Here is an 87,294-nt window from a genome sequence, read left to right as displayed (position 1 = left end):
CCGAGACATCCCCGACCCAACTCGCCGCCGCCTAACATCAACCACAACGGATCAGCGCTGACCGTCTCCTACACCACCAGCGCGGACGCGACCCGCGGCGGGTCCCGGCGGGGGGTTCCCACCCCGCGCCCCCCATGCTCGCTTCGCTCCCACTCAAGCCTGTTCCTGGCTGCCCCACCGCTGCGCGGCGGGTCCCGGCGGGGGGTTCCCACCCCGCACCCCCATGCGACGCTGCGCGCCGCACTAGAGCTCTATCCGGCGTTCGCGACGGACTCGCGGGCTCTCCGGCGCTCTTCCATCTCGCGCCGGAGGACGTAGCCGCGGATCGCGCGACCCATCAGTTCGGTCGTCTCGTACGTGATGATGACGTCGAACGCGTCGTTCTCCGGGTCCCGGCGGACGAACAGCACCGTGCCGCGGATCGCGATCGTCTCCTCGTCGAGCGCGATCCGCAGGTCGACCCGGTCGTCGCGGTCGAAACGGTCCTCGTGCAGCCGGCACCGCACGCCGCCCTCGGACAGGTCGATGACCCGGCCGCGGAACGCGGTGCCGTCCTTGGTGACCTCGACGCCTTCGCCGCCACCGCCGCGCACGTAGTTGCGCCGGGTCTGCAGCCGCACCGACCCGACCGCCTCCAGCGACCAGCGCGGCGGCTGCTCCCGGCTCAGCTCCACGAGCCGCACGTCCACCGCCTGCCGCCGGTCGCCCGCCACCCAGGCAAGCTCGACGGAGCTGCCGAGCTTCGGCATGTCGGCGGTGTTGACACCGAACGGCGCGGCGACGATCAGCCGCTTGCCGGTCATGTCCTCGACGCGGGACTGATAGGCCTCGCCGTCCATCAGCACCACGTCGACCAGAGCGTTGATCGCGGGCAGGGTCACGCCTACACGTTCGGCCGATCGTCCGCCGACTTGAGGCTCGGATGTTACGAGTCGAGTGCTTCGCGCCACTCGTACGGCTTGGCGAAGTGTCCGGGAGCGCACACCAGCTCCGACGTCTTGCGCTTCTCCCGGGCCGGGCTCCCCGCGACCACGGTGTCCGGCGCCACGTCCCGGGTCACCACCGAGCCGGCGCCGACCAGCGAACGGGCCCCGATCCGTACACCGGGCAGGATCGTCGCGTTGCCACCGATCGAGGCGTCGTCCTCGACCGTGGCGCCGCCGACGCACTCGTCGTAGCGGGGGCACGGCGGGTGCGGGTCGTCGGTGAACACCACCCCGGGCCCCAGGAACACCCGGCGCCCCAGCGTCACGTTCTCCAGGAAGCAGTGTGAGTGCACCCTGCTCCCGTCACCGATCCGGTTGCCCGGCTCCAGCACCGCGTAGGTGCCCACCGAACATCCGTCCCCGATGACGTTGTTCTCCCGGATCATCGCCCCGTGCCCGGACTGGAACCGCGCCCCGATCCGCGCACCCGCGTAGATCACGGTCCCGGACCGGATCCTGCTGCCTGGCCCGATGATCGTCGGCAACTCGCCGGGCGCCGCGCCGCGCGGCGGCACCCCGATCCGCGCACCGGGCTCCACCACGGTGCCCTCACCCAGTTCAACGCCGGGGAAGATCTCTTCGGTCACCGCACGAACCTATTGCACCGCCGCCCCGTTCCACCGCCGGGTTCCCGCGTTGTCGCACACTCGACACCACGGACCCGTAGCGTTTCCGGGGGTGCGCAGCTTCGACTCCGGCCCCGCCGGGACGCTCATGATGCTGATCGGCGTGCTCCTCGCCGCCAGTTCGACCTGGACCGCGATCGCCCACGCCCACTGGCCCGAGGCCCTGCCCAGCATCCTCATCGGCCTGTCCCTCGCCGCCGTCGGCTACTCCCTGTTCGCCAGGTCCCGCCGAGCCCGCGCCGAGCCCCAGTCCTCCGACCAGGAGGACTGACACCCGGATCACCGCCGTGCTCGGGGCGCGGATCCGGTTGCCGCCGGGGCAGGGTCAGGCGAGGCGGGTCGGCAGGAGGGTCAGGGCGACCGTCGTGGCCGGGTGGGGGGCGATCATGCCCTGCTTCGCGCGCGCCGCGCACAGTTCGGCCAGCCTCGTGTAGGCGGCCTGGCCGATGAGGGCGACGAGCTCCGCCTCGTACTCCTGGTAGAGCCGCTTCGTGCCGACGTGGGCCTCTGGGGAGGATGTGCACCACCAGTGCAGGTCGTGGCCGCCTTCGCCCCAGCCGCGGCGGTCGAACTCGCCCAGGGTGGAGACGAGGACCTTGGTGCCGTCGGGGCGTTTGCGCCAGTCCTGGTCGCGGCGGACGGGCAGCTGCCAGCACACGTCGGGCTTGTACTCCAGTGGGTGGACGCCGTCGCGCAGGGCCTGGCCGTGCAGGGCGCAGCCGCCTCCGCCGGGGAAGTCGGTGTCGTTCTGGAAGACGCAGCCGGCGCCGGGGCGGGTCGCGGTGCGCAGGGCCTTGGACTCCCCGTCGATGGTGTCCCACTCGGTGTACTGCTTGAAGCCGCGACGGTAGTGCTGCCAGTGCTCGGGCGTGAGGCGCTTGGCGGCGGCGCGGACCCGCTTCTCGTCGTCGGCGTCGGTGAAGAACGCGCCGTGGGAGCAGCAGCCCTCTTCGGCTTTGCCCTCGATGATGCCGTGGCAGCCCTGCCCGTACACACACGTCCAGTTGGACAGCAGCCAGGTGAGGTCGGCGCGGACGAGGTGGTCGGCGTCGGCGGGGTCGGAGAACTCGAGGAACTCCCGTGGGAAGTCGAGGTCGACCTCGAGGTCGCGCGGCGTGTCAGAGTCGCCGATGCGGTCGACCGCGACGTGAATCTCCATCTGACGAAGGGTACGCGTCCGGTCCCGGCATTACCGTGAAGGGATGCGGCTCGGTGTGCTCGACGTCGGTTCGAACACGGTCCACCTGTTGGTAGTCGACGCGCACCACGGGGCGCATCCGTGGCCGGCGCACTCCCAGAAGGCCGAGCTGCGGCTCGCCGAGAAGATCGGCAAGGACGGCGACCTGAGCCGGGCCGGCGCGGACAGCCTGGTCGCCGCGTGCGCCGAGGCCCGGGACGCGGCGGCGGGGCTGGAGACCGAGGACCTGCTCGCGTTCGCCACGTCGGCGGTGCGCGACGCGAAGAACTCGGCCCGGGTGCTGCGGCGGGTCCGCGAGGAGACCGGCGTCGACCTGCAGGTCCTGTCCGGCGAGGCCGAGGCGATCATGACGTTCCTGGCGGTGCGCCGCTGGTTCGGCTGGTCCGCCGGCCGGCTGCTGGTGATGGACATCGGCGGAGGCTCGCTCGAACTGGCGACCGGCATCGACGAGGAGCCCGATGTGGCGATGTCGGTGCCGCTCGGCGCGGGCCGGCTCACCCGGGAACGCCTGGACGGCGACCCGCCGTCCAGAGCTTCCGTCGACGCGCTGTGCGAATACGCGGAGGCCGAGGTCGCGAAGCCGGCGAAACGGCTCATCGACAGCGGCTGGGACCGTCCGGTGGCCACCTCGAAGACGTTCCGGACCCTGGCCCGGCTGGCCGGGGCCGCGCCGTCCAGCGCGGGACCCCGGGCACCGCGCAGACTGACGAGGACCGGGCTGCATCAGGTCCTGTCGTTCATCCGGAGAATGCCGTCGGCGGCCCTGGCCGAGATCGACGGGGTCAGCCCGGGCCGGGCGCATCAGATCCTCGCCGGGGCGGTGGTTGCCGAGGTCACGATGCGCAGCCTGGGCATCGACGAGGTCGAGATCTGCCCCTGGGCGCTGCGCGAAGGGGTGATTCTTCGCCGGTTGGAAGTGTTGGAGTCGAGTTGATCGACAGGAGACGCTACCCGGCTGGGGCTAGCCTGGTGGAGTGAGTCCACGAACGCCGGTCCTGTTGTCCACCTCGTCCGTCTTCCCTGAGCCGACCGCGGCGGGGTTCGAGATGGCCGCCGCCGTCGGCTACGACGGCGTCGAGGTGATGGTCTGGTCCGATGCGGTCAGCCAGGACGCGGGCGCCCTGGCCGGCCTGTCGAAGCACTACGGGGTGCCGGTCCGGTCGGTGCACGCGCCCTGCCTGATGGTGACGCAGCGGGTCTGGAGCCCCGACCCGTGGGAGCGGCTGCGCCGTGCCGCGGTGCTCGCCGACACGCTCGGCGCGCCTGTCGTCGTGGTGCACCCGCCGTTTGCCTGGCAGCGGGACTACGCCAGGACGTTCGAGACCGGTCTTGCCAGGTTGGGCAAGGCGTTCCCCGGGATCCGGTTCGCGGTGGAGAACATGTTCCCGCTGCGGGGGGTGGGGCGGGAGTTCGTGCCGTATGCGCCGGGCTGGGATCCGACGATCACCGGCTTCGACGCTTACACGCTGGACCTGTCGCACTGCGCGGCCTCGCGGACCGACGCGCTGGGTCTCGCCGACACGATGGGTGCGGGGCTGGCCCACGTGCACCTCGGCGACGGCACCGGCAAGGGCCGCGACGAGCACCTGGTCCCCGGCCGTGGCACGCAGCCGTGCGCGGAGCTGCTGGAGTCGCTGGGGCGGCGCGGGTTCACCGGGTCGGTCGCGGTCGAGGTCGGCACCCGCAAGGCGAGCAGCCGGGCCGAGCGGGAGGCCGACCTGACGGAGTCGCTGCGCTTCGCCCGCCAGCACCTCGCGACCCCGTCGAAGGTGTAAGAAAGCGTCGAAGGTGTAAGAAAGCCCGGCACGCCGTGGTGCGCGCCGGGCCGTGAAGTCGACGGTCAGACCTTGCGGACGGACTCGGCCTGAGGCCCCTTCGGGCCCTGCTTGATCTCGAACTCGACGCGCTGGCCCTCGTCGAGGCTGCGGTAGCCGTCCTCGGCGATGGCGGAGAAGTGGACGAAGACGTCGTTGCCGCCGTCGACGCTGATGAAGCCGAAGCCCTTCTCAGCGTTGAACCACTTCACGGTTCCCTGTGCCATGGTGCTGTTTCTCCTTCGTAGGGCGTTGTGATCCGGTGCGATACCCGGTGTCGAGGGCCGTGAACAGGTGCCACGGCACGACATCGCCCGAACCGAACGCCCGACCTGTCCGAAATTTCGGGCATGCCGGTCGCGCGGTGAAGCGACCACATCACGCAAGATATGCCGAAGTCGACCGTGTCCGTGGCCGTTTCCGGCACTTACGCGGTCACGACAGCCCGATCGGCCTCGCCCACCCCCACCTGCGACGGTGCCAGAGTGGCGCCCGTTTCGGCGGCACGCTTGCGGGCCCGGTGTGCCGCGACGTGCGACCGGGTCGCGCACCGCTCCGAGCAGAACCGGCGGCAGCAGTTGGACGACGTGTCCAGATAGACGTTGCCGCAGCGTTCGTCCGCGCAGACGCCGAACCTGGAGCTGCCGTGCTCGCACAGCCACACCGCCAGGCCCCACGCCGCGCCCGCCAGGAGCTCCGAGCTGACCGACGACCCGCGACCGGTGACGTGCATGTGCCAGTCATGGGTGTCGTGCCCGGAGATGCGCGGCTGCATCGGATATGCCTCCAGCAGCGCGTTGAGCTCGGCGACGGCCGCGACGTCCCGGCCGGACGAGCCGTGCTCGAACACCTCCCGCAGCCGCTTCCGGGCACGCCGGAACGCGATCAGATCGCGCTCCGTCGCCTCGGCGGTCTGCCAACTGTCCTCGCCGAACAGCGCGGCGAGATCCTGCATACTTTCGAGCGGCGCGTTGACGATGTCGACAGCGGTCCGCGCATACGCGTCGAAGTCCACCCGACCAAGGTAGTCAAGAAATGCCACAGTGGCGACCAGGCGTCACCGGTGGCGAGTGGTTCTGTCTACGCTCGGCACATGCTCAGATCGGTCATCCTCGCCGCCGCCCGCTCACATCGGGTCGAGCGGATCGTTGAAACCGCCCCGGTCAGCCGGAGCATCGTGCGCCGTTTCATCGCCGGCGATCACGCGGAGGACGCGTTACAACGCACCCGCGAACTCGTCGCCGACGGACTGGCGGTCACCATCGACCACCTGGGGGAGGACACCACCAACCCCCAGCAGGCCGAGGCGACCCGAGACGAATACCTGCACCTGCTCGACGCCCTGCACGCCGCCGAGCTGACCCCCGCCGCCGAGGTCAGCCTGAAGCTCTCGGCGCTGGGCCAGGTCTTCGACGAGAAGCTCGCCTACGAGCACGCCCGCGCGATCTGCGCCAAGGCGAGCGAGGCCGGGACCACCGTCACCCTCGACGCCGAGGACCACACCACCACCGATTCGACCCTCGAAGTCCTCGGCCGCCTGCGCGCCGACTTCCCGACCACCGGCGCCGTGGTGCAGTCCTACCTGCGCCGCACCGAGGCCGACTGCCGCGAGCTGGCGGTCAGCGGATCCCGGGTCCGCCTGTGCAAGGGCGCCTACAAGGAGCCGGAGTCGGTCGCGTACCAGTCCCGCCTCGACGTCGACAAGTCCTACGTGCGCTGCCTCAACGTGCTCATGGCCGGCACCGGCTACCCGATGCTCGCCACGCACGACCCGCGGCTGGTCGCGATCGGCGAGGACCGGGCCAAGTGGTTCGACCGCAACCCCGACGAGTTCGAGATCCAGATGTTGTACGGGGTACGCCCCGACGAGCAGCTCCGGCTCGCCCGACTCGGGTACACCGTGCGGGTCTACCTTCCGTACGGGACGCAGTGGTATGCGTACATGATGCGGCGGCTCGCCGAGCGCCCCGCCAACCTCGGCTTCCTCGCCCGCGCGGTCACCTCGCGGGGTTAGCCGGACATAGCGGTAGGTTACGGGCCTTACCCTGCATCTCGTCCGTACGGGCGACGCGCCACCTTGACCGGGTCGCGTACGTTCCGGCAGTGATGCAGGGGGATGAGTCTGACGCGACCCGCCAATCGGGACCGGACACCGCGCCGGACCCTGTGGCGCCGGCCCGCGCGCCGCTGCCCCGCCAGCGCCCGGCCGCCGAGTCGATGGTCGAGCCTGTGGCGGCGCCCGCTGCACCACCGGTGATCCCGGTGCCGGTGCCGCAGGCGCCGCCACAGGTCCCCGACCCGATCGCCGTGCACGAGCCGCTGCCGGCCGTTGCCCCGCTGCCGTCGCAGGCCCCGCTGCCGACGCCGGTGCCGCTGTCCGTGGACCGGCCCGCGCCACCGAAGCCGCTGCCGTCGCCGCGCCCGCCGGCATCGCCGCAGCCGGTCGCGCCACCGCAGCCGGTCGCGTCGCAGCAGCCGCTGACGTCGCCGCAGCCGGTCGCGCCGTGGCCGCCGGTCGGGCCGTTCCCGCCGCGGCTGGGCAACACCGGCCAGCACCCGGTCATCCAGCCCCGGGCGTCCGCCGAGAGCCTGCCGCCGTCGCCGCGCCAGCCGATGCCGGGCGAGCCGGCCGACCCGACCGGCTTCGTGCCGCCGGACTCCCCGCGCCCCCAGCCCCTGCGCCCGCACGCCCCGACGGGCCAGTTCCCGCCCGTGCCGCAGCGGACCGGACAGGCGCCGACCGGCCAGTTCCCGCCCATGCCGCATCAGAGCGGGCCGGCCCCGGCCGGCCAGTTCCCGGCCGGGCCGACCCCGACCGGGCAGTTCCCGGTCGTGCCGCAGCCGGGCGGGCCCGCCCAAACCGGGCAGTTCCCGACCGGCCAGTTCCCGGCCGGGCCGCACCTCGGCGTGCCGTCGCAGTCCGGCCCGCAGATGTACGCACCGCAGGCCGGCTACCAGCCGCAGGCCGGCCAGCAGCCGCCGTACCCCGGCCAGCCCTATCCGCCACAGCCTTATCCCGGGCAGTTCGGCTACCCGCCCTTTCCGCCGCCACCACCGCGCCGCTCCCGGATCACCGGCCTGCGCGTGGCCCTGCTGGTCGCGCTCGCGCTGGTGCTGATCACGCCACCGGCGGCGATCGCGTTCGAGTCCGTGCGGCGGGAGCGGACCGCCAGCGGCTCCGCCCAGGGCGTCGACCCGGCCGGCAAGAACTCCGGCCAGGCCAACAGCAAACCCGGCGCGAGCGGCAGCCCGAAGACCTCCGCCCCGCCGTCCGTCGACGGCAAGGTCAAGCAGGCCCTCACCGACCAGGGCGCGGCGCTGCTCAACGGCGACGCCGCCGGGTTCGTCGCCAACGTCGACCCATCCGCCGGCACCCTGCGCGAGGATCTCACCAGGCGCTTCAACTCGCTGCGCCAGCTGCAGGTCAAGGTGTGGGAGCCGACCGTCCTGGACGCCGTCAAGGTCGGCGGCGACAACACCGCCGACGTGATCGTCTACGTCAAGTACTGCTACGTCGTGACCACCTGCGACCCGATGAACCTCGAGACGAAGACGAAGTGGAACGTCACCGCCGACGGGGTCAAACTGCTGGAGTTCGGGGTCGCCGAGGACCTCGGCCCGCGCCCCTGGGAGCGCAGCGAGCTGCGCGTCGCGGTCGGCAAGCGGGTCGTCATGGCGACCACCCCGAAATACGCCTCGCGCCTGAACACGATGCTCAGCGCGGCGGAGAAGGCCGCGGAACTGTCCGACCGCTACTCGAAGTGGAGCCCGGCGCCGTCACGGTACGTCGTCTACCTGGCCGGGCCCGAGGAGTGGTCCACCTGGTACGGCATCAAGCAGGAGAGCTGGGTCGCCGGCTTCGCGCTGCCCCTGACCGCGGACGCCACCGAGATCGTGCTCAACGCGAACCGGGTCGACGTCAAGGAGACCCTGGACGTGCTGCGGCACGAGTTCACGCACGTGGTGACCCTCGCCAAGGTGGCCCGCGCCTACGACCAGACGTGGTGGCTGGTCGAGGGCATCGCCGAGTACGTACGGGTGCAGGGCCTCAACGGCCGCTTCGACGACGTCGCCTCGGTCCGCAAGTACGTGCAGAGCGGCCGCTGGAAGAACGAGATCGCGATGGACGACCCGCCGGAGGGCACCAGCTCCGCCGACGTCAGCGGCCGGTACGGCGTGGCGTTCATGGCGGTCAACCGCATGGCGGAGCGCTTCGGCGAGGAGAAGATGCTCGAGTTCTTCAACCGGGCCGCCAGGGAAGGCGACGCGCTGGAGGACGCCGCGACGAAGGTCTATGGCGTGTCATGGGACGACGTCGCCACCGACTGCGTGAAGTACGTGCGCAACCACGTCTGATCGGCGTCCGTGATCGGCGTGGCAGACTTGCGGACGTGAATCGCGTCCCCCCGCGTGTTCAGCTTTTCGTGGCCGTCCTCACCGTCTTCTCGCTCACCGGCGCGTCCTGCACCGACGAGCAGGACGACATCGGGGTCGGCACCGCAGGCCGCGGCGACGTCGTCGAGGTCGTCGATGCCCCGGCCACCGTCACCGCGCGGGCCGCGGCGACCCTGACCGCGGCCGCGGACGGCACCCTCGCCTCCCTCGCGGTGCGCCCCGGCGACACGGTCCAGGCCGGGCAGCTCCTCGCCGTCGTGGACTCCCCGTCCGCGCAGCAGCGGCTGCGCGGCGCCGAGGACGCCCTGGACGCGCTGAAGGGCGCCGGCGGCGGGGGCGGCGGGGTCAAGAACCTGTCGGCGACGCAGAAGAAGACCGACGACGCCGCCGCGAAGGCGTTCGGCGAGGCGCGCAAGGCCGCCCAGGTGATCGCGGACGCCGGGGTCCGGGCCGGGCTCCTCGCGCAGATCGACTTCGCGGAGAAGTCCTACCAGGAGGCGGCCGCGTCCGCCCGGGCGGTGATCACCGCGGTCCAGCGCGGCCTGGCCAGCGTCACGAAGGCCATGGCGGCGCTGACCGCGGCGCAGCGCAGCCAGGCACAGGCCGCCTACGACCTGGCGAAGTCGACCGTCGACGCGCTGACGCTGCGGGCGCCCGTCGCCGGTGTCGTCCAGCTCGGCGGCACGTCAGCGGCGTCGGCGCCGTCGATCACGGACCTGCTCGGCGCCGCGACCGGCGGCCAGGCACCCGCCGCCGCAGGAGGCACCGGCGCCGGCGCCGGGCCGGGCGTCGACCCGGCCGTCCCCGTCGGCGGGCAGGTGACCGCCGGCACCGCGATCCTCACCGTCGTCGACGTGTCGCAGCTGGGGCTGATGGCCGAGATCGACGAGACCGACGTGCTGCTCGTCGAGCCGGGGGTCGTCGCCAGGGTCGAGCTCGACGCGGCACCCGGCGCCACCTACGAGGCGACCGTCACGTCCGCGGACGTGCTGCCGACCACGTCGGCGCGCGGCGGCGTCTCGTACCGGTCGCGGCTCACCCTGAGCAAGGGCACCTTCGCCGACGGCCGCCCCGCCCCGGCGCCCCGCCCCGGCATGAACGCGGTCGCGCACCTGCAGGTCCGCCAGATCCGCGGCGCGGTGACGGTGCCCGCGGCGGCGGTGTTCAACGTCGGCGGCAAGGACGTCGTGTGGCTGGTCCGCGACGGCAAGGCGATCCAGGCCCCGATCAGCGTCGGCGTGTCCGGCCAGGACCGGGTCGAGGTCCTCAGCGGCGTCGCCGACGGCGACCGGGTCGTGGTCCGCGGCACCGACAAGGTCAAGCAGGGCATGGACCTGCCCAGATGACGGCGGCCCTCGTCGCGCAGGACGTGACCCGGGAGTACGCGCTGGACGGGGTCACCGTCCCGGCGCTGCGCGGGGTCAGCTTCACCGTCGACGCCGGCGACTACGTGGCGATCATCGGCCCGTCCGGGTCCGGCAAGTCGACGCTGATGCACCTGCTCGGCGGGCTGGACCGGCCGACGGCGGGCAGCCTGCGCATCGGCGGCCGGGACGTGGCCGGCCTCGACCCGCAGGCCTTGGCGAAGCTGCGCAACGAGACGATCGGGTTCGTCTTCCAGTCCTTCCACCTCCTCGCCCGCACCACCGCCGTGGACAACGTCGCGCTGCCGCTGGTCTACCGGGGGATGCGGGCCGGGGAACGGCGCCGGCGCGCGGTCGCGATGCTGGAGCGGGTCGGGCTCGGCCACCGCCTCGACCACCGGCCCAACCAGCTGTCCGGCGGCGAGCAGCAGCGGGTCGCGATCGCCCGGGCCCTGGTCACGGACCCGCAGGTGCTGCTCGCCGACGAGCCGACCGGCAACCTCGACTCGAAGAACGGGCAGGCGGTCCTGGCCCTGCTGGAGACCCTCAACCAGGAGCAGGGCGTCGCGCTCGTCGTCGTCACCCATGACACCGAGGTCGCCGACCGCGCCCACCGCAAGATCGTCATGCGCGACGGCCTCGTCGTGGGGGACTCGTGAGATTTGCGGAGGCGTGGCGGGTCGCCATCGACGCCCTGCGCGCGAACCGGCTGCGCTCGACCCTGACCATGCTGGGCGTGATCATCGGCGTGGCCGCTGTGGTCGTCCTCGTCGCCATCGGTACCGGTACCAAACAGCAGATCGAACGGCAGGTCGAGGGGCTCGGCTCGAACCTGCTCATCGTCCTGCCCGGCCAGGTGAGCCTCGGCTCGGCACCGTCCGTGTCGCGGATGGACCTCTCCGACGTCGACGCCGTGGCGAAGATCGTGGGGGACCGCAACCGGGTCGCCGTCAGCGTCGCGTCGGGCGAGACCGTCGCCGCCGGCAACGTCGACACGTTCGCCACGATCAACGGCGTCATCGAGACCACCCCGCAGGTGTTCGTGCGCAGCCTGGCCCGCGGCACGTACCTGAGCCGCAGCGACGTCGACACCCAGCGCCGCGTCGCGGTCCTCGGCTGGAGCGTCGCGAAGACCCTCTTCGGCGATCGCGACGCCGTCGGCCAGCAGGTCACCATCGCCGGCGTCCGCTTCCGGGTGATCGGCGTGTTCTCCCAGCTCGGGCAGAGCCTCGGGGTCGACCGCGACAACGAGGTCCACATCCCGATCACCAGCGCGCACCGGCTCCTGGGTACCAACCGCGTCGACGGGATCGCGATCAAGGCCCCGAACCGCGAGGAGATCGACGACCTCAGCGCCCGCATCATCGCCGAACTCGGCCGCCGCCACCCGGGCACCGAGTTCAGCGCCGTCACCCAGGAACAGATCCTCGGCGTCCTCGGCGATATCCTCGGCGTGCTCACCGGGGTCCTCGCCGCGATCGCCGGCATCTCCCTGCTCGTCGGCGGGGTCGGCGTCTCCAACATCATGCTCGTCTCCGTGCGGGAGCGGACGAAGGAGATCGGGCTGCGCAAGGCGGTCGGCGCCAGGCCCCGCGACATCGGCGTGCAGTTCCTGCTCGAGGCGGTGCTGCTCACCACCCTCGGCGGGTTCATCGGGATGGGTCTCGGCATCGGCGCCGCCCTGCTCGTCGCCGCGCTGTCGCCGGTGCCGGCCGCGATCACGTGGTGGTCCCTGGCCCTCGCCTTCGGCGTGTCCGCCGCCGTCGGCATCATCTTCGGCGTCGTGCCCGCCCAGCGGGCCGGGCGCCTGGACCCCGTCGTCGCGCTGCGCACCGAGTAGCCCCCAGGCGGTCCCACGTGGCTCCCGGCCTGGGTGGGCATCACTTGACCTTGAAAGCAAAGAATCCGACGAAGCCAAGGCGCAAGTCACAGCAGTACCGTTACCGTACTGATAACACGCTGATTCATCAGCTTGGCGAGCACGCTGGTCGGAGGTCGCGATGTCTAGCACGCCACACACCACCGAAGGCCGGTTGGGCGAGGTCAGGTTTCTCACGGTCGCCGAGGTGGCAACCTTGATGCGAGTGTCCAAGATGACCGTCTACCGCCTGGTTCACGCCGGAGATCTCACCGCCGTCCGGGTCGGCCGGTCGTTCCGGGTGCCGGAGCACGCGGTCGACGCATACCTGCGCGAAGCGTTCCGCGAGACGGCGTAACCACACGTCTCGCGCCACACCGGTGAGCCCGCTTTTCCGATCACGTGGGGATGCGGCTACGCTGGAGCCGCTAACCATGTCTTCGGCGTGCCAGCGATGGCACGCGTTCCGCTGTATCGAGGAGATACCCGTATGGGCTCGGTGGTCAAGAAGCGCCGCAAGCGTATGGCCAAGAAGAAGCACCGCAAGCTGCTGCGCAAGACCCGCGTCCAGCGTCGTCGTCTCGGCAAGTAGCAGCGCGCCGGCGGTCCGCCCGGCTCGCGCGCACTCGCTTCTAGGGGTTTCGTGTCTAGAGAAGTCGCGTGGGCGGGCCGGAGCGCAGCCGAGGCTGCCCACCATGAGTGCAGGACCGGCTCAGGGCGGCACCGGAGCGCAGCGGAGGTGACGCCGTGAGCACGCCACAAGTTGTCCTGGTGACAGGGGTGGGCCGCTATCTGGGCGCGCACCTGGCCGCCCGGCTCGCCGCCGATCCCCGGATCGAGCGGGTCGTCGGCATCGACAGCACCGCACCGTCAGGTGAACTCGCCGCGGTCCTCAAGGACGTCGACGTGCACCAGATCGACCTGCGCACCCCTGGGGTGTTGCGGGTGCTGGTCGACGCCCGGGTCGAGGCGGTGGCGCACCTCGCCGTGACCACCGCGGCCGACCAGCACGGCGGTCGCGCCGCGATGAAAGAGCTCAACGTCATCGGCACCATGCAGCTGCTCGCCGCCTGCCAGCAGGCGGCCCGGCTGAGCAAGCTGGTGATCCGCTCCTCCACCGCGGCCTACGGCGCGTCCTTCCGCGACCCGGCGATCTTCACCGAGGACACCGAGCCGCGGGAGATCCCACGCGGCGGCTTCGCCAAGGACGTCCTGGACATCGAGGGCTACGTCCGCGGCTTCCGCCGCCGGCGCCCCGACGTCGGTGCCACCGTGCTGCGCTTCGCGCCGTTCATCGGCTCGACCGTCGACACCAGCCTGACCAGGTACTTCGCCGCGCCCGTCGTCCCGACCGTCTTCGGCCGGGATCCCCGCCTGCAGTTCCTGCACGTCGACGACGCGTTCGAAGTCCTGCACCGCTCCGTGGTCGAGTCGCACCCCGGCACGTTCAACGTCGCCGGCGGCGGCACCCTCACGCTGTCGCAGGCCGTCCGGCGGGCCGGCCGGATCACCATGCCGGTCATCGAGCCCGGCCTCGGCATCGTCGCCGGCCTCGGCCGCGGCACCGTGTCCCTGGACCAGCTCGACCTGTTCGTGCACGGCCGGGTCGTCGACACGACCAGACTCATCCGGGAGTTCGGCTTCACCCCCCGGACCACCGCGGAAGCCTTCGACGAGTTCGTCCGCAGCCGCCGGTCCCGCGAGGCGCTGCCGGCCGACCGCATCCGAGCCATCGAGCAAACCCTGCTCGAAGGCTTCCGACGGACCCGTGCGGCGCGCGCCGCGTTGGAGGCTGGCAAATGACTGACCCTGGTCTCCCTGACCAGTGGGACGACCGGGTCGCCGGCGCGCTCGCCTTCCTCCGCGAACGTCTCACCGGCGACTACGAGGTCGACGGCTTCGGCTTCGACCGCCACCTGACCGACGGCGTGTTCCTGCCGCTGCTGCGCCCCCTGTACAACCAGTGGTTCCGCACCGAGGTCTTCGGCGTCGAGCACCTGCCGAAAGAAGGCCCGGCCCTCGTCGTCGCGAACCACTCCGGCACCGTCGCCCTCGACGCCCTCATGCTGTCCGTCGCGGTCCACGACGAGACCGCCGCCCGCCGCCACCTGCGCCTGCTCGGCGCCGACCTGGTCTTCCGCCTCCCCGTGCTGTCCGAGATGGCCCGCAAGTCCGGCGCCACCCTCGCCTGCAACCCCGACGCGGAACGCCTCCTCGGCGAGGGCGAGCTCGTCGGCGTCTTCCCCGAGGGCTTCAAGGGCATCGGCAAGCCGTTCGCCGAGCGGTACAAGCTGCAACGCTTCGGCCGGGGCGGCTTCGTCTCCGCCGCGGTGCGCACCGGCACGCCGATCGTCCCGGTCTCCATCGTCGGCGCGGAGGAGATCTACCCGCTGATCGGCAACCTGCGGCCGCTGGCCCGCCTGCTGGGCGCCCCGTACTTCCCGGTCACGCCGACGTTCCCGTGGCTCGGCCCGCTGGGCATGGTCCCGCTGCCGAGCAAGTGGCTCATCGAGTTCGGCGAGCCGATCCCGACGGTGGACTTCATCGACTCCGCGGACGACCCGATGGTCGTGTTCAACCTCGCCGACCAGGTCCGCGAGACGATCCAGCAGACGCTGTACAAGCTCCTCGACCGCCGCCCCGACGCCTTCTCCAGCTGAACGCCTCTGTCCGGCTCGTGGGGGTCGGCGCTCTTCCCCGAGCCTCGGCCGGGCGTCGGAGGCGGCGTAGAATACGGAACGTGGTTGCACGGTAGCAACATTGGAGATCAATTTCTCAGGTGTGTGTACCGTGATGGTGAAACGCGCGGCCGGCACGACCGACGTGTAGGGCTATGCGATGCCGCAGGGCTACGCGACGCCGCGAAGCGAGGCGGGTAAGGCGAGCGGGTAAGGCGAGCGCGGAATGCCGCCGGGCCAGGCGAGCGGGGGACGACGCCGGGCCACGCGACCGGGGCCACGCAAGCGGGGGGCGTCAGCGGGCCACGCAAGCGCAGAACGCCACCGGGTCACGCGACTGGGGCAACGCGACCGGGGGACGCCAGCGGGGCACGCCGCGACGCCAGCGGGGCACGCCGCCGGGCTATGTGACCAGGCCACGCGAGCGCGGAATGCCGCCGGGTCACGCGAGCGGGACGACGCCGGGCAGGCGAGCGGGCAGGCGAGCGCGGAACGCCGCAGGGCCAGGCAGGCCAGGCGAGCGGGGACGCCGCCGGGCCACGCGACCGAACCACGCAAGCGCGGAATGCAGCCGGGCCACGCGACCGGGGGACGCCGCCGGGCTACGCGAGCGGGGGACGCCGCCGGGCTACGCGAGCGGGGGACGTCGCCGGCGGCGGATGGCAGCGGCGGTGGCGACGCCGCCCACGAGCACCCCAGTCGCGAGAGCGGCCGGCACCGCGATCTTGGCAGCCTTGCGGCCGGTGCGGAAGTCGCGGATCTCCCAGCCCCGTTTGCGGGCCTCGCGGCGCAGCGCCGGGTCGGGGTTGACGGCGACGGCGTAGCCGACGGTGGACAGCATCGGGGTGTCGTTGACCGAGTCGCTGTAGGCGGCGCACCGCTGCAGGTCCAGCCGCTCCACCTCGGCGAGGGCGGTGATGGCTGCGGCCTTCTCGGGGCCGTGCATGAGGCCACCGACGAGACGGCCGGTGTAGACGCCGTCGCAGATCTCGGCGACGGTGCCGATGGCGCCGGTCAGGTTGAGCCGCTGGGCGATGATGCGGCCGAGCTCGACCGGGGCCGCGGTGACGAGCCAGACCCGCTGGCCGGCGTCGAGGTGGAGCTGGGCGAGGGCGCGGGTGCCGGACCAGATCCGGTCGGCCATCAGCTCGTCGAAGATCTCCTCGCAGAGCCGCTCCATGTCCTCGACCCGCCAGCCGGCGATGAACGCGAGCGCCGTGGACTTGGCGCCTGCGACGGTGCCGGCGTGTTCGGAGGCGAGGAGCCGGAAACGGGCCTGCTGGTAGGCGAAACGGACCAGGTCGCCGCTGGTGAAGTATTTGCGTTTCGCGAGGCCGCGGGCGAAGTAGTAGATCGAAGCGCCCTGCATCATCGTGTTGTCGACGTCGAAGAAGGCGGCGGCGGCCGGGTCGGCGGGGACTTCGAGGGCGGCTTCGACCTCGGCGACGGCCCAACCTGTCGTGGACGTCACGATACGGCCGGACTGCCGGCGGCGCCGTAAGGCGAGCGCGGCGGTCGAAGGACGGATCGGCATGCGCGGTAACCCCCTCTGCGTTCGACCAACCGTACCGGCATGAACAACGAGAAAGGCCCGGTGTCAGACACCGGGCCCTTCGCATGACGTCGTACTCAGTCGAACAGCCAGCCGAGCAGACCTTGGTCCTTCGTGGGGGAAGGTGCGGGGCCGCTGGTGGCGGGCTCCGCCGGTGCGGACTCGGTCGCAGAACCGGTGCTGGTGCCGGCCGAGCCGCTGGGGACCGCGCGCTGGCCGGCGGGGGCGCCGGTCTGGCCCGGATTGTTCTGCTGCTGGGTGTTGCCCGGCTGCTGGGTGTTGGAGCCCGAGGTCTTCTGCCCGGCCGGCTTGCACGCGGTGCTGTTGGGCACCGGTCCGAGCTGGTCGGCGGCGGAGACCGCGGCGGAACCACATTTGATCAGCGGGCGGATCGCCTTGGAACGCCGGTCGATCTCGTCGAGCAGGGTCACGGACTTGGCGGCCCGTGCCCTGGCGTCGCCGTTGACCCCGTTACGGAGCTTCTCGGCGCCGGCACGCTGGGTGCCGGTGAACGCGTCGATGGCATCCAGGGCGGCGGAGTCTTTCCGGCCGACGGCGGTCGCGGTCAGCAGGCGCACGCCTTCGAGCGTCTCGCTGTCCATGTCGTCGAGGACCGCGGTCAGACCCGTCGGGTCCTTCACCGCCTGTGCCTCGTCGAGCCGGGTCCGTGCGAACTCCAGGTACAGCTGGCCGCGGCTGATGTCCGAGCCGGCGAGTGCCAGCTGGGCCTTCTCCGTGGACCGTTTCACCGTGTAGAGGGCGTCGCCTGGGATGGCGTCGCCGCTCGCCGCGGACATGCCCGACAGTGCGAGGGTGCCGGCGGCGAGGCCGACGACGATCGCGCCGCGGGTGCGGGTCCTGCGGCTGACCGCGGGCCGGCTGCCCGCGGGGCGGCGCAGCGAGCGCAATCCCCTGCGGGTCACCTCGGGTTCCGGGTCCTTGGCGGTGATTCCGATGCCTTCTCGTTCTGCTGTGGCCAGGAGCATGGCCCGCAGTCCGTCCTTGAACTCCTGCTGCGTCTCCACCTTGACCGGGAGGTCGGTCAGCCGTTGGCTGACTGAGACCAGTCCGGTCAGGGAGTCGTCGAGCGTGGACCTCATGCGGTGCCTGCGGGCTCCTGCTGCCTCGTCCATGAGCTGAGCGAAACGCTCAGCCCGACGACGGTGGAAGACGGAGCCGATCACCTGAGGCACCCCCCTTCGCTGATCGCGTTGCTCAGGCGCGGCAGGGTAGCGGGATGGTGTGCCACCGCGTCCGCCGTGCGCCAAGCCGACGGTCGCACCCGGACCAACGGTGCAGAGCGGAGGCTGGTTACGGCGCTGGAGGAGGCACTGTAACTGAAGGTGACAGCGGTCACGGCTGGAATCCGTCGGGGAGCAGCCGCGCGAGGGCCCTGACCGCGCGGTACTGCAACGCCTTGATCGCGCCCTCGTTCTTGCTCATGGCGTGGGCGGTCTCGGCGACGGAGAAGCCGTGCAGGAAGCGCAGCACGATGCACTCCTGCTGCTCCGGGTTGAGCTGCTTGACCGCCTTGAGCAGGTCGACGTTCGTGATGTGGTCGATGACCGCGGCCTCGGGGCTGCCCTCCGGCCCCCGATCGGGCCGGTCGGCGTCCAGCACGTCACCGGTGGTGACCTCGAGCCGGTACCGGCCGGACTTGAAGTGGTCGGCGACCAGGTTCCGGGCGATCGTCACGAGCCAGGCGCCGAGGTCGCGGCCCTGCCAGGTGAAGCTGCCGATGCGCTTCAACGCCCGCAGGAACGTGTCCGCGGTCAGGTCCTCGGCGAGCTGCCGGTTGCCGACGCGGAAGTACACGAACCGGAAGACGGTGTCGAAGTAGCGGTCGTACAGCAGCCCGAAGGCCGCGCCGTCGCCGGCCTGGGCGCGTTCGATGAGCGCCCACACCTCCGACGCGGGGTCGCCGCGGTCCGGCCGGGCCGGTTTCGCCGGCTCCTGCGGGGCGGGTGGCCCGGTGTCGACCAGCGGCTCCGTCAGGGTGCCCGCCACGGTGGCCTTCGAGATCGGGACGGTGTCGTCCTCGATGAGGCCGGCGCCGGGCGAGGGCTTGCCGTTGGCGCCCGCGTTCGGTCTGACGTTTGTGCCGGCGCCTTGGCCGGAGCCTTGACGGGCGGGTGCCTCGTTGGTGTGTGGACGTCCCCGTGTGCGTGGGACGCTGCCGCCTTCACCGCGAATGACGGTGCTGAACATGTCGCGCATCGAGTCTCGCAACATGTACAGCCCATCGGCGAGTGCGTGCTCGGCGTCGAACACGTGCTGGATCGCGGTCATGCGTCGCAATCCAGACCACACGGCCTATTCGGCGCGATCACGGGCACTTCGGCCTCCTCGGGGTGAGGGGTGTCAACTCGCAACAAATGGGGTGAGCTGACTTGGGTGATGATAGGTCCGGCGTCACCCGCATGTGGGCAGTCTTTGGCGTGAGGGCACAATTCTTCCCACAGATCGGGGACGCCCCGGCGCACATGCTGTCCGTCACTTGCTCACGACACGCCGTGCAACACGCCGAATACTTGGGCAAACGGGACGTACACACGCCGGACTTACTTGGCCGCGACACACCGAACCCACACGATCGAGTGGACCTTTACTCAGTCGGCGTGTCGGACGCGTAAGCACCCTGGCACAACACCGGGTGCCCCCAGGGTGATTGGTGACGGGTGATCTCTCGGTTGACGGCAACCCACCCGCGGCGTGGCAGACTGATCGATCGTGCAGGACGTCACCAACTTCGCCGAGCTGGTCCGGCGCGCCGCCTCCGCCCGTGGCACCCGACCGGCCCTGCGATCACATGCCACCGTGATCACCTGGTCCGAGCTCGACCAGCAGGTCGATGCGGTCGCCGCCAACCTCGCGGCGCTCGGCCTGCCCGCCGACGAGCACGGCGCCGCCCGGGTCGCGGTCGCGCTGCCGAACGTGCCGGAGTTCGCCGCCGTGTTCTTCGGGGTGCTGCGCGCCGGCCTCGTCGCGGTCCCCATCAACCCGGCCTACACCGCCCGTGAGCTCGCTCACGTCTTCGCCGACTCCGGCGCCGCGGTCCTCGTCGGCACCCAGTCCGTCGTCAGCGCCGTCGGCGCCGGCGGGCCGTCCCGCCAGTACACCCTCGGCGGCAACCTGCAAGAGCTCTTCCAGGACAAGGCCGGCCCGGCCCTCGCCGGCGGCGCCGGCCTGGCCGTGCTGCTCTACACGTCGGGCACCGCCGGCGCCCCGAAGGGCGCGATGCTGTCGCACCGGGCCCTGCTCGCCAACCACGGGCAGCTCGCCGAGCTCGACCCGCCGCCGGTCGCCCCCGACGACGTGCTGCTGCTCGCCGTGCCGCTCTTCCACGCCTACGGGCTCAACAGCGGCCTCGGCGCGGTGGCCTACCACGGCGCCTGCGGCGTGCTCGTCGAGCGGTTCGACCCGGCGGACTCCCTCGAGGTCATCGAACGGCACGGCGTCACCGGCGTGGTCGGCGTCCCGCCGATGTTCATCGCCTGGTCGCTGATGGGTGAGCGGCTCACCGAAGCATGGGCCGGGGTGCGCCTCGCCGTCTGCGGTGCGTCACCGCTGGATGCCGCGGCCGAGCGCCGGTTCGTCGAGGCGACCGGTCAGCCGGTGCATCAGGGGTACGGGCTGACGGAGGCCGCCCCGGTCGTGACCAGCACGCTGGCCAGTGCGACGGTGAAGTCCGGCTCCATCGGCCGGGCGATTCCCGGGGTCGAGCTGAAGCTCATCGACGCCGGTGGCGAGGAGGTCCTGCTCGACGAGGACGACGAGGTCCGCACCGACCCTGGCGAGATCGTCGTGCGCGGCCGGAACCTCTTCGACGGCTACTGGCCCAGCGGCGAGGGCGCGCCCGACGCCGACGGCTGGTGGGCGACCGGCGACGTCGCCTACGCCGACGAGGACGGTGACCTGTTCATCGTCGACCGGCTCGGCGAGCTGATCCTGGTCTCCGGGTTCAACGTGTATCCGCACGAGATCGAGCTCGTCCTTGCCGCGCACCCCGCCGTCGTGGAGGCCGCCGCGCTCGGGGTACCCCACCCGTACACCGGCCAGACCGTCAAGGTCGTCGTCGTGCGGCGGCCCGGGTCACAGGTCACCGCCGAGGAGCTGATCGCGCACTGCGAACGCAACCTGGCCCGGTTCAAGTGCCCGACCGCGGTCGAGTTCGTCGACGAGCTGCCACACTCCGCGACCGGCAAGATCCGCAAGGCGGCACTGCGATGAGACTCACCCTGTACACCCGGCCCGGCTGCCACCTGTGCGACGTGGCGAAGGAGGCGATCGAGCGGGTTGCGGCCGCCACCGGCGAGGGCTGGACCGAGATCGACATCACCGGCGACGACGCTTTGGAGGAGGAGTACGGCTTCCGCATCCCCGTCGTCCTGCTCGACGGCAAGGAGCACGGCTACTGGCGGGTCGAGGAGGACAGGCTCCTGCGCGACATGCGGCTATCCTCAGCCCCGTGAATCACCTCGCCAAGCACCTCGTCTGGGACTGGAACGGGACCCTCCTCGACGACCTCAAGCTCGTCGTCGACGCCACCAACGTCTGCCTGGCCATCGTCGGCGGTCCGGTGATCACCGCCGAGGACCACCGCCGCGACTTCCGCCGGCCGATCCTCGACTACTACGCCCACGTGCTGGCGCGCCCGGTCGACGAGGTCGAGTTCCAGCTGCTCGACGACGCGTTCCACGACGCGTACCGGCTGGGCATGGCCGACGTGAAACTCACCCCCGACGCCCTCGAGGCGATGGGCCGCTGGACCGGCACCCAGTCGCTGCTGTCGATGTTCTTCCACGACGAGCTGCTCATCGAGGTCGAACGGCACGGCCTCGGCGTCCACCTGGTCCGCGTCGACGGCCTGCCCGGCACCGTCGGCGGGCACCGCAAGGCCGCCTACCTCGACCGGCACCTGCAGGCGCTGGGGCTCGACCCGGCCGACGTCGTCCTCGTCGGCGACTCCGTCGACGACGGCGAGGCCGCGACGACCCTCGGCGCGAGCTGCGTCCTGTATGCCGGCGGCTTCACCGACGTCGCGCTGCTCGAGGCGACCGGCCTGCCGGTGGCGTACTCGCTGCTCGAAGCCGTCGAGATGGCGGCCTAGGCCATGCGCGTGGTCGTCGCGGACGACGCGGTGCTGCTGCGGGAAGGTCTGGTGCGGCTGCTCACCGAGAGCGGTCACGAGGTCGTCGCGGCCGTCGGTGACGGCCCGAGCCTGGTCGAGGCGGTCGTCGAGCACCGGCCCGACGTCGCGATCGTCGACGTGCGGATGCCGCCGTCACACACCGACGAGGGCCTGCGCGCCGCCGTCGAGGCGCGCCGCAGGGTGCCCGGCACCCCGATCCTGGTCCTGTCGCAGTACGTCGAGGTGTCCTACGCCGACGACCTGCTCGCCGACCGTGCCGGGGCCGTCGGCTACCTGCTCAAGGACCGCGTGTCGGACGTCGCCGACTTCCTCGACGGGATGCAGCGCGTCGCGACCGGCGCGACCGTCCTGGACCCGGAGGTCGTCGGGCAGCTGCTGGTCCGCCGCCGCCGCGACGACCCGCTGCGCAGCCTCACCCCGCGGGAGCGGGAGGTGCTGGGCCTGATGGCCGAGGGCCGGTCGAACACGGCGATCGCCCGCAAGCTGGTGGTCACCGACGGCGCGGTGGAGAAGCACGTCAAGAACATCTTCACGAAGCTCGACCTGCCCCCGGACGACGAACAGCACCGCCGGGTCCTGGCGGTGCTGACGTACCTGCAGAGCTAGGGCATTAGGGACGGCTCAGGTGGGCAGGATCGCGGTGAGGCGGGTGCCGCCGCCGGCGGGGCTGGTGACGGTCATCTCACCGCCGGCGGCCTTGACCCGGTCCGCAAGGCCGGTCAGGCCGTGGCCCTTGGCGAAGCTGGCCCCGCCGACCCCGTCGTCCTCGACGGTGACCAGCAGCCCGTAGGCGGAGCGCTGCAGCTGCACGCGGCACTCCTCGGCCTCGGCGTGCTTCGCCACGTTCGTCAGCGCCTCCGCGACGACGAAGTAGGTCGTGGTCTCCAGGCTCTCCGCGAGCCGGTCGTCGATCTCCGGCAGCTCCAGGTCCACGGGCACCGGCGACCGGCCGGCGAGCGCGGTCAGCGCGGCCCGCAGCCCGCGGTCGACCAGGATCGGCGGCGCGATGCCCCGCGACAGCGCCCGCAGCTCGTCGAGGGTCTCCCGGGTCTGGGCAAGGGCCTCGGCGACCGTCGCCCGCGCCGCCTGGGGGTCGGACTCGAACTGCAGGTCGGCCCGGCCGAGGTCCATCGCGAGACGCACCAGGCGCTGCTGCGGGCCGTCGTGGATGTCGCGTTCGAGCCGGCGCAGCGCGGTCGCCTCGGCGGACACGGCGGCCTCCCGCTGGGCCCGGGCGGCGTCCCGGCCGGCCTCGGCCTCCGCGACCTGCTCCCGCAACTCGTTGACCCCGTTGAGCAGCGCCCGGGCGAACTGCGCCTCCAGCTGCGCCGCGCCCCGCACGACCGGCAGGAGGGTCAGCGCGAAGATGATGCCGATGCCCGTGTACAGCAGGACCCGCACGTTGTCGCCGCTGCCGAGGCCGATGAGCTCGTTGAGGTCCTTGTTGTCCGGCGGGCGGGGGATCGACCAGTCCCATAGAATGGTGGTGACCCCGCCGAGGGCGCCGGCCCACCAGGTGACGACGAACGCGAAGGCGATCGTGCTCGGGATGAAACGCAGGATCCCGTGCAGCAGGTCCAGCCACGACTGCCCGTCGCTGAGCGGCACCAGCATCTTGCGCCAGAAGCCGTCGTCCGGGTCAGGTTTCTTGTAGTACGGATGTGGTAGCCGGGTCCGCAGGACCGGTCCGATCCGGGCGCGTTCGACGGTGGCGAAACCGCGGGCCTGGAAGAGCGTGCCGACCAGGATAGGGAAGCCGAGCACGATCACGAGCAGGCCCAGCCCGACGCTGAAACCGATGAGGAACAGCGCCAGGGTGACGATGCCGAGAGGGAAGCCGAGCAGCACGTACTGCGTGTCGACGCCGAGCTGACGGAAGATGCCACGGTGACGAGGGGTGATGGTCGTTGTCATGTCATCGACGCTATGCATGACGCCTCTTTCATCCCATCCCGCCGCCTGGCCACTCAGTGGTAGGGCCAACCCTACCGGCACGTGTAGGCTGGCTACGGATGGGAAAACAAGTCCAGCGTGTCGGCGGCGTTATGCCCGATTCTGTAGTGATACTCAATCGAGCGCCCGCCCGCTGCCGGCCTGGTCCGGGGAAAGGGGCACGCAGGTGCCGCGGGGGCATTCCACGCGTACGTGGGCCGCACGGGCGGGCGCTGACCTCTGCATGGTTGGCGTCGGCGCTTCAAGATCGCGATTTGTGCACGGCTTCACAAGCGCCTACTCTGTTGCAACGACGAACCCCGCTAGCACAGGCGGTCACAGCCATCGCGAGCGGCCTCGCATACCGTCGTCGTCACGGAGACTCATGAGCCAGCAGCGCACCGGCCCCACCGACGGGCCGGACTTTCCGGACCTTCCGGAGGCGACCGTCGCCAGGCTTCCGGAATACCTGCGCGCCCTGCACCACCTCGCTGAGGACGGGCACGACACGGTCTCCTCGGAGGGCCTCGCAGCGGCCGCCGGCGTCAACTCCGCCAAGCTCCGCAAGGACCTCTCCCACCTCGGCCGCACCGGCACCAGGGGCGTCGGCTACGACGTGACCTTGCTCATCGACCAGATCGAGCAGGTCCTCGGCCTCACCCACCGCAGGGCCGTCGCCCTCGTCGGCGTGGGTAATCTCGGTCACGCCCTGGCCGGATACGCCGGCTTCGGCACCCGCGGCTTCCGCATCGCCGCGCTCTTCGACGCCGACCACGGCCGCGTCGGCGAACACATCAACGGACTGGTCGTGCGCCACATCGACGACCTGCCCGAAGTCGTCGAGCAGGAGTCCATCTCCATCGCCGTGATCGCCACCCCCGCGCACGCCGCACAGCACGTCGCGGACCGCCTCGTCGAGGCCGGCGTCACCAGTGTCCTGAACTTTGCACCATGTGTCTTGAACGTCCCCGACGGCGTCGACGTGCGTAAGGTCGATCTGGCCATCGAACTGCAAATCCTGTCCTTCCACGAGCACCGCAAGTCAGCGCTCACCGCGCTGCCGGCCGCGGTGCAGAAACCCGGGCGGGTCGGCATGGCCAACCGGCTCGGCGGGGAGGCGGTGGCCACGTGAGCGGTTCCAACCTGCTGATCGTCGGAGTGTCGCACCGGACCGCCGGTGTGCCCCTGCTCGAACGCGTCACCGTCCCCGGCGACCAGCTGCCCGCGGTCCTCGCCGACCTCGTCGCCCAGCCCTACATCGACGAGGCCGTCATCCTGTCGACCTGCAACCGGGTCGAGATCTACGCCGCCGTCACCGCCTTCCACGGCGCGCTCGCCGACATCGGCGGCGTGCTCGCCGCCCGCTCCGGCACCAGCGTCGGCGAGCTCGCCAGCCAGCTCTACGTCCACTACGAGGTCGACGCCGTCCGGCACGCCTTCCGCGTCGCCGCCGGCCTCGACTCCATGGTCGTCGGCGAGGCCCAGATCCTCGGCCAGCTGCGCGACGCCTACGGCACCGCCGCCGAGCAAGGCAGCGCCGGGCGGGTCCTGCACGAGCTGCTCCAGCAGGCGCTGCGGGTCGGCAAGCGGGTCCACGCCGAAACCGAGATCGACCGCGCCGGGCAGAGCGTCGTCAGCGCCGCCCTCGCCTACGGGCAGGGCGCCACCGGGCCCGTCGAGGGCCGGCCCGCGCTCGTCATCGGCGCCGGCGCCATGGGTGCGCTGTCGCTCGCTACGCTGCGCCGGTCCGGCGCGCACCCGCTGTATGTCACCAACCGCAGCGCCGAGCGCGCCGAGCGCCTCGCCGAGCTGCACGGCGCCACCGCAGTGCCGTACGCGACGCTCCCGACCGTCCTCGAACAGGTCGACGTCGTCGTCAGCGCCACCGCGTCACCCGGGCCCGTCCTCGACGCCGCCCTCGTCGGCAGCGCGCTCACCGGCGATCGCGGCTCGCTGCTGGTGCTGGACCTCGCCATCCCGCGCGACGTCGCACCCGGCGTCGGCGACCTGCCCGGCGTCACCCTCGTCGACATCGAACTGCTGTCGGAGTCCCTGTCGACCACCGCCGACGCCGAGCAGCGCGCCGCGGAGGACATCGTCGCCGGCGAGGTCGAGGCGTTCCTCACCTGGCTGCGCGGCGCCGACGTCGCACCCACCGTCGCCGCCCTGCGCGCCCGCGCCGACGAGGTCGTCGAAGCCGAGCTCGGCCGCCTCGCCCAGCGCTGCCCCGAACTCACCGACGGGCACCGCGCCGAGGTGGCCCACAGCATCCACCGCATCGTCCAGCGCCTGCTGCACCAGCCGACCGTCCGGGTCCGGCAACTGGCCGCCGAACCCGGTGGCGAGGCATACGCTCAGGCGCTCCGCGAGCTGTTCGACCTGCAGATCCCCACCTCCGACATCGACCCGGCCGCCGCAGGCGAGGTACACCCGTGACGTTGAGACTTGGCACCCGAGGCAGCGCCCTCGCCATGGCGCAGTCCGGCACCGTCGCCCAGGCCGTCCGCGACCTCACCGGCCGCGACGTCGACCTCGTCGAGATCGTGACGCCCGGCGACCGCTCCAGCGCGCCGATCCAGACGCTCGGCGTCGGTGTCTTCGTGTCCGCGCTGCGCGACGCGCTCCTCGCCAAGGAGATCGACTTCGCGGTCCACTCGTACAAGGACCTGCCCACGGCGCCCGCGGACGGCCTCGTCATCGCGGCCATCCCGCTCCGCCAGGACCCGCGCGACGCCCTCGTCGCCCGCGGCGGCCTCAACCTCAACGAACTGCCCGTCGGCGCACGCATCGGCACCGGCGCGCTGCGCCGCATCGCCCAGCTCAACGCCCTCGGCCGCCGGTTCGAACCGCTGCCGCTGCGCGGCAACGTCGACACCCGCCTGCGCAAGCTCGCCGAAGGCGAGTTCGACGCGATTGTCCTCGCCCACGCCGGCATGGCCCGCCTCGGCCGCGGCGGCGAAGCCACGGAGGTCCTCGACCCGCTGCTGATGCTGCCCGCCCCCGCGCAGGGCGCACTCGCGGTCGAGTGCCGAGAAGACGATGCCGAGCTGCGCGAGCTTCTCGCCGCGCTCGACGACGAATACACCCGCGCGGCGGTCACCGCCGAGCGGGCGCTGTTGGCCGAGCTCGAGGCGGGCTGTTCCGCCCCGATCGCGGCACTGGCCGAGGTCGCAGAAGGCGACGACGGCCCGGAGATCTATCTGCGCGGTGCGGTCTTCAGCCCGGACGGCGGGTTCGCCCTCCGGCTGTCACGCACCGGAACGCTCGCCGACGCCGCGGAGGTGGGCCGTGCCTTGGCCCGCGACCTACGCGAAGAAGGCGCCGACAACGCACTGGGAGTGCAGCATGACCCGCACCCGTAAGGGCAGCACCGGCCGGATCGCCTTCGTCGGGGCCGGCCCCGGCGATCCAGGCCTGCTGACGCGTCGCGCCTATGAGGCGCTGGTGTCCGCCGACCACATCGTCTATGACCGCAACGTCCCCGAGCCGCTGCTCAGCGTGATCCGCGCCGACGCCGACCCCGAGGCGCAGTTCTCCCCGGCCGAGGGAGCGCCCGGCGACGTCGCCAAGGTGCTGCTGTCCGCGGCCCGATCCGGCCTGCGCGCCATCCACCTCGTCGGCGGCGACCCGCTCGCCCACGACACCGTCCTCAAGGAAGTGCAGGCCGTCGCCCGCACCGCCGTCCCGTTCGAGGTCGTGCCCGGCATCGGCCAGGCCGCGGGCGTCGCCACGTACGCCGGCGTACCCCTTCCCGGGGTCCGCGTCACGGCGGACGTCGACGACGTCCAGTCCGTCGACTTCGAGTCGATCGCCGCCGCGATCAGCCGGGGCTCTTCCGCCCTCGCCGTCGACGCCGGCGACCTCGCCGCCGTCCGCGACGGGCTCCTCGCCGCGGGCGTCGACGCCACCACCCCCGTCTCCGTCACCGGCGACGGCACCGGCGAGACCCAGTACAGCTCCGCCACCACCGTCGACAGCATGGTCGCCGCCGCCCTCGGCTTCGCCGGGCGCGTCGTGCTCTGCCTCGGCGCCGGCGTCAGCCAGCGCGAGAAGCTCGGCTGGTGGGAGAACCGGCCCCTGTACGGGTGGAAGGTCCTCGTCCCCCGCACCAAGGAGCAGGCCGGCGCGATGAGCGAGCGGCTGCGCGCCTACGGGGCCATCCCGTGCGAGGTGCCGACGATCGCGGTCGAGCCGCCCCGTACCCCCGCGCAGATGGAACGCGCGATCAAGGGGCTCGTCGACGGCCGCTACGCCTGGACCGTCTTCACCTCGGTCAACGCCGTGCGCGCCGTCTGGGAGAAGTTCGCCGAGCACGGCCTCGACGCCCGCCACTTCGGCGGCGTCAAGGTCGCCTGCATCGGCGAGGCGACCGCGGAGGCCGTCCGCGGCTTCGGCATCGTCCCCGAGCTGGTGCCCGCCGGCGAACAGTCCTCCGAGGGCCTGCTCGCCGAGTTCTCCCCGCACGACGAGATCCTCGACCCCGTCGGCCGGGTGCTGCTGCCCCGCGCGGACATCGCCACCGAGACGCTCGCCGCCGGCCTCACCGAACTGGGCTGGGAGGTCGACGACGTCACCGCGTACCGGACCGTCCGCGCCGCCCCGCCGCCGGCCGACATCCGCGACGCTATCAAGTCCGGTGGCTTCGACGCGGTCCTGTTCACCTCGTCCTCCACCGTGCGCAACCTCGTCGGCATCGCCGGCAAGCCGCACGCCCGCACCGTCGTCGCCGTCATCGGCCCCAAGACCGCCGACACCGCGGTCGAGTTCGGCCTCCGCGTCGACGTCCAACCACCGCACGCGTCCGTCTCGGACCTGGTCGAAGCGCTCGCCGGCTACGCCGTCGAACTCCGCGAGAAGCTCGCCGCGATGCCCGCGAAGCAGCGCCGCGGCTCCAAGGTCCAGGGCCCGACCGCGCTGCGGTTCCGCTAGATCTGGTTCACGTCTCCGTAGGGGGTTCTGCCATGGCTGGTTTCCCGACCGTCCGCCCTCGCCGGCTGCGTCGCACCCCAGCGATGCGACGGCTCGTCGCCGAAACACACGTCGAGCCGTCGAACCTCATCCTGCCCATGTTCGTCAAAGAGGGACTCGCCGAGCCGCGGCCGATCTCGTCGCTGCCCGGCGTCGTCCAGCACTCCCGCGAATCCCTGCGTAAGGCCGCCGCCGAGGCGGCCCACGCGGGGGTCGGCGGGATCATGCTCTTCGGCGTCCCCGCCACGCGTGACGAGACCGGCTCCGCCGGCGCCGACCCCGACGGCATCCTCAACGTCGCCATCCGCGACGTCGTCGCCGAGGTCGGCGACGCCACCGTCATCATGAGCGACCTCTGCCTCGACGAGTTCACCTCGCACGGGCACTGCGGCGTCCTCGCCCCGGACGGCACCGTCGACAACGACGCGACCCTCGCCGCGTACGCCGAGCTGGCCGTCGCCCAGGCCACCGCCGGCGCGCACGTCCTCGGCCCCTCCGGCATGATGGACGGCCAGGTCGGCGTCGTGCGCCGGGCCTTGGACGAGGCCGGCTTCACCGACGTGGCGCTGCTGGCCTACGCGGTCAAGTACGCCAGCGCCTTCTACGGCCCGTTCCGCGAAGCGGTCGAGTCCGCGCTCGTCGGGGACCGCAAGAGCTACCAGCAGGACCCGGGCAACATCCGCGAGGCGCTGCGCGAGGTCGCCCTCGACGTCGCCGAAGGCGCCGACATGGTCATGGTGAAGCCGGCGCTGCCGTACCTGGACGTGCTCACCAAGGTCGCCGAGTCGGTCGACGTGCCGGTCGCCGCCTACCAGGTCTCCGGCGAGTACGCGATGGTCGAGGCGGCGGTGGCGAACGGCTGGCTGGACCGGGACCGGGTCGTGCTCGAGACGCTGACCTCGATCCGGCGCGCCGGCGCCCAGCTGATCCTGACCTACTGGGCCGTGGACGCCGCCCGCCTGCTGCGCCAGTAATCGACCAAGGGGTCGATGACGCTGGGCGACGATCCGGTAACGCGATCTTGGCGTGATTTGGATGGGTGCTGTAAGGTGCGTGGAAGCAGCGCGCCGTCACCGGCTCGGACACGTGGCTTCCGATGGCGTCCGCGGACTGGTAGCCATCGACTGCGGTAGACACGGACGAATGTCGCGCGAGCACCCGACGTTTCGCGCGGGTGGCGTGGCGGGTCAGGCGGCGACGCGGTCGCGGCCGCCGCGTTTGGCGACGTACAGGTTGCGGTCGGCCATGTCGTAGAGTTCCCGGCCGTCCATGCCGTCGTGGAGCGCCGCGACGCCGATGCTCAGCGTCACGCGCAGGCCGAACGCGACCTGGTTCCAGTCGCGGCCGGTGACGACGTCGCGGATGCGTTCGCCGATGCGGGCGGCGGCCGGCAGGTCGGTCCGCAGGAACAGGGCGAACTCGTCGCCGCCGAGGCGCACGGCCACGTCCTCGGGGCGGCAGTGGGCGCGCAGGACCGCGGCGATCTCGCGCAGGACCCGGTCGCCGACGATGTGCGAGAAGTGGTCGTTGATGCCCTTGAACCGGTCGATGTCGACGAGGAGCAGCACGGCCGAGCCGGCTGCGTCGCCGATCTGGTCGAGCTGCCGGTCGAACTGGCGGCGGTTGCCGAGGCCGGTCAGGGCGTCCTGCGCGGCGTCGCGGTCGGCGCTGGCCCTGGCGGCCTCGAGGTCGACGCGGCGCCGGGCCTGGTGCAGCATCGAGCGGCGCTCCAGGCGCAGCCGCCACAGGTGCCGGGCGTGCGCGCGCACCGCGGTGAGCAGCGCGCCCGTGGAGTCGCCGGGCTGTTCGGCGGCGGCGAGCAGCGCCAGTTCGTACTGGAAGATCAGCCGCTGCGGGCTCAGCGGGGCGAGCTCGTCGGCGGCGAGGAACTCGCGCCGGGCCTCACGGAGCCGGCCGGAGCAGCGCAGGGCGATGCCGTAGGCCAGGTGGGCGAGGCGGGCCTCGTGCTCGTGGCCGTTGTCGCGCAGCGGCACGACCAGCGAGCCGGCGAGGACGAGGGCCTCCTCGACGGCGCCGATCTTCACGAGGCCGAGGGCGTACAGGACGGTGGCCAGCGGCGCGTCGTGGAAGTGGTTCTGCACCCAGTAGCGGACGAGGTTGACGCTCCTGGCGAAGCGCACGTTCGCCTCTTCGGTCAGGCCGACGTGCTCGAGTCGCAGGCCCCATTCGAGGAGGAGTTCGGCGCGCTGGAGCTCGGCGGCGGCGCGCTGGTCGGTGCCCGGGGTGAAGGACTCGACCGCGAACGCGGACACCTCGTCGGCGAGCTCGTACAGCTCGGCGGCGCGCGCGGCCTCGCTGACCGACGACATCGCCGAGATGTACCGGACGTTGCCGCGCGGAATGGTCTCCAGCAGCCGCAGCGCCGCCGCGAGGCGGTGCAGGCCCTCGTCGAGGAGCCCCAGCTTGATCAGGATCTCGGCGGTGTCGGCGAGGGTCTTCGCCTCGCCGGTGCGGGCGCCGCTGGTGCGGTGCATCTGCAGGAGGCGCTCGCCCTCCTCGAGGGCTTCGTGCAGCCGGCCGAGGCTGATCAGCGCGTACAGGCGGCCCTGGCGGATCATGCCGACGGATCGGGTGTCGCCGAGCAGTTCGACGACGTGTTCGAGCCGGTCGGCGAGGTCGAGCGCCTCGGAGTTGCGGCCGTGCACGGTCAGTTCGTGCACCTGCAGGGTCAGCGCCTGGAACGGCCCGAACGGCCACACCGGGATCGGCAGCCGGGGGTCCGGCGCGTGCCGTGGTTGCGCGTCAGGCATGTGTCTCCCCCGTCCGGTCGTTGTTTGTCGTCCCGCAAGTGATGTCGGCAGCGGGTGGGCGCGGATGAGCGTTGCGACGCGCCTCACTCACCGCACGACGTACATTTCGGGCATTTTGGGCGTGTTTGTAAACGTGCAGGTGGGGTCGTCGGCCACACTGGGTTACGGGACCCGTGGGGGGACTTCCGTAGGACTTTCGGGTGTTCGTTCTGTCAGGAACACGACAGTTGCCCGATTCGTAGTGATAGACCCTCGTTGCCCCCACCGTGAGATGGCTTGTCACTGGAGGCGCCGGGTACATCGGCGCGCACGTCGTCACCGCCCTCGGCGGGTCCGGCATCGAATCGGTCGTCATCGACGACCTGTCGACCGGCCACGCCGAGCGCCTGCCGGCCGGCGTGCCGCTGGTCCGCGCCGACGTGCGCGACGGCGTCGTGCTGGGCGAGCTGTTCCGCCGGCACCGCTTCGACGGCGTCATCCACCTGGCCGCCCGCAAGGACGTCGCCGAGTCGACGGCCCATCCGCTGCGCTACTACGAGGAGAACCTCGACGGGCTGCGGTCCGTCCTGGACGCCGTCGCCACCAGCGGCACTCCTTCGGTGCTGTTCTCCTCGAGCGCCGCGGTGTACGGCACCCCGCCGCGCTCCCCGGTCGGTGAGCTGGACATCACGACGCCGGAGAACGCGTACGGCCGGACCAAGCTGATCGGCGAGTGGATGCTGCGCGACGCGGCCGCCAGCGCCGGGTTCCGCTGGTGCGCGCTGCGCTACTTCAACGTCGCCGGCGCCGGCGCGCCGCACCTGCGCGACCACGGCGGCACCAACCTCGTGCCACGGCTGCTGCAGGCGGCCGCCGCGGGCCGGCCCGCGACGGTCTACGGCACCGACTACCCGACGGCGGACGGCACCGCGGTCCGTGACTACGTCCACGTCGCCGACATCGCCGACGCGCACGTCCGCGCGGCGCTGGCGCTGCACCACGGCGAGATCCACGACGAGGTGCTCAACATCGGCCGCGGCGAGGGCGCCTCGGTGCTGCAGATGATCGACGCCGTCGCCGCCGCGCTCGGACACCCGCTGCCCTACTCGGCGGCACCCCGCCGGGCCGGCGACCCGGCCGAGGTGGTCGCCTCGCCGGCCCGCATCCGGCACCTGCTCGGCTGGCAGGCCCGCTACGACCTCGACGACATCGTCCGCAGCGCCGCCGCAGACCACGGCACGACCGGCGCCGCCACGGCAACCGCACTGCACACCGGACAGAAATCCAGGAACAAGCTCAAAAACACCCAACGCTAAGCCCCCCGCCCGAAGGAGCAGCACGTTGAAGTTCCAGATCCGCCGGCGAGTCCTCGCCGGCGCCTGCGCGCTCGTCGCCCTCACCGGCCTCCTCGTCGCCTCACCCGCCCTCGCCGCCGAACCCAGGCAGCGCGTCGACCTGCGGGTCCTCGTGCTCGACGACGGCAGCACCGGCATCGACATGCTCCGCGCCCAGCTCGACCGTGAAGGCGTCCCCTACGACACGCTCGCCCTCGGCGACAGCGGCCGACCGGCGATCACCGCCGCGTTCCTCGCCGACTCGGTCAGCGGCGTCCGCCGGGCCAAGTTCCAGGGCGTGATCGTGCCGAACGAGAGCGCGGTGACCGGCACCGAGGCGACCGCCCTCGCCGCCTTCGAACGCGAGTTCAAGATCCGCCAGATCGACGCGTACACCTGGGCCAACCCGAACGTGGGTCAGGACCTCGCCTGGAGCGGCGTCCTCGACGGCGCCACGATGAACGTCACCGCCGCAGGCAAGGCCGCGGGCTTCGGCTACCTCGCCGGGACCGTCCGCATCGACGACCGCGACCCGAACGTCATCGAGTCCTACGGGTACTTCGGCACGCCGGCGAGCACGCTGCCGGCCGGAGCCACGTTCACCCCGCTCGTCACCGGGACGGCGCAGAACGCCCCGACGGGCTCGCTGATGGGCGTCTACGCCCACGACGGCCGCGAGGAGCTCGTCGTCACGCTCGCCGCCAACCGATACCAGACGCACGCGCTGGAGCTCGGCCACGGCCTGGTCACCTGGCTCACCAAGGGCATCCACCTCGGCATCACGCGCAACTTCTTCAGCGTCCACGTCGACGACGTGTTCCTGCCCGACGACCGGTGGGACACCGCGCACAACTGCACCGTCGGCGACGACTGCGGGGCGGGGACGCCGGACAACACGCCGATCCGGATGACGCCCGCCGACGTGCAGGCGCTCGTCGCCTGGCAGCAGGCCAAGGGGCTCAAGCTCGACGTCGTCTTCAACGGCGGCGGCAGCGTCGAGGCCGGCGCCGGCGACCCGCTGACCACCGCGATGGTGGCCAGCAAGACCCAGTTCCGCTGGATCAACCACACCTACGAGCACCCGTACCTCGGCTGCGTCCAGGACTTCACGGTGTCGCCGTGGAAGTGCGCGATTGACGGCTACGGCGCCACGAAATGGGTGTCGCAGGCCGACATCACCGCCCAGATCAAGACCAACGTCGACTGGGCCAAGGGCAAGGGCATCACGATCGACGCCGGTGAGCTCGTCACCGGTGAGCACTCCGGGCTCAGGACGCTGCCGCAGATGCCGGCCGACAACCCGAACCTGGCGCCGGCGCTGAACACCAACGGCGTCAAGTACATCGCGTCCGACGCGTCCCGCGAGCAGACCACGCGCACCGTCGGCAACGCGGTCACGGTGCCCCGGTACCCGATGAACATCTACTACAACGTGGCCACGAAGGCCGAAGAGGTCGACGAGTACAACTGGATCTACACCAGCCGGGCCGACGGCGGCAGCGGGATCTGCGAGAACAACGCGGCGTCCACCTGCATCGCCCCGCTCGGCGCGAACGGGTTCGACACCTACATCGTGCCGATCGAGGCCCGCATCGCCTACGACCACGTTGTGTCCACCAACCCGGCGCCGCACTACGCGCACCAGTCGAACCTGGCCGAGGACCGCATCCTCTACCCGGTCCTCGACGCGGTCCTCGCCCGGTACGCGGCCACCTACACCAGCGCCACCCCGGTCGTGAACCCGAAGTTCGCCGAGACCGCGCTGCAGAACAAGCGCCAGGCGGCGTGGGCGGCGGCGCTGCGGAGCCGGTCCGTGGAGGCGTACACCCTCGACGGCAAGGTCACCATCGTCAACCGGGGCAGCGGCACCCTCGACGTGCCGGTCACCATGCCCAACGGCACCAAGCTCATCACCATGTCGGTGCTGGGCATCGAGGTCATGGGCGGCAACTTCGGCGACGCCTACGGCGGTGAGCGCTCCGCCTGGCGGAGCCTGGGCCGCAACGCCACTCAGCTGCTCCGGCTGAGCAGCTGAGGTCCGCGCCGTGCGTGTCGCGCTCGTCAACGAAGGCACCTACCCGTACGTCACCGGCGGCGTCAGCACCTGGTGCGACCAGCTGGTGCGTGGACTGTCCGAGGTGGACTGGGAGCTCGTGGCCATCGTCGGCACCGAACCGGACCGGCCGGCGGTGCGACTGCCCGGCAACGTCCGGTCGCTGACCGCGGTCCCGGTCTGGGGCACCGCCCGGCCGGCCCGCGGCAAGCCCGAACGGGCCGCCGCCAGGCTGTGCCGGGGGATGCTCGGCGACACCGCGGCCGACCTGGTCGTCTTCACCGAGGGGCTGCGTGAGCTCGCCGAGCTCGCGCGGCCCCGCCCGGGCCGGTTCCCGCACGGGCGCACCGGCCGCCATCCCCTGGCCGGGGTCCGCCTCGCCGACATCCTGCTGGACGCGTGGGCGCGGGCCAGGGCCGACGGCATCCACCTGCCGCGCCTGACGCTGCGGGACGCCGACGTCGCAGGGGTACTGCTGGAGCACGCCCTACGCCCGTTGGCCGCCGAGCTCCCCGCGGGCGTGGATCTCGTCCACGCCAACGCCAACGGCCTGTCGTCCATGGTCGCCCTGGCCGCGAAGTGGCGCAGCGGCGTCCCGTTCCTGATGACGGAGCACGGCGTGTACCTGCGGGAGCGGTACCTCGCCGCCGGCGACCAGTCGCCCGGGGTGAAAACGGCGCTGCTGCGCTTCCACCGGGCCCTGGCGCGGCTGTCGTACTGGGAGTCGGACCTCATCACCCCGGTCAGCGGGTTCAACTCGCGGTGGGCGGTGCGGCACGGCGCCGACCCGGCGAAGCTCGCCGTCATCGGCAACGGCGTCGACCCGGCCCGGTTCCCGGCGCTCACCGAGGAACCCGCCGACCCGGTCATCTCGTGGGTCGGGCGGGTCGACCCGCTCAAGGACCTGGAGACGCTCATCCGCGCCCTCGGCGTGGTCCGGGCGAAGGTGCCCGGTGCGCGGCTGCACCTCGCCGGGCCGGTCCCCGCGGGCAACGAGGCGTACGCGGCCACCTGCCGGGCCACCGCCGCCGACCTCGGCCTCGCCGACGCGGTCACCTGGGCCGGGCCGTGCTCTTCGAGCCGGGACGCGTTCGCGGTCGGGCAGGTCGCGGCGCTGTCCAGCATCTCCGAGGGCATGCCCTACACGGTGCTGGAGGCGATGATGTGCGGCCGGCCGACGGTCAGCACCGACGTCGGCGGCGTCGCCGAGGCCGTCGGCGACGCCGGCCTGGTCGTGCCGCCGCGCGACCCGCAGGCGTTCGGCGAGGCGTGCATCGCACTGCTCACCTCGCCGGACCTGCGGGCCGCTACCGGCGACAGCGGACGGCAGCGGGCGTTGCGTGCGCACACCCTGGACCGCTGCCTGACTGCCTATAGAAGCCGGTACATGGATCTGACGGACAGGCGGGTCGCGGCCCGCATGCCGGTGCGCGCGTCGGTCCTGGTATCCGCATGAGCGGTCCGCAGCGGAAATGCCGCTCATCATGAGTGCTGATTCCCTGGTGGTGGTGCCGATGCAGCGGCGGGCGCGGCTGTCCGCGTTGGAGCGGGGCGAGTCGCTGCGGTTCGTCGGGCGGGTCTCGACCGACCCGGTCGCCGCGCTCGCCGACCGGATGCGGGAGGACTGCGCCGGCGCCGTCGACGTCGACGAGGTCGCCGCGATCCTCGAGGCCAACGGCATCAACGACCGCGTCGCCGACCGGGAGTACGGCGTGCCGTCGGTGTTCGCGCTGGCCGGGCGCGTCGTCGCCCGTACCCTCGACACCGCCGAAACGGCCACGCACGCAGCGTTCGTCGATGAGGGGCCGGCCGTCCGCGCCGTCGTCACCGACACCCTGGTGCGCGCCACGATCTACCTGACCCCCTTGGCGATCGGGCTCGGCGCGGCGTCCGAAGTGGACGGTGTGTCGCGGCTCGCGACGACCGGGACGCTCCTGCTCGGCTGGGGCGGCGGCCAGGCCCTGTCCTACCTCGGCTACCGGGCGCTGTCGGAGCGGGGCGTCACCGCCGCCTCCCGGCTTCTCGGCGGCGGGTTCCTCGGCCTCGCCACCGTCTGGGCGCTGGTGCTCGCCGGGGCCGGGCCGCGCGCGTACACGATCGCCGCGGTGCAGCTGGCGCTGTTCGCGGTCGCCGCCGTCGCCCTCGTCACCGGCCGGGAACGGGTCGTGCTCGTCGCGGCCGCCCCGTCCTGGGTCGCGACCGTGGCCGTCGCCGCGGGGGTCGGCGGCTGGGCGGTCGCGGCGCTGCTGTGCGGGGTCGCGGCGCTGCTGGTCGTCGCCTTCCGCCCGGTCGTCGGCGCCGACGTCAGCGGCCGGATGCCGTGGCGGCGGTGGCGGTCGTGGAGCGGCGACATCGGCTACGCCCTGCTCTACGGCCTCGTCGGCACCGGCCAGGCGGCGCTGCTGGGTGCGGTCGCCCTCGACGGGATCGCGCCGCACCGCGTCCCGGTCGAGGCGGTGCCGCTGCTGGTCGGGGTGCCGCTGATCGAGCTGACCCTGGTGTGGCACCAGCGGCGCATCGCGTACGCCCGGGCCGTGCTCGCCGACCGGGTCGCGTTCGACCGGCGGCTCGCCCGGATTAGCAAGGGCACCGTCGCCGTGCTGTGCGTCCCGGTCGGGCTCGGCGCCACGATCGCCGGCGCCGTCTGGGTCGGCGTCAGCGGCCCCGGCGGGCAGGCCCTGGCCGCCGCGGTCCTGCTCACCGGCGTGTACGCGCTGTGCCTGGTCCTCGCCGCGCACGGCCGGGCCGGCACCGCCGCGCTCGTCGTCTGGTGGCCGACGCTGCTCGTCGCGGGCGTCGGGCACTGGGCGCCCGCCCTCGTGCACGTGGCGCCCACGTTCACCGAAACCCTCGCCGTCGCGACCCTGCTCGGAGCCGGCCTGCCCGGCCTGGCCGTCGCGGCGCTCGTCCTGCGTGATCCGGAGAGTTACCGATGATGCTCCTGCCGCTGTACGTCCACCCGCTCGTCGACCCCGACGCGTGGGAGTCGCTGTGCCGCACCACCGAACGGCCGACGACGATCGTCAACGTCCACAACGGACCTGGTGGCGCCGGCCGCGACGAGGTGTACGCGGTCGCCACCGCCCGCCTGCACCGCTCCGGCGTCCGGATGCTCGGCTACGTCGACCTCGACTACGGCAACCGCGCCAACGGCGAGGTGTGGTGCGACATCGTCGGCTGGGCGCAGTACCCGGTCGGCGGTATCTTCTTCGACCAGGTGCCGGCGGACGCCGCCGGCCTGGCCTACGTGACCCAGGTGGTGCGGGCGGTGCGCGGATCGGTGGTGCTCAACCCGGGGACCCGGTGCCTGCCCGGCTACGCGGACCTCGCCGACGTCGTGTGCACGTTCGAGGGCTCCTGGGAGTCCTATGTGGACGCCCCACCGGCGTACGGGCTGCCCGACGGCCGTGACTGGCCGAACGCGGCACACCTCGTCTACGGCGTGCCGACCGAACGGGTCGGCACCGCGACCGCATTGCTGCTGTCCCGGGCGCCGCACGGCCTGGTCACCGACCTGCCCGCGCCCCTGCCGTACGAGGGCATCCCGACGGTCGTGCGTGCGCGGGCGGCGGCGCGGTGACCGACCGCCGGCTCCGGGCCGCCCTGTGCGGGCTGATCCTGCTGACCGTCCTGTACGCGGCGGCCTGTACGACGTCCGGCGACGACACCGGCGAGGACCGCCGCCCCCCGCGCACAGCCGCGGTGCCGCCGTCGGGGTTCGGCGGTCTCGGCTCCGCCCCGCCGTCGACGGCGGTGTCCGGGTCCGGCAGCGCGTCCGGCGCGGCCCCGTCCGGCTGGTGGCGCCCGGCGGTCGGGGTCACCTGGCAGTGGCAGCTGACCGGCACCCTCGACACGTCCGTCGCCGTGGACGTGTACGACGTCGACGCGGTCACCACCTCCGCCGCCGACGTCGCTCGCCTGAAGACCGCGGGCCGGCGCGTCATCTGCTACGTCAACGTCGGCGCGCACGAGGACTTCCGCGCCGACGCCGGCAACTTCCCGGAGTCGGTGCGCGGCAAGGGCCTGGAGGGCTGGCCGGGGGAGAAGTGGCTGGACATCCGCCGCTGGGACACCCTCTCACCGCTGCTGGAAGCCAGGTTCAAGGTGTGCAAGGACAAGGGCTTCGACGCCGTCGAACCCGACAACGTCGACGGCTACGCCAACAACAGCGGCTTCCCGCTGACCGCCGCGGACCAGCTGACGTTCAACCGCCGCGTCGCCGACCTCGCACACCGCCTCGGCCTCGGCGTCGGCCTGAAGAACGACGTGGAGCAGGCGCAGGCCCTCGAGCCGGCGTTCGACTTCGCGGTCAACGAGGAGTGCGCCCACTACGACGAGTGCGACACCCTGAAGGTCTTCATCGCCGCCGGCAAGCCCGTCTTCCACGTCGAATATGACGTCGACACCGCGAAGTTCTGCCCGAAGACGACCGCGCTGCGCTTCTCCTCGATGAAGAAGAAGGAAGACCTCGACGCCTGGCGCGCTGCCTGCTGATCTATGCCGTGCTCCCCGCCAGCGGCGTGCCGGCCGCGACCACACCTCGAAGGCTCAGGACATGCTCGACCAGTGAGATCAGCACGTGCCGGCTCGATGCGCCGCTGCGGGCGTCCAGGGACACCACCGGCACGTCCCCGGTGACGGCGAGTGCCTCGCGGACGTCCTTGGCGTCGTGGTACTGGACACCGTCGAAGCAGTTGATCGCCACGAGGTAGGGCAGCCGCCGGTGCTCGAAGAAGTCGATCGCGGCGAAGCAGTCGGCGAGCCGTCTGGTGTCGACGAGGACGACGGCGCCGACGCAGCCACGGATCAGCTCGTCCCACATGTACCAGAAGCGGGTCTGACCCGGCGTGCCGAACAGGTGCAGGATGAGGTCGCGATCGATGGAGACCCGGCCGTAGTCCAGGCAACTGGTCGTGGTGGTCTTGCCCGGCACGTTGCGGGTGTCGTCCACGCCGACGCCGGCGGACGTCATGATCTCTTCGGTGGTGAAGGGTGTGACCTCCGAGGCGGAGCCGACCATGGTGGTCTTGCCGGCGCCGAAACCACCGGCGATCAGCAGTTTGGCCTCCGTGACGCGATGGGCCCGCGGCGTGGTGACCGTCGCGGTGATCGGTGTGGTGACCGGTGGGGCGTGCCGCGCCCGCGAGACGCGGGTGAGCAGCAGCACGTGGTCGATGTCCTCGTCGCGGGCGCGACGAGCCAGGGCCTGGACGTCGGCCGTGCCCAGCGTGGATCCGGCGATGAAACTCATGAGGTCTGCAGTCTCGCGCTCCACTGTTCACCTGCTCCCATCGTTGTCGAGCCGGGTGGTTCTGGCCCGGTGCCGGTACAGCAGCCCTTCCACGCCTCGGACGCTCAAGCCCATCAGGTCGGCGATCTCAGACTGCGTGTAGCCGCGCTCGGTCAGGATGATCGCCTCGCGCGTGCGCGGATCGAGATCCTGCAGGCCACGCTGGATGCGGTCCCAGACGGCGACGATGTCCGCGGGGTCCTCCGGTGGGCGTTGCCGGGCTGCTCCGGCGGCGGCGACGCGCTCCCACAGACCCCATCTGATCATCTCCTTCTGCCATGCCCGGTAGACGTCGGCGAAACGCAGGACGCAGGCGCCGATGAAGTAGGTCTTGAGCGAGGCGCCGCCGGTGGGCTTCCAGTCGCCCTCGACCAGGCCCTTGCGGTGGAAGAGCAGGAGACCTTCGGCGACCGTGTCCTGCGCGAGCGTCCGGCGGTCCTGGTGGCTCCAGTTGCTCGGCGGTGCGCCGCACGGCCGGTTGAGGTCGGCGCAGTCACGGAAGATCGCGCCGGTCTCCAGCTTGGCGATGCAGACGGCGATGCCGTATGCCGCGAGTTCGCGTGCGAACAGGTCGTAGTCCGGGCCTTCGAACCCGACGGCCGCCAGCCGGGCCCGGAGTTGCTCGTCGCCGGAACGCCGCTGGACGTCCTCGATGGCCTGGAGCACCTCCGTTTCGTCGACGCTGACGGAGTCGTCGGGGTGCCGGGGTGCGCCGGTTGTGGCGCGACGCTGTAACAGCGGCGGTCCCGGTGGTATCCCGCCGTCGTCCGGGTGTCTGTGCATCGGTGAACCTCCCGGTGGATGGATGGTCGACACACCCTCCTACGTCCGGAGTGGCGGGCAACCCACGCCGCCGGTCGATGATTCTTCCCGCATCGGGTGCCGCGGGTTCGCGGCGCGTCCCCGCATACCAGCCCCAGGTACCCCGATCGTTCCTCGATGCCCCTGGAGGCAGTCGTGACACGTCCCTGCTGGCTGGTCGTCTCCTATGTCGTGCTCGCCGCACTTGGGCTGGTGGCGCTCGTCGCGCTCACCGCGCTCAGCATCGCGGGAGCGGCGGTGGCGACGGCGACCGTCGCGACCGCCGCGGTCGGCGCTTCGACCACGATGGCGGTCCGGGCCGCGACGGCCGCCGGGCAGGCCGGCGGGCAGGCCGGTGGGCCGGTCGGGCGGGGGACGGATGCCGCTGCCGTCGGTAGCGGACGGTGACTTTTGGTTAGTGGAACAAAAGTTCCCGCCAAGACGAAGGAAAGTATGGACAGGTTGGTTCGAAGCTCCTAGTGTGTCCTCCACGACACTGGAGTGTTTCGTCAATGTTATTCGCCGACGGCGGGGCGCATCGATGGGCATTGCCAGGGTTTCGGAGGCATACGGCATCCGGCGCGGCGGCGCGCGCCCTGCCTGGCACGTTCAGTCAGGAAGGGACACAGTGAACCAACAACCCTCAAGGCATCGATGGCGGCCGATGGGTGCCGCCCTGCTTCTTGTCACGGCGAGCGTCGGCGCCCTCGTCGTCCAGGCCGCTCCGGCCTCGGCGGCGATCAACGCGGCCGACTTCCAGCAGGTCACCCTCGCGAAGGGCGAGCCGGAGGTCGGCGAGCCGCTGACCATCTCCGTGCTGCCCGACCGCTCGGTGCTGCACACCGCCCGCAACGGCACGCTGCGGCGCACCGACGCCAGCGGCACCACCACCGTGATCGGCAACATCCCCGTCTACACCCACGACGAGGAGGGTCTGCAGGGCGTCGCGGCCGACCCGAACTTCGCCACCAACAAGTTCATCTACCTGTACTACGCGCCGCCGCTGAGCACCCCCGCGGGCGACGCGCCGGCCACCGGCACCGCCACCGACTGGGCCACCTGGACCGGGGTCAACCGCCTCTCCCGGTTCACCCTCAACGCGAACTACACGGTCAACATGGCCAGCCAGGTCAACATCCTGGACGTGCCCGCCAACCGGGGCATCTGCTGCCACGTCGGCGGTGACATCGACTTCGACGCGGCCGGCAACCTGTACCTGTCGACCGGTGACGACTCCAACCCGTTCGACTCCGCCGGCTACTCGCCCCTCGACGAGCGGACGAACCGCAACCCGGCGTATGACGCGCAGCGGTCCGCGGGCAACACCAACGACCTGCGGGGCAAGATCCTGCGGATCAAGGTCAACGCCAACGGCACCTACTCGATCCCCTCGGGGAACCTGTTCGCGCCGGGCACGGCGAACACGCGGGCCGAGATCTACGCCATGGGCTTCCGCAACCCGTACCGGATGACGGTGGACAAGGCGACCGGCATCGTCTACGTCGGTGACTACGGTCCCGACGCCGGCACCACCAGTGCCACCCGCGGGCCGTCCGGGCAGGTCGAGTTCAACCGGATCACGTCGCCGGGCAACTACGGCTGGCCGTACTGCACCGGCACCAACACCAGCACCGAGATCTACAACGAGTGGGACTTCGCCGCGAACACCGGCGGCGCCAAGTACAACTGCGCCGGCGGGCCGACGAACAACTCGTTCCGCAACACCGGTCTCGGCACGCTGCCCGCGGCCCGTCCCGCCTGGATCCGCTACGGCGGCGATGCCGGCACCCCGGCCGAGTTCGGCGGCGGCTCCGAGTCGCCGATGGGTGGGCCGGTGTACCGCTACGACGCGGCGAACCCGTCGGCGACGAAGTTCCCGGCGGCGTTCAACGGCATGTTCTTCGCCGGCGAGTTCGGCCGTGGCTGGATCAAGCCGATCGTCGTCAACAGCGACGGCTCCCGGGGCGCGATCGACAACTTCCCGTGGAACGGCAAGCAGGTCATGGACATGCAGTTCGGCCCCGACGGCGCGCTGTACGTCCTGGACTACGGCACCGGGTACTTCAACGGCGACGCCAACTCGGCGCTGTACCGCTACGACTACGTGGGTGGCGGCAACCGCGCGCCGACCGCCGTGGCGAGCGCGAACAAGACCTCGGGCGTGGCACCCCTCGCGGTGACGTTCTCCTCCGCCGGGTCCAGCGATCCCGAGGGCGGGCCGCTGACCTACTCGTGGGACTTCGACGGCAACGGCACCCAGGACTCGACCGCGGCGAACCCGTCGTACACGTACACCGCCAACGGGACCTACAACGCGACCCTGACGGTGCGGGACAACCAGAATGCCCCCGCCACGTCGAGCGTGCTGATCAGCGTCGGCAACACCGCGCCGACGGTGACGATCAACGCGCCGGCGTCGGGGCAGCTGGTGTCCTTCGGCGACAGCGTGCCGTGGAGCGTCACGGTCAGCGATCCCGAGGACGGGGCGATCACCTGTTCCAGGATCACCATGACCTACGTGCTCGGCCACGACCAGCACGCGCACCAGATCACGTCGCAGACCGGGTGCTCGGGCACGATCAACATCCCGGTCGACGGTGAGCACGACGACGCGGCGAACATCTTCCCGATCTTCGACGCGCAGTACACCGACAACGGCGGCCTGACGGTCCACGCGCAGAACATCCTGCAACCCCGGCACCGGCAGGCCGAGCACTTCAAGACCAGCTCGGGCAACATCAACACCTTCACCAAGACGACCGCCGAGGGTGGCAAGACCGTCGGCGACATCAACAACGGTGACTGGATCGAGTTCGACCCGTACAAGGTGAACAACGCGACCTCGGTCCTCGTCCGGGCGTCGTCCGGGGGCACCGGCGGCACCGTGCAGTTCCGCACCGGCTCGCCGACCGGCACGATCATCGGCTCCGCGACGATCCCGGTGACGGGCTCGTGGGAGACGTTCACGACGGTGACCGCGCCGATCACCAGCCCGCCCGCCGGCACCACGTCGCTGTACGTGACGTTCGCCGGCACCGGCACGGCCGCGCTGTTCGACCTGGACAGCTTCACGTTCACGACCAGCACCGGCGGGGTGGGCCCCGTGAAGGGCCTGGCCGGCAAGTGCCTGGACGTGCGTGGCGCCGCCACCGCCGACGGCACGCAGATCCAGCTGTACACCTGCAACGGCACCCTCGCACAGACCTGGACCCGCTCCGGTCAGACGCTGCAGGCGCTCGGCAAGTGCCTGGACGTGTCCGGTGGTGGCAGCGCCGACGGCACGAAGATCCAGCTGTGGACGTGCAACGGCTCGGGCGCGCAGAACTGGGCGCCGAACGCCGACGGGACGCTGCGCAACCCGCAGTCCGGCAAGTGCCTCGACGTGTCCGGCAACAACTCCGCGGACAGCACCGTCGTACACCTGTGGACCTGCGCGGCCGGCCCGCCGGCGAACCAGAAGTGGACCCTGCCCTAACGAGGTGATCGGGCGCCCGTGCCGCCACACGGGCGCCTCCCTCCCTGCTAAGGAGATTCCGTGCGCAGAATCCTCGCCGGAGCGGGCGCCGCCATCGCCCTCGCCGCATGCACCCTGTCCGCCGCCACCCCGGCCGTCGCCGCCGACGCGCCCTATGACGTGCTCGTGTTCTCCAAGACCGCCGGGTTCCGGCACGACGCCATCCCGGCCGGCATCACCGCGATCCAGCAGCTGGGCGCGGCCAACAACTTCACCGTCACCGCCACGGAGGACGCCGCCGCGTTCACGACCGGCAACCTCGCCCAGTACGAGGCGGTCGTCTTCCTCAACACCACCGGCGACGTGCTCAACGACACGCAGCAGACCGCGTTCGAGTCCTACGTGCGCGGCGGCGGCGGTTACGTCGGTGTCCACGCGGCCGCCGACACCGAGTACAGCTGGCCGTTCTACGGCACGCTCGTCGGCGCGTGGTTCTCCTCGCACCCGGCGATCCAGCAGGTCAACTCGAAGACCGAGAACCGGGCCCACCCGGCCACGGCGCACCTGCCGCAGACCTGGACCCGCACGGATGAGCTGTACAACTACCAGAGCAACCCGCGCACCAGCGCCCGGGTCCTGGCCACCCTCGACGAGTCGTCGTACTCCGGCGGCACGATGGGCGCCGACCACCCGATCACCTGGTGCAAGACGATCGACAGCGGGCGCTCGTTCTACACCGGCTTCGGGCACACCCAGGAGTCCTACGCCGACGGCAACTTCCGCAACGAGCTGCTCGGCGGTATCCGGTACGCGTCGAAGCGGGCCAAGGCCGACTGCCGTCCCGAGAGCGGCTACACCGCGATCTACAACGGCGCCACGACCGGCTGGTCGCAGTCCGGCCCCGGCAGCTTCACCAACTCCGACGCGACGCTGACCTCCGTCGGCGGCATGGGCCTGTTCTGGTACAGCGCGAAGCAGTACACCTCGTACTCGCTGAAGGCGGACTGGCGGCTCACCGGCGACAGCAACTCCGGCATCTTCGTCGGCTTCCCGAACCCCGGCAGCGACCCGTGGGTCGCCGTCAACCAGGGGTACGAGATCCAGATCGACGCGACCGACGCCGCCGACCGCACCACCGGCGCCATCTACACGTTCAAGTCCGCGGACATCGCGGCCCGCGACGCGGCGCTCAACCCGGCCGGTGAGTGGAACACCTACGAGCTGCTCGTGGAGGGTCAGCGGATCCGGGTGTACCTCAACGGCACCCAGGTCAACGACTTCACCAACACCGACCCGAACCGCAACCTCGACGGCTACATCGGCATCCAGAACCACGGCACCGGCGACACGGCCTCGTTCCGCAACGTGCGGATCAAGGACCTCGGCGGGAACCCGTCGACCGACGTGACCGTGCAGGCCGAGTCGTTCAGCTCCGTCAACGGCGCGCAGGCGTTCACCAAGGCCGGCGCCAACAACGGCCAGACCCTCGGCTACATCGACCCGGGTGACTGGGCCGGGTACAACGGCGTCAACGTCGGCGGTGCCACGTCCTTCCGGGCGCGGGTCGTCTCCGGTGGCGCCGGCGGCCAGATCCAGATCCGCAACGGCTCGCAGACCGGCACCGTGCTGGGCACCGTCAACGTGCCGAACACCGGCAGCTGGGACACCTACGCCAACGTGACGACCACGCTGACGGGCGTCCCGTCCGGCACCGCGAACATCTTCCTCACGTTCACGGGTACCGGCACCGGCCTCTTCGACGTCGACGACATCACGTTCGTGAAGACCTCGACCCCGCCGACGGGTGTCGGCCCGATCAAGGGCCTCGCCGGCAAGTGCCTCGACGTGCGGGGCAGCGGCACCGCCGACGGTACCCAGATCCAGATCTACACCTGCAACAACTCCGGTGCGCAGACCTGGACCCGCAACGGCCAGACGCTGCGGGCCCTCGGTAAGTGCCTGGACATCTCCGGCGGCGGCAGCGCCGACGGCACGAAGATCCAGCTGTGGACGTGCAACGGCTCCGGTGCGCAGAACTGGGCGCCGAACGCCGACGGGACGCTGCGCAACCCGCAGTCGGGCAAGTGCCTGGACGTGTCCGGCAACAACTCCGCGGACAGCACGGTCGTGCACCTGTGGACGTGCATCGCCGGCCCGCCGGCGAACCAGAAGTGGATCCTTCCGTAACGAACCGCTCGTCAAGGGGCCCTGGGACTTCCCGGGGCCCCTTCCGTTTGGGGTCGGCCGTTAGAAGCCCGCGCCGAAGCCGTCGACCACGCTGAAGAAGCAGGTCGCGGCCGGCGGTGACACCGGCGGGGCGAAACCCGCCTCGCCCGGCAGCGACGGCGTGCCGGCCACCGCCTCGGGCACGTTCACCGTCCAACAAGCTCGCCGACGCCAACTGGTCCTTCCAGCGGGTCAGCGGTGAGGACTACAGCGTGCGGCTGCGGCTGGCCACCCCGGGCACCGTCGACAAGCTGTGCGCGGCCGTCGGCGTCTCCACCCAGGGCATCTACTCGTGCCGCTACGGCCAGACCATCCTGCTCAACCTGCGCCGCTGGCTCAAGGGCATCGACGGGGCACCCGGCGTGGACTTCCACGCCAACACCGTCAACCACGAGATGGGCCACTTCCTGGGCTTCGACCACATGAAGTGCCCCGGCGCCGGCCAACCGGCGCCGATCATGCAGACGCAGACGATCGCGCTGAACGGGTGCACGATCAACTCGTTCCCGTTCACCGCCGACGGGACCTTCGTCCAAGGTCCCTGGGCACCCAGCTGAGCCGTTTACTCAGGCGTTCTTCAGCCGTCTCAGCAGGTCGATCACGTCGGCGTCGTACTCGCGCCACTCCCGGTCGGGTTTGAAGCCGAGCTCCGCGTTGACCTTCAGCAACGGCTCGTTCTCCGTCGCGTTCCACGTCTGCACGTCCAGCAGGTGCGGCTCCGCGGCCCGCAGCTCGAAGAGCATCCTGGCCTTGATCGCCCGGCTGATGCCGTAGCCGCGGTGCGCGGGCACCTCGATCGTGTCGTACTGATCCGCGCGGGTCGGGCGCTGCGCGGGCACCACGACCTCGGTCAGGCCGGCGATCGTGTCGGACGCCTCGTGCACCGCGAGCACGATGTACGGCTTCAGGCCGCGCGCGTGCAGCGTCGCCAGGCTGGCCCGGAGCCGCTCCGCGTCGTAGGAGCTGGGCCGCAGCGCCAGATCCTCCACGACGCTCGCCCTGGCCGCCTCCTTCGCCGCCGCGTAGGCCGCGTAGTGCTGCTCCGGCGGGCCGTCCGGGTGGTATTCGACCCGGTAGCCCGCGCCGATGCCGGCGGCCATCTCACCCAGCCGCAGCCAGTCGACGCCACCGAGGTCGAGCAGGTTGCGCTGCTCGATGAACGCGCACTCGAAGCCGAACGACTCGAAGAACTTGCTGCTCGGCGTGCCGCCGATCACCTCGACCCCGACCGACTCGAAGCCCTCCTCGGCGGCGCGGCGGGCGACCGCGGCGAGCAGGGCCGTGCCGACGTGACCGCGGCGCGCCGCCGGGCGCACCGACAGCTCCAGCACGCCGATCTCCTCCAGCGCGAGCAGGCTCGCGTGGCCGAGGAGGGCACCGGACTCGTCCACGGCCAGCCACGAGGTGCGCCGCTCACCGGGCATCGTCACCGCGAGGTATTCCCGGAACTTGGTGTCGCGCCACGGCGGATCCTCTGGCACGTCATACGCCACGATTTCGTTCAGCGCCCGCAGCACTGTCTCGATCTCGGCCGCGGACGCGGTCCCTGGGTCCCACTCGCGCACCATCACGGAGTCAAGCTTGCCTACCTTTGTGGCTCAGCGGAAGTACCGCGGCGCAGAGCGTGGCCTTCATCTACCCCGTCCGGTCCCGCCGGCCGTAGTCATTCGTGGCGTTGAACACCGCCGTGCGGTATTCGTCGGGCACGTTGTAGGCCCGGATCGCGGCGTTCCAACCCTCCACCGTGGACAGGTCGCGACCCCCTGAGCACAGCAGGGCGGCGGCGGAAAGGGACGCGTCGTCGATGTCGTTGATGTCCGTCACCCCATCGGCGTCGGCGTCGACGCCGATGTCCTTCCAGGTGCTCGGCAGGAACTGCATCGGCCCGACCGCCCGGTCCCAGGTCTTGTCGGTGTCGATCGTGCCGCCGTCGGTGTCCTTGATGGCCTTCCGGCCGCTCTGCCCGTCCAGCGGCGGTCCGACGATCGGCGGCACCGCCTTGCCGTCCTCCTGCAGCAGCGAGCCGTTGGTCCGGCCGTGGTCCGACTCGATCTTCGCGATGCCGGCGAGGGTGGTCCAGGTCAGTTTGCACCCTGGCGTGGTGCGCGCGGTGATCAGCTCCGCATAGCCATACGCCTGCATGGCCACCGGCGGGATCTGCAGTTTCACCGCGCGCGGGCCGGCCCAGGCCGCGAGGACGTCCGACGGGCGCTCGCGGGTGCCGGCAGGCGGGGTGAACGTCGTGGCCGGCGGCGCCGGCACGGGTGCCTCACCGGTCTCGACCGCGCCCGGTGTCGTCGACGGCGGCGGTGCGACGGAGGTGCCGGCCCGCGGCTTGGACACCGCCGGGACCAGGAACCTGCCGGAGGCGAACGCGGCGCCGAGCACCAGCGCGAGCGCGACCCCGGTGATGACGGCCCGGCCGGCCGGGCGGCGCAGCCACGCCCGCAGGCCCTCGAACCGGGCCGCGCGGTGCTGCGGGACATTGACGCCGACCCCGGCCGCCGCCGGGACGGGCTCGCCGGACTCCTTCGCCGCGTGCTTGGGCACGTGGCGCTGCGCGGGGACGGTCGCCGACGGTGCCGTCCAGCCTCCGTCCGGCGCGGCGGGCGGTGCGGCCGGCGCCCCCGGTGCTTCCGGCACGGCGAGTGCTTCCGATGCGGCGGGCGCTTCCGGCGCTTCCGGCACTTCTGGCGTGGCCGGTGCGGGTGTGCTGGTCGTGTCGTTGCTTTCGGCGGTTTTGTGCTGCTTCGCCGCTCTTCTGCCCTGCTTCGGCGGCTCGGCCGGTGCGGGGTCCCCGTCGGGTGCCGGGGGGCGGATCGCGGTCACCGAGCGTGTGTCCATTGTGGTGGGTCGCCGCTCGTCGGACTCTGGACCGCGTTTCTGTGCCACCGGTCGAGTATCCCGCAATTCCCGCACGCGTGTCACCGTCGCCTAACCTGTGGGGATGCCTCGTTATGAGTACCGGTGCCGGGCCTGCGGCGACACGTTCGAAGTCCAGCGGCCGATGAGTGAAGCCAACGCGAACGCCGCCTGTCCGTCCGGCCACGACGACACGGTGAAGCTGCTGTCGACCGTCGCGGTGAGTGGTGGCAACGCCGGAGGCGCCCAACCGCGTCCTTCTGGTGGCGGATGCTGCGGCGGCTCGTGCGGTTGTTGATGCATTGTTACAAGTCGGTTTCGCAATAGTCGCCGTATGGCTTTGATGTTGTGGCCTCGCGTGCCACAACTCTGTAGGTCACGTTGTCGTTACGTCACGCGAAACCCACTCGAGCTTCATCCCCGTATGCTTGCTGACCTGCATGGACCAGCGTCTCATCGACCTTGAGGGTTGCTGGTGGGGACCGTTTCTACGATGTGCGCGACCCCGGGGTGGGGAAACATGGGTCACGCCTGAAAAGGGAGGCGGAGGTTTCACGTGTCGGCGCGGACGCATCTGCCCAGCGGGCTGGTGACATTCCTGTTCACCGACATCGAGGGCTCGACTCGTCTGGCCCAGATGCTCGGCACGGGGTATCGGCCGGTGCTCCAGGAGCACCGGCAGGTGATCCGCCGCGCACTGTCCAAAGCGGACGGTGTCGAGCTGTTCACCGAGGGTGATTCTCTCTTCGTCGCGTTCGCTGACGCCGCCGCGGCGCTCGCCGCCTGCATCGAGGCGCAGCGCGAACTCGCCGCACACGACTGGCCGGCCGCCGCCGACGGCTCCGACGCCCGGCCGAAGGTCCGGATGGGGCTGCACACGGGATTCGCCGAGCCGTACGGCGGGGAGTACACCTCGCCCGAGGTGCACCGCGCGGCCCGGGTCGCCGCCGCCGCGCACGGCGGGCAGGTGCTCTGCTCAGCGGCGACCGCCGCCCGCGTCGGCGAGCTCACCGACGACGCCTACCTGCTCGACCTGGGCCTGCACCGGCTCCGCGGCTTCGACGGCTGCGAACGGATCTTCCAGCTGGTGGCGCCCGGCCTCGACCGCCAGTTCCCGCGGCCGCGCACCATCGACGCGCCCGCGCACAACCTGCCGGTGCAGACGACCCGGTTCATCGGCCGCGCCACCGAACGCGCCGCCGTGCGTGACCTCATCGGCACGCACCGCATCGTCACCGTCGTCGGCGCCGGCGGCGCGGGGAAGACCCGCCTGGCCGTCGAGGCCGCCGGCGAACTGGTCGAGCAGTTCCGCGACGGGGTCTGGTTCGCCGACCTCAGCGCCGTGGCCACCAGTGACCTCGTCGACGTCGCCGTGGCCGCCGCCGTCGGGCTGCGGCCCGAGCCGGGCCGGCCCGTCATCCAGACCCTCGCCGACCACGCCCGCGACCGGCGGATGCTGATCCTGCTCGACACCTCCGACGCGCAGCTGCCCGCCGCCCGCCGGCTCGTGTCGCGGCTGCTGTCCGCCGGCCCGGCGATCACCATCCTCGCGACCAGCCGCGAGCCGCTCGGCCTGGCCGGCGAGGTCGTCTGGCGGATCCCGCCGCTGTCGGTCGAGGCGGCCAGCGGCGGAGGGTTCAGCGACGCCGTCGCGCTGCTCGTCGACCGGGCCTCCGCTGCCCGCGGCGGCCGGCCGGCCGAACCCGGCGACATCGCCCAGCTCACCCGGGTCGCGGAGGCCCTCGAAGGGCTGCCCCTCGCGCTGGAGCTGGCCGCCGCGCGGCTGCGGCTGCTGTCCGCCGCACAGCTCGCGAACCGCATCGACGACGTCCTGGGCACCCTCGACGCAGGGCACGGCGGCCCCGCCGGCTCCGACCCCGCCTCCGCCGAGCCCGGGGACCGGCACAGGACGATGCAGGCGGCGGTCGACTGGTCGTACCGGACGCTCGACGAACGAGCAGCCCGGCTGTTGCGCTGGCTGTCGGTGTTCGCCAGCCCCGTGGACCTGCCCGCCATCGAGTGGCTGCACGACGGCGACCCCCTGGACCCCCTGGCCACCCTGGTCGACAAGTCCCTGCTGCAGGCCGAGGCCGGCGCCACGAACGCGACCTACCGGATGCTCGACCCGATCCGGGCCTACGCCGCCCGGCTGCTCGTCGAGGCCGGCGAGGAGGAGTCGGCCCGGGAGCGGCACGTCGCCTGGTGCCTGCAGGCCGCGCACGACGCCTACCTCGACACCGACGGGCGGCCCGTCACGCTGTCGCTGTACACGCTCGACCCGCTCGCCGACGAGCTGCGGGCCGCCCTGCACTGGACCGTGACCCGTGGCAGCGCCCGGCAGGGCCTCGCCGTCGCCGGCGCGCTGGACCAGTGGTGGCGGGAGCGCGGTCTCGTCCGTGAGGGCCGCATGTGGCTGTTCCGCCTGTACGAGCGGATCAGCGCGACCGGTGAGCCCGTCCCGGACGCGGAGCTCGCCGCCGCGTATCACCTGCACTCCCTGCACGCGGGTGCCGACGGCGAGACGGTCGAGGAGCTGCGCTTCTCACAGCGGGCCGAGGCGGCCGCCCGCCGCGCCGGCGACCCTGGCCTCATCGCCCGGGTCCTCGCCGGCCGGGGCGCGCCGCTGCTGGACCTGGCCCGCTTCGACGAGGCCGAGCGCACCTGCCGGGACGTCATCGCCCTCGCCGACGAGCAGGGGGTGGCGGGCGAGACGCTCTTCGCCGTCTACGCGCTCGCGCAGCTGCTGTGGCGCCGCGGCGCGCTCGACGAGGCCGCCGACCTGCTGGCGTCCGCCCGCACACTGGAGAACTCCCGGCCGATGGAGCGCGGTCGGCGCACCGTCGACATGCTCCTCGGCCTGGTCGCACTGTCCCGCGGTGACCTCGTCGCGGCGCACGACCACCTGATCGTGGCGCTGCGGTCCCGGATGAGCTTCGGCTTCCACCTGCGGGTCTGCGAGACCCTGATGGCGATCGCGGTGCGCTGCTCCCTGGCCGGCGAGACCGAGACCGCGGCGCGCCTGTTCGGCGCGGCCCAGGCGGCGAGGGTGCGGCTGCGCTGCTCGGCCGGCGGGTTCGGCAGCTACTGGACGGATCAGCAGGCCGCGCTGCGGTCCTCCATGGGGGACGCGGACTTCGACGAGGCCTACGCCGCCGGGGGTGCGCTGGGCCTGGAGGAGTCGGTCGCCCTCGCGCTCACGATCGAGCACCCGGACCTGGTCGCCGGCTCGATCCGCTTCTCCGCCGTCGAATAGCCGCGTCCACGCAGTCGACCGTCGAGCGGCGGAGCTGCCGCTGCTACGCCGCGTGCGCGCAGCCGCTGTTACGCCGCGTGCGCGCAGCCGACCGTCGGACAACCGGCACCTACGCCGTCGAGCGGCGGAGCAACCGGCACCTACGCCGGGTCCGCGCCGGCAACCGTCGGATAACCGCACCTACGCCGTCGGACGGCGGAGCAGCCGCTGTTACGCCGTCGAATTGCCGCATCTGCGCCGTCGACCGTCGAAGACAGCCGCACCTACGCCGTCGAATGGCGGAGCGGCCGCTGTTACGCCGGCGGACAGCCGCGGCGTTGCCGTCGAGCGTCGGACAACCGCATCTACGCCGTCGAGCGGCGGAGCAGCCGCTGTTACGCCGCGTCCGCGCCGTCGACCGTCGGACACCCGCACCTACGCCGTCGACCGTCGAATGGCCGCTGCTCGACCGTTGAACAGCCGCTACTGCGCCAGTTCGAAGGACGCGATGTCGATGTGTCGCCGGCCGTTTCACCAACACGATACCCGACCGGGGGAAATTGATCTTCGGCGTCCTCACCGGCCGTAGTCTGCGCTGCTGGGCCCGGTGGCCCAGATGGAGTGGCAGGGCTTCGGAGGGTTACCCCGTTGCGCTGCCACCCCACCTCAGGGAGGGCTCACCGACGTGTCGGTGCGCTACCTCTTCAGACGCGCCGCGTCCGTCGTCGGTTGCCTACAGGATCGTCCAGGTGTCGCCGCTGTTGAGCAGGGCGCCGAGTTCCTCTTCCGGGGTGCCCTTCGCCTTGGCCTTCGCCGCGGTGAGCTGGTCGCGGACCAGGTCGTCGTAAGCGGGCCGGTCCACGGAGCGGAACACCCCGATCGGCGTGTTGCGCAGGTCGAGGCCGGGCAGCCGGGACAGCGCGAACGCATACGCCGGCTCGGCGACGGTCTGGTCGTGCACGACGATCTCGCCGGCCGGCACGGACGCGGTCGGCACCACGGACAGGCCGAAGCCGCCGGGCGGGTGCGTCACCGCCCACTCGCCGTCCTTGCCGAACGTGATCGGCTGGCCGTGCTCGAGCCGGATGATGTAGTCGTCCCTGGTGGACGGGTCCTTCAGCACCTCGAACGCGTTGTCGTTGAAGATGTTGCAGTTCTGGTAGATCTCCACGAACGCCGAACCGCGGTGCTCGGCCGCGGCCCGCAGCACCGACTGCAGGTGCTTGCGGTCCGAGTCGATGGTCCGCGCGACGAAGCTCGCCTCCGCGCCCAGGGCGAGGGAGATCGGGTTGAACGGCGAGTCCGCCGACCCAGCCGGCGTCGACTTGGTGATCTTGCCGATCTCGGACGTCGGCGAGTACTGGCCCTTGGTCAGGCCGTAGATCCTGTTGTTGAACAGCAGGATCTTCAGGTTGACGTTGCGGCGCAGCGCGTGGATCAGGTGGTTGCCGCCGATCGACAGCGCGTCACCGTCACCGGTCACCACCCACACCGACAGGTCGGGGCGGGACACCGACAGGCCGCTCGCGATCGCCGGCGCGCGGCCGTGGATCGAGTGCATGCCGTAGGTGTTCATGTAGTACGGGAAGCGGGACGAGCAGCCGATGCCGGAGACGAACACGATCCGCTCGCGCGGGATGTTGAGCTCGGGCATGAACGACTGGACCGCCGCCAGGATCGCGTAGTCCCCGCAGCCGGGGCACCAGCGCACCTCCTGGTCGGACTTGAAGTCCTTCATCGTCAGCTTGAGCGCCTCAGGCATTCTTGACCACTTCCTCCAGCACCGACTCTAGCTCCGCAGCGGTGAATGGCAGGCCGCGGACCTGGTTGTACGCGATCGCGTCGATCAGGAACTTCGAGCGGATGACGCCGGCCAGCTGACCGAGGTTCATCTCCGGGATGACGACCTTGTCGTAGGCTGCGAGCACCGCGCCGAGGTTCTTCGGCAGCGGCGACAGGTGCCGCAGGTGCGCCTGCGCGATCGGCAGTCCCCGCTGGCGCAGGGCCCGGGCGGCGGCACCGATCGGGCCGTAGGTGGAGCCCCAGCCGAGCACCAGGACGCGGGCGGTGCCGTCGGGGTCCTCGACCTCCACGTCGGGCACCTCGATGCCCTCGATCCGGGCCGCGCGGGTGCGCACCATGAAGTCGTGGTTGGCCGGGTCGTAGGAGATGTCGCCGGTCTTGTCGGCCTTCTCCAGGCCGCCGATGCGGTGCTCGAGGCCGGGCGTGCCGGGCACCGCCCACGGCCGGGCCAGGGTCACCGGGTCCCGCAGGTAGGGCAGGAACGTGGTGCCGTCCTCGCCGTTGGGCTCGGTCGCGAACTCGGTGCGCAGGTCGGGCAGGTCGGCGACCTCGGGCAGCCGCCACGGCTCGGAGCCGTTGGCGATGTAGCCGTCGGAGAGCAGGATGACCGGCGTGCGGTAGGTGAGCGCGATCCTGGCCGCCTCGATCGCGGCGTTGAAGCAGTCGGCGGGGGAACGCGGCGCGATGACCGCGACCGGGGCCTCGCCGTGCCGGCCGAACAGGGCCATGTTGAGGTCGGCCTGCTCGGTCTTGGTCGGCAGGCCGGTGGACGGGCCGGCCCGCTGCACGTCGATGATGAGCAGCGGCAGCTCGAGGGCGACGGCCAGGGAGATGGTCTCGCCCTTGAGCGCGACACCCGGCCCCGACGTGGTCGTCACGCCCAGCGCGCCGCCGTAGGCCGCGCCGAGGGCCACGCCGATCGCGGCGATCTCGTCCTCGGCCTGGACGGTCGTGACGCCGAACTTCTTGTGCTTGCTCAGCTCGTGCAGGATGTCCGAGGCCGGGGTGATCGGGTAGGCGCCGAGGAAGACGGGCAGCTCCGCGCGCACCCCGGCGGCCACGATGCCCAGGGCGAGCGCGGCGTTGCCGGTGATGTTGCGGTAGTTGCCGGCGGTCATCTTGGCCGGCTTCACCTCATACCGCACCGCGAAGTTCTCGGTGGTCTCGCCGAAGTTCCACCCGGCCTTGAAGGCGGCGATGTTGGCGGCGACCAGCTCCGGGCGGGCGGCGAACTTGCGCTCCAGGAAGCGCAGCGTCGACTCGTGCGGCCGCGAGTACATCCACGACAGCAGGCCGAGCGCGAACATGTTCTTGGCCCGCTCGGCGTCCTTCTTCGACACGCCGTGCGTCTCCAGGGCCTTGACCGTCATCGAGGTCAGCCCAACGGGCGCGACGGCCCAGCCGTCGAGGGAGCCGTCCTCGAGGGGGTTGCTGGCGTAGCCGACCTTGGCCAGGTTGCGCTTGGTGAACTCGTCGGTGTTGACGATGATCGAGGCGCCCTTGGGCAGGTCGGCGAGGTTGGCCTTGAGGGCCGCGGGGTTCATCGCCACCAGGACGTTGGGCGCGTCACCCGGCGTCAGGATGTCGAAGTCGGCGAAATGGACCTGGAAACTCGACACGCCCGGCAGGGTGCCGGCGGGCGCGCGGATCTCCGCGGGGAAGTTGGGCAAGGTCGAGATGTCGTTGCCGAGCTGCGCGGTTTCCGACGTGAACCGGTCACCGGTGAGCTGCATGCCGTCGCCGGAGTCGCCAGCGAACCTGATGACCACTCGATCCAGCTGGCGGACCTGCTTGGTCACGTGAGCTGACCTCCTGTTAAAGCCGGCGGGAACTCCGGATGCGGTGGTGCGACCACGTCGTCGAGCCGGCCCGATCCTTCTTGACACTCAGAGGGTACGTCGAAGCTCCGCGCCTGCCGCCGCCGCAGTTGCCCGTGTGGGTCGGATCCCGGATTTGTGCGGCTGCCGTGGAACCGCACAAATTCCGCTATTCTGCGCTTATTCCTCGGTCTTGCGGAAGCCTGACCCCGCGACCGGGCCGCTGGGCAGCCTCGGCAGGGTCAGTGACCGGGGGATCGGTGAGCGCGGGGGCTGCACCGCCAGTAGATCTTCGTCACTTGTGCGCTGGGCCGGCACGGTGACCGGCTGCTCCGCGGCCGGCGGCGCGCCGGAGTCGTCGCGCAGGCGCCGGCGCAGTGAGAACACCACCAGGAAGCCGACCAGCGCGACCAGGCCGATGATCCCTCCCACGAACGGCAGGCTGGACAGCGGATCGCTGGTCAGCAGCCCGTTCGTGGGCCGCTGGCGCTTCCCGGTGTCGGTGGTGGCGACGACCGCCACGGCCGCCGGCGACGCCGGTGCCTCGGTCGGCAGCGGCGACTCCCCGGCGAGGGGCGGGCCGCTGATCTTGTAGTCGGCGCGGGTCTCGACCGCGTCCCGGCCGATCGGCGCGAGGTAGCCGTGCACCGCGCCGGTGAGCGGCACCTCGGCCCGCGCGGACGCGCTGATCGACAGCACGAAGCTTGCCGAGATGTCCTTACCCGCGGCGACGTCGCCCAGCTCACAGCGGTCCCGTTCGGGCGACAGCTTCTTCTTCACCTTGCAGGCGCTGGGGAACGTCACCACGTCGACACCTGGCGGGGTGACCACCTCGACCGCGCCGGCGGCCTTCGCCGAGCCGGTGTTGCGCAGCTTGACCTGCAGGGTCGCGTTCTCCGCGTGCGCCGTGGCCTGTGCCGGGAGGGTCAGCGGGTCGGCCATGAGCTCGATGCCGGGCACCGGCGGCTTGGTACTGAAGGTGATTGAGAAATTTCGCACTTTCTGCGGGAAGTTCTCCATCACCGCGGTCACGTTGCCGGATCCCGACAGCCGCCACGCGTCCAGCGCGACGTCGACGTTTACCACGACGTGGCCGATCTTGCCCGGACCGAGCGGGCAGCTGAAGCTCAGCGTGCCGTTGCTGCTCGTGCAGCCGTCGGTGCCGTAGGCGCCGGTCGCGCGGGTGCCGCTGGGGAACGTGTAGAAGCCGGTGATTGTCTCGGGGATGTCGCCGAGGTTCTGCACCGAGATGACCAGCTTGGACGAGCCGTCGCCCTGCCAGTACCCGTCGCCGAGCACGACGTCGCTGACCGTCACCGCGAACTTGCGGACCTTCGGCGGCGGCGGGGGCTCCTCGGTCGGCGGCGGCGGGGCCTGGGTCGTCGGGTCGGGGCTCGGCGGCGGCGCGTCGGTGGTGACCGGCGGGTCCGTCGGTGCCTCGGTCGACTGCTCAGGGTCCGGCTCCGCATACGCGGCGGGGGAGAGCGTGAACAGCAGCGAACAGACGGTGCTCAGCGCGATGAAGGCAGCACGAAGCCGAGCGCGGCGGCGCGCGGGTGCTTCCATTAGGGCGTCCTCGTATCTCGGCGGCGGTTCGCGTGCTCTTGGGGGTGCCTTCCTTGCCGTAGGGCAAGGAAGCTCATTATCTAGACAAGTTCGGGTTTTCGGCATCTCGGAGATCGTGGTTATGCGAGTACGGTGCGTGTTGTGAGTGGTTATCTGGGTGGTTATGCGACGCTCGGCATCCTGCTTCTGGTCGGCGCCGGTGTTTTCGTCGCCGCCTTTACGACTGCTCGGCTGCTAGGACCCCGCCGATCGGCTGACAGTGGTGCCACCGCCGCGAAGTTCGACACCTACGAATGTGGGCTCGACCCGGTCGGTGGCGACTGGGCGCAGGCCCAGATCCGCTACTACGTGTATGCATTCCTGTACGCACTGTTCGCGGTCGAGAGCGTGTTCCTCTTCCCGTGGGCGGTGATCTTCGACCGGCCCGGGTTCGGGACCGCCGCCGTCGTCGAGATGGCGATCTTCGTCGCGGTCCTCGCCCTCGGGATCCTGTACGCGTGGCGCAAGCGCATCCTCCGCTGGACCTGACGACCGCTGGACCTGACGACCGCCGGACCCGACGCCGCCGGACCTGACGACCGCCCGGCCTGACGGCCGCCGGACGCGGGCTCAGGCCAGGCCGCGCCGGGCGACGGCGGGCTGGCGGTCGCCGCGGATCGCTGCGACCGTGTCCAGGACCCGGCGGGTCGCCCGCACCTGGTGCGCCCGGAAGACCCGCGCGCCCAACCACGCCGACACGGCCGTCGCGGCGAGGGTGCCCTCGAGGCGCTCGCCGACCGGCAGGTCGAGGGTCTCGCCGATGAAGTCCTTGTTCGACAGCGCCACCAGCACCGGCCATCCGGTCGCCGTCATCTCGTCGAGCCGGTTGGTGATGGCGAGTGAGTGCCGGGTGTTCTTTCCGAAATCATGCGCCGGATCGATGAGGATGCCGTCCCGCCGGACCCCCAGCGACACCGCCCGTTCGGCAAGGGCCGTCACGGTGCGTACCACATCCTCGACCGGATCCCCGAAGGCCGCGCGGTGCGGCCGGGTCCGCGGGGTGAGCCCGCCCGCGTGGGAGCAGACCAGGCCGGCGCCCGTCTCCGCGGCGACCGCCGCGAGCTGCGGGTCGGCGCCCGCCCACGTGTCGTTGATCAGGTCGGCGCCGGCCGCGATGACCTCCCGGGCCACCTCGGCCCGCCACGTGTCGATGGAGATGACCACGTCAGGGAAGCGTTCCCGGACCTTGGCGACCGTCGGCAGGGTCCGGCGCAGCTCCTCCGCGGCGTCCACGGTGCTGCCCGGTCCGGCCTTCACCCCGCCGATGTCGATGATGTCCGCGCCCTCGTCGACCGCCGCCTCGACCGCCCGCAGCGCGGCGTCCTCCGCGAACGTCGCGCCCCGGTCGAAGAACGAGTCGGGGGTCCGGTTCACGATCGCCATCACCGCGTAGTCACCGTCGGTGAACTGCCGGCCGCCCAGCCGAAACATCATGGATCCTCCGTCTTTCCTTCAGATGGGTGTGCCGGGGTCGCCCGCGCCCAGTCAGCGTGCCACGATTCCCCCTATGGCTGAGTTCCTCCTGGTGTTGATCGCCGCCGTGGTCGTCGGGGCCATCGGGTTCGGCGTGTCCTTGTTGATCACCGGCGACGACCCGGGGATCGAAGGTCACGAGCCCGACGGGCGCGCTGTGCCGCTGCCCTCGTCCCGGCCGCTGGTCGAGGGTGACGTCGGGCACGTGCGCTTCGACACCACCCTCCGCGGATACCGCATGGCGCAGGTCGACGCGGCGCTGCGCCGCGCCGGCTACGACATCGGCTACAAGGAGGAGCTGATCCAGGTCCTCGAAGCCGAGGTCAGGGCGCTGCGCGACGGTCGCACCGAGGACGCCGACGCGCTGCGCGACGCCCGCGAGGCCGCGGTCACCGGCGCCGGCGGCACCAACGTCGTCCCGGTCGCGCCGGTCGAGGCGCCCGTGGTCGACCTCGACAAGCCCGCCGCTGCCACCGCCACCGACGCGGACGTCGCCGACGACGACAAGCCCGAGGACGGCGCGGCGAACAGCTGGGGGCTGCCCAGCGACGAGACGTGGGGCAGTCCTTCCCCGGTGGTGAAGTGACCGATCCGTCGTTCGACGACGCGGTCGCACAGCCCGGCACCGGCGAGGTGACCGCGACGGTGATCGTCCGGGCACCCGCCGAGCGGGTCTTCGCCGCGCTCATCGACTGGCCCCGGCAGAGCGACTGGATCCCGTTCACGAAGGTACGGGTGCTGTCCGGCGACGGCGGCGAGGGCAGTTCCATCGAGGCGGTCACCCGGGTCGGGCCCGCCTCGCTGCGCGATCTCATGCGCGTGGTGAAGGTCGACCCGCCCTACGAGGTCCGCGTCGTGCACCACGGCAAGGTGCTGCGCGGCCCCGGGGTGCTGCGCTGCACGCCACTGGGCGCGGGACGCACCCAGGTCGTGTGGCACGAGTGGTTCCACCTGCCGGCCGGGGTCGCCGGGAAGGCCGCCTGGCCGGTGCTCTGGCCCGGCTCCAAGGCCGGCCTCACCGGTGCCCTGCGCCGTTTCGCCCGGTTGGTCGAGGCGGGGAAACTGTCGTAGGGCTGCAGTAGATTCCGTGACGTGGTTGATGTGGTCATCGGTGACGACGGGCTGGCCCGGTGCGCGTGGGGCGGCTCCACGCCGGACTATGCGGTCTATCACGACACGGAGTGGGGCCGCCCCGTCCGTGACGACAACGGGCTCTATGAGCGGCTCACCCTCGAGGCGTTCCAGTCCGGCCTGTCGTGGATCACGATCCTGCGCAAGCGGCCCGCGTTCCGCGCCGCGTTCGCCGGCTTCGACATCGCCAAGGTCGCCGAGTTCGGCGAGGCCGACGTCGAGCGGCTGCTCGCCGACGCCGGCATCGTGCGCAACCGGGCGAAGATCGAGGCGGCGATCGCCAACGCCCGCGCCGCCACCGAGCTGCCCGACGGGATCGCCGCGCTGCTGTGGTCCTTCGCGCCGCAGCCGCGGGCGGCCCGCCCCGCCAGTTTCGCCGAGGTGCCGGCGGTCACCGAGGAGTCCAAGGCCCTGGCCAAGGCGTTGAAGCGGCACGGGTTCCGGTTCGTGGGCCCGACGACCGCCTATGCGCTCATGCAGGCCACCGGCATGGTGGACGACCACCTCGCCTCTTGTTTTGTGCAGCTCGACCGGCCATGATCCGGACTGACGATCACCCGGCGAGCGACGGGAGTGTGGACGGATGACCGCCGAGTTCGCCGCCGACTACGGGGGTCCACTCGACCTGGTCGACTATGACCAGGGCTGGCCGGCGAAGTTCGCCTACTACCGCGACGAGCTGGCCGACGCGCTCGGCCCGGTGGCGTTGCGCATCGAGCACATCGGCTCCACGGCCGTGCCCGGCCTCGCCGCGAAGAACGTCATCGACATCCTCGTCGTCGTCGCCGACGAGCACGACCGCGAGGGCTACCGGGCCGCCGTCGAGTCGACCGGGATGGCCCTGGCGCACCGCGACGCGGCCGCGTCCTGGTCGTTCTACCGGCCCGCCGCGCCGCCGCGCACCAGGCACGTCCACGTCACCTCCCGAGGCTCCTCCCACGAGCGGGTCCAGCTGCTCTTCGTCGACTTCCTGCGCAACCACGAGCTCGCCGCCGACGCATATGCGCAGGTGAAGCGGCGGCTCGCGGTCCGTTACGCGGACGACCGGGAGCGTTACACGCGGGCGAAGACCGAGTTCATCTTCGACATGCTCGACCGCGCCGAGCAGTGGGCCGACCAGACGGGCTGGACCGTCGAGCAGCGCTGAGCCGACCGGATGATCCAATGGGTCATGGCGACGTGGGCGGTGGTTGTTTCCGAGGAGCGGTATTCGCAGGAGCGTCTCTACGCCGCGCAGTTCGCGCCGGGCGGCGCGCTACCGGCCGGTGACGAGGCGCTGCTGGTCGCCGCGCTCGACCCGCCCGTCGTCTTCGGCGTCGCCCGCGCCGACGCCGAGGGCCGGCTGCGCTACACGGTCAACCTGGTCGACGCGCCGCTGCCGTTCGCAGCCACCCTCGAGCCGGGGGCGCACCCGATCGACGAGGCCGCCTTCACCGCGGTGACGGACGCCGCCACCCCGGCAGGGCCCGCGGCCGGCCCGGGCCCCGCAGGCCTCACCAGCGCCAGGGAGGCCGCGAGCAACGCCGCTGTCGCCGGCGTCCCAGGAAAGCGGACCTGGCTGGTCAGCGTGGACCTGCCGATCGAGGCGGCATCACCGGCCGAGGCGGTCCGCGAGTTCTGGACCTACGTGCGCGACCTCGGCCCGGCGGAGCTGCCGGCGTTCGTCTGGCCCGCCGGCGACGAGCTCGCGATGCAGGCGTTCGTGCTCGGCGCCGAGGCCAACCAGGATCCCGAAGAGGACTGAGTCACACCACGCCCTGCAGGGCCTTGTCGTAGCCGAGGATCTGCTGCGGGTCGGCGTCCAGGACGTCCTTGAGCAGCGTCGCGTAGACGGACCGGAAGTCGGTGGTGAACTTCAGGTCGCCGTTGTCCAGGTCCGACAGGCTCGGCTGCTCGCCGTACAGGCCGCCGACGACGGGGCTGCCGAGCAGGAACATGTTCGACGCCGTGCCGTGGTCGGTGCCGTCGGAGCCGTTCGCGGCCACCCGCCGGCCGAACTCGGAGTAGACGGCGACGACGACCTTGCGGCCCGCCTCGGTCTTCGCCATCCGCTCCGCGAACCCGGTCAGCGCCTCGTCGAGGCGTTTGAGCAGGCTCTCCTGCGAGCCGCGCTCCTCGGCGTGCAGGTCGAAGCCGCCCAGCGACACGGAGAAGACCCGGGTCGCGACGTTCGCCTCGACGCACCGGGCGACCAGATCGAGCTGCGCCTTCAAATCCGACCGGCCGCCGGTACCGGTGCCGCCGCCCTCGTCGTCGGCGTCGGCGGGATCGTCGTCGGCGCTGTGGATCAGGCTGTCGACGCTGACCAGGTCCGCGAACGCGCGGGCGGCCCTGGCCTGCAGCGGCGGCTCGCCGGCCGACGCCGCGCCGAACTGCTCCAGGGTCGCGGTCCGCACCCCGTTGGGCAGCGCGAGACCCGTCACCGGCACCGCCGCGCCCGCGCTCGTCGCACCGGCAAGCAGCGGCGGCAGCACCGGCTCGAAGGAGACCGCGTGCCGCGGGTCACCGCCGAACGTGTCCAGCCAGCGGCCCAGCCAGCCGGTGTTGCCGGGGCGGTCCGGCTGCGCGGTCTGCCAGATGTCCATCGACCGGAAATGGCTGTGGTCGGGCTTCGGGTACCCGACGCCGCGGACGATGGCGAGCTTCTTCGCGTCGTACATCCGCTTGAAGCCGGTCAGGGCCGGGTTCAGCCCGACGGTGTCGTCGAGCCGGATGACCTCCTCGGCGGTGTACGCGAGCTCGTTGCGCGCCTCCCGGTAGCCCTTCTCCGCGAACGGGATCACATTGGCGAGGCCGTCGTTGCCGCCGTACAGGGTCACCAGGACGAGCGTCTTCGCGTCGCCGGGCCGGTCGTCCCAGGTGGTGGTGTCCAAGACGTCACGCAGCGTCCACGCGCCGCCGGCGGCCAGGGCGGCGCCGCCGACGACGCCGCTGGTGATCAGGAACTTGCGCCGGGTCACGGTGTCCATGTCCGCCTCCTACTGGATCGCGTATTCGGGGCTCGCCAGACCCAGGGCCAGGAGCTTGCGGGGGTCCGCGGCGGCCGGGGTGAGCGCGGCGCGGGTCCGGTCGGTGAACGCGTCGACGACGAGCAGCCGGGCGAGGGCGTCGACCCGCTGTGCCTGCGGTGCCGCGCCGAGACGGTCCAGGAACGGCTGCGGGGCCTTGCCGGCCAGCAGCTGCGCGAGCTTCAGCCGGGCCTGGGTCGCCGACGTGGTGAGCCAGGCGGCGCCGGCCGGCCAGCCGCCGACGCTCGGCGGTCGCAGCGGCACCTGACCGAGCTGGTTGAGCCCGCTCTGCAGCTGCTTGCGCTGGTTGTCCGGCAGGTCACCGGGGCGCAGCCCCAGCTGCCGCAGCGCGCCGACGAGCCACTCCACCGGCTGCTTCACCAGCTCCGCGTGGCCGTCGGCGAGCAACAGCACCCGCAGCATCGCCGACGTGGTCGGCTGCCGTTTCGCCTCGTCGAGGGTGGGCTGAGGGATCGGGGCGTCGCTGCAGTACCGCAGCCACAACCGACGCGCGATGAACTCCGGGGACGCCGGCTGCTCGAGCAGCAGCGCCGCGAACCCGTCGGCGTCGAGGTCGGCGGTGCGGCCGAGGATCGTCTTCGGTTTCGTGTCGTGCCGCTTCGGGTTGAGGCTGGCCGTGCCGGTCTTCGTGTCGACGACCCAGCCGGTCAGCGCCCTGGCGCCCTCCCGGACGTCCTGCTCCGTGTAGTGCCCGACGCCGAGGGTGAACAGCTCCATCAGCTCGCGGGCGAGGTTCTCGTTGGGTGCCTTGACGGTGTTCTTCTGCCCGTCCAGCCAGATGATCAGCGCCGGGTCGCGCAGCATGGCGCGCACCATCGTGCCGAAGTCGCCGAGCGCGGTGCGGGCCAGGGTCTGCTGGTGGCCGAGCATCAGCGGACCGGACTTCACCTTGTCCGCCGAGGTCGCCCAGTGCCCGTGCCAGAAGAACGTCAGCTTCTCCGGCAGCTGGTGCTCGGCCTGGACCATCCGGTCCAGCCACCAGGAGCCCACGGCGCGGATCTGCTCGGCCCGTTCGGTTTTGGCATTCAGCACCGGTGGCAGTTTCGGCACGGGGGTACGGGCGGCGCCTCCGTCGGCGGTCGGCGGGTTTAGGAGGGCGTCGAGGGTCGCGGTGGCGCCTGCCCGCTCCGCCGCGTCGACCTCCTCGGCGGTCGGTCCGAAGGTCGCGCGGCGCAGCAGGTGTGCGAGTGCTTTCCGGTCGGCCATGCCGTCACAGTAGGACCCGCGTGTTCGAGGCAGGTAAAGCCGCGGTCAGGCCCCGTTGAAGACCGGTTTCTGCTTCTGCACGAAGGCGGCCGTCGATGCCTGATGGTCCGTGGTCCGGCCGCAGACGGCCTGCGCGTCGGCCTCCAGCTCCAGGGTCTCGCTCAGCCCGGCCGATCCGCCGGTCGCGAGCTGGCGCTTGATCTGCCCGTACGCCACGGTCGGACCGGCGGCCAGCCGCTCGGCGAGGGCCAGCGCGGCCGGCAGCACCTGCTCGTCCTCCTCGACCAGCCTGGACAGCATGCCCAGCCGGTCGGCGGTGGCCGCGTCCACGGGCTCGGCGAGCATCAGCAGCTCCGTCGCCTTCGCGTGGCCGATCAGCCGCGGCAGCGTCCACGACACGCCGGTGTCACCGGCCAGCCCCACGTTGGCGAACGCCATCAGGAACTTCGTCCCCGGCCCGCCGACCCGGAAGTCCGCCAGCAGCGCCAGGGACGCGCCGGCGCCGGCCGCCATGCCCCGCACCGCGGCGATCACCGGCTTCGGCATGCCGACGATCAGCTCCGCGACCGGGTTGTAGTGCTCCCGGACCGTCGACAGCGGCGCCGGGTCGCTCGCCTCCAGCAACGTGACGTGCTCGCGGAGGTCCTGCCCGACGCAGAACGCCCGGCCGGCACCCGCGAGGACGACCGCCCGCACGCCCGGGTCGCCGGCGAGTTCCGTGAGCGTGTCGCGAAGGGCGACCTTGGTCGCCGTGTCCAGCGCGTTGAGGGCCTCGGGACGGTTCAGGGTCACGACGGCGACCGCGCCATTGCGCTCGACCTGCAGACTCATGCGGTTCCCTTTCTCCGGTGGTGCTGCCTAGCTGTGCAGACACTGGTCAACGTAACGGTCGGCGGCGGGCCGCAGCCGACCGGCGTGCCGGTCGAAGAACGCCGCCGCCGCGGTGCCCGGCCAGCGCTGCGGCAGCAGTTCCTGCGGCAGTTGCGGGTCCCGGAACAGGAACGCCCGCCAGGCGTGCACGAGCGTGAACCTGGCCGCGTACGCCCGCTCGTCGTCGGTGCCCGGGCCGATGCCCGACACCACCGGCGTGAGCCTCGCGACGAACTGCTCGTATGCGGCGCCGATCTCGTCCAGGTCCCAGGCCCGCGACACGAGCGACCCGCCGCCAGCGACGTGACTGGCGCTGAACCGGTCGAACCGGACCCCCGCCTCGGCGAGCAGGGCGTCGACGCCCTCGCCGGGGCGCGGCGCGATCCAGGTGGAGGGGTCGATCGCCCCGTACCCGAGAAATCCGAGGTTGGCGACGAGTCTCGCCCGCGCGCCTCGGTGCTGCGGCGGGTCCAACGTGATGAGATCGAACCGTCCGTCCCAGGCGGCCTCGGCGGTGCTGCCCTTCGGCGTGCGGTAGATGCGGGCACCTGCCGCGTCGAGCCGCCGTGCCGCCTTCGGGGTGATGCCGTAGCCCGGGCCGGTCGGCAACCGTAAAGGGTGCAGCCAGCCTTGCCGCACCATCCGCGACACCGCGGTCCGGACGGCGGGCGCGGCGATGCCGAGGGGCGCGAGCAGGCGCACGAGGGCCGCTACGGCGGCCCGTCCACCGCGGGGACGGAGATGGTCGCCATAGAGATCAAAGAGGGCGGACCGGGCCTGCATGGCCGCTTATTGTGACAGTTGACCGGCATCCACCGCCAGGAGTTGTCACATGGTTCGCGTCCCAGTTTGGGTCTTGGGGCCATCATCAGGGAAAATCATCTGTTGGCGCGTTCATCACGAGTCGGAAGGCCGGGAGGCAGGTCCCGGTCGACGCTGGTGAGAGGCCGCGCGGGCATGCGGGGACGGCTGTGCCACCTGGTGTCTGGGACATCAGGGAGCGAAGGGAGACAACATGGCGGCCATGAAGCCGCGGACAGGCGACGGTCCGCTGGAGGTCACCAAGGAGGGCCGGGGCATCGTCATGCGGGTCCCGCTGGAAGGTGGTGGGCGGCTCGTCGTCGAGATGACCAAGGATGAGGCCAACGAGCTCAGCGAGGCGCTGAAGACCGCCACTGGCTGAGGCTTTTCGTTCATCCGGCACGACCCCGCGCAACTGAGTGGCCCCGAGGCGGTCGCTCCCCGAGGTGTGCGCGGAAACTTCTAGTGGAGGCATGCTCTTGCTGGACATACGGTTCGCCACGGCCCGCAACGCCTCCGGCGCGGTCGCCGTCGTCGTGCCGGCCAGCGTGGACACCACATCTGACGACCCATCGTCGGCGGAGCTCACGGCGGCACGGATCGCCACCGTGCAGCTGTCGCTGGCGCGACTGAAGCTCGGCCCGGCCGACCTGGACGACGTCACGGCGTTCCTCGCCGACGTCGAGCACTCCGGGTCGGCCGGCACCATGCACAAGCTGCCGCGGGCCGGGCACCGGCCCGACCGCCTGCTCTTCGTCGGCGTCGGCGCCGGTGACGAGGCCGGCTGGCGCGCCGCGGGCGCCAAGCTGGCGAAGTCCGCCAGCGCCGAGCCCACCCTCATGGTCCTGCTGCCCGACGACGTCACCCCGGCGGCGGTGCGCGGGCTCGGGGAGGGGCTGTGGCTCGCCTCCTACCGGTTCCGCCTCGGCGCCGACGACCCGCCGGCGCTGCGCCGCATCGTCCTCGTGCCGCCCCCCGGCGCCGTCGCCGCGTCCGCTGTCTCCTCCGCCGACCTCGCGGCCGGGCTGGCCCTGGCGAAGGTCGTCGCGGAGTCGACGGTCCTCGCCAGGGACCTCACCAACATGCCCAGCGACGAGAAGACCCCCGCCTGGTTCGCGAAGCGGGTCGAGAAGGCCGCCGCCGGGATACCGGGGGTCTCGACGACCGTCCGCGACCCGAAGGCCCTCGCCGAGCAGGGGTTCAACGCGATCCTCGCCGTCGGTGGCGGCTCCACCCGCGGTCCCCGCCTCGTCGAGCTGTCCTGGCGTCCCCGCGGCGCACGGCGGCACGTCGTGCTCGTCGGCAAGGGCATCACCTTCGACACCGGCGGCATCTGCGTCAAGCCGCTGTCGGGCATGAAACTCATGCGCAAGGACATGGCCGGCGCCGCCGCCGTCATCGGCGCGACCCTCGCCGCGGCCGCGCTGCGCCTGCCGCTGCGCGTCACCGCCCTCGCGCCGCTCGCGGAGAACGCGCTCGGCGCCGACTCGTTCCGCCCCGGCGACGTGGTCCGCCACTACGGCGGCACCACCAGCGAGATCTACAACACCGACGCCGAAGGCCGCCTGGTCCTCGGCGACGCGATGGCCTACGCCGTCCGGCGGCTGCGCCCCGACGCGATCATCGACCTGGCGACCCTCACCGGCGCGCAGGGCGTCGCCCTCGGCAAGCGGACCGCGGCGCTCTACAGCCACAGCGACACCCTCGCCACGCAACTCGCCGAGGCCGCCGCGGACGCCGGCGAGTCGATGTGGCGTATGCCACTGCACGACGACTACTTCGAGGCCCTCGACAGCGACATTGCCGACCTCGTCAACTCCACCGACATCGGCGCCGGCTCGCTGATGGCGGCGCTCTACCTGCGCGAGTTCACCGGCGGCCTGCGCGAGCAGTGGGCGCACCTGGACATGTCCTCGTCCGCGTGGGCGGACTCCGCCGACGGCGAGCTGACCAAGGGCGCCACCGGCTGGGGTGTCCGGACCCTGCTGCGCTGGCTCGAGGCCACCGCCTGACGCTGTTTTTCTTGACGGCTTTGGCGGCCTTTGCTCAGCGACCTGCGGGTTTGAGGCCGAGCGGCCGGCCGGCGAGGCTCTCCCGCCGCACCGCGAGCCGGTCCGCGATGGCGATCAGCGCGGCCGCGGCGGGCGTCGCGGCGTCGGACAGCACCAGCGGCATGCCGGCGTCGCCACCTTCGCGCAGGCGGGTGTCCAGGGGGATCTGGCCCAGCAGCGGCACCGGCGCGCCGACGAGACGGCTCAGCGACTCCGCGACCTGCGCGCCGCCGCCGCTGCCGAAGACCTCCATGCGCTGCCCGTCGGGCAGCTCCAGCCACGACATGTTCTCCACGACGCCGACGATGCGCTGGTGCGTCTGCAGCGCGATCGAGCCGGCCCGCTCGGCGACCTCCGCGGCGGCGGCCTGCGGCGTCGTCACCACCAGGATCTCCGCCGACGGCAGCAGCTGCGCCAGGGAGATCGCCACGTCACCGGTGCCGGGCGGCAGGTCCAGCAGGAGCACGTCCAGGTCGCCCCAGTAGACGTCGGCGAGGAACTGCTGCAACGCGCGGTGCAGCATCGGCCCGCGCCACACCACGGCCGTGTTGCCAGGGGTGAACATCCCGATCGAGATGACCTTCACACCGTGCGCCGACGGCGGCATGATCATCGACTCGACCTGGGTGGGCCGGCCGTCCGCGCCGAGCATGCGGGGCACCGAGTGACCGTAGATGTCCGCGTCGACGACACCGACCTTGAGGTTCTTCGCCGCGAGCGCCGCCGCCAGGTTCACCGTCACGCTGGACTTGCCGACGCCGCCCTTGCCGCTGGCCACCGCATAGACCCTGGTCCGCGAGCCCGGCTGGGCGAACGGGATGACCGGCTCCTGCACGTCGCCACGCAGGCTGGTCTGCAGGTCCTTGCGCTGCTCGGCGGTCATCACCCCGAAGTCGACCTCGACCCCGGTGACCCCGTCGACCGCGCCGACCGCGTTGGTGATGTCGTTACGCAGCTTGTCCTTCAGCGGGCAGCCGGCGACCGTGAGCAACAGGCCGATCACGGCGACACCGTCGGGGCGCAGGACGACCTCGCGGACCATGCCGAGCTCTGTGATCGGGCGACGGATCTCGGGGTCGTCGACGGTCGACAGGGCGGCGGCGATCGCGGCTTCGACGGTGGTGGCCGGGGCTGACATGCCGCCATCGTACGTCGACATCACGGCCTGTTCAGACTGCCTGCCGCCGGCGGTAACACATCACACGAACGGCGACGGCCTTGTCCCGCGTCCGCGGTGATGGGACGATCGTTTGCAACGCCGCGCGCCTCGCCCCTTGAGGCACGCGGCGTTTTTTCCGCCCGAAAATTGTCGTACCCCTGTTCGAAAATCGGGGCATGACTGAACTCGGCACCACCACCGGCACCGTCCTGCGGGCGACCGCACCGTTCGACCTCGCCTGCTCGCTGCGCGCCATGGAGACCTTCGCCCCCTGCAGCGGCGACCAGCTCGTCGTCGACGGCCGGGTCCGCCGCGCGTTCCTGCACCCCACCGACCCGGCCCGCGCCGTCGTCACCGAAGTCGTCGGCCGTGACGACGGCGTCGCGGTCACCATCTTCAGCGACGGCGCACTCACCCCGGCGGAGACCGCGGCAGTGGGCGACCAGGTCAGCGACTGGCTCAGCCTCCGCGACGACCGGGACACGTTCCTGCAGCTGGCCCGGGCCGACCCGGCGATGGCGCCCATCCTTGCCGTCGCCGAAGGCCTCCATCAGGTCCGCTTCGCCTCCCTCGCCGAGGGCGCCGTCTTCTACATACTCGTGCACCGCTCCGCGTACTGGTTCGCCAAGGCGTACAAGCGCAGGCTCCTCACCGACCACGGCCCACAGGGCGTGGTCGACGGGGTCGCCTATGCCGCGTTCCCGCCGATGTCCACGCTGACCGCGCTCGGCGTGGCAGGGCTCAAGCAGTATGCGAGCAACGCCTTGAGCGCCAGGCGCCTGCACACGGTCCTGACGGGCCTCAGCGCCCTCGATGAGCACTGGCTGCGCACCGGCCCCGCCGACGAGGTGTATGCGGCGCTGCTGGCCCTGCCCGGCATCGGGCCGTTCACCGCCCACGCGCTGCTCCTGCGGGTCCTCGGCCGGCCCGACCGGGCACCGCTGGAGATGCGGCAGCACCGCACCGCGGCGGCCTCGATCTATGGCGAGCCGTGTCCGTCGCCGGCCGAGCTGCGCGACTGGTATGGGGCGACGATCGGGTGGTGGGCGTATACGGCGCGGACCGCGTTGGACTGGATCGAGCGCGACCGGCGGGCGGCTTCCCGGGCCTCGCGGTCTTCCCGGGCCTCACGGGCCTCGCGGGCAGCGGTGCGCGTGGGGTGACGTGCTCTGGTCCGCTCCCGCGCTGGGCCTTGGTCTGCTGGCGCGGGGGCGGGCCGGCCACGCGCTACCTGTCGCTTGGCCGCCAGGCTGTGCGGAACCACGAAGGCCGTAGCCGTGCTGGCGCTTCTCGGCCGTAGCCGTGCTGGCGCTTCTCAGCCGCCGCTGTGCTGGCGTTTCCAGCAGCCGTGCTGGCGCTTCCAATACGGGCAAGAGGACCACGCACGCGGACCGGAGCGCCGGAGCGAGGGGGCACGCACGCGGACCGGAGGCTGGAGCAAGGGGGCACGCACGCGGACCGGAGCAAAGGGGGGACCAGTGCGTCGGTGAAGCGGCGCAGGACCTACGTGACGTCGTCCCAGGAAGGCTGCGCCGCCGGGGCCGGCTTGGCCAGCGGAACCGGCGCCGAACCTGCCGCCGATGCCGCCGCCGGGGTCGAGGCCGAGATGCCGTTGGCGGCTGCCTCGGCGTCGCGCTTCACGCTGTCGGCGACACCACGGACGTCGCCGATGATCTCCTGCAGCGGCCGGCGCAGCGCGGCCTCGTCGGCCTCGCTCAGCAGGTGCTTGCGGAGGAATGCCTTCGGGTGGAGGTCTTCGAGCTGGATGTCGGTGCCGAGCTCACGGCTCAGGTCGCCGGTGGCGTTGCGGGCCATCTGGCGCACGCTGCGGAGCATGCGCAGGCCGTCGCTGATCGCCTTCGGCAGCCGGTCGGGGCCGAAGATGAACAGCCCGACCAGGATGATGACCAAGAACTCCCAGCCACCGAGGTTTTCCAAGCCCATTGCCGGCCCTCCCTGCTCTCGCCCGCCAGCCTACGCACCCGCGGGCCCGATACGGGAGGGCCCACCGGTCACTTCGCGTCGGCGACCAAGGTCACCGAGGTCTTCTCCTTGGTGGTGCCGCGCAGGTACTGGATCTCGACGACGGCACCAGGAGCGTACTTGCGGATCAGGGCGGTCAGGTCCCAGAACTCCTCAACGGGCTTGCCGTTGACGGCCAGGATGACGTCGCCCGCGTGGAGGCCGGCGCCGGCGGCGGGGCCGTTGGCTTCGACGGACGCGAGGCGGGCTCCACCGGCCGGGTTGCGGTAACTCGGGTCCGGTGAGACGCCCATCACAGTGCGGCGGGCCTTGCCGGTGTTGATGACGTCCTGGGCGACGCGCCGTGCGTGGTTGATCGGGATGGCGAAGGCGAGCCCGACGTTGCCGGCGGTCGCCTGGTCCTCCGACAGCGTGCCGATGACGGAGTTGATGCCGACGACGCGGCCGGCCCCGTCGAAGAGGGGACCACCGGAGTTGCCCTGGTTGACGGCGGCGTCGGTCTGGATCGCCGCGTAGTAGCGGGCGGTGCCGCCCTCGCTGGTGCGGATGGGGCGGTCGAGGTAGCTGACCACGCCGAACGTGACGGTGCTGGTCAGGCCGAGCGGCGCACCGACCGCGACGACCGGGTCACCAACCTGCAGCTGGTCGGAGTCGCCGAACTCGACGGGCTGCAGCTGCCCTTCGGGCAGGCCCGTGGTGTCGATCTTCAGCACGGCGATGTCGGACTCGTCGTCGCCGCCGACCACCGTCGCCGGGGCGACCGAGGCGTCGCTGAAACGGACCGTGGCCGCGCCGGAGCCACCCTGCACGACGTGGTTGTTGGTGATGACGTACCCGTCGGCGGAGACCACGAAGCCGGAGCCGAGCGACGTGCCGGAGCCGACCCGGATGCTGATCGTGACGACGCTCGGCAGGACCTTCTTCGCCAGGGCCGCGACGGTGTCCGGTGCGCGGCCGTTCAGCGGCGGGTCGCTGCCGAGCGGGGAGTTGCCGAGGATGTTGTTGCCGCCGCCGGCGAAGACGTAGCCGAGGGTGCCGCCGAGCGCGCCGGCGAGCAGCGCCGTGACGATCGACACGATCAGCACCAGGCCGATGCCGACCCGTGGACCCGGCCCGGGCGGCGGGGGTTTCTCCAGCTCGGGCGGCTCCTCGACGGGGGTCTTGACCACGACGACCTGCGCGTCGGGGTCGCGCCACGGGTCTGCGAGGGCGTCGGACCACCAGCTGCTCGGGGCGGGCTGCGGTCGCGGCTGCGCGGGCGGCATCGGCCAGCCAGCGGGGCTGGTCGATGCGCCGTGGCCAGGCTGACGCCAGGCCGAACCGTCTGTCACGATCGGCTCCTCCGTCCGTTTCGCATCCAGCATTACACGGGCCGGCATCCCACACGTGAGGGCGAGGTCTCCTAGGCTTGCGGGGATTGACGTCTCCTGGAGGTGCGACATCCCCCCGTCCGTAAGAGCCGCGCAACAGTTCGCCGACTTCGTCGACGGCTACGTGCTGGAGGATCCGGTGCTCACCGCCGCCCGTGAGCAGGCCGCCGAGCTGGGCATCTCCGCCGTCAGCCGGGGCGAGGGCGCGGCGCTGCGGGTCGTCGCCGCGGTCGGCAACGCCAAGGCCGTCGTCGACGTCGGCACCGGCACGGGGGTGAGCGGTGGGTGGCTGCTGCGCGGCATGCGCCGCGACGGCGTCCTCACCACCATCGACTTCGAACCGGAGCATCAGCGGGTCGCCCGGCGGGTCTTCGCCGCGGCCGGCAACCCGCCGTCGCGGACCCGGATCATCAGCGGCCGGGCCCTGGACGTGCTGCCCCGCCTCGCCGACCGCGCCTACGACCTGGTGTTCGTCGACCACGACCCGAGTGAGTACGTGGCGGTGACCGCCGCCGCGGAGCGCCTGCTGCGCCCCGGCGGGACCCTCGTGCTGGCGGGCGCGCTCGGCGGGGGACGGGTCAGCGACCCCACCATCCGCGACTCGGAGACCGTCCTGCTGCGGGAGGCGGTCAAGGCGCTGCGCGACAGCGACGCCTGGGTGCCGGCGATCCTGCCCCTCGGCGAGGGCCTCCTCGTGGCGGCCAGAGCGCAGTAGCGCCGGCGCGGGCCGGCGAAGCGGCGGGATGGTCAGCGGGCCGAGCGGGCCCGGCGGCGGGGAGGGTCGTCGTCCGGGTTGAGGTCGTCCTCTTCGACCGGCTCGTCCAGCGCGGTCTTCTTCGCCTTCTTGCGCTCCAGCTTGGCCCGGCGTACCGCGGCCTCGTCGAGCTCCTCGCTCATCCGGGTCAGCTCGGAGCGCAGGAAGTCGCGGGTCGCCACCTCACCGACGGCGATGCGCAGCGACGCGATCTCCCGCGCCAGGTACTCCGTGTCGGCCTTCTGCGCGGCGGCGCGCCGCCGGTCCTCATCGCTGGCGACCCGGTCCCGGTCGGTCTGCCGGTTCTGGGCGAGCAGGATCAGCGGCGCCGCGTAGGACGCCTGCAGCGACAGGATCAGCGTGAGGAACGTGAAGGTGTACGGGTCGAACTGCCAGCCCCTCGGCGCGAGCGTGTTCCACAGGACCCAGGCGAGGATGAAGACCGTCATGTACACGAGGAACTTCGCGGTCCCCATGAACCGGGCGATCCCCTCCGACCACTGACCGAAGGCCTCCGGGTCGAAGCGTGGCAGCTTCAGCCGCCCCGGCTCCCGCGGCTGGTCGAGCCGCCGCCGGTCAGCCATTGCCGGCCGCCCCGCCACCGGTCGTGCCGTTGCCTTCGCTCCCGGTGCCGGCGTTCCCGGTGCCGGTGGGCGTGCCACCGGTCGGGGTGCCGCCAGTGGGGGTGCCGCCGGTCGTGCCGTCCAGGCCGCGGCCGCTCATCCCGTTGAGGAACCGTCCGGCGCTGCCGTCGAGGGCGCGCGCCGAGGTACCGGCGGCGTTGAGGAACGCGGGTTCGGCGTGCTCGCGGTCGCGCCAGTCCTCCGGCAGCAGATGGTCCAGCACGTCGTCGACGGTGACGGCGCCGACGAGCCGGTCGTTGTCGTCGACGACCGGCATGACCACCAGGTTGTACGTCGCCATCCGCCGGGTGATCTCACCGAGCGTGGTCTGCGGGGCAAGCGGCTTGATGTCGTTGTCGACGACGCCGCCGAGCAGCGCCGACGGTGGCTCCCGCAGCAGCCGCTGGAAGTGCACGACACCGAGGTACCGCCCCGTCGGCGTCGCCATCGGCGGCCTGGTCACGAACACGCCGGCGGCGACGGCCGGCGACAGCTGCGGCTCCCGGATGCGGGCGAGGGCCTCGGCGACCGTCTCGTGCGGCGCCATGACGATCGGCTCGGACGTCATCACCGAACCGGCGGTGCCGGGCAGGTAGTCCAGCAGCGCGCGGATGGGCGAGGCCTCATCGGGCTGCATGAGGTCCAGCAGCACGTCCTGCTCGCCCTTGGGCATCTCGGCGAGCAGGTCGGCGGCGTCGTCCGGGTCCATCTCCTCCAGCACGTCAGCGGCCCGCTCAGGCTCCAGCGCGGCCATGATCTCCAACTGGTCGTGCTCCGGGAGCTCCTCCAGGACGTCGGCGAGGCGTTCGTCGTCCAGGGCGGTGGCGACCTCGACGCGGCGGCTCTCCGACAGGTCCTGCAGGACGTTGGCGAGGTCCGCGGGGCGCATGTTGTCGAGCACCGCGAGGATGCCGGCAGTGCCCTGCGCGTGGGGGGTGCCGACCAGCCCCGCGACCTCACCCCACTCGAGCTGGTTGAGGTGGCCACGGCGGGTGAGGCGGCCGGTGAACTCCCGGACCGCCACCCGGCTCAACGCCCACGTCCCGGTGCGGTCCGCCTCCATAGCGACGTCGACGACGGTGCCGGTGCGGCCGGTCGCCGGCACGCTGACGTGCCGGTCGATGAAGTCCTCCAGGACCAGCAGCTCACCCTGGCGCTTCTCGAAACGGCGCAGGTTGAGGGTGCCGGTGTTGAGCACCACCGCATCGGGCTCCATCGCGGTGATCCGGCCGATCGGCAGGAAGATCCGCCGCCGCATCGGCATCTCGGCGACGAGGCCCACCACCCTGGGCGGCAGGTCATCGGTCCGGGCCCGGGCGACCGCGTCCCGCACCCGACCGACCTGGTCCCCATTCGGGTCGAACACGCTCAGGCCGGCGAGGCGCGCGACATAGACCCTCGGCGCGGTGCTCACGAGGTTCAAGACTACTGAAGGAGGCCACCGGCTCGCCGTTGGACCACTCCGGGGGCTTCCGGCTCACCTAGGCTCGTACACATGAGCACTGTGCGGTACAAGGTGGTCGACGTCTTCACCGATCGTCCCTTCACCGGCAACCCCCTCGCCATCGTCTTCGACGCCGCCGACCTCGCCGGTGAACAGATGCAGGCGATCGCCCGGGAGTTCAACCTCTCCGAGACGATCTTCGTGCTGCCGCCGACGGTGCCCGAGGCCACCTACCGGGTGCGGATCTTCACGCCGGGCACGGAGCTGCCGTTCGCCGGCCATCCCAGCGTCGGCTGCGCCGTCACCCTGCACCGCGACGGCCTGGTCAAGGACGCCGACGTGGTGCAGGAGTGCGGGGCGGGCCTGATCCCGATCAGCATCGACGAGGTGCACGGCAGCGCGATCGTCACCGGCGGCCAGCCGACCGTCGAGCCGGCGCTGGACCCGGCGCCGCTGCTCGCCGCCGTCGGCCTGGACGAGGCGGACTACGTCGGGCCCGCGCCGCGGAAGGCAGGCTGCGGGCTGCCGTTCACGTTCCTGTCCGTGACCGACGAGGCCGTCGGGCGGCTGCGACCAGGCGGCCTGGTCGACAACATCAGCGTCCTGCACTGGGACGCGGAGCGGCACGAGGCGCACGTCCGGGTGCTGGTGCCCGACGTCGGCGTCGCCGAGGACCCCGCGACCGGTTCGGCGGCGATGGGACTCGGGGTCTGGCTGGTCGCGTCGGGGCTGCTGCCGGGCGACGGGCTCAGCCGGTACCAGATCCGTCAGGGCTCCGAGATGCACCGTCCGTCCCTGCTGAGCTGCTCGATCACGGCCGCGGGCGGCGAGGCGGTGTCGGCGACGGTCTCCGGCCACGTCGTGGCGATCGCGTCCGGGGAGATGATCGTGCCGCCGTTCGTGGGCTGACCCGTTGCGGACGCGCTCTTTGTGGGCGTCTCGGTGTTCTTTGCGGGCGCCTCGGCGTCGGCAGGTCGTGCTCGGCGGCTGCCGAGCACGACGATCGTGACTCCGGCGAGCAGCAGCGCGATCCCGGGCAGCGTCTGCGACGCCGGCAGCTGGTCCAGCATCAGCCAGGCCAGCAGCAACGCCCCGGGCACCTCCAGCAGGAGCAGCACCGCGACGGTGGTCGGCGGTACGCGACGCAGGGCGTAGTTGATCAGGGTGTGGCCGAGCAGTTGCGGCCCGACCGTCATCGCCGCGAGCGCCAGCCACGTCTGCGCCGGGTAACCGGTCAGGTCCTGCCCGCCGAGCAGGCAGGCGAGCCCGAGCACGACCGCGCAGATCGAGTAGCAGACGGTCGCGTAGGTGCTGGTCGCGATCGACCCGCGGGCGTGCGCGCCGAGCAGCGTGTACCCGGCGGCCGCGATCCCCCCGATGAGCGCGAGCGCGTCGCCGAGCAGCGCCCGGCCGGACAGGTCAGGGTCCGCGCCGGTGGCCAGCGCGACGCCGAGGACGGCCACGCCCACCCCGGCCCAGGTGCTACCCGGGACCCGGATGCCGCGGATGGCGCTGATCAACGAGGTCCAGATCGGCGTGGTGCTGACCAGCGCGACGGACATCGCGACGCTGGTCAGCTTCGCGCTGGGCACCCACGTCGCGAAGTGCACGGCGAGGCAGACGCCGGACAGGACGCTGGCGCCGAGGACCTTCGAACGGAACTCGTCGCGGCGCACGGCGATCGCGACCGGGGCGATCGCGGCGACCCCCAGCAGGTTGCGCCAGAAGGCGATCGCGAGCGCGGGCGCGGCCGCGTAGGCGATCAGCGGCGCCGACGACGAGACCGCGACGATCGCGACGGCCAGCGCGACGATGGCGGGCAGTCCGGTCTGACGCATAAGCCGATGTTGTCACTCTGTGAAAATTGTCTGGGATCCGACACCGGGCAGCCGTCCGTGGCAGTAGACCGAAGCGGTCTGCATTCATACTTTCGGACGATGCCCGGAGGGCCGAACGGTGTTTAGCGCTGTCCTTTTTGACTACTTCAATACCTGCACAACCGCCGTCGTGCGTGGCGACGGGCACCGCCGGACCGCGGAGATCCTCGGCGTCGACCCCGGCGCGTGGCTCGCGCTGATGGACCGTACCTTCGACGCCCGCGCCAAAGGTGCCTACGGCAGTCTCTTAGCCGGCCTTCGGGCGCTCTGCGGCGAACTCGGCGTCGAGCCCAGCCCAGCCCGCCTGCGCGAAGCCGCCGACCTGCGGATCGCCTCGCTCCAGCAGGACTCGCCACCACGTCCCGAGACCGAACCCGTGCTCCGCCTGCTGCGCGAACGCGGCGTGCGGACCGCCGTCGTGAGCGACTGCTGGTTCGAACTGCCGGCGATGCTGCCGGGCACGCCGATCGGCCGCCTCTTCGACGTCGGCGTCTACTCCTCCCACGTCGGGCACTCCAAACCGCACCCGGCGATGTACCGGACCGCCTGCGAACGGCTCGGCATCCACCCCGAGGCATGCCTGTACGTCGGCGACGGCGGCGGCAACGAACTGACCGGCGCCCGCCGCTTCGGGATCACCGCCGTCCAGCTCGACGCGCCCGACCTCGGCGGACACCTCACGTTCCACGCCGACCTCGACTGGGACGGCGCCCGCATCACCAGCCTCGACGAGATCCCCGACCTGGTCGCCGGTCGCATGCCGCTGCCCGTGGCGATCGGCGCGCCTATGCTGAACTGGTGACGGCGCCATTGTCGCCGATGGATGGACGGCTGCTCGCCGGACTCGCGGCGCGCGCCGTCCGCGCGCGGCTGTCCGGCGAACGCCTCACCGCCCACCTACCCGCGTCGGGCCCGGTGCGCGCCGACGGCGCCTCGTTCGTCACCCTGGAACGCGCCGGCACCCTCCGCGGCTGCGTGGGCACCCTGGAGGCGATCCGGCCGCTGCACCACGACGTCGTCCACAACGCCTTCCGCGCGATGCGCGACCCGCGGGTCCCACCCGTCACCGCCGCGGACTGGCCCGAGCTCGACGTGAAGGTCTCCGTCCTCGACCGTCCCGCGGACCTGCCCGCCGGCACCCGGGAAGAGCTGCTGGAAGCCTTGGTGCCGCACGTACACGGGCTGATCCTGACCGACGGCACCCGCCGGGCCACGTTCCTGCCGTCGGTGTGGGCCAAGCTGCCCTCGGCTGAACAGTTCGCCGACGCGCTGCTGCGCAAGGGCGGGTGGAGCGCGTGGCCGGCCGGGATGCGGGCGCTGGCGTACGGCTCGACCGAGTTCCAGGACCGCTCGCCCCGCCTCCCGTTGTGATCCGCTGGCGGCGCCGCTCGTTGTGATCTGCTCGCCGTGACCCTGTTGTGATTGGATGGTGTGCGTGGAACCGCTGGTCGAAGAGGCCGCCAAGAAGGCCGCAGTCGCCTGGCTCGCCGTACCCGGCGCCGGCCCGTCCTACCTGGTCTGGTGCGCGTGGCTCGGCGGGTCGCTGCTGGTCGCGAGCGGTCCCGGCGAGCAGGCCGCGCCCGGGCTCGCCGGCTCGGACACGGCCGAGGTCACGCTGCGCGGCGACCACGGCGGGCGGATCGTCACCTGGACCGCAACGGTGGAGACCCTCGACCCGGCCGGCGAGGCGTGGGCGGAGCTCGTGCCGCAGCTGGCCGGAAAGCGCCTCAACGGCAGCGCCGACCTCGCGAACCGGTGGGCCGCCGAGTGCGTGGTCAGCCGCCTCACCCCGGTCGACGGCGCGCCGCTGGTGCCGCTGCCCGAGGACTCGCAGGCCGCGCCACCGAAGCCGTCACCGGCGACCAGGCTGCCGAAGCGGCCGTTTCGCCTGCACAAGGTCCGCAACGCCCGCCGCTGACACCGGCCCGGGCTCCGCTGACCTCAACCAGGCTCCACAGCGCCAACGCCGCCAGCCCAGCCGCGCCAGCGCCCACCGCAGCGCCAGTCAGCCCAGCGTGGTTCAGAAGCCGACCGCCGTCATGCTTGCCTCCCACAGCTGGGCTGCCAGCCGGGCGTCCTCGGCCTGCGCGTTCGGCCGGATCGGTTTCCGCTTCTCGTAATATCCGCCCGACACCAGCTGCGGCCGAGGCGTCGCCACCAGCCAGACCAGCGTGTCCGCGCCCTGCTCCGGCGTCTTCGCGAACGGTGTCACCTTCGTCATCAGGTTCACCCCGATGCCCGCGCCGAACCGGCTCCGCACGAACCCCGGGTGGTAGCTCGCCGACATGATGTCGGGCCACCGGCGGGCTGCCTCCGCCGCGAAGAGGATGTTCGCCTGCTTCGCCGCGCTGTACCGCTTCCACATCCCCGCCTTGTGCTCCCCGCGCAGGTCCGACGGGTCGATGCTGCCCATCGTGTGCGCGGCCGAGGCGGTGTTGATGATCCGGCCGTTGCGCAGCTGCTCCCGCAGCAGGTTGCTCAGCAGGAACCCGGCCAGGTGGTTGGACTGGATCGTCGGTTCGAAGCCGTCGACGGTCCGGGAGTGCCCGGCCACCACGCCGCCGGCGTTGTTCGCGAGGACGTCGATGCGCTGGTACCGCTGCCGCAGGTGATCCACCAGCACGTGCACGTCGTCGAGGCGGGCGAAGTCGGCCCGGTACGCCGGAGGCGTACGCCCACCGGCGGCCTCCACCTGCGCGACCGCCGCGGTCAGCCGGCCCGGGTCGCGGCCGACCAGGACCACGTGCGCCCCTCGCCGGGCCATGTCGATGGATGCGGCCAGGCCGATCCCGGAACTCGCACCGGTGACCACCACGGTGCGGCCGGTGAGATCTCCCACAGGGGCGTTCTGCGCAATCACGCGACGAGGTTACCGTGACGTAGGTCCCCCTTAATGCTCACTAAGGAGCACCGCCATGCGTCCTCGCCGGTCCTGCCTCGCCGTTCCGGGCTCGAGCGTCAAGATGCTCGACAAGGCTCAAGGACTCCCCGCCGACCAGGTCTTTCTCGACCTGGAGGACGCCGTCGCGCCCCTGGCGAAGCCGGACGCGCGCAAGAACATCGTGGCCGCGCTCAACGACGGCGACTGGGGCGGCAAGGCCCGGGTCGTGCGGGTCAACGACCTGACCACGCCGTGGACGTACCGCGACGTCGTCGAGGTCGTCGAGGGTGCCGGGCAGAATCTCGACTGCATCATGCTGCCGAAGGTCCAGTCCGCGGGGCAGATCGAGTGGCTGGACCTGACGCTCACCCAGATCGAGAAGACGATGGGCTTCGAGGTCGGCAGGATCGGCATCGAGGCGCAGATCGAGAACGCGGCCGGCCTGGTCAACGTCGACGCGATCGCGCAGGCGTCGCCACGCATCGAGACGATCATCTTCGGCCCCGCCGACTTCATGGCCTCGATCAACATGAAGTCCCTCGTGGTCGGTGGGCTCATCCCCGGATACCCGGGTGACCCGTACCACTACATCCTCATGCGCATCCTCATGGCCGCCCGGATGCACGACCTGCAGGCGATCGACGGGCCGTTCCTGCAGATCCGCGACGTCGAGGCGTTCCGTGAAGTCGCGACCCGCAGCGCCGCGCTCGGCTTCGACGGCAAGTGGGTCCTGCACCCCGGCCAGATCGACGCAGCCAACGAGGTCTACTCGCCCGCCCAGGACGACTACGACCACGCCGAGCTCATCCTCGACGCATACGAGCACTTCACCTCGGAGGCCGGTGGCAAGCTCGGCGCCGTCATGCTCGGCGACGAGATGATCGACGAGGCGTCCCGCAAGATGGCCCTGGTCATCTCCGCGAAGGGCCGCGCCGCGGGCATGTCCCGCACGACCTCATTCACCCCGCCGGCCTGAGAAATCCGTGTCGCATTGCCCGGGGGTGGCTCGGGCAGGCAGGATTTGCCCTATGGCACCCGACCTACGATCCACCGGTCCCGCCGGAAAAGGCAACCGGCGTGACGCGAGCCGCCCCTCTTCGGCCCGCCGCACCCTGCGGGCCGTCCCTTCCACCGGCCCTGAGCTCGCCGAAGAGCCGGTCGCGGAGGACGAGGGCAGCACCGCGACCGACCGGCTCGACGGCCGCGTCGCGCTGGTCACCGGCGCCGGCAGCCCGGACGGCATCGGCTACGCCACCGCCCGCCGGCTGAAGTCGATGGGCGCCGCGGTCGCCATCGTCTCCACCACCCGCCGCATCCACGACCGTGCGACCGAGCTCGGCGTCACCGGCTTCGTCGCCGACCTCACCGTCGAGGCCGAGGTCGGCGCGCTCGCCGACGCGATCCTCGACTCCGTCGGCATCGTCGACATCCTCGTCAACAACGCGGGCCTGGCGAGCAAGGCCAGCCCCGAGGTCCTGCGCCCGGTCGCCCAGCTCACCTATGAGGAGTGGCGCGCCGAGATCGACCGCAACCTCACCACCGCGTTCCTGGTCAGCCGCGCCTTCGTCGGCGGCATGGCCGAACACGGCTGGGGCCGCATCGTCAACCTCGCCGCCACCGCCGGCCCCGTCAACGCCCTGCCCGCCGAGGCCGGCTACGCGGCCGCCAAGGCCGGCGTCGTCGGTCTCACCCGCGCCCTGGCGATGGAGCTCGTCGCCGACGGCATCACCGTCAACGCGGTCGCCCCTGGCATCATCCACACCGGCGCATCCACGCTCGTCGAGCTCAAGCAGGGCTTCGGCACCCCCATGGGCCGACCCGGCACCCCCGAGGAGGTGGCCGCCACGATCGCGTTCCTGTGCTCGCCCGGCGCCTCCTACATCACCGGCCAGATGCTCGTCATCGACGGCGGCAACAGCGTCCGCGAGGCGCAGTACCGCTGAAAGCAAGGTCCGGACTCGGGTCCGCGGTGGTCCGGACCGTCGCTCCCGCCAGGCACCGGGCCGGGGCCCAGCTTCGCTGGCCCTGGCCCTGCCACCTTCGCGGACAGTTACGCAGCCGCGACCTCCGGCCGCGACAAGCCCGCGGCCGTGGCCGGCCGCGACGCGACCTGCGGCCGCGACCGGGGCGGGCGGGACCGGGGCGGGCGGGACCGGGGCGGGCGGGACCGGGGCGGGCGGGACCGGGCAGGTGGCTGGGCGGGCCTCTCAATTGACCTTGGAAGATCTGACTGCCCATGACCAGTCGGATCTTCCAAGGTCAACTGGACCCGGGTCAGAAGCCGAGCAGCACGATCGGCACGCCGCACAGCACGAGCAGCTCGACGTAGCCGATCACCAGAGCGGCCAGCGCCAGTCCGTGCCCGCGCTCGTTCGTACGCCTCGTCTGCGCCCATGCGATGTGCCCCATCAGAATGCCGAACGGCGGCAGCAGCACCGCGCAGACCAGGGCGGCGACGGCCATCTTGTTGTAGCGCACCTGAGAACCATTTCACAGCACTGTGTGGGCCGCTCACGTTGGCCCGGAGCAGGGCGAGCCGGGATACTGCCTGCATACCCGCCGGTAACTTTCGCTCCTTGCGACGCCGCTGACCAATGGAGGTCAACCAATGGCCCGCCTCGCACAGACGCCCGGTCTGACCGATGTGCAGCAGTCGATCCTCGAGACCGTGCGGGAGTTCGTCGACAAGGAGATCATCCCGCACGCGCAGCATCTTGAGCACGACGACGTCTACCCGGCGGACATCGTCGACGGCATGCGCGAGATGGGCCTGTTCGGGCTCACCATCCCGGAGGAGCACGGCGGTCTCGGCGAGTCGCTGCTGACCTACGCCCTGGTCGTGGAGCAACTGTCGCGTGGCTGGATGTCGGTGTCCGGCATCGTCAACACGCACTTCATCGTGGCGTACCTGATCGCGCAGCACGGGTCGGCCGAGCAGAAGGCGAGCCTCCTGCCGCGGATGGCCGCCGGTGACGTCCGCGGCGCGTTCTCGATGTCGGAGCCCGGCTGCGGGTCCGACGTCGCCGCGATCCGCACGAAGGCGGTCGCCGACCAGGACGACTACGTCATCAACGGCCAGAAGATGTGGCTGACGAACGGCGCGTACTCCTCCGTCGTCGCGACGCTGGTCAAGACCGACCTCGGCGCCGACTCGGTGTACGGCAACATGACCACGTTCCTGCTGGAGAAGACGCCCGGCTTCGGGGAGAACGAGGCGCTGCCCGGGCTCGCCATCCCCGGCAAGATCGAGAAGATGGGGTACAAGGGCGTCGAGACGACCGAGATGGTCCTCGAGGACGTCCGGGTGCCGAAGACCGCGGTGCTCGGGGGCGCGGACAAGGCAGGTCGCGGCTTCTACCAGATGATGGACGGCATCGAGGTCGGCCGGGTCAACGTCGCGGCGCGGGCGTGCGGGATCTCGATCCGCGCGTTCGAGCTCGCGATCGCGTACGCGCAGCAACGCCAGACGTTCGGCGTGCCGCTGGTCAAGCACCAGGCGATCGCGTTCAAGCTCGCGGAGATGGCCACGAAGATCGAGGCCGCGCACGCGCTGATGGTCAACGCGGCCCGGCTCAAGGACGCGGGGCAGCGCAACGACGTCGAGGCCGGCATGGCGAAGCTCCTGGCCAGCGAGTACTGCGCCGAGGTCGTCCAGGAGTCGTTCCGCATCCACGGCGGCTACGGCTACTCCAAGGAGTACGAGATCGAGCGCCTCATGCGCGAGGCGCCGTTCCTGCTCATCGGCGAGGGCACCAGCGAGATCCAGAAGACGATCATCAGCCGGGGGCTGCTCAAGGAATACGGGGCCCGTTGATCGCGTGCACCGCCCGGACCACCGCGATGCAGGTGTCCTCGACGTAGTCCAAGCCGGCGGCCTCCGCGAGGGCGCGACCCTCGGCCGAGACGATGTCCTGCTGCAGCCAGACCGCGGGCGCGCCGATCGCGATCGCGTCCTTCACCACCTGGGTCGCGTCCCGGGACGGGCGGAACACGTTGACGAAGTCGACCGGCTCCGGGATGTCGGCGAGGCTGCGGTACGCCCGCACACCGAAGATCTCATCGGCATACGGGTTGACCGGGATGATCGTCCAGCCGCGCCGCTGGATCGCCAGTGGCACCGCGTGGGCGGTCTTCCGCGGGTCCCGCGACGCCCCGACGACGGCGATGGTGGTGGATTCCCGCAGGATCTGTTCGGCGCTGCGCATGCGCAAACGGTAGCTCGCGCTACACCGCAGGGATCGGTGTCGGGCCGCCGGCCAGACCGGCGGACAGCCGGGCGCCGAGCAGCAGCCCGTGGACCCGCACCGCCTCGGCGGGCGAGCCGATCGAGGGCCGCCGCCCCGGGTGCGCCACGTAGTAGCCGATGAGGTCGAGCAGGAACAGCAGGTTGCCGTCGACGTCCTCCGGTCGCACCGTCACCGGCCGGGACCGCCCGGCGACCAGCAGGTCGACGCGCGGGTGCCACCGGTCGCCGTTGAGCTCGACCCGTTCGACGGTGTCCCAGGCGTACGAGCGTGGCCCGACCACCACGCCGTCGCCGGTGAGGCGGACGGTGGGTGTGGCACGGACGAGCCGCATCAGCCCGCGCGCGCCACTGGTGAAGCACGCGGCCGCAACGGCAAGCGCGGCCGCCGCCACCACCGGCCCGGCGTCCACCAGCAGCGCCAGGACGAGGACCATCGAGGCGACGGCGAGCAGCCGCCCGACCCTGGCGCAGCCCTCGCGGAACGGCCGGCGGAACTCCCACCCGGGACGCGCCGGCGCCTCGTCGCGGCGGCGCAGCTCGTTGACCGCGAAGTTGGCGCCGTGCACGACCACGTTGGCCAGCACGAACGGCAGCAGCACCGGACTGCCGGCCGGCCCGCCGAACGCCAGCAGCAGGCCACCGGCGAGCAGCGTCACGGCGGGCGGGACGGCGACCCACAGCCAGTTCAGCGGGTTGCGTCGCGGCGCGGTCATGGCCATACGCTACGGACCCCGGTCCGCCGGTTGCGTCACCCGTTCAGGCCTGAGTCTGCGCTGGATCGCGCTGCCGAACACCGCGACCGCCGCGCCGACGTACACGAGGTTGAACAGGATCTGTCCGCTGACCGCGACCCTGGCGGCCTGGCCGACGGCGTGCACGTCACCGAAGCCGACGGTGGCGAGCGTGGACAGCGTGAAGTACAACGCATCGGTTCTCGTGTCCAAGCCGACGAACTGGCCGTCATGGTCGGCCAGCAGCAGGTACCCCAGGGAAAACGCCAACACGGCGACAATCAGCAGATTGAGCAGCGTCTCCAGGCGCACGTCCGCCCGCCCGTCGCCGTGCAGGTGCCGCCCCAGCTGCCGGCTGAACGCCGCGACCAGCACGGCGAACGCGACCAACGCGGCGCCGACCTGCGCCCAGTCCTCGGCGGCGCGCACCAGTCGCAGGGGGATCAGGTAGTAGACGCAGCCGGCGGCCACAAAGGTGACCGCTGCCCGCCGGACCGGTATCCACACAGGTCCACCGTGCCCCACGACGCGGGCACGGTCAGGTGACCTGCCGGGTGAGCGTGCCGCGGAGCCGCTCCAGCTCCTCCGGGGTGCCGATCGCGCCGCGCCGCTCAGGCTGCCGCGCGTACAGGTCGATGACCCGGGTCAGGAAGTACAGCGAGACCTCCAGCGGCACGTCCTCGCCGGGCCGGAACTCCCGCACCCGCCGCCCTTGCACCAGCTCCGGGTTGCCGACGGCCCAGGCGCCGGGCTCCGACGTGATGTCGAGGGCGTCCCACGGCACGAACGAGCGCCCGCCGTCGATCGCGACCCCTTCGGCGGTGAGGACGAGCGGCCCGCTGCGCAGCATCCTGATCGACAGGATCAGCAGGAACAGCGAGGTGAGGACGATGATCCCGTAGGACATGGCGCGCAGGACCGACAGGTGGCCGACCCGGAAACCGTTGAACGCCATCAGCACCAGCGACGCGCCGAGCACCCCGTAGAACACGCACTGCCGGCGGAAGTTGGGCTGCACCCGGAACGCCGCCTGCTCCCGCCACACCACGATCGCGAACGTCGACGGCCCCCGCGTCGTGTGCGCCAGCAGGATCAACCCGAACGCGATGCCGATCGTGGCGATGATCAGCAGCACGAGCAGCATCGGCACGTAGGCACTCGGGTCGTCTCTGGTCACGACCGGCACCAGCACGCCGACCACGACGGTCGGCGCGAGGAGCACCAGGAAGTCACCGGCACGAGCACGCATACGACCGAGCTTATGCACGCTAGCTGACGGTTTCCTGACCGCCGATCACAGCAACGACAGCTGTTCGACGGTTTCCGCAGGTGGTACACCCACCCGCTCACCCTGCTTCGCTCCCGCGGCGACCGCTCCACCCGCCGGCGTGTGCCGTCCACTCAGGTCAGACGTCCCGCCGCTCGCTGAACTGCCGGCCGCCGGGCCGGTGAGTGCCGTGCTCGTGGCCAGGGTGGATCGAGTGGTGAATTCGTGCGGGACGGGCTCCGGGCTCGCGTCCGGCAATGACCGCACGCCCAGGTCAGGTGCGCTGGCGTGCGCCGTGCTGGTGGCGTGCGCCGGGCTCGTTGCCTGCGTCGCGCGTGCGTTCCCGTCCGCCGCTGCCAGTCCCGCCGTCGCCGATCCCGCCGTCGCCGACCTCGCCGTTGCTGACCTCGTCGTCGCGGGTCGCGCTGTCGGCGGTGACGGGGGTGTGAGATCGAGGGGGAGTGTTGGGGTGGTCAGAGACGTGGCCGGTGCCGGCTCGGCGGACGGCTGGCGGGTGGTGCCCATGCCGCCCGTGGGCAGGCCGTGGCGGCGGCAGGCGAGCCTGACCCGGGCCGCGACCTCCCGCTGATACGCCTGCCCGGCATACGCGCCGTCGCCATACAGCTGCCGGTAGCGAGGGGCCAGGTG

General features: G+C 71.7%; 82 protein-coding genes and 4 pseudogenes (1 of these 86 cut by a window edge). 50 read left to right on the top strand and 36 right to left on the bottom strand.

Annotated features, from left to right (window positions below; translation table 11 throughout):
- Nucleotides 1–251 precede the first annotated feature (251 nt).
- Together AB0K00_RS31995 and AB0K00_RS31990 are read right to left on the bottom strand one after the other, a co-directional pair.
- Nucleotides 252–881, bottom strand: a complete 630-nt coding sequence (locus AB0K00_RS31995; protein WP_363527858.1) for a PilZ domain-containing protein — start codon at nucleotides 879–881, stop codon at nucleotides 252–254.
- 44 nt (nucleotides 882–925) lie between these two features.
- On the bottom strand, nucleotides 926–1,573 hold the full coding sequence (locus tag AB0K00_RS31990; protein ID WP_327006530.1) for an acyltransferase: 648 nt from the start codon (nucleotides 1,571–1,573) through the stop codon (nucleotides 926–928).
- Nucleotides 1,574–1,664: 91 nt separating this feature from the next.
- On the opposite strand from AB0K00_RS31990, the gene AB0K00_RS31985 reads away from it, so the two are divergent.
- Nucleotides 1,665–1,883, top strand: coding sequence for a hypothetical protein (locus AB0K00_RS31985; RefSeq protein ID WP_363527855.1), 219 nt, complete (start codon nucleotides 1,665–1,667; stop codon nucleotides 1,881–1,883).
- A gap of 54 nt (nucleotides 1,884–1,937) precedes the next feature.
- Here AB0K00_RS31985 and AB0K00_RS31980 read toward each other — a convergent pair whose 3' ends face one another.
- The gene (locus AB0K00_RS31980; RefSeq protein WP_363527853.1) at nucleotides 1,938–2,771 is read right to left on the bottom strand and encodes a hypothetical protein; all 834 of its coding nucleotides are present in this window, start codon (nucleotides 2,769–2,771) and stop codon (nucleotides 1,938–1,940) included.
- Nucleotides 2,772–2,814: 43 nt separating this feature from the next.
- On the opposite strand from AB0K00_RS31980, the gene AB0K00_RS31975 reads away from it, so the two are divergent.
- Both AB0K00_RS31975 and AB0K00_RS31970 read left to right on the top strand, forming a co-directional pair.
- Nucleotides 2,815–3,744, top strand: a complete 930-nt coding sequence (locus AB0K00_RS31975) for a Ppx/GppA phosphatase family protein (RefSeq protein WP_363527850.1) — start codon at nucleotides 2,815–2,817, stop codon at nucleotides 3,742–3,744.
- Nucleotides 3,745–3,784: 40 nt separating this feature from the next.
- Nucleotides 3,785–4,585, top strand: coding sequence for a sugar phosphate isomerase/epimerase family protein (locus tag AB0K00_RS31970; RefSeq protein WP_363527847.1), 801 nt, complete (start codon nucleotides 3,785–3,787; stop codon nucleotides 4,583–4,585).
- 65 nt (nucleotides 4,586–4,650) lie between these two features.
- Here AB0K00_RS31970 and AB0K00_RS31965 read toward each other — a convergent pair whose 3' ends face one another.
- Together AB0K00_RS31965 and AB0K00_RS31960 are read right to left on the bottom strand one after the other, a co-directional pair.
- Complete coding sequence (locus tag AB0K00_RS31965; protein WP_363527844.1) at nucleotides 4,651–4,851, bottom strand: cold-shock protein; 201 nt, start codon at nucleotides 4,849–4,851, stop codon at nucleotides 4,651–4,653.
- Nucleotides 4,852–5,051: 200 nt separating this feature from the next.
- Nucleotides 5,052–5,639 (bottom strand): CGNR zinc finger domain-containing protein, encoded by a 588-nt coding sequence (locus AB0K00_RS31960; protein ID WP_363412186.1) that lies wholly within the window; start codon nucleotides 5,637–5,639, stop codon nucleotides 5,052–5,054.
- Nucleotides 5,640–5,717: 78 nt separating this feature from the next.
- Here AB0K00_RS31960 and AB0K00_RS31955 point away from each other — a divergent pair, with 78 nt between their 5' ends.
- From AB0K00_RS31955 to AB0K00_RS31915, 9 genes are all read left to right on the top strand, one after another.
- Nucleotides 5,718–6,638, top strand: a complete 921-nt coding sequence (locus AB0K00_RS31955; protein WP_363527841.1) for a proline dehydrogenase family protein — start codon at nucleotides 5,718–5,720, stop codon at nucleotides 6,636–6,638.
- Nucleotides 6,639–6,727: 89 nt separating this feature from the next.
- Complete coding sequence (locus tag AB0K00_RS31950) at nucleotides 6,728–8,980, top strand: hypothetical protein (protein ID WP_363527838.1); 2,253 nt, start codon at nucleotides 6,728–6,730, stop codon at nucleotides 8,978–8,980.
- On the top strand, nucleotides 8,929–10,365 hold the full coding sequence (locus AB0K00_RS31945; RefSeq protein WP_363527835.1) for an HlyD family efflux transporter periplasmic adaptor subunit: 1,437 nt from the start codon (nucleotides 8,929–8,931) through the stop codon (nucleotides 10,363–10,365). The genes AB0K00_RS31950 and AB0K00_RS31945 overlap by 52 nt, the downstream gene beginning before the upstream one ends.
- Nucleotides 10,362–11,042 (top strand): ABC transporter ATP-binding protein, encoded by a 681-nt coding sequence (locus AB0K00_RS31940; protein ID WP_363527832.1) that lies wholly within the window; start codon nucleotides 10,362–10,364, stop codon nucleotides 11,040–11,042. The genes AB0K00_RS31945 and AB0K00_RS31940 overlap by 4 nt, the downstream gene beginning before the upstream one ends.
- Entirely contained in the window at nucleotides 11,039–12,223 is a 1,185-nt protein-coding gene (locus AB0K00_RS31935) for an ABC transporter permease (protein WP_363527829.1), read from the top strand. The genes AB0K00_RS31940 and AB0K00_RS31935 overlap by 4 nt, the downstream gene beginning before the upstream one ends.
- Nucleotides 12,224–12,383: 160 nt before the next feature.
- Nucleotides 12,384–12,599 carry a helix-turn-helix domain-containing protein gene (locus AB0K00_RS31930; RefSeq protein ID WP_033363444.1) on the top strand — a complete coding sequence of 72 codons (216 nt, stop codon included), beginning with the start codon at nucleotides 12,384–12,386 and terminating at the stop codon, nucleotides 12,597–12,599.
- A gap of 132 nt (nucleotides 12,600–12,731) precedes the next feature.
- A complete protein-coding gene (locus tag AB0K00_RS31925) occupies nucleotides 12,732–12,833 on the top strand; it encodes an AURKAIP1/COX24 domain-containing protein (protein ID WP_007465623.1) in 102 nt (33 codons plus the stop codon).
- Nucleotides 12,834–12,988: 155 nt separating this feature from the next.
- Complete coding sequence (locus AB0K00_RS31920) at nucleotides 12,989–14,044, top strand: NAD-dependent epimerase/dehydratase family protein (protein WP_363527826.1); 1,056 nt, start codon at nucleotides 12,989–12,991, stop codon at nucleotides 14,042–14,044.
- Entirely contained in the window at nucleotides 14,041–14,901 is an 861-nt protein-coding gene (locus AB0K00_RS31915; RefSeq protein WP_363527823.1) for a lysophospholipid acyltransferase family protein, read from the top strand. Before AB0K00_RS31920 ends, AB0K00_RS31915 begins: the two co-directional genes overlap by 4 nt.
- A gap of 646 nt (nucleotides 14,902–15,547) precedes the next feature.
- On the opposite strand, the gene AB0K00_RS31910 is transcribed toward AB0K00_RS31915, so the two are convergent.
- From AB0K00_RS31910 to AB0K00_RS31900, 3 genes and pseudogenes are all read right to left on the bottom strand, one after another.
- Nucleotides 15,548–16,453 carry an HAD-IB family hydrolase gene (locus AB0K00_RS31910; RefSeq protein ID WP_363527820.1) on the bottom strand — a complete coding sequence of 302 codons (906 nt, stop codon included), beginning with the start codon at nucleotides 16,451–16,453 and terminating at the stop codon, nucleotides 15,548–15,550.
- A 338-nt stretch (nucleotides 16,454–16,791) separates the two neighbouring features.
- Nucleotides 16,792–17,655, bottom strand: a pseudogene (locus tag AB0K00_RS31905) (DUF5667 domain-containing protein); the annotation flags it as partial.
- A 169-nt stretch (nucleotides 17,656–17,824) separates the two neighbouring features.
- The gene (locus tag AB0K00_RS31900) at nucleotides 17,825–18,679 is read right to left on the bottom strand and encodes a sigma-70 family RNA polymerase sigma factor (protein WP_363527870.1); all 855 of its coding nucleotides are present in this window, start codon (nucleotides 18,677–18,679) and stop codon (nucleotides 17,825–17,827) included.
- A gap of 522 nt (nucleotides 18,680–19,201) precedes the next feature.
- Here AB0K00_RS31900 and AB0K00_RS31895 point away from each other — a divergent pair.
- Genes AB0K00_RS31895 through AB0K00_RS31880 form a run of 4 tightly spaced genes read left to right on the top strand, consistent with a single transcriptional unit; the run spans nucleotide 19,202 to nucleotide 22,229 of the window.
- Nucleotides 19,202–20,701: an AMP-binding protein gene (locus AB0K00_RS31895; RefSeq protein ID WP_363527817.1), complete on the top strand. Its 1,500-nt coding sequence runs from the start codon at nucleotides 19,202–19,204 to the stop codon at nucleotides 20,699–20,701.
- Nucleotides 20,698–20,943, top strand: a complete 246-nt coding sequence (locus AB0K00_RS31890) for a glutaredoxin family protein (RefSeq protein ID WP_327006513.1) — start codon at nucleotides 20,698–20,700, stop codon at nucleotides 20,941–20,943. Before AB0K00_RS31895 ends, AB0K00_RS31890 begins: the two co-directional genes overlap by 4 nt.
- Nucleotides 20,940–21,581, top strand: coding sequence for an HAD hydrolase-like protein (locus tag AB0K00_RS31885; protein WP_363527813.1), 642 nt, complete (start codon nucleotides 20,940–20,942; stop codon nucleotides 21,579–21,581). Before AB0K00_RS31890 ends, AB0K00_RS31885 begins: the two co-directional genes overlap by 4 nt.
- A 3-nt stretch (nucleotides 21,582–21,584) precedes the next feature.
- A complete protein-coding gene (locus tag AB0K00_RS31880) occupies nucleotides 21,585–22,229 on the top strand; it encodes a response regulator transcription factor (RefSeq protein WP_363527810.1) in 645 nt (214 codons plus the stop codon).
- 15 nt (nucleotides 22,230–22,244) lie between these two features.
- Here AB0K00_RS31880 and AB0K00_RS31875 read toward each other — a convergent pair whose 3' ends face one another.
- Nucleotides 22,245–23,537 carry a sensor domain-containing protein gene (locus AB0K00_RS31875; protein WP_363527807.1) on the bottom strand — a complete coding sequence of 431 codons (1,293 nt, stop codon included), beginning with the start codon at nucleotides 23,535–23,537 and terminating at the stop codon, nucleotides 22,245–22,247.
- A gap of 403 nt (nucleotides 23,538–23,940) precedes the next feature.
- On the opposite strand from AB0K00_RS31875, the gene AB0K00_RS31870 reads away from it, so the two are divergent.
- The 5 genes from AB0K00_RS31870 to hemB are packed head-to-tail and all read left to right on the top strand — an operon-like array spanning nucleotide 23,941 to nucleotide 29,497.
- Complete coding sequence (locus tag AB0K00_RS31870) at nucleotides 23,941–24,687, top strand: redox-sensing transcriptional repressor Rex (protein ID WP_327006510.1); 747 nt, start codon at nucleotides 23,941–23,943, stop codon at nucleotides 24,685–24,687.
- A complete protein-coding gene (locus AB0K00_RS31865) occupies nucleotides 24,684–25,991 on the top strand; it encodes a glutamyl-tRNA reductase (RefSeq protein ID WP_363527804.1) in 1,308 nt (435 codons plus the stop codon). Before AB0K00_RS31870 ends, AB0K00_RS31865 begins: the two co-directional genes overlap by 4 nt.
- The gene (hemC, locus tag AB0K00_RS31860; protein ID WP_363527801.1) at nucleotides 25,988–26,917 is read left to right on the top strand and encodes a hydroxymethylbilane synthase; all 930 of its coding nucleotides are present in this window, start codon (nucleotides 25,988–25,990) and stop codon (nucleotides 26,915–26,917) included. Before AB0K00_RS31865 ends, hemC begins: the two co-directional genes overlap by 4 nt.
- Nucleotides 26,901–28,484: a uroporphyrinogen-III synthase gene (locus AB0K00_RS31855; RefSeq protein WP_363527798.1), complete on the top strand. Its 1,584-nt coding sequence runs from the start codon at nucleotides 26,901–26,903 to the stop codon at nucleotides 28,482–28,484. Before hemC ends, AB0K00_RS31855 begins: the two co-directional genes overlap by 17 nt.
- A gap of 32 nt (nucleotides 28,485–28,516) precedes the next feature.
- The gene (gene hemB / locus AB0K00_RS31850) at nucleotides 28,517–29,497 is read left to right on the top strand and encodes a porphobilinogen synthase (protein WP_363527795.1); all 981 of its coding nucleotides are present in this window, start codon (nucleotides 28,517–28,519) and stop codon (nucleotides 29,495–29,497) included.
- Between the two features lie 213 nt (nucleotides 29,498–29,710).
- Here hemB and AB0K00_RS31845 read toward each other — a convergent pair whose 3' ends face one another.
- Complete coding sequence (locus tag AB0K00_RS31845) at nucleotides 29,711–31,294, bottom strand: GGDEF domain-containing protein (protein ID WP_363527792.1); 1,584 nt, start codon at nucleotides 31,292–31,294, stop codon at nucleotides 29,711–29,713.
- Nucleotides 31,295–31,560: 266 nt separating this feature from the next.
- Between AB0K00_RS31845 and galE the strand changes: the two genes are divergently transcribed.
- The 6 genes from galE to AB0K00_RS31815 are packed head-to-tail and all read left to right on the top strand — an operon-like array spanning nucleotide 31,561 to nucleotide 39,154.
- Nucleotides 31,561–32,589 carry a UDP-glucose 4-epimerase GalE gene (gene galE, locus AB0K00_RS31840; RefSeq protein ID WP_363527789.1) on the top strand — a complete coding sequence of 343 codons (1,029 nt, stop codon included), beginning with the start codon at nucleotides 31,561–31,563 and terminating at the stop codon, nucleotides 32,587–32,589.
- A gap of 25 nt (nucleotides 32,590–32,614) precedes the next feature.
- Nucleotides 32,615–34,642 (top strand): hypothetical protein, encoded by a 2,028-nt coding sequence (locus AB0K00_RS31835; RefSeq protein WP_363527787.1) that lies wholly within the window; start codon nucleotides 32,615–32,617, stop codon nucleotides 34,640–34,642.
- 10 nt (nucleotides 34,643–34,652) lie between these two features.
- Nucleotides 34,653–36,116 carry a GT4 family glycosyltransferase PelF gene (pelF, locus tag AB0K00_RS31830; protein WP_363527784.1) on the top strand — a complete coding sequence of 488 codons (1,464 nt, stop codon included), beginning with the start codon at nucleotides 34,653–34,655 and terminating at the stop codon, nucleotides 36,114–36,116.
- Nucleotides 36,117–36,144: 28 nt separating this feature from the next.
- Nucleotides 36,145–37,596, top strand: a complete 1,452-nt coding sequence (locus tag AB0K00_RS31825) for a hypothetical protein (protein WP_363527781.1) — start codon at nucleotides 36,145–36,147, stop codon at nucleotides 37,594–37,596.
- The gene (locus AB0K00_RS31820; protein ID WP_363527778.1) at nucleotides 37,593–38,240 is read left to right on the top strand and encodes a spherulation-specific family 4 protein; all 648 of its coding nucleotides are present in this window, start codon (nucleotides 37,593–37,595) and stop codon (nucleotides 38,238–38,240) included. The genes AB0K00_RS31825 and AB0K00_RS31820 overlap by 4 nt, the downstream gene beginning before the upstream one ends.
- Complete coding sequence (locus AB0K00_RS31815; RefSeq protein WP_363527775.1) at nucleotides 38,237–39,154, top strand: endo alpha-1,4 polygalactosaminidase; 918 nt, start codon at nucleotides 38,237–38,239, stop codon at nucleotides 39,152–39,154. The genes AB0K00_RS31820 and AB0K00_RS31815 overlap by 4 nt, the downstream gene beginning before the upstream one ends.
- A gap of 1 nt (nucleotide 39,155) precedes the next feature.
- Here the strand turns inward: AB0K00_RS31815 and AB0K00_RS31810 are convergent, their stop codons facing one another.
- Both AB0K00_RS31810 and AB0K00_RS31805 read right to left on the bottom strand, forming a co-directional pair.
- Complete coding sequence (locus AB0K00_RS31810) at nucleotides 39,156–39,770, bottom strand: ATP/GTP-binding protein (RefSeq protein ID WP_363527867.1); 615 nt, start codon at nucleotides 39,768–39,770, stop codon at nucleotides 39,156–39,158.
- 168 nt (nucleotides 39,771–39,938) lie between these two features.
- Nucleotides 39,939–40,733: a sigma-70 family RNA polymerase sigma factor gene (locus AB0K00_RS31805; RefSeq protein ID WP_363527772.1), complete on the bottom strand. Its 795-nt coding sequence runs from the start codon at nucleotides 40,731–40,733 to the stop codon at nucleotides 39,939–39,941.
- A 174-nt stretch (nucleotides 40,734–40,907) separates the two neighbouring features.
- Between AB0K00_RS31805 and AB0K00_RS31800 the strand changes: the two genes are divergently transcribed.
- The 3 genes from AB0K00_RS31800 to AB0K00_RS31790 all read left to right on the top strand — a co-directional run bounded on the left by AB0K00_RS31800 (nucleotide 40,908) and on the right by AB0K00_RS31790 (nucleotide 46,392).
- A complete protein-coding gene (locus tag AB0K00_RS31800; protein WP_363527769.1) occupies nucleotides 40,908–41,159 on the top strand; it encodes a hypothetical protein in 252 nt (83 codons plus the stop codon).
- Between the two features lie 256 nt (nucleotides 41,160–41,415).
- Complete coding sequence (locus AB0K00_RS31795; RefSeq protein ID WP_363527766.1) at nucleotides 41,416–44,226, top strand: PQQ-dependent sugar dehydrogenase; 2,811 nt, start codon at nucleotides 41,416–41,418, stop codon at nucleotides 44,224–44,226.
- Nucleotides 44,227–44,286: 60 nt separating this feature from the next.
- A complete protein-coding gene (locus tag AB0K00_RS31790; RefSeq protein WP_363527763.1) occupies nucleotides 44,287–46,392 on the top strand; it encodes a ThuA domain-containing protein in 2,106 nt (701 codons plus the stop codon).
- Between the two features lie 60 nt (nucleotides 46,393–46,452).
- On the opposite strand, the gene AB0K00_RS31785 is transcribed toward AB0K00_RS31790, so the two are convergent.
- Entirely contained in the window at nucleotides 46,453–46,581 is a 129-nt protein-coding gene (locus tag AB0K00_RS31785) for a hypothetical protein (RefSeq protein ID WP_363527878.1), read from the bottom strand.
- Between the two features lie 23 nt (nucleotides 46,582–46,604).
- On the opposite strand from AB0K00_RS31785, the pseudogene AB0K00_RS31780 reads away from it, so the two are divergent.
- A pseudogene (locus AB0K00_RS31780) lies at nucleotides 46,605–46,988 on the top strand (DUF3152 domain-containing protein); the annotation flags it as partial.
- Nucleotides 46,989–46,997: 9 nt separating this feature from the next.
- Here the strand turns inward: AB0K00_RS31780 and AB0K00_RS31775 are convergent.
- Together AB0K00_RS31775 and AB0K00_RS31770 are read right to left on the bottom strand one after the other, a co-directional pair.
- Entirely contained in the window at nucleotides 46,998–47,999 is a 1,002-nt protein-coding gene (locus AB0K00_RS31775; protein WP_363527864.1) for a GNAT family N-acetyltransferase, read from the bottom strand.
- A 67-nt stretch (nucleotides 48,000–48,066) separates the two neighbouring features.
- The gene (locus AB0K00_RS31770; protein WP_363527760.1) at nucleotides 48,067–49,074 is read right to left on the bottom strand and encodes a lytic murein transglycosylase; all 1,008 of its coding nucleotides are present in this window, start codon (nucleotides 49,072–49,074) and stop codon (nucleotides 48,067–48,069) included.
- Between the two features lie 304 nt (nucleotides 49,075–49,378).
- Here AB0K00_RS31770 and AB0K00_RS31765 point away from each other — a divergent pair, with 304 nt between their 5' ends.
- Nucleotides 49,379–49,591 (top strand): zinc ribbon domain-containing protein, encoded by a 213-nt coding sequence (locus AB0K00_RS31765; RefSeq protein WP_363527757.1) that lies wholly within the window; start codon nucleotides 49,379–49,381, stop codon nucleotides 49,589–49,591.
- A 258-nt stretch (nucleotides 49,592–49,849) separates the two neighbouring features.
- A complete protein-coding gene (locus AB0K00_RS31760) occupies nucleotides 49,850–52,546 on the top strand; it encodes an adenylate/guanylate cyclase domain-containing protein (protein WP_363527754.1) in 2,697 nt (898 codons plus the stop codon).
- Nucleotides 52,547–53,258: 712 nt separating this feature from the next.
- On the opposite strand, the gene AB0K00_RS31755 is transcribed toward AB0K00_RS31760, so the two are convergent.
- The 3 genes from AB0K00_RS31755 to AB0K00_RS31745 all read right to left on the bottom strand — a co-directional run bounded on the left by AB0K00_RS31755 (nucleotide 53,259) and on the right by AB0K00_RS31745 (nucleotide 57,711).
- The gene (locus AB0K00_RS31755; RefSeq protein WP_363527751.1) at nucleotides 53,259–54,287 is read right to left on the bottom strand and encodes a 2-oxoacid:ferredoxin oxidoreductase subunit beta; all 1,029 of its coding nucleotides are present in this window, start codon (nucleotides 54,285–54,287) and stop codon (nucleotides 53,259–53,261) included.
- On the bottom strand, nucleotides 54,280–56,127 hold the full coding sequence (locus tag AB0K00_RS31750) for a 2-oxoacid:acceptor oxidoreductase subunit alpha (protein ID WP_363527749.1): 1,848 nt from the start codon (nucleotides 56,125–56,127) through the stop codon (nucleotides 54,280–54,282). Before AB0K00_RS31750 ends, AB0K00_RS31755 begins: the two co-directional genes overlap by 8 nt.
- A gap of 198 nt (nucleotides 56,128–56,325) precedes the next feature.
- Nucleotides 56,326–57,711 (bottom strand): hypothetical protein, encoded by a 1,386-nt coding sequence (locus tag AB0K00_RS31745; protein WP_363527747.1) that lies wholly within the window; start codon nucleotides 57,709–57,711, stop codon nucleotides 56,326–56,328.
- A gap of 141 nt (nucleotides 57,712–57,852) precedes the next feature.
- Here AB0K00_RS31745 and ndhC point away from each other — a divergent pair, with 141 nt between their 5' ends.
- Nucleotides 57,853–58,239, top strand: coding sequence for an NADH-quinone oxidoreductase subunit A (gene ndhC / locus AB0K00_RS31740; RefSeq protein WP_363527744.1), 387 nt, complete (start codon nucleotides 57,853–57,855; stop codon nucleotides 58,237–58,239).
- Nucleotides 58,240–58,320: 81 nt separating this feature from the next.
- Here the strand turns inward: ndhC and folP are convergent, their stop codons facing one another.
- A complete protein-coding gene (folP, locus tag AB0K00_RS31735; RefSeq protein WP_363527741.1) occupies nucleotides 58,321–59,184 on the bottom strand; it encodes a dihydropteroate synthase in 864 nt (287 codons plus the stop codon).
- Nucleotides 59,185–59,257: 73 nt separating this feature from the next.
- Here folP and AB0K00_RS31730 point away from each other — a divergent pair, with 73 nt between their 5' ends.
- From AB0K00_RS31730 to AB0K00_RS31710, 5 genes are read left to right on the top strand one after another with little or no spacing between them, the layout of a single operon-like run.
- Entirely contained in the window at nucleotides 59,258–59,809 is a 552-nt protein-coding gene (locus tag AB0K00_RS31730; RefSeq protein WP_363527738.1) for a DivIVA domain-containing protein, read from the top strand.
- The gene (locus AB0K00_RS31725; protein ID WP_363527735.1) at nucleotides 59,806–60,294 is read left to right on the top strand and encodes an SRPBCC family protein; all 489 of its coding nucleotides are present in this window, start codon (nucleotides 59,806–59,808) and stop codon (nucleotides 60,292–60,294) included. The genes AB0K00_RS31730 and AB0K00_RS31725 overlap by 4 nt, the downstream gene beginning before the upstream one ends.
- Before the next feature lie 21 nt (nucleotides 60,295–60,315).
- Complete coding sequence (locus AB0K00_RS31720) at nucleotides 60,316–60,894, top strand: DNA-3-methyladenine glycosylase I (RefSeq protein WP_363527732.1); 579 nt, start codon at nucleotides 60,316–60,318, stop codon at nucleotides 60,892–60,894.
- A gap of 43 nt (nucleotides 60,895–60,937) precedes the next feature.
- Nucleotides 60,938–61,501 (top strand): GrpB family protein, encoded by a 564-nt coding sequence (locus AB0K00_RS31715; RefSeq protein WP_363527729.1) that lies wholly within the window; start codon nucleotides 60,938–60,940, stop codon nucleotides 61,499–61,501.
- 24 nt (nucleotides 61,502–61,525) lie between these two features.
- A complete protein-coding gene (locus AB0K00_RS31710; protein ID WP_363527726.1) occupies nucleotides 61,526–62,098 on the top strand; it encodes a hypothetical protein in 573 nt (190 codons plus the stop codon).
- Nucleotide 62,099: 1 nt separating this feature from the next.
- Here the strand turns inward: AB0K00_RS31710 and AB0K00_RS31705 are convergent, their stop codons facing one another.
- Genes AB0K00_RS31705 through AB0K00_RS31690 form a run of 4 tightly spaced genes read right to left on the bottom strand, consistent with a single transcriptional unit; the run spans nucleotide 62,100 to nucleotide 66,242 of the window.
- Nucleotides 62,100–63,323 (bottom strand): DUF1501 domain-containing protein, encoded by a 1,224-nt coding sequence (locus tag AB0K00_RS31705; protein ID WP_363527723.1) that lies wholly within the window; start codon nucleotides 63,321–63,323, stop codon nucleotides 62,100–62,102.
- Nucleotides 63,324–63,332: 9 nt separating this feature from the next.
- Entirely contained in the window at nucleotides 63,333–64,589 is a 1,257-nt protein-coding gene (locus tag AB0K00_RS31700) for a DUF1800 domain-containing protein (RefSeq protein ID WP_363527720.1), read from the bottom strand.
- A 45-nt stretch (nucleotides 64,590–64,634) separates the two neighbouring features.
- A complete protein-coding gene (locus tag AB0K00_RS31695) occupies nucleotides 64,635–65,420 on the bottom strand; it encodes an enoyl-CoA hydratase-related protein (RefSeq protein ID WP_363527717.1) in 786 nt (261 codons plus the stop codon).
- A gap of 27 nt (nucleotides 65,421–65,447) precedes the next feature.
- On the bottom strand, nucleotides 65,448–66,242 hold the full coding sequence (locus AB0K00_RS31690; protein WP_363527714.1) for a PaaX family transcriptional regulator C-terminal domain-containing protein: 795 nt from the start codon (nucleotides 66,240–66,242) through the stop codon (nucleotides 65,448–65,450).
- 232 nt (nucleotides 66,243–66,474) lie between these two features.
- On the opposite strand from AB0K00_RS31690, the gene AB0K00_RS31685 reads away from it, so the two are divergent.
- Together AB0K00_RS31685 and AB0K00_RS31680 are read left to right on the top strand one after the other, a co-directional pair.
- On the top strand, nucleotides 66,475–66,642 hold the full coding sequence (locus AB0K00_RS31685; RefSeq protein WP_081971220.1) for a DUF3117 domain-containing protein: 168 nt from the start codon (nucleotides 66,475–66,477) through the stop codon (nucleotides 66,640–66,642).
- A 91-nt stretch (nucleotides 66,643–66,733) separates the two neighbouring features.
- Nucleotides 66,734–68,272 carry a leucyl aminopeptidase family protein gene (locus tag AB0K00_RS31680; RefSeq protein WP_363527711.1) on the top strand — a complete coding sequence of 513 codons (1,539 nt, stop codon included), beginning with the start codon at nucleotides 66,734–66,736 and terminating at the stop codon, nucleotides 68,270–68,272.
- A gap of 34 nt (nucleotides 68,273–68,306) precedes the next feature.
- Here AB0K00_RS31680 and AB0K00_RS31675 read toward each other — a convergent pair whose 3' ends face one another.
- The gene (locus AB0K00_RS31675) at nucleotides 68,307–69,449 is read right to left on the bottom strand and encodes a P-loop NTPase (protein WP_363527708.1); all 1,143 of its coding nucleotides are present in this window, start codon (nucleotides 69,447–69,449) and stop codon (nucleotides 68,307–68,309) included.
- A 197-nt stretch (nucleotides 69,450–69,646) separates the two neighbouring features.
- Here AB0K00_RS31675 and AB0K00_RS31670 point away from each other — a divergent pair, with 197 nt between their 5' ends.
- On the top strand, nucleotides 69,647–70,633 hold the full coding sequence (locus tag AB0K00_RS31670; protein ID WP_363527705.1) for a hypothetical protein: 987 nt from the start codon (nucleotides 69,647–69,649) through the stop codon (nucleotides 70,631–70,633).
- 340 nt (nucleotides 70,634–70,973) lie between these two features.
- On the opposite strand, the gene AB0K00_RS31665 is transcribed toward AB0K00_RS31670, so the two are convergent.
- Nucleotides 70,974–71,414 (bottom strand): twin-arginine translocase TatA/TatE family subunit, encoded by a 441-nt coding sequence (locus tag AB0K00_RS31665; RefSeq protein ID WP_363527702.1) that lies wholly within the window; start codon nucleotides 71,412–71,414, stop codon nucleotides 70,974–70,976.
- Nucleotides 71,415–71,482: 68 nt separating this feature from the next.
- Nucleotides 71,483–72,784, bottom strand: a complete 1,302-nt coding sequence (locus AB0K00_RS31660) for a trypsin-like peptidase domain-containing protein (protein ID WP_363527699.1) — start codon at nucleotides 72,782–72,784, stop codon at nucleotides 71,483–71,485.
- Nucleotides 72,785–72,947: 163 nt separating this feature from the next.
- Between AB0K00_RS31660 and AB0K00_RS31655 the strand changes: the two genes are divergently transcribed.
- Nucleotides 72,948–73,538 (top strand): class I SAM-dependent methyltransferase, encoded by a 591-nt coding sequence (locus AB0K00_RS31655; protein ID WP_363527696.1) that lies wholly within the window; start codon nucleotides 72,948–72,950, stop codon nucleotides 73,536–73,538.
- A gap of 32 nt (nucleotides 73,539–73,570) precedes the next feature.
- Here the strand turns inward: AB0K00_RS31655 and AB0K00_RS31650 are convergent, their stop codons facing one another.
- Together AB0K00_RS31650 and AB0K00_RS31645 are read right to left on the bottom strand one after the other, a co-directional pair.
- Nucleotides 73,571–74,161: a DUF1003 domain-containing protein gene (locus AB0K00_RS31650; protein ID WP_363527693.1), complete on the bottom strand. Its 591-nt coding sequence runs from the start codon at nucleotides 74,159–74,161 to the stop codon at nucleotides 73,571–73,573.
- A gap of 220 nt (nucleotides 74,162–74,381) precedes the next feature.
- Nucleotides 74,382–75,614: pseudogene (locus tag AB0K00_RS31645) on the bottom strand (CBS domain-containing protein); the annotation flags it as partial.
- A gap of 81 nt (nucleotides 75,615–75,695) precedes the next feature.
- Between AB0K00_RS31645 and AB0K00_RS31640 the strand changes: the two are divergent.
- Nucleotides 75,696–76,553, top strand: a complete 858-nt coding sequence (locus AB0K00_RS31640) for a PhzF family phenazine biosynthesis protein (RefSeq protein ID WP_363527690.1) — start codon at nucleotides 75,696–75,698, stop codon at nucleotides 76,551–76,553.
- A gap of 68 nt (nucleotides 76,554–76,621) precedes the next feature.
- On the opposite strand, the pseudogene AB0K00_RS31635 reads toward AB0K00_RS31640, so the two are convergent.
- Nucleotides 76,622–77,482, bottom strand: a pseudogene (locus tag AB0K00_RS31635) (DMT family transporter); the annotation flags it as partial.
- A 169-nt stretch (nucleotides 77,483–77,651) separates the two neighbouring features.
- Between AB0K00_RS31635 and AB0K00_RS31630 the strand changes: the two are divergent.
- The 3 genes from AB0K00_RS31630 to AB0K00_RS31620 all read left to right on the top strand — a co-directional run bounded on the left by AB0K00_RS31630 (nucleotide 77,652) and on the right by AB0K00_RS31620 (nucleotide 79,439).
- Complete coding sequence (locus AB0K00_RS31630) at nucleotides 77,652–78,323, top strand: HAD family hydrolase (protein ID WP_363527687.1); 672 nt, start codon at nucleotides 77,652–77,654, stop codon at nucleotides 78,321–78,323.
- Nucleotides 78,320–78,892 (top strand): AmmeMemoRadiSam system protein A, encoded by a 573-nt coding sequence (amrA, locus tag AB0K00_RS31625; RefSeq protein ID WP_363527684.1) that lies wholly within the window; start codon nucleotides 78,320–78,322, stop codon nucleotides 78,890–78,892. The genes AB0K00_RS31630 and amrA overlap by 4 nt, the downstream gene beginning before the upstream one ends.
- Before the next feature lie 64 nt (nucleotides 78,893–78,956).
- Nucleotides 78,957–79,439: a hypothetical protein gene (locus AB0K00_RS31620; RefSeq protein WP_363527681.1), complete on the top strand. Its 483-nt coding sequence runs from the start codon at nucleotides 78,957–78,959 to the stop codon at nucleotides 79,437–79,439.
- Between the two features lie 102 nt (nucleotides 79,440–79,541).
- Here AB0K00_RS31620 and AB0K00_RS31615 read toward each other — a convergent pair whose 3' ends face one another.
- Entirely contained in the window at nucleotides 79,542–80,381 is an 840-nt protein-coding gene (locus AB0K00_RS31615; RefSeq protein ID WP_363527678.1) for an SDR family NAD(P)-dependent oxidoreductase, read from the bottom strand.
- 55 nt (nucleotides 80,382–80,436) lie between these two features.
- On the opposite strand from AB0K00_RS31615, the gene AB0K00_RS31610 reads away from it, so the two are divergent.
- Both AB0K00_RS31610 and AB0K00_RS31605 read left to right on the top strand, forming a co-directional pair.
- A complete protein-coding gene (locus tag AB0K00_RS31610; protein WP_363527675.1) occupies nucleotides 80,437–81,378 on the top strand; it encodes a CoA ester lyase in 942 nt (313 codons plus the stop codon).
- Between the two features lie 52 nt (nucleotides 81,379–81,430).
- Nucleotides 81,431–82,345, top strand: a complete 915-nt coding sequence (locus AB0K00_RS31605) for an SDR family NAD(P)-dependent oxidoreductase (RefSeq protein ID WP_363527673.1) — start codon at nucleotides 81,431–81,433, stop codon at nucleotides 82,343–82,345.
- Between the two features lie 331 nt (nucleotides 82,346–82,676).
- Here the strand turns inward: AB0K00_RS31605 and AB0K00_RS31600 are convergent, their stop codons facing one another.
- A complete protein-coding gene (locus tag AB0K00_RS31600; protein ID WP_363527670.1) occupies nucleotides 82,677–82,880 on the bottom strand; it encodes a DUF4190 domain-containing protein in 204 nt (67 codons plus the stop codon).
- A 130-nt stretch (nucleotides 82,881–83,010) separates the two neighbouring features.
- On the opposite strand from AB0K00_RS31600, the gene AB0K00_RS31595 reads away from it, so the two are divergent.
- Nucleotides 83,011–84,216 carry an acyl-CoA dehydrogenase family protein gene (locus AB0K00_RS31595; protein ID WP_363527667.1) on the top strand — a complete coding sequence of 402 codons (1,206 nt, stop codon included), beginning with the start codon at nucleotides 83,011–83,013 and terminating at the stop codon, nucleotides 84,214–84,216.
- On the opposite strand, the gene AB0K00_RS31590 is transcribed toward AB0K00_RS31595, so the two are convergent.
- The 5 genes in view from AB0K00_RS31590 to AB0K00_RS31570 are tightly spaced (at most 45 nt apart) and all read right to left on the bottom strand, a layout consistent with a single transcriptional unit that may run on beyond the window.
- Complete coding sequence (locus AB0K00_RS31590) at nucleotides 84,194–84,607, bottom strand: CoA-binding protein (protein ID WP_363527664.1); 414 nt, start codon at nucleotides 84,605–84,607, stop codon at nucleotides 84,194–84,196. The two genes, AB0K00_RS31595 and AB0K00_RS31590, sit on opposite strands and share 23 nt — an antisense overlap.
- A 19-nt stretch (nucleotides 84,608–84,626) precedes the next feature.
- Nucleotides 84,627–85,361, bottom strand: a complete 735-nt coding sequence (locus tag AB0K00_RS31585; protein WP_363527661.1) for a hypothetical protein — start codon at nucleotides 85,359–85,361, stop codon at nucleotides 84,627–84,629.
- 9 nt (nucleotides 85,362–85,370) lie between these two features.
- Nucleotides 85,371–85,886 carry a potassium channel family protein gene (locus AB0K00_RS31580; protein WP_363527658.1) on the bottom strand — a complete coding sequence of 172 codons (516 nt, stop codon included), beginning with the start codon at nucleotides 85,884–85,886 and terminating at the stop codon, nucleotides 85,371–85,373.
- Nucleotides 85,887–85,917: 31 nt separating this feature from the next.
- The gene (locus AB0K00_RS31575) at nucleotides 85,918–86,628 is read right to left on the bottom strand and encodes a hypothetical protein (protein ID WP_363527655.1); all 711 of its coding nucleotides are present in this window, start codon (nucleotides 86,626–86,628) and stop codon (nucleotides 85,918–85,920) included.
- Nucleotides 86,629–86,673: 45 nt separating this feature from the next.
- Nucleotides 86,674–87,294, bottom strand: the end of a protein-coding gene (locus tag AB0K00_RS31570; protein ID WP_363527652.1) for an intein-containing Rv2578c family radical SAM protein. The gene runs 1,773 nt beyond the window's last position; the window shows 621 of its 2,394 coding nt (coding positions 1,774–2,394); its start codon lies beyond the right edge, outside the window; the stop codon is at nucleotides 86,674–86,676.

The organism is Dactylosporangium sp. NPDC049525, assembly GCF_040676755.1.
In the GTDB taxonomy this organism is placed as follows: domain Bacteria; phylum Actinomycetota; class Actinomycetes; order Mycobacteriales; family Micromonosporaceae; genus Dactylosporangium.
This window is presented reverse-complemented; position numbering and strand designations above follow the sequence as displayed.

Coding starts and splice junctions, on each gene's coding strand:
- AB0K00_RS31955 (WP_363527841.1), top strand. CDS start 5,718: ATGCTCAGATCGGTCATCCTCGCCGCCGCCCGCTCACATCGGGTCGAG.
- AB0K00_RS31665 (WP_363527702.1), bottom strand. CDS start 71,414: ATGGGCTTGGAAAACCTCGGTGGCTGGGAGTTCTTGGTCATCATCCTG.
- AB0K00_RS31890 (WP_327006513.1), top strand. CDS start 20,698: ATGAGACTCACCCTGTACACCCGGCCCGGCTGCCACCTGTGCGACGTG.
- AB0K00_RS31650 (WP_363527693.1), bottom strand. CDS start 74,161: ATGGCTGACCGGCGGCGGCTCGACCAGCCGCGGGAGCCGGGGCGGCTG.
- AB0K00_RS31900 (WP_363527870.1), bottom strand. CDS start 18,679: ATGTTCAGCACCGTCATTCGCGGTGAAGGCGGCAGCGTCCCACGCACA.
- AB0K00_RS31775 (WP_363527864.1), bottom strand. CDS start 47,999: ATGGTGCGCGAGTGGGACCCAGGGACCGCGTCCGCGGCCGAGATCGAG.
- AB0K00_RS31965 (WP_363527844.1), bottom strand. CDS start 4,851: ATGGCACAGGGAACCGTGAAGTGGTTCAACGCTGAGAAGGGCTTCGGC.
- AB0K00_RS31575 (WP_363527655.1), bottom strand. CDS start 86,628: ATGCGTGCTCGTGCCGGTGACTTCCTGGTGCTCCTCGCGCCGACCGTC.
- AB0K00_RS31610 (WP_363527675.1), top strand. CDS start 80,437: ATGCGTCCTCGCCGGTCCTGCCTCGCCGTTCCGGGCTCGAGCGTCAAG.
- AB0K00_RS31590 (WP_363527664.1), bottom strand. CDS start 84,607: ATGCGCAGCGCCGAACAGATCCTGCGGGAATCCACCACCATCGCCGTC.
- AB0K00_RS31640 (WP_363527690.1), top strand. CDS start 75,696: ATGAGCACTGTGCGGTACAAGGTGGTCGACGTCTTCACCGATCGTCCC.
- AB0K00_RS31685 (WP_081971220.1), top strand. CDS start 66,475: ATGGCGGCCATGAAGCCGCGGACAGGCGACGGTCCGCTGGAGGTCACC.
- AB0K00_RS31795 (WP_363527766.1), top strand. CDS start 41,416: ATGGGTGCCGCCCTGCTTCTTGTCACGGCGAGCGTCGGCGCCCTCGTC.
- AB0K00_RS31695 (WP_363527717.1), bottom strand. CDS start 65,420: ATGAGTCTGCAGGTCGAGCGCAATGGCGCGGTCGCCGTCGTGACCCTG.
- AB0K00_RS31880 (WP_363527810.1), top strand. CDS start 21,585: ATGCGCGTGGTCGTCGCGGACGACGCGGTGCTGCTGCGGGAAGGTCTG.
- AB0K00_RS31825 (WP_363527781.1), top strand. CDS start 36,145: ATGAGTGCTGATTCCCTGGTGGTGGTGCCGATGCAGCGGCGGGCGCGG.
- AB0K00_RS31765 (WP_363527757.1), top strand. CDS start 49,379: ATGCCTCGTTATGAGTACCGGTGCCGGGCCTGCGGCGACACGTTCGAA.
- AB0K00_RS31755 (WP_363527751.1), bottom strand. CDS start 54,287: ATGCCTGAGGCGCTCAAGCTGACGATGAAGGACTTCAAGTCCGACCAG.
- AB0K00_RS31605 (WP_363527673.1), top strand. CDS start 81,431: ATGGCACCCGACCTACGATCCACCGGTCCCGCCGGAAAAGGCAACCGG.
- AB0K00_RS31930 (WP_033363444.1), top strand. CDS start 12,384: ATGTCTAGCACGCCACACACCACCGAAGGCCGGTTGGGCGAGGTCAGG.
- AB0K00_RS31700 (WP_363527720.1), bottom strand. CDS start 64,589: ATGGCCGACCGGAAAGCACTCGCACACCTGCTGCGCCGCGCGACCTTC.
- AB0K00_RS31845 (WP_363527792.1), bottom strand. CDS start 31,294: ATGCCTGACGCGCAACCACGGCACGCGCCGGACCCCCGGCTGCCGATC.
- AB0K00_RS31805 (WP_363527772.1), bottom strand. CDS start 40,733: ATGCACAGACACCCGGACGACGGCGGGATACCACCGGGACCGCCGCTG.
- AB0K00_RS31820 (WP_363527778.1), top strand. CDS start 37,593: ATGATGCTCCTGCCGCTGTACGTCCACCCGCTCGTCGACCCCGACGCG.
- AB0K00_RS31715 (WP_363527729.1), top strand. CDS start 60,938: ATGACCGCCGAGTTCGCCGCCGACTACGGGGGTCCACTCGACCTGGTC.
- AB0K00_RS31940 (WP_363527832.1), top strand. CDS start 10,362: ATGACGGCGGCCCTCGTCGCGCAGGACGTGACCCGGGAGTACGCGCTG.
- AB0K00_RS31705 (WP_363527723.1), bottom strand. CDS start 63,323: ATGGACACCGTGACCCGGCGCAAGTTCCTGATCACCAGCGGCGTCGTC.
- folP (WP_363527741.1), bottom strand. CDS start 59,184: ATGATGTTTCGGCTGGGCGGCCGGCAGTTCACCGACGGTGACTACGCG.
- AB0K00_RS31730 (WP_363527738.1), top strand. CDS start 59,258: ATGGCTGAGTTCCTCCTGGTGTTGATCGCCGCCGTGGTCGTCGGGGCC.
- AB0K00_RS31925 (WP_007465623.1), top strand. CDS start 12,732: ATGGGCTCGGTGGTCAAGAAGCGCCGCAAGCGTATGGCCAAGAAGAAG.
- hemB (WP_363527795.1), top strand. CDS start 28,517: ATGGCTGGTTTCCCGACCGTCCGCCCTCGCCGGCTGCGTCGCACCCCA.
- AB0K00_RS31745 (WP_363527747.1), bottom strand. CDS start 57,711: ATGGAAGCACCCGCGCGCCGCCGCGCTCGGCTTCGTGCTGCCTTCATC.
- AB0K00_RS31710 (WP_363527726.1), top strand. CDS start 61,526: ATGGCGACGTGGGCGGTGGTTGTTTCCGAGGAGCGGTATTCGCAGGAG.
- AB0K00_RS31680 (WP_363527711.1), top strand. CDS start 66,734: ATGCTCTTGCTGGACATACGGTTCGCCACGGCCCGCAACGCCTCCGGC.
- AB0K00_RS31675 (WP_363527708.1), bottom strand. CDS start 69,449: ATGTCAGCCCCGGCCACCACCGTCGAAGCCGCGATCGCCGCCGCCCTG.
- AB0K00_RS31915 (WP_363527823.1), top strand. CDS start 14,041: ATGACTGACCCTGGTCTCCCTGACCAGTGGGACGACCGGGTCGCCGGC.
- AB0K00_RS31870 (WP_327006510.1), top strand. CDS start 23,941: ATGAGCCAGCAGCGCACCGGCCCCACCGACGGGCCGGACTTTCCGGAC.
- AB0K00_RS31910 (WP_363527820.1), bottom strand. CDS start 16,453: ATGCCGATCCGTCCTTCGACCGCCGCGCTCGCCTTACGGCGCCGCCGG.
- AB0K00_RS31975 (WP_363527850.1), top strand. CDS start 2,815: ATGCGGCTCGGTGTGCTCGACGTCGGTTCGAACACGGTCCACCTGTTG.
- AB0K00_RS31945 (WP_363527835.1), top strand. CDS start 8,929: ATGGGACGACGTCGCCACCGACTGCGTGAAGTACGTGCGCAACCACGT.
- AB0K00_RS31875 (WP_363527807.1), bottom strand. CDS start 23,537: ATGACAACGACCATCACCCCTCGTCACCGTGGCATCTTCCGTCAGCTC.
- AB0K00_RS31980 (WP_363527853.1), bottom strand. CDS start 2,771: ATGGAGATTCACGTCGCGGTCGACCGCATCGGCGACTCTGACACGCCG.
- AB0K00_RS31595 (WP_363527667.1), top strand. CDS start 83,011: ATGGCCCGCCTCGCACAGACGCCCGGTCTGACCGATGTGCAGCAGTCG.
- AB0K00_RS31855 (WP_363527798.1), top strand. CDS start 26,901: ATGACCCGCACCCGTAAGGGCAGCACCGGCCGGATCGCCTTCGTCGGG.
- AB0K00_RS31690 (WP_363527714.1), bottom strand. CDS start 66,242: ATGCAGGCCCGGTCCGCCCTCTTTGATCTCTATGGCGACCATCTCCGT.
- AB0K00_RS31670 (WP_363527705.1), top strand. CDS start 69,647: ATGACTGAACTCGGCACCACCACCGGCACCGTCCTGCGGGCGACCGCA.
- AB0K00_RS31585 (WP_363527661.1), bottom strand. CDS start 85,361: ATGACCGCGCCGCGACGCAACCCGCTGAACTGGCTGTGGGTCGCCGTC.